The sequence below is a fragment of the Micromonospora violae genome (assembly GCF_004217135.1).
GTDB classification, from domain to species: Bacteria; Actinomycetota; Actinomycetes; order Mycobacteriales; family Micromonosporaceae; genus Micromonospora; species Micromonospora violae.
The window spans coordinates 3,320,673-3,436,015 of the sequence record NZ_SHKK01000001.1 but is presented as its reverse complement, the minus strand read 5'-3'; the positions used below and the strand labels follow the sequence as shown (position 1 = coordinate 3,436,015).

Here is a 115,343-nt window from a genome sequence, read left to right as displayed (position 1 = left end):
TCCAGCTCGGTGCGGTACGGGCCGTCGCCGGCGATCACCACGCGCAGCCCCGGGTGCCGTTCGCGCAGCCGGGGTACGGCGTGCACCAGGTGCTGGACGCCCTTCTCGTAGACCAACCGTCCGGCGTACCCGACCAGCGGGCCGTCGGCGGCGAAGCGTGCCCGGGCCGACGCGACCGCTCGGGGGCGGGCCCGCCAGGCCCGGTCGTCGACTCCGTTGGGCACCACGTCGACCTGGGCGGCCGGTACGTCGAAGAGTTGGGTCACCTGGTCGCGCATGTATCCGGAGCAGGTGATCACCCGAATGGACGAGTTGCTGAGCCAGTGTTCGACGCCGTGGATGGTGCGGTTCATCTCCTCGGGCAGCCAGCCCTGGTGCCGGCCGGCCTCGGTGGCGTGGATGGTGGTGACCAGCGGGATGTCCAGGTGGTCGCGCAGCGTCATCGCGGTGTGGGCGACGAGCCAGTCGTGGGCGTGGATGACGTCGTAGCCGCCGGCCTGGGTGGCGCGCAGGGCGGTGCGGGTGAGGGTGTGGTTGAAGGCCATGGTCCAGGCCAGGAGTGAGTTGGTGGCGAGGGGGAACGTCACCGGGTCCTCGGGAGCGCGCAGGATGCGCACGCCGTCGGCGTACTCCTCCAGGGGTGCGCCGTCGCCGTGGCGGGTGACGACGGTGACCTCGTGGCCGGCGGCGGCGAGGGCGACGGAGAGGGCGTGCACGTGTCGGCCGAGACCGCCGACGAGCACCGGCGGGTACTCCCAGGAGAGCATCAGCACCCGCAACTGTCGGGCGGGGTTGATGTCGATCACGTGGGCATCGAGTGACATGCGGCCCCCTTTGAGTTGTCCCCGGGCGCGCGCCGACCGACACCGGATTCGATGCCGTCGTCGCGTCTGGATCGGGGCCAATCCTGCCGGGATCGCGATAACCAGCGGCGACACGACCGTTGCGGTCGTGTAAAGCGCTACTGGCTCTTTCGCCGCACCCGCAGCAGTTCGGCCACCGACCATGCCTGGAACGGGCAGCCGGTAGCGGTGTGCGGCGCGAGGCCATCGGCCGTCTCGCTCACCGAGCCTATCCCATATTCCATTAAATGGGCCTCAATGCCCACGAATGCGTCATCGACGGACATCTTCCCTCGGCGCGCGGCGTCCACGTACGGGCCGAGCAGCCACGGCCAGACCGTGCCCTGGTGGTAGCCCCCGTCCCGGTCGGCCGGGCCACCCCGGTGCCGGCCCACGAACTCCGCGGCGTCCGGGGCGAGGCTGCGCGGCCCGAGCGGGGTGAGCAGCCCGTCCGCGACGCGGCGCAGCGTGGCCTCGTCCGGCTCCAGCGGCGCGTACGGCAGCGACCAGGCCAGCAACTGATTGGGCCGCAACGCGTCGTCATCGTGCAGGGCCGCGCCACCGAGCGGGTACGCCGGCGCGGGCGCGTCCAGCACATCGTGCAGCCAGCCGCTGGGGGCCGGGAACCGCTCCCGGAACGAGGCGGTCGCCTGCCCGTGCCGTCGCCACAGCTCGTGCGCGTCCTGCCCGGCCAACTCGGTCAGCTCGGCGAGCCCGGCCAGCCCGTTGATCCACAACGCGTTGACCTCGACCGGCTTGCCGGTACGCGGGGTGACCGGAACCCCGTACACCCGGGCGTCCATCCAGGTCAGCGCGGTGCCGGCGGCACCCTGGGTGAGCAGACCGTCGGCGGGGTCGACGCGGATCCCGTACCGGGTGCCGGCCACGTGGGCGTCGATCACCGTGCGCAGGGCGGGCAGCAGCTCGTCGCCGAGGTCGGTGTCGCCGGTGACGGTGACGTGCCGGCTCACCGCGTGCAGGAACCACAGCGTGCCGTCCACGGTGTTGTACTCCACCCGACCGGTGTCGGCCGTGTTGGCGAGCATCCCCTCCGACAGCGTCGCCGCGTACGCCCGCAGCAGCTCGCGCCCCTCGTCGGCGCGTCCGGTGCAGAGGAACAACCCCTCGTAGGAGATCATCGTGTCCCGCGACCAGGCCCCGAACCACGGGTAGCCGGCGACCACGTCCACCGCCGCCGCGGTGGTGCGCACCACGAACGCGTCGGCGGCCAGCGCCAGGGTGCCCGCCACGTCGTCGGCCGGCTTCGCGGTCGCCACCACCTGCCGGTTGCGCCGCCGGGCCGTCGCCACGATCTCCTCGGCCGGCGGCGGCTCCTCGTCGAGCGGCGCGGCCCAGGCCCGCACCGACACCGTGTCGCCGGGGCGTTGCAGCTCACCGGAGAAGCGGCCCGCGTACCAGAGGTCCTCGTCCGGGTGCAGGCCCCGGTTGGCCTCCTCGCGGTGGTGCACGCCCAGCCACCACTGCCCCTCGGGTGTCCACCCCGGGCCGGCCAGCCGGTACGCGCCCTCGACCACCGCACCGTCGGCCACCGCCTCGACCTGCGGGGTCGGGCCGTCGGCCCGCCGTTCGCCGTGCGCGTCGCGCCAGGTGCAGGCGGCCGACAACTCCAGCCGGACCGGCCCACCGGCGATCAGCCGGTGCACCACGGCGACGCAGGAGCGGCCGGGCAGCATGGCCACCTCCCGCTCGATCACCACCGCGCCGATCCGCCACCGCCACCGGGGCAGCCCGTCGACCAGGTCGAAGCGCTCCAACAACTCGAAGCCACGCGGGTCCACGTCGCCGGAGGCCCACTCGTGCGCGCCGAGGCGTACCCGCGCGCCGGACGGCAGGGTGACCGCCGGATCGAGGCTGACCAGTCCCACCTGGCGGGACGCCGGCGTTTCGCCGGGGACCACCAGCAGACCGTGGTAGCGGCGCGTCCGCAGCCCGGCGACCGTGCCCATCGCGTATCCGCCCAGGCCGTCGGGGACCAGCCACTCCCGGCTGGCCGCGCTCGCCAGATCGCCGCAGATCTGCGGACCGAAGCGAATGTCGATCAAGTTTCCTCCACCGGCGGCGGGGTGTAACACGCCACGACGAGAATGGCCGCTGTGGTCAAGTACCGCGGCGACGTCAAAGATGTGCACGTGATCACTGACGGATCGTCCTCCGACGCCTCGCCACCCGACGCTGAGCGGCTCCGGCTCGCCCAGGCCGACTCGGGGGAGCAGGACTGGCGCGCATGGGGTCCCTATCTGTCCGAACGGGCGTGGGGGACGGTGCGGGAGGACTACAGCGAGCACGGTACGGCCTGGGACTACTTTCCGCACGACCATGCGCGGTCCAGAGCCTACCGGTGGAACGAGGACGGGATGGCCGGCGTCTGCGACGACCGGCAGACCTTCGCCTTCGCCCTCGCCCTCTGGAACGGCAAGGACCCGATCCTCAAGGAGCGGATGTTCGGCCTCGGCGGCGACGGCGGCAACCACGGCGAGGACGCCAAGGAGTACTGGTGGTACGAGGACTCCACGCCCACCCACTCCTGGATGCGCTGGCGCTACCACTACCCGCAGGCCGCCTTCCCGTACGACGAACTCGTCGCGGTGAACGCGTTGCGCGGCCGTGACGACACCGAGTACGAGCTGGTGGACACCGGGATCTTCGACGACGACCGGTACTGGGCGGTGACCGTCGACTACGCCAAGGCGTCCCCGACCGACCTGTGCATGGTGGTGACCGTCGCCAACCGGGGCGATGAGGCGGCGACCCTGCACGTGCTGCCCACCCTGTGGTTCCGCAACACCTGGGCCTGGGGCCTGCCGGGCGGCGACCGGATTCCCCGGCTGACCGGCCAGGGCACCCGGCTCGTCGGCGAGCACCGGGTGTTGGGCCAACTGCTGCTGGAGGGTGACGGCGGCCCGGTGCCGCTGCTCTGCGACAACGACACCAACGCCGAGCGGCTCTGGGGCCTGCCCGGCCGCTCGAAATATCCCAAGGACGGCATCAACGACCACGTCGTCGACGGCGCGGCCACGGTCAACCCGGCCCGGGAGGGCACCAAGGGCGCACTGCACTACGTGCTCGACGTGCCGGCCGGCGGGCAGCGCCAGATCCGGCTGCGGCTCACCCGGACCGCGTCGCCGCCGGCCGCCCCGCCGCCGCCCCCGGCCGACCTCAGCGACGGCTTCGAGGCGGTGGTGTGGGCGCGACGGGCCGAGGCGAACCGGTTCTTCGCCGGGGTGATCCCGCCGGCCGCCACCGCCGACGAGGCGCTGGTCGCCCGGCAGGCCATCGCCGGGCTGATGTGGGGCAAGCAGTTCTACCACTTCGACGTCAAGCGGTGGCTGGAAGGCGACCCGGGGTCGACGCCACCGCCGGCCGGGCGTCGGCACGGGCGCAACAGCGCCTGGTGGCACATGACCAGCTTCGACGTCATCTCCATGCCCGACCCGTGGGAATACCCGTGGTACGCGGCCTGGGACCTGGCCTTCCACTGCGTGAGCATCGCCCGGGTCGACCCGAGTTTCGCCAAGGACCAACTCCTGCTGCTCCTGCGCGAGTGGTACCTGCACCCCAACGGCCAGATCCCCGCGTACGAGTGGGCGTTCGGTGATGTGAACCCGCCGGTGCACGCCTGGGCGGCGCTGAAGGTGTTCGAGATCGACGGCGGCCGGGACTACGAGTTCCTGGCCCGGGTGATGCACAAGCTGCTGCTCAACTTCACCTGGTGGGTCAACCGCAAGGACACCGGCGGCAACAACGTCTTCGAGGGCGGCTTCCTCGGGCTGGACAACGTCGGGCCGTTCGACCGGTCGGCGGCGCTGCCGGTCGCCGGGGTGCTGGAGCAGTCCGACGGCACCGGCTGGATGGGCATGTACGCGCTCAACCTGCTGGACATGGCGATCGTGCTCGCCGAGCACGACCGGACCTGGGTGGACACCGCCACCAAGTTCTTCGAACACTTCGCCTACATCGCCGCCGCCGCGTACGAGCAGGGGCTGTGGGACGACGAGGACGCCTTCTTCTACGACGTGCTGCGCCTCGCCGACGGCACGAAGGTGCCGCTGAAGGTCCGCTCGGTCGTCGGGTTGCTGCCGTTGGCCGCCACCACCCGGCTCACGGCCCGGACCCTGCACCACCTACCGGAGCTGGGCGCCCGGCTGCGCTGGTTCCTCACCAACCGTCCGGAGTACGCCCAGGTGATCGGCACCCGCCGGCTGGGCCCGGACGGCCGGCAGCAGCGGCTGCTGTCCATGGTCGGCCCGGAGCAGGTGGTCCGCCTGCTGGCCCGGATGCTCGACCCCGACGAGTTCCTCTCCGACTTCGGCCTCCGTACGCTGTCGCGCGCACACCTGGACAAGCCGTTCTCGGTCACGCTCGGCGGGCAGGAGTTCTCCGTCGGCTACGAGCCGGCCGAGTCGACCAGCGGACTGTTCGGGGGCAACTCGAACTGGCGCGGGCCGATCTGGATGCCGACGAACTTCCTGCTGATCAGCGCGCTGCGGGACTACGCGGCGTTCTTCGGTGACGACCTCCAGGTGGAGTACCCGACCCGCTCCGGGGTGAAGCGCACCCTCGACGAGATCGCCGACGACCTCTCCGCCCGGCTCATCGCACTCTTCACCCAGGACGACTGGGGTCGACGGCCGATCTACGGTGCCGCGCAGATGTTCCAGACCCACCCGGACTGGCGCGACCTGATCGCCTTCCCCGAGTATTTCCACGGCGACAACGGCGCCGGCCTGGGCGCCTGGCACCAGACCGGCTGGACGGCCCTGGTCGCCGACCTGATCCTCACCCTGCGTCGCTGACCTCTTCGGGTCGACGCGTCGGGGGTCGCCAGGCGACACGCCCAGCGACCCCCGGCCACGTGGTCGGCTCGACCTATTCGATGAGCACCTTCACGGTGTCGGCGAGCCCGTCGTTGCGGTTGATGCCGACGAAGAATTCGCTCCCCACGTGGGTGACGTCTTCGATCTCGTCGACCAGGTTGTTGCTGGGAATGCCGATGTCGCTCTCCACATCGCCGCCGGACCAGTTGTACTGGTAGACCCAGTTCCATCCGGTCGAGGGCGTCGAGGTGTTGATGGACTTGGTGTTCCAGATGTAGTTCTCGGAGCAGTCAATGCCCTGGTCGGAGCGATTGTCGTGGCTCGTCAGGTTGCTCTTCACCAACGTCCAGCCACTCGTCAGAGCGCCGGAGCCGGGGTGGGTCCACAGCCTGCCCAACCGGCGGGCGGCATATTTGCCGGCGCCGCCGGCAGCCGTCGCGCTGTAGCAGAGCCCGCTGATGTTGCCAATCGGCAGCTGCACCTGGCTGGTGGTGCCGATAGTTCCGTTGGCGTTCAGGCGAATGATGGTCACCTTGTCGCTCAGGTACGCGGACTGGCTGCCCTGGGTGGCGATCAGGGCCGGGCCCTGGCCCAGGTAGTTCGCGTTGTAGGCGAGGTCGTTGCCGTGGCCGAGCGTGGGGATGGAGGCGGGCGCCCCGGCGCAGACCCAGCTGGCGCTGTCCCAGGCCGATCCGTCGCGCGTCCACCTGGACAGGACAGGCTCCGCGCCGGCCGCCTTGGTGAAAACGATGTACAGCGCAGCGCTTGGCCCGGCCACCATGCCCTGCATGACCGTGCGACCCGCCTTGCACGCACTGCTGTTCGGGATGTTCAACCGGACGGCCCCGCTCCGGTTTGTGGCCGCGGAGGCAGCGGCCGCCGGGGCGATGGCGATTCCGACTGAGAGCGCGAGCACGATCGCGGCACTCGATAGTTTCTTCACTTCGATGTCTCTCCTTGAGGGGTAAGGCGAAAAGGGAGGGTATCAGTTGATCTCAACGTGTCGATGTTCAGCGGAAATCCGGTCGTGCGTCCACCCGCTGCGGCAGTGGCCTCCGGTCAGCCGAGGAAGGACTCGGGTCCGAGTCGACCCCAGGCCACGAAGGCGGCCACCGCGAGGTAGACCAGATTCACCCCGATGAACTTCGCCTCGTCGTGGCGCAGGTGAGTGATCATCGCGCCGACCATCAGCAGGACCCAGCAGATGGCGGTCACCGGCACCAGCACCGGTGCGATGTCCAGCACGGCGGGCAGGATGAGGCCGGCCGAGGCCAGGAGCTCAAGGACCCCGAGAGTCTTGACGAAGCCGACGCTGGCAGCGTCGGTCCACCCTCCGCCGGTGATTGCGGCCAGCTTCTCCTTGGGTACGAATGCCTTGGTGATGCCGCCGGTCAGAGCGACCGCGGCCAGCAGTCCGGCCGCGATCCACAGTGCCAGGTTCATGAGGTTCCCTTCGTCTCGGGTTTGATCACGAGACACCGCCGGGCCGCGAGCTGTGACAGCTCGTCCGGTGTGACGCGGCGCACGGGCGGCTGCTGTCACAGCGGGCGCGCGGCCGGTGTCTGGTGGGCGACGCGGCGGAGAGCGACCAGACTGGAGGGACGCGGATGGGCGCGGGAGGCGCAACCGTGGGTGCCGACGATCGTGGGGGCCACGCCGTCCAGGCCTTCGTCACGCACCGGAACCTGCTCTTCACCGTCGCCTACGAGCTGCTCGGCTCGGCCGCCGACGCGGAGGACGTACTCCAGGAAACCTGGCTGCGGTGGGCGGACGCGGATCTCGCGGCGGTGCGCGACCAGCGCGCCTACCTGGTGCGGATCACCACCCGACTGTCGCTCAACCGGCTGCGGGCGGTGAACCGGCGCAGAGAGTCGTACGTCGGCTCCTGGTTACCGGAACCGCTGCTGACCGCACCCGACGTCGCCGATGACGTCGAACTCGCCGAGAGCGTCTCGATGGCGATGCTGCTGGTGCTGGAGACGCTCGCGCCGACCGAGCGGGCGGTGTTCGTCCTGCGCGAGGTGTTCGACCTCAGCTACGACGAGATCGCCCAGGCCGTCGACAAGAGTCCGGCCACCGTCCGTCAGATCGCCCACCGGGCGCGGGCGCACGTCGCCGCGCGCCGGCCTCGTGGCGTGGTGTCGCCGGACGAGAGCCGACGGGTGCTCACGGCGTTCCAGGTGGCCCTGGAGACCGGCAACGTGCAGGGCCTGCTCGACGTGCTCGCGCCGGATGCCGTGCTCCTCGGCGATGGTGGCGGGGTCAAGCAGGCGGTGTTGCGGCCCATCATCGGTGCCGACAAGGTGGCTCGCCTGCTGTGCAGCACCCACGTCCGGGTCGAGACCATGGCGCTGCACCCCGCCGAGGTCAACGGTCACCCGGCGCTGATTCTGCGACTCGACGGTGCACTCGACACCGTCGTCGCGCTGCGTATCGACGACGGTCTCATCAGCGGGGTCTACGCCGTGCGCAACCCGGAGAAGTTGTCGCACGTGCGGCGCGAAACCATCCTGCGCCGCTGAAGCCGTCCCGATCGTGCCCGCATTGAGCGCCTGCCCTAGAACGCCGGCGACGGTGTCTCCGGTGGGTGCCGACGGGCGCGTCGGGTGTCCGCGCCAGCCACGCCGAGCAGCACCAGGGCGACGGCGGCGCCCGCGGTGAGCGGGTCGACGTGCGGCGTCACCGGCACCAGCAGGGCGAGGGCCAGCAGGCCACCGACCCGGGACCGGGAGACCCGGGCGAAGACCTGGTATTCGAGCGCCGTTCGTCCGATGAGGAAGAGCGCCGGGCCGCCGAGGATCGCGGTGAGCCAGGACGCCGGGAGGTGCCCGAGCGGTTCGGTGATGAACAGTTCGAAGCCGACGCCGGTCAGCACGATCCCCGCGATCATGACCATGTGGGCGAACGCCATGTAGGTCGCGAGCCGGGCCGCGTCGCGGGAGCGGTCGAGGGCCCCGTCCAGCACCCCGCCCGCCAGGTGGAAGTAGATCCGCCAGAGCAGGACGGTGGACACCAGCGCCAGCACGAACCCCGCCGTCTGGTCGGGGTCGAACTGGCTGCCGCTGAAGGCGAGCCCGATGACGAAGATCGCCTCGCCGAGGGCGATGAGGAGGAACTGTTGGTACCGCTCGGCCAGGTGCTCGGCCGCGATCGTCTCCACGCCGAGTCGTCGCGCGCCGAGTCGGGGGGTCGGCCAGCCGCGAAACAGCCCGGTGTAGTCGATCAGCACGGCGAGGGTCCAGAGTGCCCCGCGGACCGTGCCGTCGTTGACCAGGCCGCCGACGACCCAGAACGGTGCGCTCAGGACGAACCAGAACAGGATCCGGATGGGCTGTTCCGGGTCCGGTCGGCCGTGCCCGGCGATGCGGAAGTAGACCACTCGGCCGATCTGGAGCGTCACCAGGGTGATGGCGAAGAGTGAGGCCCGTGCGCCGAAGGCGTGGGGCACGGCGACGGCCATCGTCATGGCACCGACCAACGTCATGATGATGACGGTCTGCACGATCCGGGCGTCCGGGTCCAGCCAACTGGTCGACCAGACCGTCACCGACCAGACCGCCCACAGCGCCAGGAACAGCAGCAGAGCCTGACCGATTCCCGCGTAGACGTCGCGGTGGTCTTCGGTGAAGTCGACGATCAGCCGCGCGGAGATCCGGGTGAGGGCGAAGACGAAGACCAGGTCGAGGAAGAGTTCCAGGAAGGTCGCCCGCTGGCGGGTGGCGTCGTCGCGCAACAGCCGCATGCCGCGTTCGTCTCTCATCCTCTCGCCTAACGAGCCACCGGCGGTGGTGGCACGTGCGCAGCGGAGGTTGGCGAACCACAAGAGTCACCAATCCGTCACCCGACAGCTACGACACGTGTGCGCCTTTACGCTCGTGGACGTGTCCGGACCTGCCGAGAAGGCCGCTGAACAGGACCGACGCGACCTCATCGTCACGGTCGCGCGAGAGTTGGCCGAGACGGAGGGGTGGGCGGGGGTGACCACCCGACGGCTCGCCGAACGCACCGAGATCGACATGGGTGACATCTACCGGCACTTCGCGGATCTGGAGGCGCTGATCGCCGCCGTCGCGGTGTGCGCCTTCGCCGATCTGGCCGCCGATCTCGCCGAGGCGCACGCGGAGAACGTCGGCAGCCCCGAGGGGGTCTGGCCGGCGGTTGCTGCCGCGTACCTCGACTTCGCGTACACGAATCCGGAGGTCTATGACGCGATGCTGGCGCTCACCCCCGACCTGGCCCTCGGCGCGGATGGTGTGCCGGCCGCGCCGCGGGCGGTCTTCGCCGAGCTGCGGGCGGCGCTGACCCCGCTGGCCGAGGGGCGGGACCCGGACACCCTCGCCGAGGTGGGCTGGAGCCTGCTGCACGGCGTGGTGATGCTCACCCGCGGTGGCCGACTGCGACCTGAGGGGCAGGAGGAACGCGAAGCGTTGATCGCGCAACGGTTGCTGAGGTGGCCGTGACCACGCCGCCGGGCGGAAAACCATGGGCTCTGCCGGGTGTCTGCCACCTACCCTGTCCCTCGGCCTGCCGGACGGTGGGCCGGGGGAGGGGATGGCATGACGGTCGGCGTGGCGGCTCGACGGCAGGCGCAGGTGTTGATCTTCGATGCGGACGACACCTTGTGGGAGAACAACGTCGTCTTCGAGCGGGTGATCGACGACTTCCTGGGTTGGCTGGACCACCCCACTTTGGACCGGGCCGAGTTGCGGGCCGTCCTCGACGACATCGAGCGGGCCAACGCGGTGGCTCACGGGTACGGCAGCAAGGTCTTCCTGCGCAGCCTGGCGCAGTGCCTGGAGCGGCTGCGCGAGCGGCCGGCCACCGACTCGGAACGCCAGGAGATCGACCGGCTGGCGGTGGCCCTGGTGGAGCACCAGGTGGAGCTGATGCCCGGGGTCGCCGACGCGCTCGACGAGCTGGCCGGCCGGCACGAGCTGTTGTTGCTCACCAAGGGCGACCAGGAGGAGCAGCAGCGCAAACTGGACGCCTGCGGCCTGTTGCACCATTTCGGGGCCGCGCACATCGTCGTCGAGAAGAACGTCGACACGTACCGGTGGCTCATGCGGGAGCACGGCTTCGCGCCGTCCGGCGCGTGGATGATCGGCAACTCTCCGAAGTCCGACATCCTGCCGGCGCGGGCGGCCGGGTTGAACGCGGTGTTCATCCCGAACGCGAACACGTGGGTGCTGGAGGACGACGAACTGGACCCGACCGACGACGGGGTGCTGCGCCTCGCCGCGTTCCGTGACCTGCTGCGGCACTTCTGACGGTCCCGAAGGCACTTCTGACGGTCCCGAATCCGAACAGCGTCGGCGATCATGGTCGCGTTACGCCGAGATGCCTGATTTCCCCCGTGGGATCAGTCCTGCCGTCGACCGTCCGAGGTGGCTTGTCCGGCTGGTCGGGCCGGCCTAACCTGGGCCGGCGCTCACGGCTTCGGGGTCAGTCGGGGGCGCGTCGGCGTTCGGTGGGTGAGCACCGAGGAGCTGAGTGCGGAGTGGGCCGGCCCTGTTCTGGCGCGTGGCGGCGTGTCACGCCCGCGCGGCGGGGTGCCGGAGCTGTCCTCTCCCCAGCCGGACGGCCGAGGGTCAGGGCCGGGTAGTTGCGGACCCGGTCCTGACCCGGCGCTGTCACCGCGGATCGTGCTCAGCTGGCCTCGCGTCGGACGATGGCCACCGCCACCCGGCAGAACTCGTCCATGTCGGGGTTGAACCCGGCCGCGATGTCGGGATGCAACCCGGAGCGGGTCTCCTCCAACAGCCGCTGGCAGACCTGCTCGACCGGTTCGCCGGCGTAGCCGGCGCGGACCCGGTCGGTGGCCGCCTGAAGCGCCGACGTCAGCTGCTCTTCCAGCGGCCCGCGCAGCTTCTGCTGCACGGGGTCGAGCCCGCGGGGGTCGAGCGTGACATGTGGCTCCGACATCGGTGCTCCCTTCGTCGGCGTCCGCGATACCCCACCGCGGACGTCGGTCAAACCCCGGTCGGTACGGCGGCGACCCGCACCTGGTACGAGAAGTCCTCGGCCGGCTCCTCGTGGTACGACAACCGGCGGATCTGCCGGTCGTCGTCGTAGAGGGCGACGTCCACCAGGACGCCGAGGTGGGCGAGGCCGATGGTCGACACCCGCTTCTTGTCCTGCAACACCGCACAGACTCCGCCGAGCAGGGTGCTGGCGTCGGACGTACGGTGCCCGGGCGGGCAGCGCAGCACCAGGTCCACCTCGATCGGCCCGGGCAACGGCGTCCAGCCGGTGCGCTGGGCCGCGACGAGCGCGGCCTGGAGCAGGGTGCGGACCCTCGTCGCCTGCCGATGCCCGGCGGCGAAGATGGACAACGCTTCGGTCTTGACCGGTGGCAGGCCGCTCACCTCGAATGTCAGGGCGAGAGCGCGGGTGTCCTGCACGACGGCACCTCCTCGTTGGGACGATCCTGCCGAACCGGGGGAGCGGTGGTGGGACATTCCCGCGATTACCAACCGATCGGGCAGGCGTGGGTCGGCCGGAGGCGTGTCGACGGCGGCGGCGAACGCGCCGGCGGCGGCGCTAGGAAAACGCTAGCCGACGATGTCCGAGCTGGGTAGTCGGTCGTTCACCCGGTGGGGCGTGGGGCGAAGGCGCAGAACTCGTTGCCCTCGGGGTCGGCCAGCACCCACCACCAGTGCGCGTCGTCGAGCGGCTCCCGCAGCAGCGTCGCGCCGGCCGCGATCAGCGCCATCGGCTCCGGGTCGGTCAATTCGACGTCCCAGTGCAGGCGGTTCTTGACTGTCTTGGGCTCGCGTACCCCGTCGAAGAGCCAGCGCTCCCAGGGCAGGCCGGCGGCCCCGAGCACCGCGGTGTCCGTCGGTCCGTGCTCGACGGTGCCGCCGAGCGCGCCGGCCCACCAGGTCGCCTGGGCGGCCGGGTCGAGCGCGTCCACCACCAGTTGGAACGGGCCCGGGCGGCTGTCCGCGTCGGGCGCGAGCGCGCAGAACTCGTTGCCCTCCGGGTCGGCCAGCACCCACCGGCCGTCGTTGTCCGGCTCGCGAACCAGTTGGGCGCCCTGCGCGAGCAGCGCCGCCGGGTCCGAGTCGGCCAACCGCAGATCCAGGTGTACGCGGGTCCGCCCGACCCGCGGCTCCGGCACCTTGTTCACCCAGATCGACTCGGCTGGTGAGCGGGCGTCGCGGGGGTCGACCCGGGTGTCGCCGTCACCGGCGTCGGCCATGTCGGCGTCGAGCAAACGGGCCCAGAAGCCGCCGAGCGCGATCGGGTCGGCGGCATCGAGGCAGAGGTCCTTGAAGCGTGCGATCACCGTCCCAGCATGCCTGGTCGAGCGAGGCATGTCCGTTCGGACGGCCCCGGAACGGCGCGACACCACATGGTGTCCTGGACGTTATATAACGCCGCACGTAGTATCGGCTCATGCATGAATCCACCTTTCTCATCCTCACCGCCCTGGCGGCGCAGCCGTTACACGGCTACGGGATCCTCCAGTCGGTGCAGGAGCTGTCAGCGGGCGACGTGAAGCTGCGGCCCGGCACTCTCTACGGCGCACTCGACCGCCTGGTCGAGCAACGCCTGATCGAGGTTGACCGGGAAGAGGCCGTCGACGGGCGGCTGCGTCGCTACTACCGGCTCAACAACGCGGGAGCAGCGGCCCTGCAAGCCCAGGCCGAGCGACTGCATCGGCATGCCGCGGCGGCCGACACCCAGCTGAGCAGGCGCCTCGGTGATGCCCTGAGTTTCGGGACGGTGACCGCGTGACCGCCTCCGTCTGGTCGAACGACGACCGCAGTCTCGAACGCCACTACCGCACGCTGCTGCTGGCGTACCCGGGCCGGCACCGGCGGCGGTACGGCCCCGAGATGATCACCATGCTCCTCGACATGGCGGCGCCCGGGCAGCGTCGCCCCCGCCCCGGTGAGGCCCTGCACCTGCTCGGCAGCGGCCTCCGACAGCGGCTCCGCCTCCCCGCGCACCGCCCCCTCGCGGTGATCGCGGCGGTCCTCCTGGCCCTGACACTCGGTGCGTTCGGCGGGGCCGCCGGGTCGTGGGCGGGTGCGCAGACGTTCACCGACCTACCCGACGACGCAGCGGCCGCCCGCCTGGCCCAGCAGGCCAGCGGTGCCGCCGGCGATCCTGTCCTCCTGCGCAGTCCGTCGCCGTGGCTGGAGGAGTCGATCTCGACGGTGACTGAGGTCGATGGCAACTGGAGTGTGGAGCAGGCTCGGCAGCGGTTCGCCGCTGAAGGGTGGTCGGTCTCCGACATCGCACCGCTTGGCGGGCGGGCGGCCGCCTTCGACCCGGAGACCAGATCCCTCGCCGACCTCCCGATGCGAAACTCGATGTTCAGCGCCACATCGGACGGGCTGGTAGTCCAGGTGCGGGGCTTCCTCACCGCCGAGCACGGTGCGGTCCATGTCAACGGTTGGGCGCAGAGCCAGCCCCTGTTTCTGCCACTGATCGTGCTGGGCATCGTGATCGGACTTGTCGCCGGATGGCTGATCGCCGCGGCCCTGGCATATCGGATCGTGGGGGCGCAGGCCGAACGGCGGCGCAACTCCGCCGCACTCTGGGCCGTCGCACTGATCGCACTCGCCCTACCGGCAGCAGCCCTGTACGGCAACGTGATGCGCGCGTTCCACCATCACGGTGACGTCGGCCCGGTCTTCACCGTGCACAGCGCGTTCACGCCCGGCAGCTACTACCCGTTCGGGCCGACCTGGCAGATTCTCGCCCTGACCATCGCCGGGGCTGTGCTCGCGGGCGCCGCGGTTCTGCTCGCCCGTCCGGGGGCGCAGCCCCAGCCGCGGGAAGCGGCGGTGGCGGGCTGAGACCGCGACCGTCGGTGTCCAACTGCTGGGCCGGGCCCGTCCGTGCAGAAGGCCCGACCCGGGGGCCTTCTGCACGGCTGTCAGTGCTGCTTGGCGTACTCGACGAACGCCTTCCAGGCCGTCGGGTCGACGTGCAGGGTGCCGCCGTCGCGGTCCTTGGTGTCGCGCACCAGCACCACGCTCGGCAGGTTGTCGGCGACCTCGACGCAGGAGCCGCCGTTGCCGCCGGACCGGGTCGACTTGCGCCACTGGGGGGTCAGTGTGCCCATGACTTCGCCACTTCCTTGATCAGCTCGGTTGACTGCCGGCGGGGGAGCGCCTCGTTCCGCACGATCTCCCACGTCTTCGCCAGCTTAGCGACGTCGGTCGACGCGTCGACGAACTGTGCGTTGAGCTGGTTGTCGGCGTGAGCCACCCGCTCGCCGTCCGGCATTTCGGCGATGATGAACTGACCGGCCAGCCCCAGATACATCCCAGCATCGACCGGGACGATGTGCACCTGGATATGCTCCGCCGCCGCCAACTGGGCCAGGTGTTCGCACTGCTCGACCATGAGGCCCGGCTGGTCGAGCACCGGCCGGCGCAGCACCGCCTCGTCCAGCACGGCGATGAGCTGCGGTGGGCGCGGGCGGTGCAGGATCGCCTGCCGCTCCATTCGGGAGGCGACGATCCGGTCCACGTCCTCGGCGTCGAACCGGCCGCCGGCCAGCGTGGCGCGGGCGTACCGCTCGGTCTGGAGCAGGCCCGGCACGTACGCCAATTCGAACCAGCGCAGCGTGGTCGCCTCCCGCTCGAACTCGATCCACTCGCGCAGCCAGGCCGGCTCGGCGTCGAGCCGGGCCAACCCGTCCAGCATGCGCAGGAAACGCCCGCCGGTCTGATGGTGGGTGTCGACCGCCCGCATGTACTCCTTCGTGGGCGGTCGCCCGCCGGTCTCCACCGAGCTGACGTGTGAGCCCGAATAACCGATGCCCCGGCCGAAATCCTCCTGGCTGAGCCCCGTATCGGCCCGGAACAGGCGCAGCTCGTCCAGCACGTAGTCGGTGACTGTCCCCATCGATTCCCCAACCTTCGCTCACTGTGGCTCGGCGCGTCCCTCATGGGTGCTCACCTGGACCGCTGAGCTGCACGGATGACGCGAGCACGTATCGACGGTAGTCGCCTCATCACCACACTGTCACCAATGGCGGGTCCGCTGGTGGCCGGAGTGGCGGCGGGCTCTGCCTCCGGGGTCGCTCCCGTCTCCCCCTTGCGGGAGCGGCCCCTTCATCCGCCGTCAGGAGGACGATGTGCCGAGCTCGTTGGTGTGGTGGCGGTGATGGTGGTGGTCCGGCCGCCCGTCCCACACGTCCCCATCACCCAACTCCACCCGGACCACCCGCCGGCCCGGATGACCGAGCGCTTCCTCTCCTGGGCGAGAGCCCGCGGCTGACGCTCCCCGCAATCGGCCGGGTGGCTGCGTCCAGGGTGCCGCCGGCGTTCTATGGGATCAACTCAGCCATGGAAAGCGCCTCGTCCAGCCGACCAGCGGCCAGGTCGTCGTGACGGATCACGAAACTCGCGTCACTCCGGTAGTAGTGCTCGTTTTCCACCGGGAAGTGGGCGAGCGACACCCACTCACTCGTCAGCCGGTGCGTCTCCCTCTCCACCTGCGAATACCATGTCGCGACCGGGATGACGATCTCGCCGGTCTTCTCGCGCCACGCGAGAGTCTGCTCCGCGAAACTCTTGATCACCTCCGCGTCGGCGTACCCGCCGAGATACGCGCTGGCGTATCCGCTGTCAGGCGGCCAGAGGTCCCTGGCCAGAGCACGGAGTTCGTCCAGGTGCGGCAGGTCACGCTCAAGGTCACGGGCCAACTGCTGCTGGAAGGGCGACAGGTCGTCGTCCTCGTCGTCCTCGTCGTCCTCGTCGTCCTCCTCGTCCTCGTCGTCCGCCCCGAACCAGTCGGGGAACTCCGCGCGCAGCGTGGCGACGACGTCGTACTGCTTGTCGACGGACGGGTGGTCGGTGGGGCCTGCCGCCACTTCGGTATCGGTGCCGACCGGCACATACACGACTCGCCCGTACCTCTGCTCACCGGTGGCGGCGGCCTGCTCATGGTCCAGGAAGAACACCAGCGAGCCGTCCGCCGGCAGGCCGAAGCCATCGACTCTCGGCAGCGCCGCGCAGTCGACCGAGAAGATGAACGGCAACGGGCTGACCCCGTCGGACGGCCAGTCCATGCCCACCGGCAGCCGGGGCAACCCACCGAACTGCCCGACCGGAACACCGCTGGACCCTGCGCTCAACCGGATCGACAAACGGAGGTGCTGGAGGAACCGGCTGACCTCGTCGTCCGGGATGCCCGATGCGAGCGCTGCACGACGAAGCTGCCCCTGATGATCCATGGCGCACCATGCTGCCACGAGGGTCCGACCGGCGACCGGGTGCCCCACGGCCGCACACGCTGTCATCGGCGTCGCTGCCGCCGCCCACCCGGACCACCCGCCGGCCCGGATGACCGAGCGCTTCCTCTCCTGGGTCAGGGCTCGGGGCTGACGCTCGGCCCGCCGACGTTCATCCCGGAAAGTGGATCAGTGGCACCCCGTCGGAGTATCCGGGCCCCTCGCCGGTGAGCACTGCGGCGTCGTGGGTCAGGCCTGCCACGGCTGCCGCGGCCAGGTCGAAACGGCGGGTCCTGCGCTGCCAGAAGGTCAGCTCCGGCAGGTCCTCCGCCCGCTCGGGCAGCAGCGCGCAGGAGGTCAGGGCCAGCAGCTTGTGCAGCAGCGCCAGGTCCTTTCCGGTCGCCATGGTCAACGCTTCGGTCGCTGCCACCACCGGCACCCCGAACCGCACCCCGTCCTCAATCACCTCGTGGACGGGCTCGCCCACGTGCACCGTGCGGAGGACGGCGTATCCCAGCAGAGCTGACCGGTCCAGGATCAGCCGGACCGGTGGTGTCGTCGCCGAGGTCATGCGGCGTCAGCGTGGGGCGCGGCGTCGTCGCCGTTCAACTCCGACTCCATGGCCGCGCGGATCTTGGCGCGCTCGGCCTCGAACCGCTCTGCGGACCACTCAGCTTCCACGCCCAGGCGACGGGCCCGCGCCTCGGCCACACCCTGCTCGCTGACGTGGATGCCAGCGGCGAGCAACAACTCCTTGTGCTGCTCCACCCGCTTGCGCCGACGCACCGACTCGGTGACGTAGGCACTGGCCATGCGGTTGCCCTGGCTCTCCAGGATCTGACTCACGTCCGGGGGAACGGAAATCGTGAAGCGGCGCTGAGGCTCTGTCATACGCGCAGCTTACACCTGTCATACTCCGCCGCGAGCGCGACCAGGACCATGGCGATCTCCGCGACCACCACCGATGTGACAGCCAGGTTTCGCGGCTTCACGGGTGGGGCAGTGTAGCCGCTACAGAGCGTCCGGGCCGGGGTTTCCGCAGCTCACCGGCTCGGAATCGGCTCGCCGTGCGCCGGGGCGCGGATGCCCCTCCCCGGTCTTCGCCGAAGAGAGGGGGAGGGCGATGACAGACCCCGAAACGGCTCGACACCGACGCCGGCCGGTGGTGCGGCTGGGGGCGGCGGCAGCCGCGCTCGCACTCGTCGCACCGCTGGCCGCGTGCGGCGCGGGCGATGCCGGCGGTCCACCGACGATCAACCTGTACTACCCGCCCGAGCAGAACCTGCAGAAGGTCGTCGACGACTGCAACGCGCAGGCCCAGGGTAAGTACAAGATCGCCTACCGGGTGCTGCCCCGGCAGGCCGACGACCAGCGGGTGCAGATGGTGCGCCGGCTCGCCGCCGAGGACACCGGCATGGACGTGCTCGGCCTGGACGTCACCTGGACCCAGGAGTTCGCCAGCGCCGACTGGATCCGGGAGTGGACCGGCCAGGACAAGGCCGAGGTCGAGCAGGGCACCCTCGCCGGGCCGTTGGACACCGCCCGGTACGAGGACAAGCTGTACGCGGCGCCGAAGAACACCAACGTCCAACTGCTCTGGTACCGCAAGGACCTGGTGCCGCAGCCCCCGACAACCTGGGACCAGATGATCAGCGCGGCCCAGCAGCTCAAGGAGCAGGGCAAGCCGTACCAGGTGCTCACCATGGGCGCCCAGTACGAGGGTCTGGTCGTCCTCTACAACACCCTGGCCGAGAGCGCCGGCGGAAAGATCCTCAACGACGACGGCACCAAGGCCGTGATGGACGACGGCACGGTCCGGGCGTTGGAGCAGCTGAAGAAGTTCGCCACGTCGGGCGTGACCTCGCCGTCGTTCAGCAACGCCACCGAGGACCCGGTCCGGTTGGAGTTCCAGTCCGGTGCGGGCGCGTTCCAGGTGAACTGGCCGTTCGTCTACCCGGCCCTCCAGGAGGCCAACCCGGACCTGGCCAAGCAGGTCGGCTGGGCCCGGATCCCCGGCATCGACGAGGGCACCCCCAGCAAGGTCACCATCGGCGGGGTCAACCTGGCGGTCAGCTCCTACTCCAAGCACCCGGAGCTGTCCTTCGAGGCGGCCCGGTGCCTGCGTAGCGCCGAGCACCAGAAGTTCTCCGCCATCAACGACGGCGTGCCGCCGACCATCGAGGCCGTCTTCGACGACCCGGAGATGACCGAGGCGTACCCGATGAAGGACACCATCCTGGAGGAGCTGAAGGAACCGGCAACCCGTCCCCTGACGCCGGCCTACCAGAGCATCTCCACGGTCATGTCGGCGATCCTGTCGCCGCCGTCCGGGATCCGTCCGCAGCAGACCGCCGACGAACTGCGCGGCGCGATCGCCGACGCCCTCCAGTCGAAGGGGGTCCTGCCATGACCCGGCCCGCCACCACGGAACCGTCGCAGCAGACCGACGGTCACCGTGCCACCGTGCCCACCCAGCGCGCCGGCCGTCATAAGCCGCCGCTGAGTGAGAACAAGAAGGCCGAACGCAAGCTCGGCCTGCTGCTCTGCGCGCCGGCCGCGCTGGTCATGATCGCGGTGACGGCGTACCCGATCATCTACTCGGTCTGGCTGTCGTTGCAGCGCTTCGACCTGCGCTTCCCCGACCAGCGTGAGTTCATCGGGTTGGAGAACTACGTCACCGTGCTCACCAACGAGTTCTGGTGGACCGCGTTCGGGGTGACCATGCTGATCACGGTGGTCACCGTGGCCGTCGAGCTGGTGCTCGGCATGGGTCTGGCGATCATCATGCACCGCACCCTGGTCGGGCGCGGCCTGGTCCGCACCTCGGCGCTCATCCCGTACGGGATCGTCACCGTGGTCGCGGCGTTCTCCTGGCGGTACGCCTGGACGCCGGGCACCGGCTACCTGGCCGACCTGTTCAGCGACGGCGCGCCGCTGACCGAACGGGCCAGTTCCCTGGCGATCATCATGCTGGCGGAGATCTGGAAGACCACCCCGTTCATGGCGCTGCTGCTGATGGCGGGGCTGGCGCTGGTGCCGGAGGACCTGCTCAAGGCGGCCTCCACCGACGGCGCGACCGCCTGGCAGAAGTTCACCAAGGTGATGCTGCCGGTGATGAAGCCGGCGATCCTGGTCGCGTTGCTGTTCCGCACCCTGGACGCGTTCCGGGTCTTCGACAACATCTTCGTGTTGACCGCCGGCGGCAACGAGACGTCATCGGTGTCGATGCTCGCCTACAACAACCTGATCCGGGGTCTCAACCTCGGCATCGGCTCGACGATGTCGGTGCTGATCTTCATCACCGTGGCGATCATCGCCTTCGTCTTCGTGAAGCTGTTCGGCACCGCTGCCCCCGGCAGCGACGACGGGGAGAGGCGCTGACATGGCTGTCGAAACCACTGGCAGGGCAAAGCTGCGCTGGGGTCTGCTCGACGTCCTCGTGGTCGTCTTCGCGCTGGTCCCGGTGTTGTGGATCGCATCGTTGTCGTTCAAGACGCCGGCCACCCTCACCGACGGGAACTTCATCCCCCGGGAGTGGACGCTGGACAACTACCGGACCATCTTCGACACCGACCAGTTCGTCCGGGCGTTGATCAACTCGATCGGCATCGCGCTGATCGCCACGCTCATCGCTGTCGTGCTCGGCGCGATGGCCGCGTACGCGATCAGCCGGTTGGACTTCCCCGGCAAGAAGCTCCTGGTCGGCGTCTCGCTGCTGATCGCGATGTTCCCGCAGGTGTCACTGGTGTCGCCGCTGTTCGAGATCGAGCGTCAGCTCAAGATCTTCGACACCTGGCCGGGGCTGATCCTGCCGTACATCACCTTCGCGTTGCCGCTGGCGATCTACACGCTGTCGGCGTTCTTCAAGCAGATCCCCTGGGACCTGGAGAAGGCCGCGAAGATGGACGGCGCCACCCAGGGGCAGGCGTTCCGGCGGGTCATCGCGCCACTGGCCGCGCCCGGGTTGTTCACCACGGCGATTCTGGTCTTCATCTTCTGCTGGAACGACTTCCTGTTCGCCATCTCGCTGACCTCCACCGAGCGGTCCCGTACGGTGCCGGCCGCGTTGTCGTTCTTCACCGGCGCGTCGCAGTTCGAGGACCCCACCGGGGCGATCTGCGCCGCCGCCGTGGTGATCACTGTTCCGATCATCCTGTTCGTTCTCTTCTTCCAGCGTCGCATCGTGTCCGGTCTGACCTCCGGCGCAGTCAAGGGATAGGTGAGTAAGTCATGGCTGACATCGTGCTGGACAAGGTGAGCAAGAGCTTCCCGGACGGGACCGTCGCCGTGCAGGACGTCGACCTGGAGATCGCCGACGGCGAATTCGTCATCCTGGTCGGGCCCTCGGGCTGTGGTAAGTCCACCACCCTGAACATGATCGCCGGGCTGGAGGACATCAGCTCCGGTGAGCTGCGCATCGCCGGGCAGCGGGTCAACGACAAGGCGCCCCGCGACCGGGACATCGCCATGGTGTTCCAGTCGTACGCGCTGTACCCGAACATGACGGTGCGGGAGAACATGGCGTTCCCGCTGCGCCTGGCCAAGCTCGACAAGGAGACCATCGACCGTAAGGTCGACGAGGCGGCGAAGGTGCTGGAGCTGACCTCGCTGCTGGACCGTAAGCCGGCCAACCTCTCCGGTGGTCAGCGTCAGCGGGTGGCGATGGGCCGGGCGATCGTCCGCCAGCCGAAGGCGTTCCTGATGGACGAGCCGTTGTCCAACCTCGACGCCAAGCTGCGGGTGCAGATGCGCACTGTGGTGTCCCGCCTGCAAAAGCAGCTCGGCACCACCACCGTCTACGTGACCCACGACCAGACCGAGGCGATGACCCTCGGCGACCGCGTGGTGATCATGCGCGGGGGTGCGGTGCAGCAGGTCGGGCCGCCGCAGGAGCTGTACGACCACCCGCGCAACCTCTTCGTGGCCGGGTTCATCGGCTCCCCGTCGATGAACTTCCTGCACGCCGCCGTGCAGGACGGCGAGCTGCACACCGCACTGGGTCAGGTGCCGCTCGGTGACCGGGTTCGCCGGGAGCTGGAGGCCGCGGACGCGCCCCGCGAGCTGATCCTCGGCATCCGGCCCGAGCACTTCGAGGACGCCGAACTGGTCGACGACGACACCCGTCGGCGGGGCATGGAGTTCGAGGCGCCGGTGGACATCGTCGAGTCGATGGGCTCGGACAAGTACGTCTACTTCACCGTCGAGGGCGAGAAGGCCAGCGCGGCCGAGTTGGAGGAGCTGGCCGCCGACGCGGGCGCCGCCGACTTCGCCGGTGCCGGCGGCAACCTGGTGACCCGGCTGTCCGCCGAGTCCCCGGTCGCCGAGGGGCAGACGCGGCGGGTCTGGTTCAACCTGGAGAAGATCCACCTGTTCGACCCGTCCAACGGCCGCAACCTCACCCTGCACGAGGGTCGGGCCGCCGGGGCGCTCGCCGACTGACACACCGTCCACCGTGGGGCCGGCGGGTTCGCCCGCCGGCCCTCGTCGTGCCCTGCACGGTGTGTCCGGTCGTGGCAAGGTGGTCGCAGGTCGCGTCGTGAAGCGGGGGGCGGGATGAACCGACGATTGGCCGCACTGGCCAACGCGCACGGCGTTTCCACCTGGTACGAGGATTGGCGGCACCGCCGCGTCGAGGTCGCACCGGAGACGGTGGTGGGCGTGCTGGGGCTGCTCGGCGTGGACGCCACCAGCCCGACCGCGATCGCCGACGCGCTCGCCGCAGCCCGCGCGGTCGACCGGAGCGCGCTGCCGCAGACGGTCGTACTCACCCAGGGCCGCCGCCGGGCGCTGCCCGGCCCGGGGGTGGTGAGCCTGGAGGACGGCGGCCGCCGCGCGGTCGACGGCGAGCTGCCGGCGGACCTGCCGCTGGGTTGGCACCGGCTGACCTGCGCCGATCGGGAGGTGACACTGGTGGTGGTGCCGCGCCGCCTGCCGGTGCCGCCGCGGACCTGGGGGTGGATGCTCCAGCTCTACACGCTCACCTCGGAGCGCTCCTGGGGCATGGGCGACCTCGGTGACCTCGCCGAGTTCACCGGCTGGGCCGGTGCCACCGGGGCAGGGCTGGTGCTGCTCAACCCGCTGCACGCGGTCGGGCCGGCGCACCCGGTGGCCACCTCACCGTATTCGCCGGCCAGCCGACGCTTCGTCAACCCGCTCTATCTGCGGGTCAGCGACACCGCCGCGTACCGGGCGGTGGACCCGGCGACCCGTGCGGTGGTCGACGCGTTGCGCCCCGACCGGGGGCCCCTGATCGACTACGACGAGGTGTGGGCCGCCAAGCGCCACGCCCTGGAGCTGCTGCACCCGTACGCCCAGCCGGTGGATCCTGCCGCGGACCCGGCGCTGACGAGTTTCGCCACCTGGTGCGCGCTCGCCGAGCGGCACGGCAACGACTGGCGGGCCTGGCCGGCGGAGCTGCACCACCCCGACGCCCCGGCGGTCGCCGAGCAGCGTCGGCAGCTCGCCGACCGGGTCGCCTTCCACGCGTGGCTGCAACACCTCTGCGACGAGCAGCTCGACGCCGTCACGGCGGCGGCCCGGTCGGCGGGGATGCCGGTCGGCGTCGTACACGACCTGGCCGTCGGCATCGACCCGGGCGGCGCGGACGGGTGGCAGCTCGCCGACGTGCTGGCCCAGGGTGTGCGGGTCGGCGCGCCGCCGGACGACTTCAACCAGCTCGGCCAGGACTGGGGGCTCGCCGCCTGGCGGCCGGACCGGCTCGCCGCCACCGGCTACGCCGCCTACCGGGACATGCTGCGCCGCGCGTTGCGGCACGCCGGCGGTCTGCGCGTCGACCATGTCGCCGGCCTGTGGCGGCTGTGGTGGGTGCCGCCGGGCGGCGGCGCGGCCGAGGGCACCTATGTGCGGTACGACGCCGAGGCGATGCTCGGCATTCTCGCGTTGGAGGCGCACCGGGCCGGTGCGGTGGTGGTCGGTGAGGATCTCGGCACGGTCCAACCGGCGGTGACCCGGGGGCTGCGGGGGCGCAACATGCTCGGCTCGACGGTGCTGTGGTTCGCGCGTGACGAGGCCGGTGATTTCGTCGCGCCGGCCCGGTGGCCGCGCAACGCCCTCGCCACGATCTCCACCCACGATCTGCCCACCGCGCCGGGCTTCCTGACCGGTGAGCACGTGCGGGTGCGCGACGAGTTGAAACTGCTCGGCACCGACGTGGCGCAGGAGCGGGCCCGCGCCGCCGCCGATCGGGAACGGCTGCTCACGATGCTGCGCGCCGAGAACCTCCTGCCCGAGCCGACACCGCGGCCACCGACCGTAGCTGTCGCCTCCGCGGGTGCAGAGCAAAGGGCGGTTGTCGAGCCGGCGCGGCCCGATGCGACCGCGGCACCCGATGACAGCGAGGTGGTGGTGGCGATGCACGCCGCGCTCGCGGCCAGCCCCACCCGGCTGCTCGGCGTCTCTCTCTACGACGTGCTGGGCGAGGTGCGCCAACCCAACATGCCGGGCACGGTGGACGAATATCCGAACTGGCGGCTGCCGCTGCCGCTCAGCGTGGCGCAGATCCGCGCCGACCCCCGGGTGGGCCGGATCGTCGACCTGCTCAACGCCGCCCGCCCGCACGCCGCCCGACCTGGCCCCGCCGAGGCGGCGCCACCGCCGGGTCAGCTCAGCCAGTCGAAGCGGGCCGGCAGCCCGAGGAAGTCGGCGTAGCGTCCGAGCGCCTGCTCCACCCGGGCCCGCGCGGCGACGTCGAGCGTCGTGAGCGGCTGGATCGTCACGGTGACCGCGGTGCGGCCGATTTTGCGTTTCCACACGCCTACCACCCGGCCCGCGCGGACCACGGTGGCCTGGAAGATGCCGTTGTTGCCCGGCACCACGGCCGCCTGGTGAGCGGGGTCGAGCATCAACGTGCGGTCCCGGAAGCCGAGCAGGTACTCGTCGAAGCCGGGCAACGCCAGCACGTCGTCCGGTGCGGTGCGCGGCGCGTCGGCCAGGGCCGCGTCGACGTACATCGGGGTGCCGTCGACGCGTACGGTGCTCAGCGCGTCGTCGGCGGCGGCCAGGCCACGCCGGGCGTCGGTGAGAGTGAGGCCGCTCCACCCGGCGAACTCGCGGTCGGTGACCGGGCCGTGCCCGCGAACGTAGCGGTGGGCGAGCAGGGCCAACGCCTCGTCCCGTTCCGGCCGGTGGGATGCGGGTGCCCATTCGTCGAGCAGGGCGAAGGTCTGCTCGGTGCCGATGTTCGGTGCCACGCAGGTCACGCCGCGCACGCTCGCAAACCACAGCAGGTGGTAACCCCGTTGCCCGTCGGTGCCCAGGCCGGCTGCCCGCAGGGTGGCCAGGCACTGCGCGCGGGTGAGCCGACCGCCGCCGGCCAGGGCCGCGCCGAGGACGTCGACCGCCCGGTCCGCGTCGGCCTCGGTGAGGCCGAGCTGCGCCCGACGGGTCGCCACGCCGGCCAGCGATCGCACGCCGGTCAGCTCCAGCATCCAACGGGCGTCGGCGGGCGGGACGAGGTGCACGGTGCCCCGCATCGGCCAGGTGCGCAGCGCCTCCCGTCGCTCCAACGCCGCCTGCACGTCGGCGACGCCGCGGCCGGGTAGCCGAGCGCCCAGCGACCACAACCCGCTGGCCAGGTCCTGTGCCTGCATCGCGCCGAACCATTCGACCACCTCGGCGACGGTGCCGGGTCGGGTGCTCGGATGGGGGCGCAGCAGCAGACTCATCATCCGCAGCGCCAGCGCGTCGGCCGCGCTGAGGTCGACAGTCATCGGGCGCTCCTTCTCCGTGTCCGGGCGGCCAGCCTAGGGGCGAACACCGACATTTAGTTGATGGGAGGCGTAACGGCGGTGGTCGGGGGAAAGCGGCTCGCCGGAAGTACGCGCGCCGCGCGTACGGAAGGGATTCTCATGACTGCCGCAAGCGAGCCGGCCCGGGGTGCCGGCGTAACGGCCGGGTCCCGGGGACATCGGGGTGGTGCCCGCGCGAAGACGAGCGCCGCCGCGACGTTCGCCCTGGTCTTCGGCGTGGCCGCGTTGTTCAGCGTGTTGACGGCGATCCTCGCCTGGTGGGGTGTGGTGCTCGGCATCATCGGGATCATTCTGGGCATCGTCGGTCTCAAGATGGCGGCTCGACCCGGGGTCACCGGACGGGGCGTGTCGATCGGCGGCCTGGTGCTCAGCATCATCGCCGTGCTGATCGGTCTCGGACTGGCCGCCGGAATCACCACGTTCGTCAACAACGAGGGCGCGGTGGACCGCCTCCAGACCCAGGTCGACAAGCTGCGCGACAAGCTCGACTGATCCGCGTGCGCGGCGGTCCGGGCCGGCCCGCCACCCGTCGCGGCCGGCCCCAGTAGGGTGGGCGGCGTGCTCCGCCAGGTCACCGCGATCCGCTACGTCACCCCGCTGCGCGAGGGTGGGTCGCTGCCGGGCGTGGTGGAGGCCGACGACCTGGGCACCTACGTGGCGAAGTTCCGAGGCGCCGGGCAGGGCCCCAAGGCGCTGATCGCCGAGGTGATCTGCGGTGAGCTGGCCCGCCGGCTGGGGTTGCGGGTGCCGCCGCTGGTGGTCCTCGCCATCGACCCGGTCATCGGGCGGGCCGAGCCCGACCAGGAGGTGCAGGAGCTGCTGCGCAGCAGCGGTGGGGCCAACCTCGGGATGGACTTCCTGCCCGGGGCGTTGGGCTTCGACCCGGTGGCGCACCCGGTCGACCCGGCGCTGGCCTCCCGGGTGCTCTGGTTCGACGCGTACGTGGAGAACGTCGACCGGAGTTGGCGCAATCCGAACCTGCTCGTCTGGCACCGGGAGCTGTGGCTGATCGACCACGGGGCCTCGCTGTACTTCCACCACAACTGGCCGCGCGCCGAGGCCGCCGTGCACCGGGCCTACCGCGCGGAGGATCACGTGCTGGCGCCGTACGCGTCGCGGCTGGCCGAGGCGGACGCCGAACTGGCCCCCCAGGTCACCCCGGAGCTGCTCACCGAGGTGTTGGCCCTGGTGCCGGGGGAGTGGTTGACCGCCGCCGACTTCGCGACGGCGGACGCGGCGCGCGAGGCGTACCTGGACCACCTGTCCCGCCGGGTCGCCCGTACGGCCGACTGGCTGCCATCGGGGAGCGGGGCATGAGGCAACCCTTCGAGTACGCGCTGATCCGGCTGGTGCCCCGCATCGAGCGCGGTGAACAGATCAACGTCGGGGTGTTGCTCTACTGCCAGCAGCGCGACTTCCTGGCCGCCCGGACCCACCTGGACGCCGACCGGGTTCGCGCGCTGGCACCCGACGTCGACCTGCCGGCGGTGGCCGCGGTGCTCGACTCGTGGGACCGGACCTGCTCCGGGGACGGGCCGGCGACCCGGATGCGGCTCGGTGAGCGGTTCCACTGGCTGGCCGCGCCGCGCAGCACGATGATCCAGACGGGGCCGGTGCACACCGGCCTCACCGTCGACCCGGCGGCCGAACTGGACCGGCTGATGGCGGCCCTGGTCCGCTGAGCGGGGGCGCAAGCCGGGCCGTGGGAACGGTCCCCTGATCGCGCTACGCCAGCGCCGCTGCCGGCGGAGCGCGATCCCCCGTTCAGGTTCCCGGTGCGGGGCGGCGGCTCGATCCCGCCGGCACCGATGGCATCAGGATCGTCGTCCGCGCGAGACGACAGGCCGAAACGACCGAGAAGTTGCGGAAAACTTGAGGCGGCGGACCGGTAGGGAACGTCCGGGCCTCGTTAGCGCGCCTCCGCAGCGGGTAGTCGCGGGAGCTGATCCGAGACGAGAAGGGGACACGTTGATGGCTGCCCAGACGAAGGTAGCGGTGATCTACTACAGCGCCACCGGCATCACCTACCAGATGGCGCAGGCCGTGTGTGAGGCCGCCGGGGACGCCGGTGCGGACGTGCGCCTGCGCAAGGTGCGCGAGTTGGCGCCGGACGAGGCGATCCGCTCCAACTCCGGCTGGCACGCGCACCGCCTGGAGACCCAGGATGTGCCCGAAGCGATGGTCGACGACCTGGCCTGGGCCGACGTGGTGATCCTCGGCGCGCCCACCCGGTACGGCCTGATCGCGGCGCAGCTCAAGCAGTTCATCGACACCACCGGCCCGCTCTGGGCCCAGGGCGCGTTGGCCAACAAGGTCTACTCCGCCTTCACCTCGACGGCGACCTCGCACGGCGGGCAGGAGACCACGTTGACCTCGCTCTTCAACGTGTTCTACCACTGGGGCGGGGTCGTGGTCACCCCCGGTTACACCGACAGCAGCCAGTTCATCGCCGGCAACCCGTACGGCCCCTCGCACACCAGCAACAACGGCGAGATCGCCCCGGACGCGGTGGCGCTGGGGGCCTGCGCGCTCACCGCCCGTCGGGCGGTGCTGCTGGGGACCGCGCTGAAGGCGGGCATGTCCGGCTGACCGGCCGGGGCTGGCTGGGCGACCGGTGACGCGGGCGGGGGCTCTCGGACCCGTCCGCGTCACCGGTCGATGCAGCCCTACCCCGGGCGCGGACGACTATGCGCCACCGCGCGCCGCGGAGAGTTCGTCGGTGCGCGACGCGGGCAGCAGGTCGGTCACCAGCTCGCTCAGCACGGCGAGCCCGTCCGGGCTGAGCACCGACTCCGGGTGGAACTGCACCCCGGCGAAGCCGCGCCCCCGCAGGGCGTGCACGGCGCCGTCGCCCGGGTCGCGCGCCAGCTCCACCGGCCCGTACGCGGTGCTCAGCCGGTCGGCCTCGGCGCGGGCGGTGAACGTCGAGTAGAACCCCACCCGTCGGGTCCGGCCGAACACCGGCACGTCCCGCTGCAACCCCTGGTAGGGGGCGTCGCGGCGGTGCAGTGCCAGCCCCAGCAGCCCGGCCAGCACCTGATGGCCGAGGCAGACCGCCAGGGTGGGACGGCCGGTGGCCAGCAGCCCGGCCAGCAACTCGCGCAGCGCCACCATCTTCGGCTCGTCCGCGCTGCCCGGGTCGCCCGGTCCGGGCCCGGCGACCACCAGGTCGTAGTCGTCGACCGGGCCGCCCACGTGCCACGCTCGGGTGGTCACCGCCAGGCCCAGCGCGCCGAGTTGGTGGGCCAGCATGCTGGTGAAGGTGTCCTCGGCGTCCACGATCAGCGCCCGGCGGCCGACCAGCCCGGGTAGTCCGGGCGCGTCCGGTGACCGCTGGTCCAGCCAGAACCGGGCCAGCGGTGCGTTGCGGGCTGCCAGCGCGTCGTGTACCGCCGGGTCGTCGGCCAGCCGCGCGACCGGCGTGCGGTCGCCGACGGACGCCGCCGGCCCGAGGCCGAGCGCGGCGAGCACACCGGCGGCCTTGGCGTGCGTCTCGGCCACCTCGCCGGCCGCCGTCGAGTGTCGGACCAGGGTCGCGCCGACCGGCACCCGCAGTCGGCCGGTGGGGGAGATCTCGGCGGTGCGGATCAGGATCGGGGCGTCGAGCGTCTGCCGGCCGGCCTCGTCGTGGCCGAGCAGTGCCAGTACGCCCGCGTAGTAGCGCCGGCCCCGCCGCTCGTGCCGGGCGATCACCCGGCAGGCGTTCTCGATCGGGCTGCCTGTCACGGTGGGGGCGAACATCGTCTCGCGCAGCACCTCCCGTACGTCCCGGGTGCCCCGCCCGGCGAGCAGGTACTCGGTGTGCGCCAGGTGGGACATCTCCTTCAGGTACGGCCCGATGACCTGCCCACCGTGCTCGGCGACGGTGGCCATCATCTTCAGCTCCTCGTCGAGCACCATGTACAGCTCTTCGATCTCCTTCGGGTCGGCGAGGAAGCGCAGCAGGGCCGCCCGGTCCGCGACGCCGCCGGGGCAGCGGAAGGTGCCGCTGATCGGGTTCATCAGCACCAGTCCGTCGTCGACGCTGACGTGCCGCTCGGGGCTGGCGCCGACCAGCGTCCGGGTGCCGGTGTGCACCACGAACGTCCAGTACGCGCCGCGCTCGGCGATCAGCAGCCGGCGCAGCGCGGCCAGCGCGGCGCTCAGCGGCGGGCCCTGCACGGTGGCGTGCAGGGCGCGGTGGATGACGAAGTTCGCGCCCTCGCCGTGGCCGATCTCCTCGGACAGCACCCGCTGCACGGTCTGCGCGTACTCCTCGTCGCTGACGTCGAAGCCGGCGTCGGTGGTGTGCACCGGTTCGTCGGGCAGCGCGGCGAGGGCGTCGGTCAGGGTGATCCGCTGGTGCCGGCGGATCTGGAGGAACTCCAGCGGGGCGTCGTCGTCGACGCAGGCGAAGCCGCGCTCGGCGATCTGCCGGTACGGCACCAGGGCCAACGTGCGTGCCCTGGGCGGGCCGGGCGGCAGCGGAAGGTCGCTGAGTTCTTCGGCGGTGTCGAGCGGGCCGGTGAGGAGGTCCAGTTCGTCGGCGCCGTCGCGGCGCAGCAGCGCGAAGGGGCCGGGGTCGACGCCGCAAGCGATGGCGGCGAACAGGTCGGTCAGGTGGGTCATCGGAGTCTCCGTCGGGCTGGGCGGCGCCGTCGGGCGGCCCTGTGGCCGGGAGATCCGGCGACCGCCTCGATGGCGGCCGCGTGATGGGAGCTACGCGCGGGAGGTGGCCGCCGGGTTGGCGGGCCACCAGCAGGTCAGACGCGTGAGCATGTGATCGACCCTACGCGCCCGTCGCCCGGCTGTCACCGGGTAACTTGACCGGCGATGAACATTCTCGCGCTCGACCTGGGGACCTCCTCGGTACGCGGGCTGGTGCTGGACGCGCAGACCCAGCCGATGCCCGGTGCCCTGGCCCGCCGCAAGGTCGACCTCGCCATCGGCGACGACGGCACCGCCACGCTGTCCGGGCGGGACTACCTGGCGAGCCTGGTCGAGTGCCTGGACGAGCTGGCCGAGTCGGGGCACCTGCACGACGTGGACCTGGTGGCGGTCTCCGCCCAGTGGCACTCGGTGCTCCCGCTGGACCGCGACGGCGCCCCGATGGGCCCGGTGGTCACCTGGCTGGACACCCGGCCCGCCCCGGTCGGCGGCACCGCCGGGCCGACGGACCCGGACGGTTTCCACCAGCGCACCGGCTGCTGGTGGCACCGGTCGTACTGGTCGATGCGGTTGCCGTGGTTGCGGGAGCAGTCCGGCACCCCGATCGCCCGGTTCGTCGGTCTGCCCGAGTACGTGTTGGGTGAGCTGCTCGACACGGCACCCATGTCGATCTCCCAGGCCTCCGGGACCGGTCTGCTGGACCTGCGCACCCTGCGGTGGGACGAGGAGGCGCTGACACTTGCCGAGGCGCGCCCGGAGGACCTGCCGCCGCTGGGGGAGCTGGACTGGCACGGCCGGCTGCGGGCCGACCTGGCGCGCCGGTGGCCGCAGTTGGCGCAGGCCCGGTGGTCACCGCCGGTGGGCGACGGCGGAGCGTCGAACGTCGGCTCGGGCTGCGTCGACCCGAGCCGGGCCGCCGTCACCGTGGGCACCTCCGCCGCCGTCCGGCTGATGCAGCGGATCCCGGCCGGCGAGGCGATGCCCCGCCTCCCCGAACGGCTGTGGCGTTACCGGGTCGACCACGACCACGTGGTGACCGGGGCCGCGTACGCCAACGGGGGCAATCTTTTCGCCTGGGCGAACCGGGAGCTGCGGTTGCCCCAGGGCGCCGAGCTGGAGGCGGCGTTGGCGTTGGTGCCGCCGGGTGGTGGCCGACCGGCCGACCCCCGCTTCGGTGGCGACCGGGCGCCCGGGCTGGCCCCGGCGGGCAGTGGTGAGCTGCGCGGCCTGAGCTTCGGCACCACCTCGGTCGACATCCTGGCCGGGCTGATGCAGGGGCTGTGTGAGCTGGTCGCGGAGGATCTCGGGGTGTTGGAGTCCACCATCGACAAACCGGTCGGCGTGGTGTTGGGCGGCGGTGCGGTGGCCGCCTCGGTGTGGTGGCGGCAGGCCTTCGCCACCGCCCTCGCGCCGCGACCGGTGTCGCATCAACGCAATCCGGAGATCGGCGCCACCGGTGCGGCGTTGGTGGCGTTGGGACGCTTCGGTGACGCGATCGGGCTCGCCGACATCGGCCGGACGGACGAGCTGGTTTTGCCGACCACGGCAGGACGTTCCCACCCGCAGTATCCTTCCTGAACCTCGGCCTCGCCCGGGCCGTTGACAGCGGTAGGGAGCCTGGTTGGATGGACTGCGCTCCCCGGACCGCGGTGGACGCGGTAGCACGGAGGAGGCAGGGTGGCGGCAGGTCCCGACCCGGCGAACGGCGCGGTGTCGAACCATCGCCGACGCCGCTTCGACGTTCGCGTCGTTCCGCATCGACGGCGGTCGGCGTTCCGCTTGCGCGACTGGCGGATGAGCACGAAGCTCGCCACCGTTCTGGTCGTGCCGTCGATGGCGTTCCTGCTGCTCGCCGGTGTGCAGACCAGCGCGCTGGTGGGGCGGACGACGGCGTTGAACGACTTCTCCAGCCAGGTCGGCATCGGCCGGCAGATCACCGCGGCGGTGCACCACCTCCAGCAGGAGCGTGACCGTTCGGCGGGGGAGCTGGGTGAGCTGCGTAAGGGTGGTGACCGGCAGACCGCCGCGAACGACCTGAAGCCGTTGCAGGAGGCCAGCGACAAGGCCATCGTGGAGCTCAGCCGGGCGGCCGAGCCACTGGCCGACGCGGACGCGTCCTGGCGGGTCGCCTTCTCCGAGGCCCTTGAAGCGTACGACCAGGTGGTGGACATCCGCGCGGCGATTCCGCCGGCGGTGGTCAGCAGCGAGACCATCCTGGGCAACTACCACCGGGCGATCGGGGCGTTGCTCGACCTGCTCGCCGAACCGACCCCGGGGCAGAACCAGCCGGCGCTGAACGACGCCGTGCTGCGCTACGTCCAGCTGGCCCGGGTCAAGGAACTCTCGTCCCGGGTGCGGGCGCAGCTCTACGCCGCCGCCCGCGCCGGTGCGTACGGCACCGAGGACCGGGTGGTCCTCGCCGACCTGCGCGGGCAGCAACTCACCGCGCTGGGCGCGTTCCGGGTGGCCGCGACCAGCGAGCAGATCCAGCGCTACGACGAGACGTCGGTGTCGCCGATGTTCCTGGTCGCCACCGGTCTGGAGGAGCGCAGCCTGTCCTCGGGTGGCGGGTCGCCGCAGGTGCTGCCGTCGGAGCAGTGGTGGTCGGCCAGTCAGCAGCGCCAGGAGTTGCTGCGCCAGCTTGAGGCGGGCGTGCTCGACGACGCCGTACGGCAGGCCGAGCAGGCCAGCGACGATCAGCTGCGGACGACCCTGCTGGTCGTCGGCGGGGTGGTCACGGTCCTGCTGGCCGCCCTGCTGATCTCGTTGTTCATCGGTCGGTCGGTGGCCCGTTCGATGCGGCTGCTGCGGAGCCAGGCGTTGCGGATCGCCCAGGTCGAGTTGCCGGACACGCTGGACCAGTTGAAGAGCGTCACCGGCGGGGTGCCCCGCATCGAGGTCGCGCCGGCGGTGGTCCGCTCGCTCGACGAGCTCGGTGAGTTGGCCGAGGCGTTCGTGGCGGTGCACCGCAGCGCGGTCACGGTCGCCGTGGAGCAGGCGATGATGCGGCGCAACGTCAACGCGATGTTCGTCAACCTGGCCCGACGTAGCCAGGTGCTGGTGGAGCGTCAGCTGGAGCTGCTGGACGACCTGGAGCGCGAGGAGAGCGACCCGGACCAGCTGGAGAATCTGTTCAAGCTCGATCACCTGGCCGCCCGTATGCGCCGTAACGACGAGAGCCTGCTGGTGCTCGCCGGCACCGACTCCACCCGCCGGTGGAACCGGCCGGTCGGCCTCGGTGCGGTGCTGCTGGCCGCCGCCGCCGAGATCGAGCAGTACCAGCGGGTCCGGATCGACTCGGTGGCCGACGTGTACGTGGTCGGGCACGCCGTCGGCGAGTTGGTGCACCTGCTGGCCGAGTTGCTGGAGAACGCCACGGCCTTCTCCCGTCCGGACACCGTCGTGGTGGTGACCGCCCGGGTCGAGGAGGGCGCTTCGCTGATCGAGATCGTCGACCGTGGTCTGGGCATGAGCCCGGCCGCGTTGGTCCAGGCGAACGAGGTGCTGGCCAGCCCTCCGGCCGCGGACGTCGCGGCGGTGGAGCGGATGGGGCTCTTCGTGGTCAGCCACCTGGCGGCCCGGTTGGGCGTACGCGTGCGGTTGGAGGGCGGCGAGGACGGCCTGGTCGCCCGGCTCGCCCTGCCCGCGCTGTTGCTGGCCCCGGCGGGCACCGTGGAGTTGGATGCGCCTCCGTCGGCACGGATGCTGGCGGCGAGCGCGGCGCGGGGGGTGGCTGCGCCGCCCGGGGCGGTCCGTCCGGCGGCTGCCCCGGTGCCGGCCGCCGCGGTGCGGGACATGCCGGTGGCCGGCCGTCCGCCGGGCGTCGGCGTGCCGCGCCAGGGCCGCCCGGTGCCGCTGCGCGCCGAGGACGTGTTGACCCCGGCCGCTGCTCGGGGTGGCGGCGGGGGCTGGTATTCGCGGCAGGGCCCGAGCGCGCCGGCGGTGCCCGCGCCGGCGGCACCGCCGAGCATCCCGGTGACCGCCGGCACCAATGAGCGCGGCTTGCCGGTGCGGGTGCCGATGGCGCAGTTGAGCGCTGTCACCCGTTCGGCACAACCAATGTCGGCACCGACCCGCACCGACCCGGACCCGGAGGCGGTCGGCGGCATGCTCTCGCGGCTCTACAGCGGAGTACGGCGCGCCGAGGCTGAGGACACCACCGAGATACCCGTGCCACCGTCCGGGGGGCACGACGAAGGGGGACGACGACAGTGACGACGTTGAGCCAGGAGGCGCGTGACCTGAGCTGGCTGGTGAGCGCGTTCGCGGAGCGGGTGCCGGGTGTGGCGCACGCGGTGGTGGTCTCCTCTGACGGGCTGTTGGTGGCGATCTCCGATCACCTGCCGAGGGACAACGCGGACAAGCTCGCCGCGGTGACCTCCGGGCTGATGAGCATCACCGCGGGCGCGGCCCAGATGTTCGACGGCGATGTCGTCAAGCAGACGGTGGTGGAGATGGGCCGTGGCTACTTCCTGGTGATGCAGATCCGCGACGGTTCGATCCTGGCCACGTTGGCCGCCGGTGACGCGGACATCGGCGTGGTGGGCTACGAGATGGCCCGGCTGGCCAAGCAGGCGGGGGAAATGCTCACCCCGGCCCTGCGGGCGGAGTTGCAGCAGGCGCTGCCCCGCTGAGTGAGCCGGCTGAGGCCCGGACGGTGACGGCTCACCCGAGCCGAGCCGTCCGGGCCCGGACGTCCGGGTGGCGGGGAGTTCAGAAGCCGCCGTCGGCGATGACGGAGCGGTACCAGGTGGCGCTGTTCTTGAGCACCCGCCGCTGGGTGGGGTAGTCCACGTAGACCAGACCCCAGCGCTGGTCGTACCCCTGGTCCCATTCGAAGTTGTCCAGCAGTGACCAGACGTGGAAGCTCTCCAGCGGCACTCCGTCGGTGATGGCCCGGTGGGCGGCTGCGAGGTGGTCGCGCAGGAAGCTGATCCGGCCGGTGTCCTGGACGGTGTCGTCCGCGTCCAGCGTGTCCGGTGTGGGTAGCCCGTTCTCGGTGATGGTGAGCGGGATCGGGCCGTAGTCGCGGGTGATCCGGGTCAGCAGGTCGTACATCCCCTCGGGGTAGATCTGCTGCCAGTCGGCTTCGGAGGTCGCCCAGCGGTGCTCGGTGCCGCCGTCGGCGGTGACGTAGATCGGGGTGTAGTACTGCACGGCCAGCAGGTCGACGGGCGCAGAGATGATCTTCAGGTCGCCGTCGCGGATGCCCTGGACCATCCGGCTCTGCGGGCCCAGGTCGGCCAGCAGGTCCTCCGGGTAGCTGCCCTTGAGCAGGGAGTCGAGGTAGAGGCGGTTCTCATAGCCGTCGTAGAGGTGGGCGGCCGCAGCGGCCTGCGGGGAGTCGTCCGCGGGGTAGCAGGGGTGCAGGTTGAGCGCGGGGCCGATCCGGCTGTCGCTGCCGGTGGCGCGCAGCGCCTCGACGGCGAAGCCGTGGGCGAGTTGCAGATGGTGGGCGACGAGGTAGGCGGCGTCCGGGTCCTGCCGACCGGGGGCGTGGTGGCCGGTCAGGTAGCCGTTCTGCACCACGGTCTTGGGCTCGTTGATGGTGAGCCAGGCCGGCACCCGGTCGCCGAGGGCGCGGAAGACCACGTCGGCGTAGTCGGCGAAGCGGTGGGCGGTGTCGCGTGATTCCCAGCCGCCGGTGTCCTGTAGCGCCTGGGGGAGGTCCCAGTGGAACAGGGTGGCCATCGGGGTGATCCCGCGTTCGTGCAGACCGTCGAGGAGGCGGCGGTAGAAGTCGAGGCCGCGCTGGTTGGGCGTGCCGGTGCCGTCGGGTTGGATCCGGGGCCAGGAGATGGAGAAGCGGTAGCTGCGCAACCCGAGGTCGCGCATGAGGTCGAGGTCCTCGGCGTACCGGTGGTAGTGGTCGATGGCCACGTCGCCGGTGTCGCCGTTGCGGGTGCGCCCCGGGACGCGGCTGAAGGTGTCCCAGACCGACTCGCCGCGCCCGTCCTCCTTGGTGGCGCCCTCGATCTGGTACGCGGAGGTGGCCGCGCCCCAGCCGAAGTTCTCCGGGAAGCGCAGCGGGCCGGCGGGCCCGATAGGTATCGACATGGATTCTCCTCATGGATACGGGGCCACCGCCGAAGGTTTCGGGAGCGCTCCCATGATAGGGCAGACGCTGCCGGCCGGTCAGCCGGTCGTCATGACGGCCGGCGCTGGCGGATGGGATGCGGGTGTGGCCCCGAGCAGCGAACGAGGCCGTCCGGGCGGCGCGGCGCGCCTGTCCCGTCGGCCTCTTTTCCTATCGTCTACGGGGGTTTAGTGTGGGGACGGGGGAGGGCAACCCCCGTCCCCACCGTAACTGCACACACACGGGCGGAATTTGGGTCCTGCCGTGCGTGTCGCGCGGGAGCCGGGCCACGCGAGTGGCTCTGGTTCCACCTCCCTCCCTGTGGCGGGACGATGGCTGACGACGGCGTCCGGGCTGGCCCGTCGTCGGCCCTCGGTTGGTTCCCTGGGCCCGTCGGGACGACCCCAGCGATCTTCTTGTTGGAACCTTGTCGATGGAAGCGCTCCCATCGACCGATGTTGCGACTGTAACGCCCGTCACGCCTTTGTGAAAGCCCCAAAACGAGATCGAAACAAGGAGCTGATCCGGCGCTCCGTGCGCTTGTTGTGGGAGCGCTTCCATGGCACACTGTCGATTCGACGCGACAGGAGCCACATCGCGCGAGTGCGGGTCCACCGAGGGCAGCCGGCAGCACCAGCTCCGGTCACGGTCACCCGATCAGCCGGCGGGACCCCCTCCCGTGCGGGCCGCACCGCCCTACCCCCGGCCGGGCCCGGGGAAGACCACCTTCCCGGCGCCTCGACATCCCCGCGGACCACCACCCACGCGGGCAGGCGCCTCGCCGGGGACCACCCCGGCCTGGTCCGAGGAGACACCGCGCACATGAGACAACTGGCACGACGCCGTCGAGTGGCGATCATCGCCGCCGCCGCGCTCGCCATCGGCGGGGTGACCCTGCCCGCTGGCGCCGCACAGGCCGCGCCCGCCTGCGACGTGGTCTACGCGACCAACGACTGGAACACCGGCTTCACCGCCAACATCACCATCAAGAACCTGGGCGACCCGATCAACAACTGGACGCTCAAGTGGACCTTCCCGAACAGCGGTCAGCGGGTCACCCAGGGCTGGTCGGCCCGCTACAGCCAGTCCGGCAGCGAGGTCACCGCGACCAACGAGTCGTACAACGGCAACCTGGCCACCGGGGCCTCCACCACCATCGGCTTCAACGGCGCCCACACGGGGAGCAACCCGAAGCCCACCTCGTTCACCCTCAACGGCACCCCCTGCAACGGCACCCCGGCCAACCAGCCGCCGACGGTCTCCCTCGGCCTGCCGTCCGGTCCGTTCACCGCGCCGGCCGACGTGCCGCTGACCGCCACCGCCAGCGACCCGGACGGGACGATCAGCAAGGTCGAGTTCTACCGCAACGGCCTGCTGATCAACACCGACACCACCGCGCCGTACGCCTACACGCAGGAGGACCTGCCGGCCGGCAGCTACACCGTCCAGGCCAAGGCGTACGACAACGCCAACGGCATCGGGGTCGACGAGAAGGCGTTCACCGTCGGCACCGCGAGCGGCCCGACGCTGATCGCCACCCCGTCCGCGGTGAGCGTCAACGAGGGTGGCACCACCACCTTCAACCTGAAGCTCAGCGCCGCGCCGACGGCCAACGTGCCGGTCACCCTCACCCGCAGCGGTGACTCCGACGTCACGGTCTCGCCGAGCACCGTCACGCTGACCCCGAGCAACTGGAACACCGGGGTCACCGTCACGGTCGCCGCGGCGGAGGACACCGACACCGTCGGCGGCGCCGCCACGATCACCGCCTCCGCCACGGGTATCGCTTCGCTGGCGGTCACCGCCACCGAGATCGACAACGACGCCCCGGGTGGCGACAACGCCTACATCGCGAAGTTCCTCGAGCAGTACGGCAAGATCAAGAACTCGGGGTACTTCAGCCCCGAGGGCGTGCCGTACCACTCGGTCGAGACGCTGATCGTGGAAGCCCCCGACCACGGTCACGAGACGACCTCCGAGGCGTTCAGCTTCTGGCTCTGGCTGGAGGCGAACTACGGGCGGGTCACCCAGAACTGGGCCCCGTTCAACAACGCCTGGACGGTGATGGAGAAGTACATCATCCCGACGCACGCCGACCAGCCGACCTCTGGCTCCGCCGGCACGCCGCAGTACGCCGCGGAGTACAACCTGCCCAGCCAGTACCCCTCGGCGCTGGACCCGAACGTCCCGGTCGGCCAGGACCCGCTCCGCTCGGAGTTGCAGTCCACCTACGGCACCGGCGACATCTACGGCATGCACTGGCTGATCGACGTCGACAACACCTACGGCTTCGGCCGCTGCGGTGACGGCACCACCAAGCCGGCCTACATCAACACCTTCCAGCGGGGCACCCAGGAATCGGTCTGGGAGACCGTCCCGCAGCCGTCCTGCGACACCTTCGCGCACGGCGGTCAGTACGGCTACCTCGACCTGTTCGTCAAGGACACCGGTGCCCCCGCCAAGCAGTGGAAGTACACCAACGCCCCGGACGCCGACGCCCGCGCCGTGCAGGCCGCGTACTGGGCGCTGACCTGGGCCAAGGCGCAGAACAAGCAGGCCGACGTCGCAGCCACCATCACCAAGGCCGCCAAGATGGGCGACTACCTGCGGTACGCGATGTTCGACAAGTACTTCAAGAAGATCGGTAACTGCGTCGGGGCGAGCGCCTGCCCCGCCGGCAGCGGCCGGGACTCCGCGCACTACCTGCTGTCCTGGTACTACGCCTGGGGCGGCGCGTACGAGACCAGCCAGAACTGGTCCTGGCGCATCGGCTCCAGCCACAGCCACTTCGGCTACCAGAACCCGTTCGCGGCCTGGGCGCTGACCAACACCCCGGAGCTCAAGCCGCAGTCGTCGACCGCGGTCTCCGACTGGACCAAGAGCTTCGACCGGCAGCTGGAGTTCTACACCTGGCTGCAGTCCGCCGAGGGCGGCATCGCCGGCGGTGCCACCAACAGCTGGGACGGCCACTACGGCCAGCCGCCGTCGGGCACCAGCACCTTCTACGGCATGTTCTACGACGTCGACCCGGTCTACAACGACCCGCCGTCGAACCAGTGGTTCGGCATGCAGGCCTGGTCGATGCAGCGCATCGCCGAGCTGTACCTCCAGACCGGCAACGCGAAGGCCAAGGCGCTGCTCGACAAGTGGGTGCCCTGGGCGATCGCCAACACCACCCTCGGCACCAACTGGTCGATCCCGTCGGACATGGCGTGGAGCGGTCAGCCGACCACCTGGAACCCGTCCAACCCGCAGCCCAACACCAACCTGCACGTCGAGGTCACGGTGAAGGGCCAGGACGTCGGCGTCACCGCCGCCTACGCCCGGACCCTGATCGCGTACGCGGCCAAGTCCGGCAACGTGGCGGCGAAGGACACCGCCAAGGGGCTGCTCGACGCGCTGTCGGCCGCCAGCGACACCAAGGGCGTCTCCACCACGGAGAAGCGTGGCGACTACCGGCGCTTCGACGACGTCTACAACGCGTCCACCGGGCAGGGCCTCTACGTCCCGTCGGGCTGGACCGGGGAGATGCCGAACGGCGACGCCATCGCCGCCGGCAAGAGCTTCCTCGACATCCGGTCCTTCTACAAGAACGACCCGGACTGGCCCAAGGTGCAGGCGTACCTGGACGGTGGTGCGGAGCCCGAGTTCAACTACCACCGGTTCTGGGCGCAGGCGGACGTCGCCATGGCGTACGCCGACTACGGCAGCCTGTTCCCGAACGGCTGAGACGACCCGGGGTGGGTGGCGTGGACCCCGCCCACCCCGGGGTCCGGCCCCGGTCCGGGGAACGACGGACCGGGGCTGGCGGACGGCCTGACACCCACGGTCAGGCCGGGGTGGGCCGGCCATCTGGCCGACGCAGCGGATCGGCCGGCCCGCCCCACCGCCCGGACTGAAGCTAGCCGCGAAAAAGCCCAGAAATTCGGGCCGTCGCGGGATCACACCGAGGCACGTGACGGAGTAACGTACGTCACCGGAGAGGCCGCTCCCCCCGTGGCGGCCTCTCCACTTTTTTTGCCCCGCATCCGGCCGCGCCCGGCCCGGTCAGCGCGGCGGCGCGACCGGGTGACGCAGCCCCGGGTGCCCGGCCGGCAGCGACCGCCGCAGCACCACCCAGCTCAGCGCCAACGCCGCGGCGACCAGCGGCCAGGTCAGCGCCACCCGGGCCACCACCAACGCGAGCACCTGCCCACCCAGGTACAGCGGCACGAACACGGCCACGCGCAGCAGGTAGGTCGCCGCCCACACCCAACTGGCCCGGCCGTACCCGCGCAGCAGCACCGGGTCGCGCCGCCACCGGGCACGCTGGCCCAGCACCGCGCCGACCAGCACGCCGAGCAGCGGCCAGCGCACCACGATGCTGACCGTCCACGCCAGAGCGCTCGCGGCGTTGGAGAGCACCTGGATCAGAAAGAAGTCCTCCGCCCGGCCGGTGCGCACCGCGACCAACGCCGCGACGCAGACCGCCAGCAGCCCGATCAGCACCGAGCGCGGCCGATCGCCCCGACGCAGGCGTACGCCGGCCACCACCGCGCCCACTGCCAGCGCCGCACCGACCCCGCCCCAGAGCGACTCGCCGCCCAGCAACCAGCCCACCGCGAACGCCAGCGGCGGCAGTGTGGCATCGATGGCACCGCGTCGCCCGCCCAGCAGATCCGTCAGCGACTCGGCCCGCGCCGGCGCTGCCGCAGCGGTGTCCGCGTCGGCCCGCGCCGGCCCTGTCGACCCCGCGTCGGTGCCGCTGAGCTGCCCCTCGCCGGGCTCGGTCGGGCCGCTGTCGCGCTCCGGAGTTTCGCTCACCACCGCCTCCTCGCCTCCGGCACAACCTAACCGGCGATTGACGGCGGGCCACCGCTTGGGCCGCTGACACCTGCCGCTACGGTGTGCGGATGCGCGCGACGGCACGGGGTTGGACCGCGGTCTGGTTGGTCGTACTGGCCCTGGTTCAGGCTGCCGCCTTCCTCGCCGTATGGCGGGTGGCCGTGCACTTCGAGATCGGCCAGTGGGTGGACACCGTCGCCCTCACCGGCAACCGGATCGGGCAGGACACCATCGACGGTCCGGTCGACCGGATCCTCAACGCGATGTCGGTGGTCTCGCTGCTGGCCGCCACCGCGATGATCGGGTTCATCGCGCTGATCCGGGGGCGGATCGCCCTGGCGATCACCGCGACCCTGCTGATCGCCGGCGCGAACGTCACGACGCAACTGCTGAAGTACGGGCTGAACCGGCCCGACTACGGTCTCGACCCGGAACGCGCCGCGGTGGGCAACAGCCTGCCCAGCGGGCACGCCACGGTGGCCGCCTCGGTGGCGGTCGCCCTGATGCTCGTGCTGCCCCGCAAGGTGCGGGCCGCCGGTGCGTTCATCGGTGCCGCCTACGCCGCCGTCGCCGGAGTCAGCACCCTCTCCGCCGGCTGGCACCGGCCCAGCGACGCTGTCGCCGCGTACCTCGTGGTGGGTGTGTGGGCGGCGTTGGCCGGGCTGCTCCTGCTGGTCACCCAGCGGGAGCAGGCCGAGATCGCCCCCGGCGACGCGCACCGCGTCGCGGCGCTGGTGCTCGGGGTCGGCGGTGTGCTCGCCCTGGTCGCTTGCGGGCTCTCCCTGTCCTGGTTGCTGGACCTGCGCGGCACCGGGCCGCAGGAGCTGTCCCGCCGCCCCCTGTTCGTCGGGTACGCGGGCAGCGCCGCGGGGATCGCCGGCACGATGGCGGTGGTGATGGCGCTGGTGTTGACAGTCGTGCACCGGCTGGTGCCCCGGGTCAAGGGCTGAGCCGACCGACGGAGTCGATCCGGGCGCGCGGTCGGGTCAGCTCGCGGAGCGCGGGGCGGGGACGTGCGGCGCGACACCGCGCAGGTGCGTCAGCACCACCGGGTCGATCCGCCCCGGCACCAACCGCTCCTCCAGGTTCTCGATCCCGGCCCAGGAGATCAACGCCGCTTCCGTCCCGCCCTCGTGGACCGGATGGCCCAGCGCGGCGAGCAGCGCCGCCACCTCGGCGGCGACCGCGCCGCTCAGGTCGAGCAGGGTGGCCGGGTCGGGCCGGCCGAACAGCATGGTGTGCACCGCGAGCAGGCGACCCAGCTCGGCGACCGGGTCCGGGTGGTCGTCCACGCGCAGGTCCACCACCACGTCGCTGGTGCCGCCGTACCCGCCGCCCCGCTCGACCACCAGCAGCCCGGCGCTCTGCCGGCCCCGCCGGTCGCCGCCGGCCTCGTCGCCGGCCCGCAGCGCGGCGACCAGCCGCTCGGCGAACGGCAGCGCCGTGCCCGCCTGCCAGGCCGTACCGAGGGCGTCGACGACCTCCGGCCCGGTGAGGATGTTGCCCTGTGCGGCCCAGCCGTCGCCGGTGCGGCCGCCGGCCCACGGATGGCAGGCCGGCCCGGTCCAGCTGGCACCCGCGCCGCTGGCCCCCACGACGCCGAGCTGGCGGTGGTCCCGCTCGGGGTCGGCGGCGATCAGCCCGGCCACCACGTCGGCGGCGGCCACCCCGGTGCGCAGCAGGGTGAGGCCCTGGGGTCGGTAGGCGGGGTTGGCGTGCGCCTGGGTGGCCAGCGCGCCCACCTCGGCGGCGGCGGCCGGCACCAGGGCCCCGGCGGCGAGGAACTTGCTGGCGACGGCAACGCCGTGCAGGCGGCCGTCGGCGGAGCGGGCGACGATCGAGAAAGTCACCGGCCGAGAGTAACCTCCCGCGCCGCCCCGACATCGGCCCGCGCTGCTCAGAACGGCGGCGCGGCGGCCTCCGGTGGGGCGCCACGGGCCCGGCGGGCGTCGGCCACCGCGACCGCGGCCAACACCAGCGCCCCGACCCCGGTGGCGACCACACCCGGCAGGAACAGCAGCGGCACCGCCGAGGCCACCAGCACCAGCAGGGCGATCCACCGGGACGGGGAGACCCGGGAGAAGACCTCGTACTCCAGGCGGGCCCGCCCGGCCAGGAACAGGGCGGGGCCGCCGAGGACCATGGCCAGCCAGGGCCCCGGGATCCGCTCCAGCGGATGATCGATGATCAGCTCGTACCCGACCGCGGTGGCGGCGAGACCGATCACCATCACCAGATGGGTGTCGGCCGCCGACCGGCCGATGGAGGCGGGATGGCGGGCCTTCATCACCGCCTCGCCCAGGATCCGCCCGGCCCGCTGCACGTAGATGCGCCACAACATGACCGAGGTGGCGAGCGCCAGCGCGAACGCCCAGGCGTGCCCGCTCCGGTACGGCCCCCGGCTGTAGGCGAACCCCGCCACCAGGATCGTCTCGCCCAGCGCGACGAGGAAGAACTGCTGGTACCGCTCGGCCAGGTGTTCACCGGCGATCTCCCACTTGGAGATCGTCGAACGACCCAACCCGGGCACCGGCCAGCCACAGCGGCCGGCCACGTACTCGATGGTCAGCGCCACCACCCAGAACACCACCTGCGCGTTCGTGCTCAACAGCGAGCCGCTGATCCAGAACACCCCGCTGACGGCGTAGATCACCGCCATGCGCACCTTCAGCCGGCGGTACGGGTGCGCACCCAGCGCGATCGACAGGATCACCGGCCGGCTCACCTGCGCGACCACGTACGCCACCGCGAACATCAGCGCGGTCTCGCTGAACGCCCGGGGGACCGCCACCCCCATCACCATGCTGCACACCAACGCGGTGACCACCACCGTCTGCAACGGCACCCGGTACGGGTCGTACCGGCTGGTCGTCCACGCGGTGCCCTGCCAGACCGCCCAGAGCGCGAGCAGCAACAGCAGTGTCTTGCCGCTGCCGGTGACCGTCCCCCAGCCGTGCTCCCCACCCGGGACCTCGGTGAGGTCCTCGAACGCGCGCGCCGAGATGCGGGTGAGCGCGAAGACGTACACCAGGTCGAAGACGAGCTCCAGGAACGTCGCCCGGCCGGGCGTGGTCACCGCAGGGACCGGCTCCAGGTGTCCCGCCCCCCTGGAACCCATGGTCAGCGACCTGCGCCGTCGGTCCGGTCCACCTCGAAGTGGTAGCACTTCCCACCGGCCGCCCGGCCGGAAACCGGCGATTATGCCCAACCCGAGGATCTTGCCCGGACCCCGGTCAACGGGCACGATCGATCGGTGACGAATCGATGGGGCATGACGGTGCCATTGGGCGGGATCGCGTTGGCGCACCACGACGCGGCCTACGCGGCCCTCGAGCGGGCCGGGTTCACCGACGTCTGGTCGTCCGAGGTCGCCGGGGCCGACGCGTTCACCCCGCTGGCGCTCGCCGCGGCCTGGCAGCCCGGGCTGCGGCTCGGCACCGCGGTCACGCCGGTCTTCACCCGGGGCCCCGGGCTGTTGGCGATGAGCGCGGCGGCGCTGGCCGAAGCCGCGCCGGGCCGGTTCTCGCTCGGCATCGGCGCGTCCTCACCCGTGCTCGTCCAGGACTGGAACGCGGTGCCGTTCGAGGAACCGTTCCGCCGCACCCGCGACGTCCTGCGTTTCCTGCGCGCCGCGCTGCGCGGTGAGACGGTCGACGGCGCGTACGACACGTTCGCCGTACGCCGGTTCACCCTGGAGCGACCGCCGGCGGTGCCGCCGCCGCTGCTGCTCGCCGCCCTGCGCCCGGGGATGCTCCGGCTGGCCGGCGCGGAGGCCGACGGGGTCATCCTCAACTGGCTCAGCCCCGACGACGTGCCACGGGCCCTCACCGAGGTGGGTGAGCGCCGCCCCGGCTTCGAGGTGGCCGCCCGGATCTTCGTCTGCCCCACCGAGGACGTCACCTACGCCCGGGCGTTGGGCCGCCGGCTCATCACCAGCTACCTCACCGTTCCGGCGTACGCCGAGTTCCACCGCTGGCTCGGCCGCGACGAGGTGCTCGCGCCCATGTGGGCGGCCTGGGCCGCCGGTGACCGGCGCGGCGCGAGCGCGGCCGTGCCGGACGACGTGGTCGACGCGTTGGTGCTGCACGGTTCGCCGCAGCGGTGCCGGGCCGAGGTACGCCGCTACGCCGACAACGGTGTGGACGTGCCGATCATCGCGTTGCTGCCCACCCCCGAGGTCACCGCCGGCGGCGCGACCGCGCTGCTGAGCCTCATCGCCCGGTTGGGCACCAACCTGGTGGAGGCGTCCGCGTGAACCTCACCGACCGGATCGTGGTCGTCACCGGCGGGGCCGGAGGCATCGGCGCGGCATTGTCGCGCCGGTTCGCCACCGAGGGCGCCGCGGCCGTGGTGGTCGCCGACCTGGACGCCGACGCGGCCCGCGCGGTGGCCGAAGGAATCGGCCCGGTCGCGCACGCCCGCGCCCTCGACGTCACCGACGAGGAGCAGGTCCGCGCGGTGGTCGCCGACACCGAGCAGCGGTACGGCCGGATCGACCTGTTCTGCGCCAACGCGGGGGTGACCACCGGCGGGGGGGTGGAGGTCGACGACGCCGGCTGGGACCGCGCGTGGCGGGTCAACGTGCTCGCCCATGTCTACTCGGCCCGCGCGGTGCTGCCCGGAATGCTCGCCCGGGGTGGCGGGCACCTGCTGCACACCTGCTCGGCGGCGGGTGTGCTGACCGCGGTGGGCGACGCGGCGTACACCGCGACAAAGCACGCCTCGGTGGGTTTCGCCGAGTGGCTGGCCATCACCTACCGGGACCGGGGCATCCGGGTCAGCGCGCTCTGCCCGCAGGGGGTGGACACCCCGATGCTCGCCGACGGCCTCGCCGAGGGTCACTTGGGCGCCCGGGTGGTGGCCGCCTCCGGGGCGGTGCTCACCCCGGACCAGGTCGCCGAGGCGGCCATCGCCGGCCTGGCCGAGGAACGGTTCCTGATCCTGCCGCACGCCGAGGTCGCCGACTACGCGCGCCGCCGCGCCGAGGACCCGGACGGCTGGCAGGCCGGCATGCGCAAACTCATCCGCCGGCTCACCGCCTGACCGGCTACCGCACCGGAACGCCCCGCCGCCTCCGGGGGCGTTGCCGCCGGTGATCAAGAAGTTTGCGTCAGGAACGGGCCTCAGGGTGACGCAAACTTCTTGATCACCGGGGGGATTGGCGGGCGCGGCGCAGGGGGGAGGGGTGGATGGACCAGAGCAGGCGGCCCCACCAGGGGCGCGCGGAGCGCAGGGTGTCCACATAGGCGCTGGCCACCTCGGCGGCCCGGGCGGCCTGCTCGGGCGTGGTGGCGCCGGGAGCGAAGCCCACCTGGTTGAGCAGGGTCGCCAACTCGTCGACGGCCGGCCCGTCGACGGTGTCGCCCTCGCCGGGGCCATCGGCTCGGGCGTCGGCGAGGGCCTGGCGGGCGTGCCTGGCGACCTCCGTGGCGGCCAGGTCGTCCCCGACTGGTCTCCCGGCCAGCCGCAGCGCGTCGGTGACCTCCCGCCAGGCGCCGGCGATGCGCTGGCCGGGGTCGCCGCGCCCGAGCCGGCTGCGGGTGAGGGAACGGCGCATCGCCACCAGGGTGAGCAGGAGTGCCCCCACCACCAGCAGCAGACCGCCGCTGCCGCCGGCCACCAGCACCGGGGTGGGAACCCCGTCCCTGCCGGGCGGGGCGTCGGCGGCGGCCACCGGCTCCGGTGAGGCGCTCGGCTCGACCGTCGGTGCCGGCGCCTCCGACGGCGGCGGGTCCTCCGGCGTCGGACGGAAATCCTCCTCCACCGGCCGTGGTTCGTTGTCGGGGCGGGGCAGCGGGTCGAACGACACCCACCCCAGACCGTCGAAGAGCACCTCCGGCCAGGCGTACGCGTCACCGGCCAGCACCGGCCCCTGCCCGCTGCTGCGGAAGCCCACCACCACCCGCGTCGGCAGCCCGGAGAGCCGGCCGAGGACCGCGAACGCCGCCGCGAACTGCTCCGAGGTGCCCTCCTGCCCGCCGCCGTTGCGGGGCCCGAACAGGAAGAAACCCAGATTCGGGTACGCGTGCCCGCTCGGCGCGTCCGCCACCACCCGGTAGTGCTCGGCCAGGAACTGCTCGATCGCCGACGCCCGCGCGAACGGCGCGCCGTTCTCCTCGGCGAGTTGCGCGGCGAGCCGGCGCATCGGGTCGGGCACCCCGTCGGCGACCCGCAGCACCCGGGCCACCTCGTCACCGGCGGGCACGTTAGCGGTGGCCAACAGATTCGAATCGGGGTGCTCCTCGGCGGAGGTCACCGTGTACCGAAGCCCCGGCGTGAGCCCCTCCGGCCGGATCAGTGTGCCGCTGGCCGGGTCGTACGCCACCCGCGCGCCGCTGACCTCCTGAGGTGTCGCCACGGCGGGCAGCAGCCGACCGCTCAACTCGGCCACGCTGATCTGCTGACGGACCGTCTGCACCGTGCTGTCCCGGGGCGCGGTCGCGGCCGGCAGGATCCGGCCGGCGTTGCGGTACGTCGCGCCGACCCGCCAGGTCACCCCGTCGTAGTCGCTGAGGACCGCCAACCGGATCCGCACACCGCGGGCGGTCTGCGCCGCCGGGTCCGCCGCCTCGGCGCTGAGGCGTTCCGTGCTGACGTCGAGGAGCTTCTGCTCCGGGTGCAGCGCCCAGCCGGAGATCCGGATCAGCGGGTTCTCGTCGAGGGTCTGCACCTGCGGCGGCTCCACGTACCGGCGTGGGTCCACCGGCCGGCCGTCGACCTGCTTCGCGACGACCGGGCCGAGCAGCGCGACCAGCCCGACCACCAGGGCCACCCCGAGCGCCGCGCTGGCGGCCAGCCGCAGCCGCACCGCCGCGCGTACCCGGGGGGCCAGATCGGCCGTCGGGTCGCCGCCACCGGTCGCCGTGCCCGTGGGTGCGGCCAGGCCGAGCGCCGCGACCGCGACGAACGCCACCGTCGCCCCGACCGCCGGTGCGGCGTTCGGGCCGACCACGTAGAGGGCGGCGGCGTAGAGCCCCGCCGCCGGCAGGTAGCCCAGCAGCACCCGGCCCGTGCGCAGCGCCACCTCCGCGCCGGCCAACCCGGCCAGCCAGGCGGCGACGACGGGGACCAGCACCGTGTCCGGGGTGGGCTCCACCGGGATCATCGCGGTGAGCAGCCGGGGGATGCCGTTGCGGGCGGCGTCCGCGGTGACCTCCAGCAGGCCGCCCGGCACCTCGGCGCGGGTGGCGGCCAGCCGCAGCGACCACAGTGTCCAGCCGGCCATCGCAGCGATCGACACCGGCGCCACCAGCCACGACGGCAGCCGCCGGGCGGCCACGCTGACCAGCACCGAGCCCGCCGCCGCCCCGACGACCAGCCAGGCCAGCAGGCCACCGGCGTACACCCGGCCGAGCGCCACCCCGGCGAGCGCCGTCAGCCCGATCAACACCAGCGGAAGGACCGCCGCCCGCACCAGCCGCCCGGCGCGCGTCACCACCGGCGTACCCCGTCCCACTCGGCGGCGAACTGCGCGCCGTCCGCCGCGTCGACGACCACCAGGCCGGCGGCGCCCGGCGGGGTCGGTTCGGTCGCGCCGAACACCCCGACCACCACCGACGGGTACGCCCCGCGCAGCGCCCCGACGTGCCCCAACTCGTCGCGGCCACCCGGCCCGGTCAGGAAGATCAGCGTGTCGCCGAGCCGGTCCTGCCGCAGCCGGGTGGTGGCCGCGCGCACCGCGTCCCCGTCGCTGGACAGGTCGGCGGCGGCGAGCCGGTCCAACGGCCCGAGCGCGGCGTCGGCCTCACCGTCGGGTGCGTCGGTCGGCTCGACGGCGGCCACCAGCAGCAGCACCGGCAGGTCGGCGCGGTGCGCGGCGGTGACGACCGATGCCGCCGCCTCACAGGCCGACTCGAACGACTCCGCCACCCCACCGACCCGCCCCGGGTGCGCGGCCACGCGGTTGTCCAACAGGACGACCAGGCGCGGCAGGCTGGTGTCCACGTTCTCCCGCACCATCAGCTCACCCACCCGGGCGCTGGTGCGCCAGTGCACCCGGCGCAGCTCGTCGCCGACCACGTACTCGCGCAGCGAGTCGAACGTGATCGACCCGTGCGGGACCCCGTCCACCCGGCCGTCGAGGCTGCGCCCCGCCCCTCGGGGCACCGCCGTCAACGGGTGGATCCGGGGGTGCACCCAGACCGGCACCGCCGCACCGTACGGGCGGGCCAGCGCCACCAACCCCAGCGGGTCGCGGCGGGTCACCCGCAGCGGACCGACCGGCACCACCCCACGACGGTCGGTCGGCACGTCGTAGCGGACCTCGGTGTCGCGGCCGGGCCGCAACCGCAGCACCGGCACCGGCACACTCCGGTCGCCGCACCGGTCCTCGGCCAGCAGGTTCGCCGACCGCAACCGGCCGGTGTTACGCACGGTCAACGTCATGTTCGCCGGCTCGCCGCGCGCCACCCGGTCCGGGTCCGCCCGGCGGGTCACCGTCAACCGGGGCCGCCAGAGGGCGACCAGCGCGGCGTAGCCGACGGCCGCGCCGGCCGCCGCGCCGAGCAGCGTCAACTCGGGGTACGCGAACCGGAAACCCGCCCCCAGCAGCAGGACGGCGGCGACGAGCAGCCCGACTCCCCGGGCGGTGATCCCCATCGCGGTGCTGCCGGTCAGCCCTGCACCGGAGCGGGTTGCCCCGACGGCAGCGGCACCGGCACCGAGGCGACGGCCTGCCGCAACACCTCCGCGGCGGTCACCCCGCGCACCTGGGCGTCCGGGGTGAGGAGTAGCCGGTGCGCGAACACCGCCTCGGCGAGCGCCTTCAGGTCCTCCGGCATGATCCAGCCCCGCCCGTCGATCAGCGCGTACGCGCACGCCGCGCGGGTCAACGCGATCACGCCCCGGGGGCTGACCCCGACCCGGACCTGCGGGTGGGTGCGGGTGGCCGCGGCCAGCCGCACCGCGTACGCGTAGAGCGGCTCGGCGATGTGCACCCGGCGGGCCATCCGGACCATCTCCCCGACGGTGGCGGTGTCGGTGATCGGGGCGAGCGCCTCGGGGGAGCGCACCGTCGCACCGCGCAGCACCTCGACCTCGACCGCCTCGTCCGGGTACCCCACGGACAGCTTCACCAGGAACCGGTCCAACTGCGCCTCGGGCAGCCGGTAGGTGCCGTCCATCTCCACCGGGTTCTGCGTGGCCACCACCAGGAACGGCGACGGCACCGGGTGCCGGACCCCGTCCACGGTGACGGTGCGTTCCTCCATCACCTCCAGCAGCGCCGACTGGGTCTTCGGCGACGCCCGGTTGATCTCGTCGGCGATGACGATGTTGGCGAAGACCGGCCCCGGGTGAAACTCGAAGTCCCGACTCGCCTGGTTGAAGATCGTCACACCGGACACGTCCGAGGGGAGCAGGTCAGGCGTGAACTGGATGCGCCGCCACTGACCCTTCACCGTGGCCGCGATGGCGCGGGCCAGGGTCGTCTTCCCGACCCCGGGCACGTCCTCCAGCAGCACGTGCCCCTGGGCGAACAGCGCGGTCAGCGCCAACCGGACCACCTGCGGTTTGCCGAGCACCACCGCGTTGACGTTCTCGGCCAGCCGGGCGGCCAGGGCGGCGAAACCCTGCACCTCCGGCTGGGTGAGCGGCTCGTGGGTGTTCACGGTCGGTGGTGCTCCTTGCCTGGTGTTTCAGCAGGTGGGCAGGGTGTTGATGTTGTCGCCGCCCTCCAGGTTGAGCCAGGCCCACGGGATGTAGTTCTTTCCCTCGTAGTTGACCTGCACCCACCAGGTGCTGCGCTTGTCGTTGTTGTAGATGTAGGCGTAGACCTCTTCACCAGACTTCTTGCAGTACGCCTGGAGTCGGCTGCCAGGCTTCGCCCAGCCCACCTGCTTGTCGTTGTCCTGCCGGGCGACCGAGAAGATCTCGTTGCCGTTGCGGCCGTCCCGGTCCCGGTCACAGTAGGTCGCCTCGGGCCCGGACGCGCCGTTGCGGCACGTCGCGATGCCGTACAGCGGCAGCGTCTTCTCGCCCGTCTTCGCCGTGCCCTTACCGGCGGCGTTGGTGGCCGTCACCGTGAACGTGTAGTCGGTGCCCGGCGTGAGGCCCGTCATCGTGATGCTGGAGCACGCCCCGGCCTTCGCCGGCTCACCCGGCGTGCTCAGCGAGCAGGCGGCCTGACCGCCGCCAGCGTCCACGGTGAACGTGACAGTCGCCCCGGTCGCCGTCGACGACGAACCGGTCACGGTGACCCGGGGCTCGGCGACCGTACGGGCGGTCGCGGTGGCCTCCGGGCCCGGCCCCGCCTCGTTGACCGCCTTCACCTTCACCGTGACGTTCTGGCCGTTGCCCAGCCCGGTGACGGTCGTGCGGGTCTCAGTCACCTCGCTGACCCGCCCACCCACGTCCACCAGGTACTTCGTCACCGGCCGACCGTTGGCCTCGGCCGGTGCCCACTGCACCGTCACCGCACCCGGCTGGTTGGCGACCGTGCCGGCGCGCAACTCCAGCGGCCGACCGGGCGCCGCGAACGGCACCACCGTGTTGCTGACCGGCGACGCCGCCGACCCGGCGCCCTTGCTGTTGACCGCCACCACGGTGAACGCGTACTGGGTGCCGTACTCCAACTCACCGGCGGGCACCACCAGCTCCGTCTTGGTCGACTCGCCGGCCGGCGCGTTCGTCCCCGCCGAACTGGCCGTCACCGCGTACCTCGCGATGGCGTTGCCCTGCCCGTTCGCGGCCGGCCACTTCACCAGCACCGTGCCGTCCGGGCGTTCCTGCGCGGTGACGCTCGCCGGCGGGTCGGGCACCGCGGCGGTCGGCGTCACCGGGTTGCTGGTGCGCGCCGGACCGTCACCCTTGGCGTTGACAGCGTGCACCGAGAACCGGTACGTCTCGCCGTTGGTCAGACCCTTGACCTCCACCGCACGCTGGTTGGCGCCCACCTCCAGACGCTGGTCGGCGCCCTCCACCACGTACTTGATGATCTCGGCGCCGTTGGCGGCGGCCGGACGCCAACTCACCCGCGCCTGGGCGTTGCCGGCGGCGGCGGTGACGCTGCGCGGGGCGCTCGGCTTACCCACCCGGGGCTTCTTCGGCGGAGGCGGCGGCGGGGCAACCGGCGGCGGGTCGCCGCCGAGCACATCGTTGGCGTACTTGTTGACCTCGCGCACCTGGTGCTTGTCGTCCACCACCCGCGCGGTCGCCGAGTCGGGGGCGTTGATGAACAGGTGGTTCTCCCGGACCTCCAGCTCCAGCGGCCCGTTGGCCCGCCCGCGGATGGTCTCGACCAGCTGACCGGCCGCGTCGAAGGAGTAGATGGTGCCGGTGGCCTCGTCGGCACAGTAGAACCGGTCCGCCCAGGCCACCGCCGGACTGAGCCGATCCCCCTCACCCGGCACGGTGAATGCGCTCTCCTGCCCACCGTCACCCACCACCAGCACCCGCCGGTCGGCGGTCACCGTGACCGGCACCCGGGAGCCGCTGGTGCGCGTCGGCAGCGCCGCCGTGCCCGACAGCGTCAGCGGCGTCGGGTGAACCTCACCGCCCTGCACCCGCACCAACCTGCCGGCCGTCCGGTCGAGCACCACCACACCATCGTCCAGGGTGGACACGGCCAGGTCGTGGCTGGCGTCAGCGACGTCGTACGACTCGACCTGCTGCGGGCTGAGCCCGGCACCCGCGGGCGCGGCCGACGCCGGCGCGGACGGCAGCTTGGCCGCGGTGATCGCCGAGACGGTGCCCTGACTGGGCACCGCGATCCAGAGCCGACCCTTCCCGTCGAAGGTGCCGCCGGTGATGCCCGGCGGATAGCGCACCGGTTCACCGACCGGAGTCAACGACCGCGGGTCGAGCTGCCGCACGATGCCCTGCACGGCGTCGACGACGAACGCCGCGTCCTCGTGCAGGGCCACACTCACGCCCAGACCGGGGGTGGTCCGGGTGGTCGCGCTCAGCTGGAGGGTGGCCAGGTCCAGTGAGCTGATCTGCCCGGTCTGCAGGTCACGCAGGAGCAGCAGCCGGTCGGTCTGGGTGATCTGCATCGGGTGCTGCCGGGCCGCGGGGATCTCGGTGCGGGTGTCCACCCGCGCGGTGACCCCGTTGACCCGGGCCAACTCGCTGCGCGCCGCGCTCCACAACCAGGAACTCGCGTCGTAGTTGGCCACCGCGTTGTCCGCCGCGCCCAACCCGAGAACGGTCAGGCCCATGGCGGCCAGCAGCGCGGCCACCGTGCCGACGGTCACCAACCCGCCGCGCAGCCGGGACCGGGAGCGGGGAGCCTCGGTCTGTACGGCGTCGTCGATGCTGGCCACAGCCGGCTGCCTCCCGTGAGTCGTGGCAGGTGGCGCGCCTCGCGGCGACCCCTCCCCTGAGCCGGGTGCCATCATATGGTGCTGGTGGTGACGGGGGAACCCGCACCGTCACCCCTGTGGATACCGAGCGTGTGCGGTGTGGACGCCCAGCTCACCCCGGTTGCCGGCGCCGCCCGGCGTGGTTCCCCTCGACTTCAGCGCGGCGACGGTCGCTCCGACGGTTCCCCGCTCGGCGCGCCTCCGCGCTCCCGCGCGGTGCAGACCTGCCCCGAAGTCGCAAAGCTGTCAGTCGAATAGACCGCCAACACGGTGAAACAGTGATCAACCCGGGAGTTCAACCCGTTGACCGTGTAACTCGTCCGGCCCGGGTCCACCGTGGCGATCACGCCCAGCGCCTGCCCGGCCCGGCCGGCGGCGACCATGAACGGCACCGCACCGCCGGTCGGATCGGTCCAGGTCAACGTGATCGTGGCCGAATCGTCGCGCAACCTCAGGTCGCCCGGCGCGGGCCCGGCCGCCGTCGACGCCGGGGCCGCCGCCGTCGGCGCGGTCCCGGCCGGCGGCGGATCGTCGCGGGTCAGCACCACCGCACCGAGGCCGACCACCGCCACGACGGCCACCCCGGCCGCCGCGACCGCGCCGATCACCGCCGCCCGGTTGCGGCCCTTCGACCCACCATCATCGGCGTACGCCGGCCGGTACGCGTCCGGTGCCGGGTGGTACTGCTGGCCCGGGTACAACGCCTGGTTCGGGTGCTGCTCCTGGACCGGATACGGCTGGTGGGGCGCCTGGTGGTGGTACTGCTGCACCGCCGGCGATGCGGCTGGTGGGGCGAGTGCTGGGTCGACGCCCGGTGACCAGACCGGCTGCGCCACGGAGCTTGCCTGAGCGCGGCTCGGGTCCGCCTGGACGGCGGTGACGCTCGCCTGAGCAGCAGTGGGGCTCGCCGGCGTGGAGTTCGCCTGGGCGGCAGTCGGGGCGGGCTGGGCGGCGGGCCAGCCCGGACCGACCTCACCTGCGGCCGGGCCGCCCCGCGACGGCACGGACGGGATTACCACGGTCTGGTCGGACAGCGCGCTACGCGCCTGCTCGGTCGGCACCACCGGGACGTCGAGGATGCCCAGCCCGGAGTCGCCGCCCGCACCGGTGCCGCCCGCATCCACCATGGTCGGCCCGGCCGTTGCGGCCTGCCCAGCCGTTGTGGTCTGCCCGGCGGTGACGGCCTGCCCCTCCGTGGGCGTCGGCGTCGTGGTCTGGTCGGTGGGGTCGGCAGCCGGAGTGGGCAGGGGCTGCGGTGGGGCGCTGCTGCTCCAGGGCGGTGCGGTCAACCCCCACGGCGGTACGGGTGGTGCGCTCACCGGAGGCGCGGAGACGGGCGGTCCGTAGGGCAGCCCGGAGACCGGTGGCCCGAAACCAGGCGGTGCAGACACCGGGTAGGTGTGTCCGGGTGGTGCGGAGACGGGTGGACCGTAGCCGGGTGGTGCGGAGACGGGTGGACCGTAGCCCGGCGGCGCGGAGACGGGTGGGCCGTAGCCCGGCGGCGCGGACACCGGGTAGGTGTGTCCGGGTGGTGCGGAGACGGGTGGGCCGTAGCCGGGTGGTGCGGAGACGGGTGGGCCGTAGCCGGGTGGTGCGGAGACCGGGTATGGCTGGGCTGGTGGTCCGGAGACCGGGTACGGCTCGCTGGGGGGCGCGGAGATCGGATGCGGGGTCACCAGCGGTGCGTTGACGGGCTGGGCCGGTGGTCCGCTCACCGGGTACGCCGGCCCCGGACGCTCGCCGGGCAGCGTGGGCCTGCCCGATGATGTCGCCGCGTCGGCGGACACATTGTGCGATTCGGGTGACGTGGATGGCCGGGCGGCGGCTCGGGCGGCCTCCTCGGCGAGCAGCGGCTCGATCTGCCGTACCTGGATGGTGGGGTTGTCCCAACGAGGTGCCGGCGCCGCCGGTGTTACCGGTGGGGCGCTCGGCGCCGGGGCGGTTGGGGCCGAGGGCGGGGGCGGCACGTTGGCCGCCTGGTCGCCTGCCCGCTGGCGCGGTGCCACGGCTGGCCCGGACGGAGGCCGGTGCGAGGGTCCCTGCCCTGCCGGCGGGCCCTCAGCCCTGGGCCGGGGCATCGGATCGACCGCCGGCCGGGGCGGTTGCTCGGCGGGGTGCTGACCGGGCGGCGTCGCGGCTTGGTGTGATTGCGGGTCGACACCCGGTCGCACCGGTCCAGGCGGTTGCGCGTTGGTGCGTTGACGCGGCGGCACCGCGCGCTCGGGTGGGTGCTGGTCGGCGTGCTGGATCGGCGGTCGCGCACTCGCAGGAGGGAGCCCGCTCACCCGTGAGCCGAGCGACATCGCATTCGTCGACGGTGGCGCTTCGGCGCGCGGGCGCTGCGGCATCACAGGTCCGGGTGCGGCCGTCTGGGGACCGGGCTGCGCTGCCGCGACCGAGGAAGCCGCCGCCGGAACGCTAGTCGCCCGAAGGGCTGGAACCGGTGCGGCAGTGGCATTGCTCGGCAACGGGGGTGTGGCTGGTGCGCGTACCGCCGAAGGGTCTGGTGGGGGCGGGGCCGGCGGTTGCGGCGGTGCCCAGGGTGACACGGCGGGCGGCTGGCCGCTGGCGGAAGGTCGCATGGCGGCGAGGGTCGCCAGCGACAGGGTGGGACCGGAGAGCGCCGACCGGGCACCCGATTCGGTCGTCGCGGCCGAACCGGGCGTCGGGTGTTGCTCGCCCGGAGTCGACGGGGACGGGCCCAGATAATCGCGGGCGGCGCGTACCGCCGGGTGGTTCTCCCCGAGCGCGGCGGGCCCAGCCGTGGCGACCCGGGTGTAGTTGCGGCGGGCCTCGTGCCGGTTACCGAGCTCCTCCGACACCTCGGCCAGCTCGAAGGCGAGCGCGAGCATCAGCGGGTCGGAGTGCTCCCAGCGCCGCTCACCCGCCGCGAACGCCTCCTCCAACACCCGGCGGGCGGTGAGCGGGTCGTCCCCCTCCCGGTGCAGCCGGGCCAGCAGATGCGCGGTGTGCAGCACCTCGGGATGATCGACGCCGTACGGCGGGGGAGCGGACTCGACGGCCCCCGCGAGCAGGTGCCGGGCGGCGCTGAGATCGCCCGCGGCGCGCAGGGCGAGGGCTCGGTGCTGGGCGGCCGCCAAGGGGGAGGGATGGGACACGGGGCAATGCTGCCGGCAGAGGGCCGCCGGACGCTACCCGGACACGCCCCGAAGGTGTGTCGGTGCGGGCGTTTTGAGGCGGCTTGAGCAGCGGCGGAAGCGCCGGGGAAGAGGCACCGGAAGGCGATGTGCATGATCCACCAGCGGCGTGTACAGTAACTCCCCGTGCGGCCCGCCGTGCTGAACCCGGATGGAAAGATCATCTGGTCGGCGAGGTAGGCTGAACGTGTAGGTCCGGGTGGCGGAATGGCAGACGCGCTAGCTTGAGGTGCTAGTGCCCGTATAGGGCGTGGGGGTTCAAGTCCCCCCTCGGACACATCATTACCACATATTGATCATGATCCGCGCAGGTTGGCCTGCGCGGATCTTTCTGTGGTTGGTGTGCAATGCTCCTGGTCGCAGACGATGGTGATCTTCCTCTTGTGCAGGAGTGCGACCAGGTCATGTGGAGTCTGGATCCCGCTGGGGAGGCGGGGATGGTCGGCGAGTCTTGCGATGAGGTGGTCCTCCCTGAGGTAGAGGATCCTGCGCCGGTGATTAATGGGCTGTTGGGTGCTGGTGTGGCCGTGGCGGCATCGATAGCCGGGGCGTCGGTTGATCCAGTGAGATTCCAATCTTCGGCCGCATGGTCCGCAGCGCAGTAGGCCGGTGAAGAGGTAGCGGCGGGTGGTGCCGTCGTGGGCGCTGCGGTGGGAGCGGATGGTTTGGGCGGCGACGAAGTCCTGTTCGCTGACCAGTGCGGTGTGGGCCTGTTGCTTGGAGACCACCCAGTCCACGGTCGGGTTCCGTCGGATCGGTTCTCGCTCCGAGCGGCTAGCGTCGGCGTCGGTGTGTGCGGGTTGCCGGTTCCAGACCTGCCGGCCCGTGTAGCGAGGGTTGGCGAGTATCGCCGCGACCGTTCGTAGGGTCCACCGGTCGCCACTGCGGTGTGGATTGCGGTCGGGATCGACGCCAGACGGGCACGGTATGCCGGCGTCGATGAGTGCGCGCGCCAGGCTGGCGAGACTCTGGCCATCCAGGCGTTGAGCGAACATCCACCGCACGTGTCCGGCCGTGGCCGGATCCGGTTCGAGGCGTTGAAGCCGGCGACCCCATCGCGCTTGGGCGGCGTTTGGATGAGGGCCGGCGTCCGCGAGTCGATAGCCGTAGGGCGGCCGGCCTCCGAGATACCGTCCCTGCTCCCGCGCTTGGGCCCGCATCGCCGTGACGACCCGGAACCGGGCGCGCTGAACCTCGCGTTTCGACTGGGTGCCCAGCATCAGGATCAGCGCCTGGTGGGTCGGGTTGTGGTGATCGACAGGCCCGTCCGTCTCGGGCAGCCACAGCTGCACAGCGTGCTGTTCAAGCACGGGAGCCAGGTGCTGCAGCTGATTGGCGGAGAACGCCCGCTCGTACTCGCCGACCACGATCGCGTCGAACCCGCGATCTGGATCGTCGAGCGCGGCCAGCAGCGCGGCGGCCTGCGGACGCTGCCGCCAATTGCGGCGTCGAGAGCAGCCGACATCGAAGTACTCGGCGACGATCACCCCGTGAGCGGCGACGAGCTCAGTGGCGCAGTCCCGTTGCCAGTGCCGGGAGGTCACCCGGTCCTGGTGCTCGACCGTCGACATCCGACCGTAGAACGCAAACCGCAGACCACGCCGCCGTTGGGTAGGCAGCTGCGGGTTGGCCTGCGGCTGCCCGTTGAGCCATCGAGTCAGGGGATCCTCGAGATCGTCACGCTGGTTGTTCGACACGCCGATATTTCTACGAAGGATCTTCGCAGTCGAGTCGGACAAGCAGTCCGCCGGCGCGGGTGTCGCCTCGTGTGTTTCCCTCCAGGCAGCCCGGAGAAGGTTCGCGGCGCTGGCCGTCGGTCAATTGTCGATGAGGGCTGGGTAGGCGAGCTTCCGCTGTGTCTACGTATGACCACCGAAGATCGTTGGGCACATAGCCTGTGAAGCGGTGGTGGTCAGGCCGGTCGCAGAGCGTGCCCGAGCGAAGTGTTCGGGCATCGTGAGTTGACCGCAAGGTGCCGATGATGGCGACAGTTCACTACCAGCGAAGATTCCAACTCCATCAGGCGCGGGTGGAGTATTAGCGGTCGAGCCGGTCACGCAGGTCGTCGACCTGCTGCTGGAGCCGGTCCACCGCGCCGTTGTTGAGGTACGTGGTGATGCTCGCGCCGAGTGCCAACCCCAGCAGCAGGGCGACGACGCTGAGCACCAGTCAGCTGATCGCGGCTCTTCGAAGTTAAGCGGGGTTGAGGTGTCCGCGGTGACGGCGGGTGGTGGCGGTACGGGTACGTAGTCGCTGGTTTTCGGGGTTGCGGAAGCCGTAGGCGTCGCGGGCGACGGTCTTGATGACTCGGTTGGTGCCTTCCGATCCGGCGTTGGTGATCCCGGTGCGCAGGAATGCGTGGATCTGTGGCCACCAGGTTTCGATGGTGGTGGCGAGCCGGTGCAGCTCGGGCAGGTCGGTGGCGGCGCAGCGGGTGTAGAAGCGGTGCAGCAGTCGGTGGACGTGTTCCCGGTCGGGTTGGGTGCGGGCGGTCGCGAGGAGGTCGAGCAGGTCTTCCTTGGCGTTCCACGCGGCGAGGATCGGGACGCCGATCGTGGCGGGCAGCGCCTCGAGGGTGTCGACCAGGCGGTCGACGTGCTTGCCGGGCATCCGCGCAGCTGAGCGGGTCAGCCGGTTACGCATCCGCCATTCCGGGTCGGTGCCGCGGCCACGACGTCCGCGCTGGGTGAGCGTGACCCGGTGGCGGACCTCGGTGCCGGCCCGGTTGGCCAACTGCACGACGTGGAAATGGTCGACGACCAGCAGCGCGTGCGGCAGCACCTGCCGGATCGCGGCCTTGAACACGGTGCACATGTCGATCGCCACCGCTTGGATCTGCTCGCGCCAGGCCGGTCGGCGAGCGGCGAGCCAGCCGGTGACCGCGGCGGTGGTGCGTCCTTCGACCTGGGCGAGCAGCCCCTGTCCGCCGGACAGATCGCAGAACCCGACGTGCCAGCGATCCGCCGTGACCGTCCAGGAGCCGGCCTGGGCGTCCCAGATCCAGTGCGGCTTTCCTCGCCGGACCTCGTCGATGCCGAGCACCGCGACCGGCTCCGGCTCGTGCGGCAGCACGCTGTCCGCGTGGGTGGTGAACGCGTCGGCGACGATCGGCCAGGAGATGCCGTGATCGCGGGCCGACTGCACGATCGTGCGGCCGCCGTCGGCGACCGCCGCCCCCGCCGCCTGCCGCAACCGCATAGTCAACCGGGCACGAGCCGGGACCTGCGCAACCCTGCTCGGTGAACGACTTACGCGGACAGGCCGGCGTCGGGCAGTACCAGCGTCGTTTACGCCAGCGCAGCCGCACCGGCCGCCCGCCGACCGGCAGATCCCGCGGCCGGGTCGTCGTCCACTGCTTCACACGGGCCGCCGACTGCCCGCACTTCGGGCAGCATCGCGCCTGCTCACAACCCGTGGACAAGTCCACCACCGGGACACCGGTGGCGTCCACCTCAACCCGCTCGACCACCAGGCCGTTCAGCCCCAACAGCCGGGTCGTATCGTTGACCATGCTCGCAGCTCTTCACTTGTGACCATCCGAACTCGACACTCAGATGATCACCGATGAGCTGCGAGCGCTCTACATCCGGGTCGCCGTCACCCGCCAACCCCGCTCAACTTCGAAGAGCCCTGATCGCCACGCTGCGGCCGGTCACTCCCGGTCGCAGCGCCATCTTGAGTCCCACGATGCCCAGGACGATGCCCACGATGGCGAGGACCACGCCGATCCAGGCGAGAATCACGGTGAGCACGCTGATCAGTCCGGCCACGAAGAACACGAGTGCGAGCGCTCCGGCTGCGCTGGGCTTGGCCGTCGTACCGGTTCGGCTGGCGGGGTTCGAGGCGCCGGCCCTGCGGGCCGGTTCGCTGGACGCCGTCATGGCACTCACTCCCGTCGCTACGCCTGTGGCGCGGGCCTGTGCCGGCCGCCTCCCCTGTCACCGCCGACTCATGCCTGCCGGCTATCGGTCCTGCGGGTGATGTCGGGCAGGTATTCCGGCAGCGCCACGGAATGCAGGTCGGCGAGCACGTCGTCGAGGAAAAGGGTGATCCGCGGCTGGTCACGTCCCGCCCGCCGGACGTCGTCGACCGTGACCGCGAGGAAACTGTCGAAGTCCTGCGCCCGCGTCCGTACGCACGGTGTGCCGTCGGGATCGTCGACGAGCAGGCGGTGCCCCCGACGGCCGGCCAGGCGCCGCAGCGGGTCGTGCATCTCCTGAACGCTGCGAACCGCGGGTGGTGGTGTCGTTGAATCCGGGGGAAAGGGCACGTTCCACGATGTCGGTCAGCTGCCGGAGTCCGAACCCGACGTCCTGTCCGAGGGTCCGTTCGACGCTCAGGCTCACCGCGGCGCACGCCCGCGTGTCCGGTACGGGCGTCGGGAAAGGCAACCCGCTTGTCAAGCTGCTTGACTCGCACCGGGCGGGCCAGGGATCGGTTCCACCGCGAGCGACTCTAGAGTGTGCAGGTGGCCGCGCACCGTAGCGATGCTGTCCCGGGTGCCCCCGGATGTGAGATCGCCCGCGAACAGATCGTCCGTCCGCCCGCATCTTTTCCGCTGCCGCCCACCGGCGTCAACGGCAGGTATCTGCCGTTACTGGACCGCGGGGGGACCGGGTTCGAGGGGTTCGGGCTGGAGGCCGTCGACCGGCTGGACGCGCTCCGCGACGCCAGGATCTATGGGGGCTCGGGGGACACCCAGGATGGGATTGACGTGTACGGCACTCGCCACGATGGCACCCGCGCTGTGTATCAAATGCGATGCCGTGACGAGAGACTTACGGCCGCCAAGCTACGCAAAGCCGGGCAGCCCGGAACAAGGTCGAACTCTGCTTCACCCCGACCTACGTCTCCTGGGCCAACCCGATCGAGGCCCAGTTCGGGCCGCTAAGCACCTTCGTGATCGCCGGCTCGAACCACCCCAACCACACCGTCCTGGCCCGTCGGCTGCAGTCCTACCTGCGCTGGCGCAACGCCAACGCCCGCCACCCCGACGTCCTGGCCGCCCAACGACGCGAACGCGCCCGCATCCGTAGCGAACGCCAACGACGATGGGGCCAACCCGCCACCCGAGCAGCCTGACCCCAACACCTGCTGAGGGCTGAGGTGTGTCATGAGCGGGCCCGTCGAGCAGCCGCATCGTGTGCGGCACTCACGAGGTTGCGGTGAGATCCGTGACGATTGTCTTGAGGACCGCGTCGGACTCCTCGCCGAGGTGGTAGAAGTGGCCGCCCTCGAAGAGCCGTACGGTGGTCTCCGCCGTCGTCAGCTCGGCCCACCGGGGCAGCTGCGCCACGTCCACGGCAGGGTCGGCCCTGCCGGCCAGCACGGTGACCGGCACCGGCAGCGGTCGCCGGCGGGGATGCCGGTAGCTCTCGCAGACCGCGAAGTCGGCCCTGAAGATCGGCAGGAGGTAGGCGACCATGTCGGGGTCCTCCAGCAGCTCCTCGGGGATGCCGCCGTACGAGAGCAGCGCGGCGATGAAATCCTCGTCCGCCAGGCCGTGCAGCTCGCGGGTGGGACTGGGCAAGTGCGGCGGGTGGTGCCCCGAGACGAACAGCCTGACGGGGGGCCTGCCCCGGGCGACCGTGGCAGCCGCCACCTCGTAGGCGAGCAGGGCGCCCATGCTGTGCCCGAAGAGGGCGAACGACGCGGGCGTGCCGGCCAGCAGCGGGTCGATCATCGCCGTGACCAGCGCGTCGGCCGAGGTCATCGCCGGTTCGGCGTACCGGGTTTCGCGGCCGGGCAGTTGGGCCGGCACCACGTCGATCACCGGGGCCAGGTCCCGCCGCCAGGTGCGGTAGACGGAGGCGCTGCCGCCGCCGTGCGGCAGGCAGAACAGCCGGTGCTCGGCCGAGGGGTCCGGACGAGGGAACCAGCTCACGGGCTCACCCGCTGCCGTGCGAGCACGTCCGCCACCGTGGGGCCCTCGAGGAACTGCTGGATGGTCAGCTCGATGCCCTCCTTCTCGCGAAGCCGGCGTACCAGGCGCACAGCGATGAGCGAGTGACCGCCGAGCTCGAAGAAGTTGTCGTCGGGAGAAAGCCGGGGCACGCCCAATGCCTCGGCGAACACCTGGCACAGCCGGTCGACCATCGCGCTGGCGGAAGAGCCCGGTTGCGCCCCCGCGCCGGCGGAAGAGCCCGCCGAGCGCGGCATGTCCGGCAGCGCGGCACGGTCCACCTTGCCGTTGCGGGTCAGCGGGATCGACGCCACGGTTGTCACGGCGTCGGGCACCATGTGGCCGGGAAGCATCCGCGCCAGGTGGTCACGCAACGCCGCCGGTCTCGTCCCGTCGCCCTCAGCTGGGAGCACGTACGCCAGCAGGCGCTTGTCGCCGGTGCCGTCGTCCCGGGCCACCACGACGCAGCGCGCGACGGCCGGGTGCCGGCCGAGGACGACCTCGACCTCGCCTGTCTCCACCCGGTGACCGCGGATCTTCACCTGGTCGTCGGCGCGGCCGACGAACTCGAACTCGCCGTCGGCGTTGCACCGGACGATGTCGCCCGTGCGGTACATGCGGGTCCCGTCGGCGGCGAACGGGTCGGGCACGAAGCGAGCGGCGGTCTCGCCGGGCGAGCTGTGGTAGCCGCGGACCACACCCGGACCGGACACGTACAGTTCCCCGGCGATCCCGGTCGCGACCGGGCGGAGGGCGTCGTCGAGCACATGGGCGTTCATGCCGGCGAGCGGCCGGCCGATGGGCACCACCCCGGAATAGTCATGACCTGGGCGGATGTCGTGGCGGGTTGCGAAGACGGTGGTCTCGCTGGGGCCGTAACCGTTGGCGATGCGTACCTGCGGGCACCGCGCGGCCACCCGGGCCACCGCTCTGGGCGATACGACGTCACCGCCCGTCCACACCTCCACCAGCCCGGCGAAGCAGGCCGGGTTCTCCTCCGCCAGGAGCGCGAACAGCCCCGCGGTGATCCACAGGCCGCTCACCCGCCCCGCGCCCAGCAACTCGGCGTAGCGGTCGATGTCCAGCGGACCGGGCGGGGCGATGAGCACCTCGCGGCCGTTGAGCAGCGGGACCCAGACCTCCAGCGTCATCGCGTCCCAGGCGTGCGGCGAGTGCACCAGCACCCGGCGCAGCGCTGCCGGCCGCCACGACGGGTCGGCGGCCAGCGCGACGATGTCGCCGTGTGTGACCGCGACACCCTTCGGCTCGCCGGTCGACCCGGACGTGAAGAGCACACAGGCCAGCTGCTCGGGGAACAGCCGTGGCGGGGCGGGTGCTACGGCGGCCGTGCCGGGCACGGGCTCGTCGTCCACGGCGCCGACGGTGACGACGTGGGGGCCGTGCGGGAGGGCGACGCCGCGCGCCGGGTCGTCGACCAGGATCACCGGCGGGTGGAGCCGAGTCACCAGCCCGGCGAGCGTGGCAGGCGGAAAGCCGGGCAGGACCGGGACGTAGCACCCGCCGGCCTTCAGGACCGCGAGGATCGCCACGGTCAGCGCCGGCCCGCGTTCCACCAGGACGGCGACCGGCGACTCGGCGCCGACCCCACGGCGGCGCAGGCGAACGGCGAGTTCGGTGGCCCGCTCGTCCAATTCCCGGTAGCTGAGGATGTCGTCGGCGAAGCGGACCGCGGGCGCGTCGGGTTGCTCCTCGGCCCACGACCGGAGCCGGGCGACAACCGTGCCCCGGCCCGGATCGGGCAGGTCGGCCCACGCGGGTGACGGCGACGACGTGCGGAGCGGGCCGGCGGTCGTCATGCCGCTCGCCCGCCCAGCGAGCGCGGCACGACCGAGACCCATGGCAGGTCGTCGGCGAGTCCACGCTGGTATCGGCGTAGTTGCTCAGCCAGGGCGGCCGCGACGGGACCGCCCTGGCCGTCGCCGACGGTGACCGCGCCCCGCGACGACCGGATCTCACCCACCGGGCATACGCCGGCGGCGGTGCCGGTGGCGAAGGTCTCGGTGATCTCGCCACTCCGGCAGCACGACGTCCACTCCTCGACGGACACGGGCGCCTCCTCCACGACGTACCCCAGCCGGGTCCCGAGGGTCAGAACGCAGTCGCGGGTGATGCCCGGCAGGATCGTCCCGGTCAGCGGCGGGGTCACGATGCGGGCTCGGGACCCCGTACCGCGAACGAAGAAGATGTTCATGGCGCCCAGCTCCTCGACCCAGCGCCGCTCGACCGCGTCGAGCCACACGACCTGATCGCAGCCGTTCTCGGCGGCCGCGCGATCGGCCTGATAGGCCGCGGCATAGTTTCCGGCGTACTTCACCGCGCCGGTGCCTCGCGGGGCGGCACGGGAGTACTGCTCGTCGATCCATACCGTGACGGCGCGCCGGACGGTGCCGAAGAAGTCCTCCGTGACGAACGCCATGACCAGGAACTCGTACTCGTCCGCCGGTCGCAGCGCCAGCGACTCGTCCCGCGCGAACAGCAGCGGCCGCAGATACAGGCTCAGGCGCTCGTCGTCGGGCACCCGTCGCTCGTCGGCTCGGACGAGCCGGCGAACGGCGGCGCAGAACAGCTCGGTGGGGACCGGCGGCATCCCGATTCGCTCGGCGGACCGGCAGAAACGCTGCGCGTGCGCGTCCACGCGGAACACGCCGACCCGGCCGTCTGCGAGGCGGTACGCCTTCAATCCTTCGAAGACCACTTGCCCGTAGTGCAGGGCCACCGTCCCGGGGTGCATGGGCCGCGGCCCCAGCCTGGACAGCTGGGCGTCGTGCCACTTCCGCCCGGGTGACCAGTGCATCGAGAACACGGTGTCGGTGAACGTCCGCCCGAACGCGGTATCGCCCTGTGTCCGCGGCACGAGCGCGTACGTATCGTGGTCGGTCAGGGCTTCGATGTCCGCCGCCTCGAGTACGTTCATGTGACCTCCTCCGGTCGGGCTCACGCGGCGGGACGGCGCCAGGTCGGCAGAATGTTCTCGACTTTCTCAATCATCCCGTGGCAGTAGTTGGCGTTGTGTTCCATCGGCTGGTCGGCCATGTGCGCGAACTGCCGGCGGCGGTGGTCGACCAGGATCTCGGATCCCAGGTCGGCATCGTCGGCGATCCGCAGATGGCGCAGCAGTTCCGGACCGGGCGGCTGACGCAGGCGCACGACGTATCCTCGTGCCGTCGTGAGCGCGTCGACCGTGGTAAACGGGTAGCCGAAGAAATCCCTCGGCGTGTTGCTGTAGATGTACGGCCGGTTGAGCAGGTCAAGCTCGAACAACGTGCGGGCCGTCTCGTCCGTCCACCACTCCTGCCGGCAGGAGAACTGTTGCAGCGTGCGGTCGAACAGTGCGCGGTGTTCGTGCAGCACATGGTGGATCAGTTCGCCGTAGTTGCCGATGTCGTAGTACCGGGCCTCGTCGATGGAGCGCCGGGTGAAATCGACGATCGGATCGTCGTCCGCGCATTCCTTCCGCCAGAAATCCGCGAAGTCGGAGAAGGTCCGGGCGTAGGCGTCACCGTCGCGCTCCGCCAGGTACCGCAGAGTGCCGGCGAGAGAGCGTGTGTTGTGCAGCGCGTGCAGCGCGTAGAAGAACCACATGCCCTCGACGAATTCGTCGACGCTGACATCGGCGGTCGCCACGACGATCTCGGCCTCCGCCACGTCCGCGGCTGCCCGGCGGGTGGCGAGCCCCAGTTCCGCACGCCTCTGATAGATCGGTGTATTGTGCAGCAACAGGTGGGAATACGCGATGATCGTCTGCGCGTGCCGGATGCACAGGTCGTTGATTCCCGCCTTGAAGGACGTAAGTGTCTCGCCGGGCAGGGGCCAGATCAGTTCAATGAACGAACTGATGCCCCGGGCGGCGAGATCGTCCTGCAACTCGGTGAAGGCGGCGAGCTTGATGTTGGACCGCGCGATCGTCCGCAGCGACGCGGGTTCCAGGGTTTGCAGGGACACTGGCTGGGTGGCGATCAGGCCGGCGTCCTGAAGGACTTCCGTGATGGCGGTGACGGCGTGCGGCTTGTTCTTCGCCGCCGAGAAGTAGACGACACTCGGCAGCCCGGTCCGGCGTGCCTCAGCGGCGAGGTGTTTCGTGAAGTCGATGTCGCGGGAGAGCATGCCCCAGTTCGCGTCGGCGATGTAGAGGAACATGACGTCGTTGTCCGACAGCCAGGTCAGCTCCGCCCGGATGCGGTCCTCGTCGAACCGGTACACCCGGTCGTTCGTGGCCGCCCCCCAGAAACAGAAGCCGCAGTGGTACGGGCAGCCCCGGTTGGTCTCCATGATCGCGACGCTGTACTCGGGCTCGATGATGCCGCTGAGGTAGGGCGACGGGATCAGGTTGAGATCCGCCAGGCGTGGCCGGTCGGCCGTGGTGACGAGCTCCGCATTGCGGCGGAAGCTGAGGCCGGCGATGTCGGCGAGGGACGGCTGGCCCTGCGCGAGCGCCGTGAGGTAGTCCGCGAAGGCCTGCTCGCCCTCGCCGTTGCACACCACCGTGCGCTCGTCGCCGGGTTCGAGGTATCTGGCGGCCTGCCGCATAACCTGCGGTCCGCCGAGGATGATGTGCACGCCGGGCCGTGCCGCGCGAACCGCCCGCCGGACCTCGTTGACCAGGCCCATGTTCCAGACGTAGCAGCTGAACGCGTAGACGTCGGCCTCCAGCCGTAGCACCTCGTGGACGACCGCCTCCCATGGGGTCTTGATGCTCGTGCTGTAGACGCTGAACTCGTAGGCGCCCGCGACCGCCGGTCTCGTCATCGCGTATGACTGGAGGTAGCCGGAGACCAGCGGTGTGATGCGTTCGAAGACTGACAGCTCGACGAAGCCGACGCGCTTCATCCGGCGCCTCCCTGGATTGGTGTGCGCACGTCCGGCGCATGACAGCGCGCGGGCCGCCGGGACGGCGACGTGGCGGGGCGGTCGACATCGATGCGATCCCTCACGGCGATCACGCACCGGCGGGCCGGCCGAAGTGATCGGGAGGCGGTCCTTTCGTGCCTGGTCATCGCTGCGGGGGGATCCGCTGCCTATCGTGACGACAGTGCCCAGCCGGACAGCGATATTCGAATGCCGCACTCATATGTCCCCCGACTTGTTGAAGCGAGTATGGCGAGATGATCTCTCATCGATCGGAGTCATAATCGCACGCTCTTTGCGGTAGGGGCAAGTATCGATCAGGACCTTACTACGAGTAGTTGATGATCGGATTGCGCGGACATCCGGGGCTGCCTGCTATCTTTCGGCGATTCGAGCGCGGCGGGCGCGGCCGGGACGGTGCAAATAATACGGGCTGTGATTAAGGCCGTCGGTCATTCGCTCTACGCCGCTGGCGCGGCCTTTACGGCAATGCCTCAGACGGGAGGTGAGAGCCCGACCTAACTGACAAAACAGACATTTTTCCAGGATCTTGCCCCGCTTCGCCCGTTCGAGTTAGAGTCGGCTTGCTCCACCGTCGATGTATACGTATCGATGAGGATCACGGGGATCCGCGCCTCTCGCCGTAGAGGATCTTGCACTGCAAGCAACCGCGAGAATGGATTGCCGCATTTTGTGATGGCGTCGGCGCCTGCTCGATATCAGCTGCCTATTGGCCTGCGCCGAATACATGACTTTGCGCGAGGGTGTGCTGATGAATCGTCCGGATGCAAGGAAAGTGTCGTCGGCTCAGCGTGAGATCTGGCTGGCCCAGCAGCAGCATCCGGGCAGCGCGCTTTACCACATCGCCGAATATCTCGAAATCGTCGGCCCCTTGGACGTGCCCGCCTTCGAGGCGGCATTGCGACGGGCGGTGTCCGAGACCGACGCGCTGCACCAGCGGTTCTTCGAGCAGGGCGGTGAACTGTGGCAGTACACGCACCCGGTCGGCGACTGGCCCCTGCCGGTCGTCGATGTCAGCGACGAGCCCGACCCAGCCGCGGCCGCCGAGGCATGGATGCGTGCGGACCTGGACAGGCCGGTCGACCTCGCCCAGGATCGCCTGTTCTCGTACGCGTTGCTCGAGCTGGCGCCCGATCGGCACTTCTGGTACCTGAGCAATCACCACATCGTCATGGACGGTCGCAGCTGGACACTGCTGGCCCGGCGAGTTGCCGAGATCTACACGGCCGGCGCCGCGGACCCGGGCCCGTCCCGCTTCCGCTCGGTCGATCTGCTCGTGTCATCGGACGCCGCCTACCGCGCCTCGGCCGAATTCGAGGCCGACCAGCGGTACTGGCGCGAGCGGTTCGCCGACAAGCCCGCCCCTACCCGGCTCGTCCCCGATGTCTCCGACGTCCTGAAGAGCCCCGTGCGCCGGCTCGCGACCTTGCCCGAGGCGACCGCGGAGCGCCTGCGCACGATGGCCGGCGACGTGGGCGTGCGATACACGTCGTTGCTGGCCGCGGCCGTGGCCCTCTTCTTCCGCCGGGCGACCCGGGTGCCCGAGGTGGTGCTGACGCTGCCCGTCGTCGGGCAGACCGGTCCCGAGATGCGGACCGTGCCGGGGATGGCATCCAACTGGGTGCCGCTGCGTATCCCGGCCCGGCCGGACATGACCGTGCGCGAGCTGATGGCCGCGGTGGAGGCGGAGATCGGCGAGGCCAGGCGGCATCAGCGTTATCGCGGCGAGGACATCGTTCGGGACCTCGGCCTCGTCCGGATGCGTCACCGCCTGCTCGGGCCGCACGTCAACTTCATGACCTTCGAGTACGACTTCGACTTCGCCGGCAGCCGGGCAATCGGCCACAACCTGACAACCGGATACACCGACGACCTCTCGATCGTGTTCGTCGACCATGCCGAGGGCAACGGCACCCGGATCCGTTTCGACGCCAACCCGGACCACTACAGCACCGAAGCGCTCGCCGGTCATCTCGAGACGTTCCTGCGCGTGCTGGAGGACTTTGATCCGGCTGCGCCGGTCGGGCAGTGGGACGTGCTGCAGGGCGGCGACGCCGAGCAGTTGCTGACCTGGGGCACCGGCGCCGCCGTGGACGCGGATGCGACGTTGCCCGGCTTGTTCGGGGCGCGGGTGCTGCGGGATCCGGATGCGGTGGCGGTGGTGGCAGGGCCGGTCCAGTTGTCGTTCCGGGATGTGGATGTGCGGGCGAATCGGCTGGCGCACTGGCTGGTGGCGAAGGGGGTCGGCCCGGACGTCCTGGTGGGGCTGGCGTTACCGCGGTCGGTGGATTTCGTGGTGGCGATGCTCGCCGTGGTCAAGGCGGGTGGGGCCTATCTGCCGATAGACCTCGATGCGCCGGCTCATCGGCGGCAATCCATGTTGGCGGACGCGGCGCCGGCGTGGGTGATCGATGCCGAGGTGCTGTCGGGGGAGTTCGGTGGATTCCCGCAGACCGCTCCGCCGGTCGGGGTGACGGCGTCCAACGTGGCGTACGTGATGTACACCTCGGGATCGACGGGTGAGCCCAAGGGCGTCGCGGTGACGCATGCCGGGGTGGTGGCGCTGGCCAGGGACCGGTCCCTGGCGGAGGCGTCGGAGCGGGTGTTGTTTCATTCGTCGCCGCTGTTCGACGCGTCGACGTACGAGTTGTGGGTGCCGTTGTTGGGTGGCGGCACGGTGGTCGTGTCGCCGGTCGATGATGCGGATCTACGAGCCCTGGTCCGGGTGGTCGCCGATCAGCGCGTGACGAGCCTGTGGTTGACCGCCGCGGTGTTCGCGATGGTGGCGGCGCAGAAGGCCGAGATGTTGGCGGGCGTGCGGCGGTTGTGGGCCGGTGGGGATGTGGTCTCGCCGGCGGCGGTCGAGCGGGTGTCGGCGGTCAACCCGGATCTGGTGGTGGTCAACGGTTACGGGCCGACGGAGACCACCACATTCGCGTGCCGGTATGTGGTAGGACGGGGAGCGTTCGGCTCGACGGTGCCGATCGGCGGACCGTTGGACGGCATGCGGGTCTATGTGCTCGATGGTGGGCTCGGCATGGTGCCGCCGGGTGTTGCGGGCGAGTTGTACGTGGCCGGGGCGGGCCTCGCGCGGGGGTACATGGGCCGTGCTGGTCTGACGGCTGAGCGGTTCGTGGCCGATCCGTGGGGGCCGGCGGGGTCGCGGATGTACCGCACCGGCGACGTGGTGCGGTGGGGTCGCGATGGTGCGCTGGAGTTCCTGGGCCGTGTCGACGAGCAGGTGAAGGTTCGCGGGTTCCGGGTGGAACCGGGTGAGGTCGAGGCGGTGCTGGCTCAGCATCCCCGGGTCGGCCAGGCGGTGGTGGTGGCGCGTGCGGACGAGCCCGGAGACAAACGCCTGGTCGGTTACGTCGTTCCCGCCCCGGGGCGGACGATCGAGCCCGCGGAACTGCGACGGTTCGCCGGCGAGCGGTTGCCGGCGTTCATGGTGCCGGCCGCGGTGCTGACGCTGGACCGGTTGCCGCTGACGGCCAACGGCAAGGTGGACCGCGTGCGGCTGCCGGCCCCGGACTACGCGCCGGCCGCCCGCCACTACAAGGCGCCGCGTACGCCCGTGGAGGAGATGCTGTGCGGGCTGTTCGCCGAGGTCCTCAACGTTTCCGCGGTCGGGGTGGACGACAGCTTCTTCGATCTCGGCGGGCATTCGCTGATGGTCACCAGCCTGGCCGGCCGGGTCCGGGCAGCGCTGGGCGTGGAGCTGCCGATCCAGGTCGTCTTCGCGACGCCGACCGTGTCCGCACTGGCGGACTACATCGCAGGTGCCGCCGGCGCTCCCGTGCGGCTCGCGCTGGGCGCTCGCCCGCAGACTGAAACGTTACCGCTGTCGTTCGCGCAGCAGCGGCTGTGGTTCCAGCAGAAGATCTCGGGCGAGGCGCCGACGTACAACATTCCGCTGGCCCTGAGCCTCTCCGGTGAGGTGGACCCGGAGGCGATGCGACCGGCCCTGCGGGACGTGGTGATGCGACATGAGGCCCTGCGGACGGTCTTCCCCGAGGTGGGCGGGCGGCCCTGCCAGCGGGTACTCGCTCCGGCCGCGGTCGAGGTGGCCTGGGAGGCGCGGCAGGTGGACCGTACGGCCCTGGACGGCGCGCTGTCGTCGGCGGCTCGATACAGCTTCAACCTGGCCGCCGAGTTGCCGGTGCGGGCGTGGCTGTTCACGACCGGCGCTACGGAAGCCGTGCTGCTGGTCCTCCTGCATCACATCGCGGGCGACGGATGGTCGATGCGGCCGCTCGCCGACGACCTGGTGACCGCGTACCGTGCCCGTCGGCGAGGCGAGGCGCCGCAGTGGCCGGCGCTGAGTGTGCAGTACGCCGACTACACGCTCTGGCAGCGCGAACTGCTGGGCCGCGCCGAGGATCCGGACAGCCTGCTGGCGCGACAGGTCGCCTACTGGACCCACCAGTTGGCCGGCCTGCCCGAGCAGCTGACCCTGCCCACCGACCGGCCCCGGCCGAAGGTCAACTCTTACCGGGGCGACCAGGTGCGTTTCGATCTGGACCCCGAGTTGCACGAGGGCGTCAGCAGGCTCGCGCGCCGCTCGGACGCGACCGTGTTCATGGTGCTGCAAGCCGCGATGGCGGCCCTGCTGACCCGGCTGGGCGCGGGCACCGACATCCCGCTGGGCGGCGCGATCGCCAACCGGACCGATCAAGCACTGGACGGGCTGGTCGGGTTCTTCGTCAACACGCTGGTGCTGCGCGCGAACACCGCCGGCGACCCGTCGTTCGCGGAGCTCATCGATCGCGTACGCGACACCAGCCTGGCCGCCTACGCACACCAGGATGTGCCGTTCGAATGCCTGGTCGAGCTGCTCAACCCGCAGCGCTCGGCGGCACATCACCCGCTGTTCCAGGTGATGTTCGCGCTCCAGAACGTCGCGCCGGCCGCCTTCGACCTGGACGGCCTGCACGTGCGCCCAGGGTTCCTCAACGCCGGTGCATCCCGGTTCGACCTGTTCTTCAGCCTCACCGAGTCGCACGCGCCGGACCGCACCTGCCGCGGCGTCGCCGGCACTGTCGAATACGCCACCGACCTGTTCGACCGGGAGACGGTGGTCCGCCTGACGATGCGGTGGGTGCGACTGCTGCGCGCGATGGTGGCCGAGCCGCACCGGCGCATCGGCGCGGTCGACCTCCTCACCGACGACGAGCGTGCCGGAATGCTGGCTACCGGAACCGGTGCCGCCTGTGCGGTGGATGCGGGCGCGACGTTGGTGGGGTTGTTCGCTGAGCGGGTCGCTGCGGATCCCGGTGCGGTGGCGGTGGTGGCGGGGCCGGCGGAGCTGACGTATGCCGAGGTGGATCGGCGGGCGAACAGGCTGGCGCATCGGCTGGTGGAGAAGGGGGTGGGTCCCGAGGTCCTGGTGGGGTTGGCGTTGCCGCGGTCGGTCGACCTGGTGGTGGCGATGCTGGCTGTGGCCAAGGCTGGTGGGGCCTATCTGCCGATCGACGTGGAGTGGCCGGCGTATCGGTTGCAGTGGGTGCTGGCTGATGCGGCGCCGGCCTTCGTGCTCGATGCGCAGGCGGTGTCGGGGGGGTTCGGGGAGTATCCGGATGAGGCTCCGCCGGTCGGTGTGACGGCGTCCAACGTGGCCTACGTGATGTACACATCTGGTTCGACCGGCGAGCCCAAGGGCGTCGCGGTGACGCACGCTGCGGTGGTCGCGTTGGCGCGGGACCGGTCGCTGGTGGAAGCGTCCGAACGGGTGTTGTTCCATTCCTCGCCGTTGTTCGACGCCTCGACGTACGAGTTCTGGGTGCCGTTGCTCAACGGCGGGACGTTGGTGGTCTCGCCCACTGGTGACGCCGAGCTCGAGGCGCTCGTGGAGTTGGTCGCCGAGCAGCGGGTGACGGGTTTGTGGTTGAGCGCCGCGGTGTTCGCCTTGGTAGCCGCAGGTCATGCGGGGGCGTTGGCGGGTGTGCGGCGGCTGTGGGCCGGTGGGGACGTGGTTTCCCCGGCGGCGGTTGAGCGGGTCATGTCGGTCAGCGCCGATCTGGTGGTGGTCAACGGGTACGGGCCGACGGAGACGACGACGTTCGCGTGCCGTTATGCGGTGCCGCGGGGCGGGCTGGGTTCGGCCGTGCCGATCGGCGGGCCGTTGGACGGCATGCGGGTGTATGTGCTGGACGCGGGTCTCGGGTTGGTGCCGCCCGGCGTGGCCGGCGAGTTGTATGTGGCCGGTGTGGGCCTGGCGCGGGGGTACGTGGGCCGCGCGGGGTTGACGGCGCAGCGGTTCGTGGCGGATCCGTTCGGGCCGGCGGGGTCGCGGATGTATCGCACGGGCGATGTGGTGCGGTGGATCCGCGGCGGGGTGCTGGAGTTCGTGGGTCGTGTCGACGAGCAGGTGAAGGTTCGCGGGTTTCGGGTGGAGCCCGCCGAGGTCGAAGCGGTGCTGGCGCACCATCCCCGGGTGAGTCAGGCCGTCGTGGTGGCCCGTGAGGACGCGCCCGGCGACAAGCGCCTCGTCGGCTACGTCGTCCCCGCCGCCGTCGGCGATTCGCACGAGGGAGAGCAGGTCGGGGAGTGGCGTGAGCTGTACGACTCGCTTTATTCCGGGTCGGACGGTGTGGCTTTCGGCGAGAACTTCGTCGGGTGGAACTCCACCTACACAGGGTTGCCCATTCCGCTGGACGAGATGCGGGAATGGCGTGACGCCACGGTCGAGCGGATCCTCGCCTTCGGGCCGCGGCGGGTGCTCGAGGTCGGCGTCGGGTCGGGGTTGCTGCTGGCGAAGATCGCGCCGCGGTGCGAGGCATACTGGGGCACGGACTTCTCGGCCGTGGTGGTCGAGGACCTGGCCGGCCAGGTCGAGCGGTCCGGGTTGTCGTCCCGGGTCCGGTTGCGTTGCCAGTCGGCCGATGACATGTCCGGGCTGCCGGTCGGGTTCTTCGACACTGTGGTGCTGAACTCGGTGGTGCAGTACTTCCCCGACGGCGCGTACCTGGCGCGGGTCCTCACGCGACTGGTGGACTTGCTGGCACCGGGCGGCCGGTTGGTGGTGGGCGACGTCCGCCACCCCGGGTCCCTGCGGTTGCTCGGCGCCGTCGTGGAACGGGCCGCCCGGCCGGATGCCCCACCCTCGGTGGTTCGTGCCGCCGTCGAGCATGCCGTGCTGGTGGAGAAGGAACTCGTCGTCGACCCGGAATTCTTCGACGTGCTCGCGGCGGGAAACGATGTCATCGCCGGAGTGGACACCCGGTTGAAGGCCGGCCGGTCGCACAATGAGCTGACCCGGTACCGGTACGAGGCGGTCCTGCACAAGCGACCGGCCGACCTGACCGTCCTGGACAGCGTACGGACCGTGCGGTGGGGCCACGACATCGACGATCTGGCAGACCTGCGGATCGATGCCCCGGTGCGCGTGACGGGCGTACCCAACGCCCGGATGGCCGCCGACGTGGCGGTGGCGCGGGCGCTGTCGGCCGCCGGGCCGGTCGGCGAGCGGGCGGCGCTGGACCCGCAGCAGGTCGCGGAGTGGGCCGCCGAACGCGGCTGGGACACGGTGGTGACCTGGTCGCCGGGGTCGGTGGAGTGCTTCGACGCGGTGGTCCTTCCGACGCCGGCCGCGGCCCCGGTGGCCGGCGGATTCGTGGGCACGGGGGACGGCCGGCGCAAGCTGGTGAACGATCCGGCGGTCTCGCGTGAGGTCGGCGAGCTGTCGGGTGTGCTCCGCGCCCACGTGCGCGAACGTCTGCCGGAGTACATGGTGCCGGCGGCCGTGATGGTGGTGAACCGGTTGCCGTTCACCGCCAACGGCAAGCTGGACCGTGCGGCGCTGCCGGCACCGGAATACGCGGTGATGACGGGCCGCGCCCCGCGTACGGTCCACGAAGAAGTGTTGTGTGGCCTCTTCGCGGAGGTCTTGGGCCTGCCCGCGGTCGGCGTGGCCGACTCGTTCTTCGACCTGGGCGGGCACTCGCTGCTGGCCACCCGGCTGGTGAGCCGGATCAGGACGGTGCTGGGCGTGGAGCTGCCGATCCGGGCGGTGTTTGCGGCACCGACGGTGTCCGGCCTGGCGGGGCAGCTGGCGGCCGGGACGGCCCGGGCACGGCCGGCGTTGCGGCCGCGGCCGCGGCCCGAGACGGTGCCGTTGTCGTTCGCGCAGCAGCGGTTGTGGTTCCTGTACCGGCTGGAGGGCCGCTCGGCGACATACAACATTCCGTTCGCGTTGCGCCTGTCCGGGCCGGTGGATCTCGGCGCGTTGCGGCAGGCGCTCACCGACGTCGTGGCGCGGCACGAGGTGCTGCGCACGATCTTCCCCGACGACGCCGGCACACCGTCGCAGAAGGTCCTCGGCCTCGGCGAGGCCGACGTCGCGTGGCGAGTCGAGCACGTCGACGAGCGGGCTCTGGACGAGTCGTTGTCGGCGGCTGTCCGGTACGGCTTCGACCTGGCGGTTGAGCCGCCGGTGCGCGGTCGGGTCTTCGTGACCAGGCCCGGTGAGTGTGTGCTGCTGGTGTTGCTGCATCACATCGCCTGCGACGGCTGGTCGATGGGCCCGCTGGCACACGACCTGATGACCGCCTACCGAGCCCGCCATCGCGGCGACGAGCCGGAGTTCACGCCGCTGCCGGTGCAGTACGCCGACTACACGTTCTGGCAGCGCGACCTGCTCGGCAGCTCCGACGACCCGGACAGCGTGTTCGCGCGGCAGGTCGGCTACTGGACCGAGCGGCTCGCCGGCCTGCCCGAGCAGCTGAGCCTGCCCCACGACCGGCCGCGGCCCCGCGTCGCGTCCTATCGGGGTGCCGACCTGGAGTTCGACCTCGACGCGAGCCTGCACCAGCAGGTGACCGATGTGGCCCGGCGCTCGGGCGCGACCGTGTTCATGGTGCTGCAGGCCGCCCTGGCGGCGTTGCTGACCCGGCTGGGTGCGGGCGAGGACATCCCGCTGGGCAGCGGGATCGCCGGGCGCACCGACGAGGCGCTGGACGAGCTGGTCGGGTTCTTCGTGAACACCATGGTCCTGCGCACCGACACGTCCGGCGACCCGACCTTCGCCGATCTGCTCGCCCAGGTGCGTGAGACGGGTCTGGCCGCGTACGCCAACCAGGACGTTTCGTTCGAGTACCTCGTGGAGCTGCTCAACCCGCAGCGCTCCCCGGCTCACCACCCCCTGTTTCAGATCGCCCTGGTGTTGCAGAACACTCCCGCGACGGCCTTCGAGCTACCCGGCGCGCGCGTCAGCACATACCCGGTGTCCACCGGCGTGTCCCGCCTCGACCTGGCGATCAGCGTGGCCGAGCGCCGTGACCGGATCGGCCAACCGGACGGCATCGCCGGCACTGTCGAATACTCCACCGACCTGTTCGACCGGGAAACGGTCGAGATTCTCATGTCCCGGTGGAAGAGGCTGCTGCGATCGGCGGTGGCCGACCCGGGCCGCCGCCTGAGCAGGCTCGACCTTCTCTCCTCCGACGAGCACGCTCGGCTGCTCGCCGACGGGACCGGCGAGATCCTCGGCGCGACGCCGGCGACCCTGACCGACATGTTCGCCGCGCACGCGGCCCGCACCCCGGACGCCGTGGCCGTCGTGGCAGGCGCAAGGGAGTTCCGCTACGGCGAGGTCGACTCCTGGGCGAACCGAGTGGCGCACTGGCTGATCGAGCAGGGTGTGCGGCCCGAGCGGCTGGTGGGTCTGGCGATGCCGCGGTCGGTGGAGCTCGTCGTCGCGGTGCTAGCGATCGGCAAGGCCGGTGGCGCGGTCCTCCCCATCGACCCCGAGTACCCGGCGGAGCGGGTCGCATTCATGCTGTCCGACGCCGCGCCGGTGCTGGTACTCGACGCCGAGGCGCTCGCCGGGCCGTTCGCCGAGTTCCCCGCGACCGCGCCGCCGGTGCGGGTGACGCCGTCCCACACCGCGTACGTGATGTACACCTCCGGATCGACCGGCACGCCCAAGGGGGTGGCGGTGACCCACGCCGGGGTGTCCGGCCTGGCCGCCACCCTGGCCGAGCGGTGCGGGGCCGACGCGGGCAGCCGCGTCCTGCAACTGTCGTCGCTCGCGTTCGACGCCATGGTGTGGGAGTTCGTGCTGGCGTTCTCCTCCGGCGCGGCGCTCGTGGTGCCCCCGCCGGGCCGCCTGGTGGGTGAGCAGTTGGGACACGCGTTGTCCGAGGTGACCCACGCCCTGGTCGTCCCCTCCGTGCTCGCCACGGTCCCCGAGGGACTTGGCGAGCGGCTGCGCGGTCTGACCGTGGGCGGCGAGGCGTGCCCGCCGGAGCTGGCCGCGCGATGGGCGCCCGGCCGGCGGATGGTGAACGCGTACGGGCCGACCGAGGTCACCGTCTGCGCGACGGTGAGCGATGCGGTGGTCGGCACTGCCACACCGCTGGGCCGCCCGGTGCACAACGCGCGGGTGTACGTGCTGGACGCCGAGCTCGGCCTCGCGCCGCCCGGTGTCACAGGCGAGCTGTACGTCGCCGGGTCCGGGCTGGCTCGCGGGTACCTGGGCCGGGCCGGGCTGACGGCCGAGCGGTTCGTGGCCGATCCCTGGGGTCCGGCGGGGTCGCGGATGTACCGCACCGGCGACCTGGCGCGGTGGGTCCGGGACGGCCGGTTGGAGTTCGCCGGCCGCGCCGACGAGCAGGTGAAGATCCGTGGGCTGCGGGTCGAGCCCGGCGAGATCGAGGCGGCGCTCGCCACGCATCCGCACGTGGAGCGGGCGGTGGTGGTGGTTCGCGAGGACCAGCCCGGCGACCAGCGACTGGTGGCGTACGTGGTGCCCACTGTCGACGAACCGGAGGATCTGCGCGACTTCGCGAGCCGGCGGTTGCCGGAGCACATGGTGCCTGCGGCCGTCGTGCTGCTGGACCGGCTGCCCACAACCGCGAGCGGCAAGCTGGACCGTGCCGCCCTGCCGGCGCCCGACTATGCGAAGCCGGCCGCTGGCCGCCTGCCGCGGACCCCGCGGGAGCAGGTGCTGTGCGGGTTGTTCGCCGAGGTGCTTCAGGTACCGAACGTGGGAATCGACGACAGCTTCTTCGACCTGGGCGGGCACTCGCTGCTGGCGACCCGCCTGACCAGCCGGGTCCGCTCCGTGCTGGGCGTGGAGCTCCCGATCCGGCTGGTGTTCGAGGCGCCGACGGTGGCCGGGCTGGCCCGGCACCTGGACGGCGCGGGGTCCGCACCGCCGCGGCCGGCGACGCGGCGTCGGCCCGGTCTGCCGCCGTTGTCGTACGCCCAGCGCCGGTTGTGGTTCCTGCACAAGCTCGAGGGGCCGTCGGCGACCTACAACATTCCGCTCGCCCTGCGGCTCTCCGGCGACGTGGACGTGGCCGCGTTGCGTCTGGCGTTGCACGACGTCGTCGCCCGGCACGAGGCACTGCGCACGGTGTTCCCCGAAGTCGACGGCCAGCCCTTCCAACGAGTGGTCGGCACCGGCGACATCGAGCTCGGCTGGGAGGTGCGCCGGGTCACCCACGACGGCCTCCGGCCGGCGCTGTCGCAAGCGGCCCGGTACGCCTTCGACCTGGCGGCGGAGTTGCCGATCCGGGCCTGGCTGTTCGCGGCGGACACCGGCGAGCGGGTTCTGCTGGTGCTGCTGCACCACATCGCGGGTGACGGCTGGTCGATGGACCCGCTGTCGCGGGACCTGATGACGGCGTACAGCGGCCGGCGGCAGGGCCGGGCGCCGGAATGGCCGCAGCTACCGGCCCAGTACGTCGATTACGCGCTGTGGCAACAGGACGTGCTGGGCGACCAGCACGACCCGGACAGTGTGCTGGCCCGGCAGGTGGGCTACTGGTCCGGCCAGTTGGCGGGGCTGCCCGACGAGGTCACCCTGCCGGCGGACCGGCCGCGGCCGCCGACCGCGTCCTACCAGGGGGAGCACCTGTTCGTACCGTTGGACGCCGACTTCTACCCGACGATCACCGCCCTCGCGCGCCGGCTGGGCGCGACCGTGTTCATGGTGTTGCACGCCGGGCTGGCGGCGTTGCTGACGCGCCTGGGCGCCGGCACCGACATCCCGGTGGGCTCGCCGATCGCCGGTCGCTCCGACGAGGCGCTCGACGACCTTGTCGGCTTCTTCGTCAACACACTGGTGCTGCGTACCGACACCTCCGGCGACCCGACCGCCGCCGACCTGGTCGGCCGGGTACGGGAGACCAGTCTCGCCGCGTACGCGCACCAGGACATCCCGTTCGAGTATCTGGTCGAGCTGCTCAACCCGCGGCGCTCCGCCGGCCACCACCCGCTGTTCCAGGTGATGCTGGCGTTGCAGAACGGGCCGGAGGCCGACTTCAGCATCCCCGAACTCGAGGCGCGGCTGGAGGCGGTGGAGACCGGCACCTCCCGGTTCGACCTGTGGCTCTCGCTGGTCAAGAACCCGGACGCGGAGGGTGTCGGTGTCCTGGTCGAGTACTCCACCGACCTGTTCGACCGCGACACGGTGCAGGATTTCGTGAGCCGGTGGGTGCGGCTGCTCCGGTCGATGGCGGCGGACCCGGACCTGCGCATCGGCCGGATCGACCTGCTCACCGAGGGCGAGCGTGCCCGGCTGGTGGCCGACGGGACCGGACCGGCCCGCGAGCTGCCGTCCGCGACCCTGCCCGGGCTCTTCGCCGTGCAGGCCGAGCGGACCCCGGACGCGGTCGCGCTGGTCGCCGGCCGAACCCGGCTCACCTACCGGCAGCTCGTGGAACGTGCCGACCGGCTGGCGCGTCTGCTGGCCGGGCACGGCGTCGGTCCCGAGCGGCTGGTGGCCCTGCTGCTGCCTCGTTCGGTGGATCTGGTGGTGGCGATCTTGGCGACGGTCAGGGCCGGCGGCGCGTACGTCCCGATCGACCCGGACTACCCGGCGCAGCAGATTGCCTTCATGCTCGGCGACGCCCGTCCCGCAGTGGTCCTGGCGACGACCGGCACGGCGAGGACTCTGCCCGCAGGGACCACGCCGATCCTTCTCGATGGCGCCGACGACGCGGAGACGGCCGGGCCAACGGCCGGGCCCGTGGAACCGGATCCGGGCAACGCCGCCTACATGATCTACACGTCGGGCTCGACCGGCCGGCCGAAAGGCGTCCTGGTCTCGCACCGGGCCATTGTGAACCGGCTCCTCTGGATGCGGGACGAGTACGGGTTCCGGACCGACGACCGGTTCCTGCAGAAAACCTCCGCCGGCTTCGACGTCTCGGTGTGGGAGTTCTTCCTACCGCTGATCTCCGGGGCGACCCTCGTCCTGGCCGAGCCGGGTGGTCACCGCGATCCCTCGTACCTGGCCGAGACGATCAAGGCCGAACGCATCACCACCGTCCACTTCGTGCCGTCGATGCTTCGCGCGTTCGTCGACGAGCCCGCGGCTGCCGAATGCACACACCTGCGCCGGGTCATCTGTAGCGGTGAAGCGCTGACCGAGGATCTGCGCTCGCGCTTCCACGCGGTCCTGGACGTCGAACTGCACAACCTCTACGGCCCGACCGAGGCCGCGGTGGACGTGACCTCCTGGGCGTGCCCACCGGTGGCCGGTGCGCGTGAGATCCCGATCGGGCGGCCGATCGACAACATCCGGGTCTACGTCCTGGACGGTGCGCTCACCATGGTGCCGCGGGGCGTGACGGGCGAGTTGTACGTGGCGGGCGTGGGCCTGGCGCGCGGCTATCTGGGCCGTGCGGCCCTGACGGCCGAGCGGTTCGTCGCGGACCCGTGGGGGCCGGCAGGATCGCGGATGTATCGCACCGGGGATGTGGTGCGGTGGGGCCGCGACGGCGCGCTCGAGTTCGTGGGCCGCGCCGACGAACAGGTGAAGATCCGCGGGTTCCGGGTGGAGCCCGGTGAGATCGAGGCGGTGCTGGCGCAACACCCGCGGGTGAGCCGGGCGGTCGTCGTGGCGAGGGAGAGCGAGGCCGGCGACAAACGCCTGGTGGGCTACGTGGTGCCCACCGCGCTCTCGGGCGGTGAAGCTGAGCAGATCACCGAGTGGCGAGAGTTGTACGACTCGGTGTACTCCGGGTCGGCCGGCGCCTTCGGCGAGGACTTTGTGGGGTGGAACTCGGTCTACACGGGGTCGCCCATTCCGCTGGAGGAGATGCGGGAGTGGCGCGACAGCGCGGTGGAGCGGGTGCTCGCGTTCCAGCCGCGCCGGGTCCTCGAGGTCGGTGTCGGATCGGGACTGCTGCTGTCCGGGATCGCGCCGGAGTGCGAGAGCTACTGGGGCACCGATCTCTCGTCCGTTGTGGTCGAGGGCCTCGCCGAGCAGGTGCGCAAGGCGGGCCTGGAATCCCGCGTCGCGCTGCGGTGCCAGCCGGCCGACGACTTCTCCGGGTTGCCGGAGGGCTTCTTCGACACTGTGGTGCTGAACTCGGTGGTGCAGTACTTCCCCGACGGCGACTACCTGACCCGGGTGCTGACGCGATGCCTGGAGCTGCTGGTTCCTGGTGGTCGTGTGGTGGTGGGCGACGTCCGCCATCCGGGGTCGTTGCGGCCGATCCAGACGGAGATCCAGCGGGCTCAGCGACCCGACGCCCCGCCGTCGACAATCACGGCAGCGGTCGAGCGGGCGGTGCTCGCGGAGCGGGAGCTGGTCGTCGACCCGGAGTGGTTCACGCGGTGGGCCGACGGCCGTGCCGGCGTGGACGTCCGGTTGAAGGCCGGCGCCGCGCACAACGAGCTGACCCGCTACCGATACGAGGTCGTGCTGCACAAGCAACGAGCCGATCTGCTGGCGGTGGACGACGTACCGCGCGCGGTGTGGGGCCGCGACGTCGGCGCCCTCGACGAGCTGGACCCGGCCGGCCCCAAGCGGGTGGTGGGCATTCCCAACGCGCGCGTCGTGGGCGAGACGGCCGGGGTCGATCCGGAGGCGCTTCGGTCGTGGTGCCGGCGCAGCGGCTGCACGGCCCTCGTCACCTGGTCGCCGGAGACGATCGACTCCTTCGACGCCGTCGTTCTCCCGTCGGCCGGCGACGGCCGAGCCTTCACCGGCGTCTATCTGCCGTCCGGCGTCGCGGGCCGCCAGCTGGTCAACAATCCGGCGGCGGCGCGCGCGGCCGGAGGACTCGTCACGTCGCTGCGCCGGTTCGCCGGCGAGCGGTTGCCGGAGTTCATGGTCCCGTCGGCGATCGTGTCGCTGGACAGGCTGCCGTCGACGGTGAGCGGGAAGCTGGACCGCGCGGCGCTCCCGGTGCCGGACTACGGAGTGGGAGGGGCGGGCCGGGCTCCGCGTACGCCTCAGGAGGAGGTCCTGTGCGGGTTGTTCGCCGAGTTGCTCGGGCTTCCGGCGATCGGGATCGACGACAGCTTCTTCGACCTCGGTGGGCACTCGCTGCTGGCGACCCGGTTGGTGAGCCGGATCCGGACCGTCCTCGGGACGGAGCTGCCGATCCGGGCGGTCTTTGCGGCGCCGACGGTCGCCGGACTCGCCCGGCTGCTGCACGGCGGCACGGCGCAGGCGCGGCCGCCGCTGCGTGCCCGGCCCCGGCCGACGGTGCTGCCGCTGTCGTTCGCGCAGCAGCGGCTCTGGTTCCTGCATCAGTACCAGGGGTCGTCGGGGACGTACAACATTCCGCTGGCGCTGCGGCTGTCCGGCGAGGTCGATGTGGAGGTGCTGCGCCTGGCGCTGCTGGACGTCGTCGAGCGGCACGAGGCCCTGCGCACGGTGTTCCCGGACACCGACGGGGAGCCGTATCAGCAGGTGGTGGCGCCGGACGCGGTCCAGGTCGGCTGGGAGATCCGGGACGTGGACCGGGACGGGCTGAGCGCGGCGCTGTCGGCCGCGGCCGGACACGGCTTCGATCTGGCCAGGGAGCTGCCCGTACGAGGCTGGGTGTTCCGGACCGACCGCACCGAGTGCGTCCTGCTCGTGCTGCTGCATCACATCGCGGGCGACGGCTGGTCGATGGGGCCGCTCGCCGAGGACCTGCTGACCGCCTATCGCGCGCGCCGTGCGGGCGATGCGCCGCCGTGGCGGCAACTGCCGGTTCAGTACGCCGACTACACCCTCTGGCAGCGCGAGGTGCTGGGCGACGAGGACGACGCCGGCAGCGTGTTCGCCCGGCAGGTGCGCTACTGGACCGAGCAGTTGAGGGACCTGCCCGACCAGTTGACGCTGCCGGTCGACCGGGCCCGGCCGCCGGTGGCCTCGCACCGGGGTGAGCACCGGGAAATCCACCTGGACGCCGATCTGCACCGGCGGATCGCCGCCCTCGCCCAGCGCTCCGGCAGCACTGTCTACATGGTGTTGCAGGCCGGGCTGGCGGCGTTGCTGACCCGGCTGGGCGGGGGAACCGACATCCCGGTGGGTTCGCCGATCGCCGGTCGCCACGACGAGGCACTGGACCACCTGGTCGGGTTCTTCGTCAACACGCTCGTGCTGCGCACCGACACGTCGGGAGATCCGTCGTTCAGCGAGCTGCTCGGCCGGGTGCGGGAGACCAACCTCGCCGCCTACGCGCATCAGGACGTGCCGTTCGAATACCTGGTCGGGCTGGTGAACCCGCGGCGCTCGGCCGCTCATCACCCGCTGTTCCAGGTCGCCCTGGTGTTGCAGAACGTCCCCACGCCGGAGTTCCGGCTCCCGGGGCTCAAGGTCGACGGCGAGCCGGTCGCGATGGACGTCTCCCGGATGGACCTGGCGTTCAGCTTGAGCGAGCGCCTCGACCGCACCGGCCGACCGGACGGCATCGCCGGGGTGCTGGAGTACTCCACCGACATGTTCGACCGGGCTACGGTGGACGATCTGGTGGCCCGATGGGCGAGGCTGCTGCGGGCGGCGACCATTGAACCGGGCCGGCGGATCAGCCGGATCGACCTGCTCACCGCACAGGAGCGGGCCCGGTTGCTGGCCGCGGGGACCGGCGCCATCCAGAAAGCCCCGCGAACGACGGTGCAGGAGCTGTTCGCGGCGCAGGTGGCATGGACGCCGCGGGCGGCGGCGGTCGTGAGCGACGGCACCTCGCTGTCCTACCGCGAGCTGGATGTGCGGGCCAACCGGATGGCGCACTGGCTGATCGAGCGAGGTGCCGGCCCGGAGCGGCTCGTCGGCCTGGTCCTGCCGCGCTCGGTGGACCTGGTGGCGATGACCCTCGCCGTGGTCAAGGCCGGTGCGGCGTACCTGCCGATCGACCCGGGCCAACCAGCGGAGCGGATCGCGTTCCTGCTGGCGGACGCGGCGCCAGCGGTCGTCGTCGAGGCCGGCGATCTCGCCGGGGATTTCAGCCGGTATCCGGACACCGCGCCCGCCGTCCGGGTGCAGCCCCCCGGCGCCGCGTACGTGATGTACACATCCGGATCCACCGGCGGGCCCAAGGGTGTGACGGTGTGCCACGCCGATGTCGTCGGCCTGGTGCGGTCCGAGCTCTTCGCGACCGGGCACCAGCGGGTCCTGTTCCGCTCGCCGGTCATGTTCGACGCGTCGACCTACGAGCTGTGGGCGCCGTTGACCAGCGGCGGCACCGTGGTCGTCGCCCCGCCCGGCGAGCTGGACGCCGCGGAGCTCGCCCGGGTGATTCGCGCGGGGGTGAGCGCGCTGTTCCTGACCACGGCGCTGTTCAACCTCATGGTCGAGGAGCACGTCGACTGCTTCGCCGGGGTCAGCACGGTGCTGACGGGCGGCGAGCTGGTCAGCCCGGCCGCCATGCGGCGGATGCGGGAACGGAACCCGCGGACGTCGCTCGTGCACGTCTACGGGCCGACCGAGACGACGACGTTCGCCACGCAGTTCCCCGTCGACGCCCCGGACGGCCGGACGGTGCCGATCGGCGTCCCGATGGAGGACGTACGGGCCTACGTGCTGGACGGCCGACTGGAGCTCGCCCCGCCCGGTGTGGCGGCGGAGCTGTACATCGCGGGAACAGGAGTGGCCCGTGGCTACGTGTCCCGACCCGGCCTCACCGCGGAGCGGTTCGTGGCCGACCCGTGGGGTCCGCCGGGGTCGCGGATGTACCGCACCGGGGACGTCGTGCGGTGGAACCGCGACGGGAAGATCGAATTCGTCGGACGGGTCGACCACCAGGTCAAGATTCGCGGGCACCGGGTGGAGCCGGGCGAGGTCGAGGCGGTGCTGACCCGGCATCCCGGAGTCGCCCAGGCGTCGGTGATCGCCCGCGAGGACCGCCCCGGCGACCGGCGGCTGGTGGCGTACGTGGTCCCGGCAGGCGACGGCGAGCCGCCCGGCGACCTCCGGGACTTCGCCGCGGATCGGCTCCCGGGCTACCTGGTGCCGGCCGCGGTGGTGCTGCTCGACCGCCTGCCGTTGACGGCCAACGGCAAGGTGGACCGTGCCGAGCTGCCAGCGCCGGACTACGCGCGGCCGCACACCCACAGAGCGCCGCGTACCCCCGCGGAGCAGCTGCTGTGCGGGCTGTTCACGGAGGTGCTCGGCGTGCGCACGGTCGGCGTCGACGACAGCTTCTTCGACCTCGGCGGGCATTCGCTGCTGGCCACCCGCCTGATCAGCCGGATCCGCAGCGTGTTCGAAGTGGACCTGCCGGTCCAGGCGATCTTCGAGGCGCCGACCGTGGCCGGCCTCGCCCGGAGAACCGAGGAGCTGCCGGCGAGCCGGCGGCCGAGATTGCGCCGGATGTCACGGGGGGAAGGTTCGCGATGACTCCGCTTTCGTACGCCCAGCAGCGGCTGTGGTTCCTGCACAACCTGGAGGGGCCGTCCGCGACGTACAACATTCCCATCGCCCTGCGGCTGACCGGGCACGTCGACCACGAGGCGCTGCGGGTCGCCCTGCGCGACGTGGTGTGCCGGCACGAGGCCCTGCGCACCGTCCTGCCGGACGTGAACGGGCAGCCGTACCAGCGGCTGCTCGACCCCGCCGGGATCGACATCGCCTGGCAGGTCCGGCACGTTGCCGACGAGACGCTGGGCCCGGCCGTCGCGGACGCGGCGGCAACCACGTTCGACCTCCGGACCGAGGTGCCCGTACGGGCGTGGCTCTTCGTCACCAGCGACACCGATTGTCTGCTGTTGGTGCTGGTGCACCACGTCGCCTGCGACGGCTGGTCCATCGGGCCGCTCGCGCGTGACCTGATGACGGCGTACGACGCACGGTCGCACGGGCGTGAGCCGCGCTGGCCGGAGCTGGCGGTCCAGTACGTCGACTACACGCTCTGGCAGCGGGAGCTGCTGGGCGACCCGGAAGACCCCGGCAGTCTCTTCAGCGAGCAGGTGAAGTACTGGTCCGAGCAGCTCGCGGACCTTCCCGACCAGCTCGCCCTGCCGACCGACCGGCCCCGGCTCACTGTCGCGTCGTACGCGGGCGACCATCTGCTCTTCGATCTCGACGCCGAACTGCACGAGCGCCTCTGCGCGCTCGCGCGCCAGACCGACGCGACCCTCTTCATGGTGTTGCAGGCCGGGCTGGCCGCGTTGCTGACCCGGTTGGGCGCGGGAACGGACATCCCGCTCGGGTCGGCCATCGCCGGCCGCACCGACGAGGAGCTGGACGACCTGATCGGGTTCTTCGTGAACTCGCTCGTGCTGCGGACCGACACGTCCGGCGACCCGGCCTTCGCCGAACTGGTCGGGCGGGTCCGCACGACGAGCCTCGCCGCGTACGCCCACCAGGACGTTCCGTTCGACCACCTGGTCGAGGTGCTCAATCCGAACCGGTCCGCGGCGTACCATCCGCTGTTCCAGGTGATGTTCGCGTTGCAGAACGCGCCGGCGGCGGAGTTCGACCTGGCCGGCCTTACGGTGCGCGCGGAGTTCGTGGGTACCGGCACGTCCCGGTTCGACCTCTTCTTCAGCCTCACCGAGTCGCACGGGCCGGACGGGGCTGGCCGCGGCATCACCGGCATGGCGGAGTACTCCACCGACCTGTTCGACCGTGACACGGTGCAGCAGTTGGTCGCGCGGTGGAAGCGGCTCCTGACGGCGGTGGCCGCCGATCCGGGCCTGCGTATCGGCCAGGTCGACCTGCTCTCCGGCGACGAACGCGCGCGCCTGCTCGTGGCCGGTACCGGCGCGGCCACGGACGCTCCTTCGGCCACGTTGGCCGAGTTGTTTCGGGCACAGGTGTCGCGCGACCCGGATGGCACGGCTCTGATCAGCGGGGACACCGTGTTGTCGTACCGGGAGCTGGACGCCCGCGCGAACCGGCTGGCCCACTGGCTGATCGGCCGGGGGGTGGGCCCCGAGCGCCTGGTGGGCGTCGCGCTGCCGTGGTCGGTGGAGCTGGTGGTGGCGATCCTGGCGGTGGTCAAGGCCGGCGGCGCCTATGTGCCGATCGATGCCGGCTCGCCGGACCGCCGGTTCGATCTCGTGCCGTCCGCCGAGGCACCGATACTGACCATCGACGCGGACCTCTTCGCGCGCGATTTCGGCGACCAGCCGGACACCCCGCCGCCGGTCGTCGTCGCCAGCGACAACCTTGCCTACCTGATGTACACGTCCGGATCCACCGGCGTGCCGAAGGGCGTGGCGGTGTCCCACGCCGCGGTCGTCGCCCTGGCGCGGGACCGGTGCTTCCGGCAGGGGCACGAACGGGTGCTGCTGCATTCGTCGCCGCTGTTCGACGCCTCGACGTACGAGCTCTGGGCGCCGCTGCTCGGCGGCGGCACCGTCGTCGTCGCGGGAACGAAGGACTCCGACCTCGACGCGCTGACCCGGCTCATCGCCGATCACGGGATCACCGGGCTGTGGCTGACGGCGGGCGTCTTCGCCCTCATCGCCGAGCACGAGCCGGAGGCGTTGTCGGGCGTGCGCCAGCTGTGGACGGGCGGGGACGTGGTCTCGCCGGCTGCCGTCGACCGGGTGCTGGCCGCGAACCCGCACCTGACCGTCGTCGACGGGTACGGCCCGACCGAGACCACCACCTTCGCGTGCCGCCACCCGATCGAGCGGGCGCCGGGGGCGAAACGGCTGACGGTGCCGATCGGTGGCCCGATGGACGGCATGCGGGTGTACGTCCTGGACGCCGGGCTCGCCCTGGTCCCGGCCGGCGTGGTGGGGGAGTTGTACATCGCCGGCCTGGGGCTGGCCCGTGGGTACCTGAGCCGCCCGGGCCTCACCGCGGAACGGTTCGTGGCGGATCCGTGGGGGCCGGCCGGGACGCGGATGTACCGCACGGGTGACCTCGTGCGGTGGAACCGCGCCGGTCACCTGGAGTTCGTCGGCCGCGCCGACGAGCAGGTCAAGATCCGCGGATTCCGGGTCGAGCCCGGCGAGATCGAGGCGGTGCTGGCCGGGCACCCACGCGTCTCCCAGGTGGTGGTGTCCAGCGAGGGCGAGCCGGGGGACAAGCGCCTCGCGGCGTACGTGGTGCCGGTCGCGGCGGACGAGCCGAGCGGCGAGTCCACGGCCCAGATCGAGGAGTGGCGCGAGCTGTACGACTCGCTGTACTCCGATCCCAGTCCGATCGCCTTCGGCGAGGACTTCTCCGGCTGGGAGTCGAGCTACACCGGAGAGCCCATCCCGCTGGACGAGATGCGGGAGTGGCGCGATGCCGTCGTCGGGAACATTCGCAGGTTCGAGCCGCGGCGGGTGCTCGAAATCGGCGTGGGCACGGGGCTGCTGCTGTCGCGCATCGCACCGGAGTGCGAGGCCTACTGGGGAACGGACTTCTCGCCGGTGGTCGTCGAGAACCTGACCCGGCAGGTGCGGCGTGCGGGACTCGCCGGCTCGGTGGAGTTGCGGGTGCAGAAGGCGGAGGACGTCAGCGGCCTGCCACGCGCGTTCTTCGACACTGTGGTGCTGAACTCCGTGGTGCAGTACTTCCCGGACGGGAACTACCTGGAGCACGTGCTGGACCAACTCTGGGATCTGCTGGCGCCGGGCGGCCGCATCGTGGTCGGGGATGTGCGCCACGCCGGCTCCCTGCGGCCGCTGCACACCGCCGTCCAGCGCTCCCGGCATCCCGGATCGTCGCCGGCCGCGACGCGTGACGCGGTGGAGCGCGCGCTGGTGACGGAGAAGGAGTTGGTGATCGACCCGGAGTGGTTCACCCGCTGGGCACGACCCCGCCGGGCCGCGCTGGACCTGCGGTTGAAGGCCGGCCGGTCGCGGAACGAGTTGACCCGCTACCGCTACGAGGTGGTGCTGCACAAGGAACCGGCGGAGGTTCTCGTCCTCGACGACGTGTCCCAGGTCGTTTGGGGGCAGGCGGTGGACACGCTCGACGACCTGGCGGCGACGGTGACCGGCCGGGACACTCCGCTGCGGGTGGCCGGCATCCCCAACGCCCGGGTGGCGGAGGACGTCTCGGCGGTACGGACGGTGGCCGTCGATCCGGCCGATCTCGTGGCGTGGGGCGCCGAGCACGCCTTCTCGGTGATCACGACGTGGTCGCCGGGGGAGATCGGCGCCTTCGACGCGCTCATCGTTCCCAGGCCCGCGGCCGCCGCCGGCGGACAGGCGCTGACCGGGGTCTACTCGCCGCCGCCCGACACCGGACGGGAACTGATCAACGAGCCGACGCGGCTGCGCGGCAGCGGTGCCCTGGTCGCCTCCCTGCGCGCGTACCTCCGTGAGCGCCTGCCGGAGTTCATGGTGCCGTCGGCCTTCGTGGTCCTGGGCAGGCTGCCGCTGACCGCGAACGGGAAGCTGGACCGTGCGGCGCTGCCGGCGCCGGACCACCTGTGGTCGTCCGGACATCGCAAGCCGCCGCGGACGCCGCAGGAGGAAGTGCTGTGCGGACTGTTCGCCGAGGTGCTGGGGCTGCCCGCCGTCGGCACGGACGAGAGCTTCTTCGACCTGGGCGGCCACTCGCTGCTCGCCACCCGGTTGACCAGCCGGCTGCGCACCGTCCTTGGCGTCGAACTGCCAGTCCGCGCGGTCTTCGAGGCGCACACGGTCGCCGCACTGGCCGAGCGGGTGGATGTCGCCATGGGCGGCGCCGTCCGGCCGCGGCTGGTGGCCCGGCCGCGCCCGCAGCGGCTGCCCCTGTCGTTTTCCCAGCAGAGGTTGTGGTTCCTGCACAAGCTCGAAGGGCGATCGGCGACCTACAACATGCCGCTGGCCCTGCGGCTGACCGGCGAGGTCGACCACGACGCGCTGCGGTCGGCGCTGCGCGACGTGGTGGTCCGGCACGAGGCGCTGCGCACCGTCTTCCCGGACGACGGCGGGCAGCCGTACCAGAAGGTGGTCGATCCCGCCGCGGTCGAGGTGGCCTGGGAGGTGCGCGCGGTCCCGGACGAGGAACTGGGTGACGCCCTGGCCGCGGCGACCGGGTACGGCTTCGACCTCGGCGGCGAGCTGCCCGTGCGGGGTTGGGTGTTCACCACCGGTCCCGCGGAGTGCGTGTTCCTGATCCTGCTGCACCACATCGTGGGTGACGGCTGGTCGATGGGCCCGCTCGCCCGGGATTTGATGACCGCGTACGACGCCCGGCGTCAGGGTGCGGCGCCGCAGTGGCAGGCCCTGCCGGCGCAGTACGCCGACTACGCGCTCTGGCAGCGCGAGGTGCTGGGCAGCGAGTCCGATCCGGACAGCGTCTTCGCCCGGCAGCTCGGCTACTGGTCGGAGCGGCTCGCCGGCGTTCCCGAGCAACTCAACCTGCCGACCGATCGGGCGCGGCCGACGGTCGCGTCGTACCGTGGCAAGCACCTCGCCTTCGACATCGACGGCGAGCTGCATCACCGGATCGCGGAGCTCGGGCGACGGTTCGGCGCCACAGTTTTCATGGTGTTGCACGCCGGGCTGGCCGCGCTTCTTAATCGCCTGGGAGCGGGCACCGACATCCCGGTGGGATCGCCGATCGCCGGCCGTACCGACGAGGCGCTGGACGACCTGATCGGGTTCTTCGTCAACACGCTGGTGCTGCGGACGGACACCAGCGGCGATCCCCGTTTCAGTGACCTGGTGGCACAGGTACGCGAGACCAGTCTCGCCGCCTACGCCAATCAGGACGTCCCGTTCGAGTATCTGGTGGAGGCCGCCAACCCCCGACGCTCGGCGGCCCACCACCCGCTGTACCAGGTGATACTGGCACTCCAGAACGCTCCCGCCGCCGACTTCGACCTTCCCGGTGTGCAGGTCCGTGGCGAACCGATCACTATGAACGTCTCCCGGGTGGACCTCGCTGTCAGCCTCACCGAGCGGCATGACGGCGACGGACGGCCCAGCGGGATCGGCGGGCTGGTGGAGTACGCCGCCGACCTGTTCGACGAGCACACGGTGCGCCACCTGATGGCCCGCTGGACACGCCTGCTGCGGGCCGTCGTGGCCGATCCGGATCAGCGCATCGGCAGGGCCGACATCCTGACCAGGGACGAGCGCGCGCGGCTGCTCGGCGCCGGTACCGGCGCCGCCGTCGACGTGCCGGCCACGACCGTGCCGGCGCTGTTCGCCAACCAGGTGGCCCGCGAACCCGACGCGGTGGCGATCGTCGACGGCGACACCCGGCTCACGTACCGCGACCTGGACGCTCGGGCCAATCAGGTCGCGCACTGGCTGATCGAGCAGGGCGCGGGACCCGAGCGGGTGGTGGGTCTCGCCCTGTCGCGCTCGGTGGAGCTGGCCGTGGGCGTCGTCGCGGTCGGCAAGGCCGGCGCCGCGTACGTCCCGATCGATCTGGACCAGCCCGCGAGCCGGCTGGAGTTCATGCTGGCCGAGGCGAAACCCGTGCTGGTCGTGAACGCCGAGGCATTAGCGGGTGACTTCAGTCGATATCCGGACGCCGCTCCGCCCGAGCGGCTCCACCCGTTCAACGCGTCGTGCGTGATGTACACGTCCGGATCCACCGGCGTCCCCAAGGCCGTGGTGCTGACCCACGCGGATCTCGTCGCACTGGTGGCGGACCGGTGTTGGACGCCGGGGCGTCAGCGGATGTTGTGGCACTCGCCGCCGGTGTTCGACGCGCTGACCTTCGAGATGTGCGTGCCGCTGCTGCGCGGCGACACCGTCGTGCTGCTCCGCTCCAACGACACCGACATCGACGCCCTCGCCGACGCGATCGTCAGGGAGCGGATCAGTGTGCTGTGGCTGACCGCCGGCGTCTTCGCGGTTGTGGCGGAGCACCACGTCCACGCGCTGGCCGGCGTCCGGCAGGTCTGGACCGGCGGCGACGTGGTTTCCCCGGCCGCCGCCGCTCAGGTGCTGGCGGCGCATCCGGGTCTGCGGATCGTCAACGGCTACGGCCCGGCGGAGGCGACGGTGTTCTCCACGCACCACGTGGTGGACGCGATCGCGGCCGACCGGCCGATCCCGATCGGCACACCCATGGACAACATGCGGGTCCACGTCCTGAACGACGGGCTCGGCATGGTCCCGCGGGGCGTGGCTGGCGAGCTGTACGTTGCCGGGGCCGGCGTGGCACGGGGCTTCCTGCACCGGGGCGCCCTGACCGCGGAGCGATTCGTCGCCGACCCGTGGGGCCCGCCGGGATCGAGGATGTACCGCACGGGTGACGTCGTGCGCTGGAACCGCGACGACCGGCTGGAGTTCGTCGGCCGGCTCGATCAGCAGATCAAGATCCGCGGGTTCCGGGTGGAGTCCGGCGAGGTCGAGGCCGTGCTGGCCCAGCATCCGCAGGTGGCACAGGTCGCGGTGATGGCCAGGGAGGACCGCCGGGGCGACCGACAGTTGGTGGGCTACGTCGTCGCGGCCGACGGGACGCAACCGGACGGGCTGTGGGACTTCGCCGCCCGGCGGCTGCCGGACTACATGGTGCCCGCCGGGTTCGTGGTGCTCGACCGGTTGCCGTTGACGGCGAACGGCAAGCTCGACCGGGCCGCGCTGCCGGAGCCGGACTACGGCGCCGCGGCGAAGCACCGGGCGCCGCGCACACCACAGGAGGAGATCCTCTGCGGATTGTTCGCCGACGTGCTGGGCGTGTCCACGGTCGGCGTCGACGACGGGTTCTTTGCACTGGGCGGACACTCGCTGCTGGCAACCCGGTTGGTGAGCCGAATCCGCTCGGCCCTGGGCGTGGAGCTGTCGATCCGGTCGGTCTTCGACGACCCGACGGTGGCCGGGCTGGCCCGGCATGTGGACAGCGCCGCGCGGGCCCGGCCGAGGCTGGTACGGCAGCCCCGGCCGGAGACGATGCCGTTGTCGTTCGCGCAGCAGCGGTTGTGGTTCCTGCACAAGCTCGAAGGGCCGTCCGCGACGTACAACGTGCCGTTGGTGTTACGGCTGTCCGGGTTGGTGAGCCTGGATGCGCTCCGGTCCGCGTTGCGCGACGTGGTGCTGCGGCACGAGGCGCTGCGCACGGTGTTCCCCGACGTGGGCGGGCAGCCGTACCAGCGTGTGCTCGATCCGGAGGAGGTCCGCGTCGACTGGGACGTCCGCCGGGCCGCCGGCGAGGAACTGGACGCGGCCCTCCTGGCGGCGGCCGGCCACGGCTTCGACCTCGCGACGGAGCTGCCGATCCGGGCCTGGGTGTTCGACACCGGGCCCGGCGAGTACGTGCTGCTGGTGCTGCTGCATCACATCGCCGGTGACGGCTGGTCGATGCGCCCGCTCGTCACGGACCTGATGACGGCGTACGACGCGCGCCGCCGGAACGAGGAACCCCGGTGGCCGGAACTTCCGGTGCAGTACGCCGACTACACGCTTTGGCAGCGTGAGTTGCTGGGCGGCGAGGACGACCCGGCGAGCGTGCTCTCCCGGCAGGTCGCCTACTGGACCGATCACCTCGACGGGCTGCCCGACGAGATCGTCCTACCGTCCGACCGGCCCCGGCCCACGATGGCCTCGTACCGCGGGGGTCACCTGCTCTTCGAGCTGGACGCTGACCTGCATCGGCGGATCGTGGACCTGGCACGGCGGCTCCAGGTGACCGTGTTCATGGTGTTGCAGGCGGGACTCGCGGCGTTGCTGACCCGGATGGGCGCCGGCACCGACATCCCGCTCGGGTCGGGTGTCGCCGGCCGCACCGACGAGGCGCTGGACGACCTGGTGGGCTTCTTCGTCAACACGCTCGTGCTGCGCGCCGACACCGCAGGCAACCCGTCCTTCACCGAGCTGCTCCGGCGAGTCCGCGACACCAGCCTCGCCGCCTACGCGCACCAGGACGTGCCGTTCGAGTATCTGGTCGAGGCGATCAACCCGGAGCGTTCCGCCACTCACCACCCTCTCTTCCAGGTCGCCATCGTCCTTCAGAACAACCGCTCGGCCGAACTCGAACTGCCGGAGCTCACCGTGCGGTGGGAGTTCGTGAGCACCAGACGCTCCCGGTTCGACCTGTTCTTCAGCCTGGCCGAGCGGCTCGACAGCGCCGGCCTGCCGGACGGCATCTCCGGGATGCTCGAGTACTCCACCGACCTGTTCGATCCGGACACCGCGGAGGCGCTGGCGGACCGGTGGCGACGACTGCTGAGTTCGCTGGTGACGGACCCGGGCAAGCGCATCGGCCAGGTCGATCTGCTGACCGAACGCGAACGCACTCAACTGCTGGCCTGGGGTGCGGCGGACGCTCCCGCGCAGGTCGTGACCGAGGAGGTTTCTTCGTGACTGCCGTGACCCTGGCGGAACTGTTTGAGGGCCGAGCCGAGCGCACCCCGGACGCGGTAGCAGTGTCCATACCAGACCGGGAGGTGTCCTACGGCGAGCTCGACGCCTGGGCCAACCGGCTGGCGCACTGGCTGATCGGGCAAGGGGCGGGACCCGAGCGCCTGGTGGGCCTGGCGCTTCCCCGCTCGCTGGAGCTCGTGGTGGCGATCCTGGCGGTCGGCAAGGCTGGCGCGGCCTACCTGCCCATCGACGTCGACAACCCGCCCGAGCGCGTTGACTTCATTCTTACGGACGCGGCGCCGGTGCTGGTGCTCCCGGCCGAGACGCTGGAACAGGATTTCGGCGGTCACCCCGACACCGCTCCCTCGGTGCCGGTGGCGGCGTCGAACGTCGCGTACGTCACGTACACGTCCGGTTCGACCGGCGTGCCGAAGGGCGTCGCGGTCACCCACTCGGGCCTGCGCAGCCTGGCCGAAACGCTCGTGGAGCGGTGCGGCGTAGGCCCAGGCAGCCGGGTGCTGCAATTCTCGTCGGTGGGGTTCGACGCGTTCGTCTGGGAGCTCGTGCTGGCGTTCCCGTCGGGCGCGACGCTGGTCGTGCCGGACGCCGAGCGTCTGCTGGGTGAGGAGCTCGGGCGCGAACTGGCGGCGGTGACCCATGCGCTCGTGGTGCCGTCGGCGCTGGCGACCGTGCCCGAGCACTTCGCCGAGCGTGCGACCGGACTGGAGATGCTGGCCGTGTGCGGCGAGGCGTGCTCTCCGGAGCTGGTGGCGCGGTGGGCGCCCGGACGACGCATGGTCAACGCCTACGGGCCAACCGAGAGCACCGCGAGCGCCACGGTGAGCAACCCCTTCCGCGACGCCGCGGCGCCGATCGGCCGGCCGGTGCGTGACACGCGCGTCTACGTGCTCGACGGCAACCTGAACCTGGTGCCGTTCGGCGTCATGGGCGAGCTATACGTGGCCGGGGCGGGCCTGGCACGCGGCTACCTGGGCCGGCCGGGTCTGACGGGTGAGCGGTTCGTCGCCGATCCGTGGGGGCCGGCGGGGTCGCGGATGTACCGCACGGGCGACGTGGTCCGGTGGGGCCGCGACGGCGAGCTCGAATTCGTCGGCCGGGCCGACGAGCAGGTGAAGGTTCGCGGCTTCCGGGTGGAGCCGGGCGAGGTCGAGGTGGTGCTCGGTCAGCATCCCCGGGTCGCTCAGGCCGCCGTGCTGGTTCGCGAGGACACGCCCGGGGACAAGCGGCTGGTGGGTTACGTGGTGCCCGCGGCCGACGAGTCGGGCACGGGCGCGGCGGAGCAGGTGGAGGAGTGGCGCGGCCTGTACGACTCGGTGTACGCCCGGCCGGACGACGTGGCCCTGGGCGAGGACTTCACCGGCTGGAACTCGGCCTACACGGGGCAGCCCATCCCGCTGCCGGAGATGCGCGAGTGGCGTGACGCCGCGGTGGACCGCATCCTGTCCTTCGGCCCCCGGCGGGTGCTCGAGATCGGTGTGGGTGCGGGGTTGCTGCTGTCCCGGATCGTGCCTGCCTGCGAGAGCTTTCTGGGTACCGACCTGTCCTCGGTGGTGATCGAGCGTCTCTCCGGTCAGGTGCGACGGGCGGGGCTGGGATCGCCGGTGGAGCTGCGGTGCCAGCCGGCCGACGACTTCTCCGGGATGCCGGAGGGGTTCTTCGACACTGTGGTCGTGAACTCGGTGGTGCAGTACTTCCCCGACGGCGACTACCTCTCGCGGGTGCTGTCGCGGGCCCTGGAGCTGCTGGCGCCGGGCGGTCGCGTGGTGGTGGGTGACGTGCGCCATCCCGGATCGCTGCGGTTGCTCAACGCGGTGGTGGAACGGGCGACCCGGCCCGACGCCCCGCCCTCGGTGGTGCGCGCCGCCGTCGAGCAGGCCGTGCTGACCGAGAAGGAGCTGGTGGTCGATCCGGAGTTCTTCACGGTGCTGGCCGCCCGCAACGACCTGGTCGGCGGCGTGGACATCCGCTTGAAGGCCGGCGGGTCGCACAACGAGCTGACCCGCTACCGGTACGAGGTCGTGCTGCACAAGAACCCGGTGGACGCTGTGGCGCTGGACGATGCCGAGCGGCTGGTGTGGGGACGCGACCTCGACGACCTGGACAGCCTCGACCCCCGTACGCCTCTGCGGGTGACCGACATACCCAATGCTCGGCTGGCCGAGGATCTGGCCGTCGCGCGGGCGTTGTCGATGGCGCCACCGGCCGGGGGCACGGAGCTCGATCCGCACGAGGTCCTGAGGTGGGCCGCCGGACGCGGTTGCGGTGCGGTGGTGACGTGGTCGCCCGGTTCCCTGGCGTTTTTCGACGCGGTGGTGTTCCCGGCGTCGATGGGCGGGCCGGTGGTCTCCGGCGGGTTCGCCGGCGCCGAGCCGGAGAGCGGGCGGGCGCTGGTGAACGATCCGGCCGGCTTGCGCGGAACCGGTGAACTGGCCGGGACGCTGCGCGCCTACGCGCGCGAGCGGTTGCCGGAGTACATGGTCCCGGCCGCCGTGGTGGTGGTGGGCACCATGCCGTTGACCGTGAACGGCAAGCTGGATCGTGCGGCGTTGCCGGTGCCGGAGTTCGCGGTGGCGGCCGGCCGCGCCCCTCGTACGGTCCATGAAGAAGTCCTGTGCGGCCTCTTCGCCGAGGTGCTGGGTGTCGCCCGGGTGGGTGTGGCCGACAGCTTCTTCGACCTGGGCGGGCACTCCCTGCTCGCGACTCGGCTGGTGAGCCGGATCAGGACGGTGCTGGGCGTGGAGCTGCCGATCCGGGCGGTCTTCGCCGAGCCAACAGTTGCGGGGCTGGCGCGGCAGGTGGTGGCCGGGTCGGTGGCGGCACGGCCGGTGTTGCGGGCGCGGTCCCGGCCCGAGGTGGTGCCGTTGTCGTTCGCGCAGCAGCGACTGTGGTTTCTGCACCAGCTGGAGGGCCGGTCGGCGACGTACAACATCCCGTTGGCGTTGCGGCTGTCCGGGCCGGTGGACGTGGAGGCGCTGCGACTGGCGCTCCACGACGTCGTTGCCCGCCACGAGGTGCTGCGCACTGTGTATCCGGACGCGGACGGCACGTCGTATCAGAAGGTGATCGACGCCCGCGACGCCGAGGTGCGGTGGGACGTCGTCCAGGTCCGTGAGGACGAGCTGGGTGAGTCGCTGTCCGGCGCGGCGCGGTACGGGTTCGACCTCGCCGCGGAGCTGCCGGTGCGGGGCTGGGTGTTCCTGACCGCGCCGGACGAGTGCGTGGTGCTCGTGTTGCTGCACCACATCGCCTGCGACGGCTGGTCGATGAACCCGCTGGCACGCGACCTGATGACCGCCTACCGGGCCCGGCGTGGCGGCGAGCCGCCGCAGTGGCTGCCGCTCGCGGTGCAGTACGCCGACTACACGCTCTGGCAGCGCGAACTGCTGGGCGAGGAGGACGACCCGGACGGTCTGTTCGCCCGGCAGGTGGACTACTGGACCCGGCAACTGGCCGGCCTGCCCGAACAGCTCAGCCTGCCCACCGACCGGCCCCGGCCCCGGGTGGCGACCTACCGGGGCGACCACCTGCGGTTCCAGCTCGACGCGGAGTTGCACGGTCAGGTCACCGAGCTTGCCCGGCGCATGGGCGCGACGGTGTTCATGGTGTTGCAGGCCAGCATGGCGGCGCTACTGACCCGGCTCGGCGCCGGCGAGGACATCCCCTTGGGCAGCGGTATCGCCGGGCGCACCGACGAGGCGCTGGATGATCTGGTCGGCTTCTTCGTCAACACGATCGTGTTGCGGACGGACACCTCGGACGACCCGGCGTTCAGCGACCTGGTCGCCCGGGTCCGGGAGACCGGCCTGGCCGCCTACGCCAACCAGGACGTTCCCTTCGAGTACCTGGTCGAGCAGCTCAATCCGCGGCGCACCGCAGCACACCATCCCCTCTTCCAGGTGATGCTCACGCTGCACAACGTTCCGGTCGCCCGGGCCGGCCTGGACGGTCTCGACGTTCAGCCCGAGTTCGTGGGCACCGGTACCTCGCGCTTCGACCTGTTCTTCAGCCTCGTCGAGTCGCACACGGCGGACGGCCGCCCCGACGGCATCACCGGGTTGGTGGAGTACTCCACGGACCTGTTCGATCACGACACTGTCGATGCGTTGCTGAGCCGCTGGACGCGCCTTCTGCGCTTGGCGACGGCGAAGCCGAGCCGGCGTCTGAGCGAGATCGACATTCTCACCGAGGACGAGCGCTCGCGGTTGCTCGCCGACGGCACCGGCGACCCGGTGCGACTGCCCGCACTGACCGCGCCGGAGCTCTTCGAGCTGCGGGTGGGGCAGACGCCCGACGCCCCGGCGGTGATCTACGAGAACGAGTCGCTCACCTACGCGGAGCTGAACGCGCGGGCGAACCAACTCGCCCGGATGCTGATCGGCCGGGGCGCGGGACCCGAGCGGGTGGTGGCCCTGGTCGTGCCCCGTTCGGTTGAGCTGATCGTGGCGATCACGGCAGTGCTCAAGACCGGGGCGGCGTATCTCACGATGGACCCGGAGCATCCGGTCGAGCGCATCGTCTCGATGCTTGCCGATGCCCAGCCGGTGGTCGTGGTGGCGGCCGGCGAGCCGGCCGGCAGGATCCCGGGCCCGGTACTGGACCCGCACGACGCGGAGGTCGTGGCGGAGCTCGAACGGCAGCCGGCGGACAACCCGGCCGACGCCGACCGTACGCACCCCCTGCGGGGACAGAACCCGGCCTACCTCACCTTCACCTCCGGTTCCACCGGTCGGCCCAAGGGCGTGCTGATGCCCTCCGACGCTCTGGTCAACCTGTTGACCTGGCATGGCGACCATCTGCCGGGCGAGCCCGGGTCCAGGACGGCCCAGTTCACGGCGATCAGTTTCGACTTCTCCGTCCAGGAGATCCTCGCGACCCTGATCCACGGCAAGTGCCTGGTGGTGCCCACTGACGAGGCGCGTAAGGACCCCGAGGCCATGGCCGCCTGGATCGATCGCCACCAGGTGAACGAGATCTACGGCCCGCTCCTGCCGCTAGAGGCGATCATGCAGGCCGCGGGCGACGCGGGCAGCGCCCTGCCGTCCCTGACGGACATCCTCCAGGGCGGCCAGGAGTTCCGGATCAGTCCCGAGTTCCGCAAGTTCTGCCGTGGCCGGACGGATCGCCGTGCGCACAACGTGTACGGGCCGGCCGAGACGCACATGGCGACGGAGTGGTCGCTGGACGGCGAGGCCGAGGACTGGCCGCAGGTCGTGCCGATCGGGCGGCCAATCGCGAACGACCGGGTCTACGTCCTGGACACGCGACTGGACCTGATGCCACCCGGCACCGCCGGTGAGCTCTACATCGCCGGCACGGGGCTGGCGCGCGGGTACACGCACCGACCCGGGCTCACCGCCGAACGGTTCGTCGCCGATCCATGGGGGCCGCCGGGGTCGCGGATGTACCGCACCGGCGACGTCGTCCGGTGGAACCGGGACGGCCTGCTTGAGTTCCTCGGCCGCGCCGACGAACAGGTCAAGATCCGAGGGTTCCGGGTCGAGCCCGGTGAGGTCGAGGCGGCGTTGGCGGGACATCCGGACGTGGCTCGGGCCGCCGTGGTGGCGCACGCCGACCACCTCGGCGACCAGCGGCTGGTGGGCTATGTGGTGTCGGCGGCCGCGCGGAGGGTCGACCCGGCCGAGCTGCGCCGGCACGCCGGGACGTGGCTGCCCGACTACATGGTGCCGGCCGCGGTGGTGGTGCTGGACGAGCTGCCGCTCACCGTGAACGGCAAACTCGACCGGGCCGCGCTGCCGGCTCCGGACCTCGGGGTCTCCCAGCGCGGTCGCGCGGCGCGTACACCTCAGGAAGAGATCCTGTGCGACCTGTTCGCGGAGGCGCTCGGTGTGCCGGCCGTCGGCGTCGACGACAGCTTCTTCGAGCGGGGCGGGCACTCGCTCCTGGGCGCCCGGCTGATCAGCCGCATCCGCACGGTCCTGGGCGTCCACCTGCCGATCCGGGCAATCTTCGAGACACCGACGGTGGCCGGGCTGGCCGCGCGGCTGAACATGGACGACCAGCAGAGCGTCAGCGGCGTGGTGATGCCGCTGCGCCGGAGCGGGAGCCGGGCCCCGCTGTTCTGCATCCACCCGAGTGGCGGGATGAGCTGGTCGTATGCCGGGCTTCTCAAGTATCTGAGCCCGGAGTTGCCGGTCTACGGGATCCAGGCGCGGGGTCTGGGCGGTGACGAGCCGCTGCCGCAGTCGCTGGAGGAGATGGCCGACGACTACGTGGAACACATCGTCTCGGTCCAGCCGGAGGGGCCGTACTACCTCCTCGGCTGGTCGTACGGCGGAATCGTCGCACACGCCGTCACCGCCCGCCTCGAACGGCAGGGGCGCGTTGTCGCCCTGCTGGTGATGGTCGACGCGTTCCCGTCGCCGTCGATCGACGAGGAGGTGGTCGCGGAGGTCACCTCAATGGAATCTTCCAAGATCTACGCCGAGGTGCTGAAGGCATACGGCGGTGAGGAGGTGAACACCGACCTGACGTACGAGCAGTTCGTGACGCTGCTCCGGTCGGAGCAGGCCGGGCTGGCCGTCGCCGACGAGGGTCTGTTCGAGGCGTCGCGGCGGATCATGAACAACTGTGTCCGGCTGGGCTCGGAATACCAGCACGAGAAGGTGGCGGCGGACATCCTGGTGTTCGCCTCGACCATCTTCGACGACCTGCCCGAGTCGTCCAATCCCGCTCGCGCTCCGCTGACCCGCGAGTCGTGGGACCGGTACACCTCCGGCGACATCACCTTCCACACCGTCGAGAGCACCCACGCACGCATGCTCCAGCCGCAGGCTCTCGCACAGTTCGGACCCACCCTGGACCGCGAACTCGGTGCGGCATACGCGAGTTCGGCAAGCACGTCCACGCAGTCGACCCACGAGGGGAAATGATCGACGTGAGCAATCCTTTTGAAGATCCAAACGGCAGGTATCTCGTTCTCGTCAACGACGAGGGTCAGCACTCACTCTGGCCGGCCTTCGTCGACGTGCCGGCCGGTTGGGACACCGTACTCAGCGACGCCGAGCGCGCCGATGCGCTGCGCTACATCGATGAGAACTGGACTGACATGCGCCCGAAGAGCCTGATCAAGGCGATGGACGAGGCGGGCCACGGCACGCCGGACCGACCGAGCCAAGTGGCGAGGTGAACGTCGTGCCCACGACGCAACGTGCACCAGGTGCGCCGATGGAGAATCACCGCGGTGTGATCGCCGAGGACTACCACGTCCTGCAAAGCCTCGGCTCCATCGACGCCGCCCGGGCGGCGATGGTGGCCGGCCCGGGCACCGACGAGGCGCTGCTGATCGGCCTCTACCAGTCGGTGGAGATCGGTCTGCACAACCTGGTCCAGCTCCTCGACCGCGCCGCCGTCCATCTTCGCGACGGAGAGGTCGCGGCGGCGGCGACCGAACTTCATTGGGTACGTGGCTTCCATCGCGTCCTGGTTCGGCTGAGCCTGGCGGCCCGCCGGGTCAGCGGAGGCTGGGACGCCGAGGTGCCACGATGGACGGTGGACGGGACGCCCGCCTTCGCCGAGTTCAGGGGCGCGCTGGGACGCTTCGACCGGGAGCTCACGGCGCTCGCTGACCGGCCGGAGGTCGATCTCGGCGCGGTGATCGCGCACCGGTCCCTCGACGACGCGTGGTTCGGCGTGCTGCATTGCGCACGCATCGCCAACCACGACGCCCGGGTGTGGAGCGCGAACCTCAGCGCCTCGGCCCATCCCGCGCCGGAGCAGCCGCCGGACCGCGTGCTCGTGTCCGACTCGATCCGCCATGCGGTCTTCGAGCACCAGTTGCGCGGCGACACGTATTTCACCCAGTTCCGGGCCCTACACCAGATCCCTGAACTGCTTATCCGGGAGATCAACGATCGGGTCGAGATCGCGATCCGCCGGATTCGGACGGGCGAGATCGTCGCGGCGGTGGACGCCCTGGACGGCGCCGGTGAGCTGTTCGACCCGATCGAGGCGTGCCTGCCGCCGCTCGTCGACAACCTGAGCACGCGCGACTACCACCAGATCCGGGAGAACCTCGGCCTGACCAGCGGCAGCCACTCGGTAAGCATCCGCTTCGAGCTTTTCACCGAGCTGTACGAGCAGCTGATCGACGCCATCCGGCAGTACGGCGACGCGGGTGGCGCCGATCCGCTCGCCCGCCGCCTGCACCGCAACGTGCGGGATTTGCAGGTCTTCATCTTCTCCTGGCGCGACATGCACCTTCATCTGCCGCGCAACAACCTCGGCGGGATGGAGACGAAGTCGCTGACCGGTGCGCGGGACGCCGTCGGAACCGTACGCAAGATGCGGGACAACGCCGCGTCGAACGATCCGCTCGCCCGTGTCGACAAGCGCTTGCCGGTGCCGACGAGCCTGGCCGGGCCCCTGGTGGAGTATCTCGACGGTCCCGAATCGTCCGACGGATTGCTGCTGTCTGTCACCGGCAAGGTGACGCAGGCCAACTTCCGCGACGTGCAGGAGCGCACCAACTTCTTCGCGCAACCGTGTCCGTTCTCACGTCCGCAACGCCGGGTCGTCTAGCGCCTGCCGTGAAGGGGGAGGTCGTGGATACGCTGTTGATCGGCCACGCCGAGATCGAGCGTGTGCTAACTACGGTCGGGCGTGACGCGCTCATGGACCGCATCATCGAACGACTCACCAAGGGCCTGACTGAGCTCGGCCAGCGCGCCCGTGAGCTGTCGCCCGCTCGCAGCGGGTTCGAGCGGGAGCATCCGACGCGCGGTGTCCTGGAGTGGATGCCACACTACGACTCCGGGCAGGGCATCACCATCAAGACGGTGGCATACAGCCCGGAGAACCCGCGGCTCTTCGGGCTGCCGACGATTCTGAGCACCCTGGCCCGGTACGACGGCGACACCGGCAGGCTGCTCGTGCTGGCGGACGGCAACGTCCTCACCGCCCTGCGCACCGGAGCCACGTCGGCGGTGGCGTCGTCCTTGCTGGCACGGCCGGAGAGCACTGTCGTCGGGCTCATCGGCGCCGGCGCACAGGCGGTCACCCAGTTGCACGCTCTGACCCGTACGTTTCCCGTCGAGCGGGTGCTCGTGTGGGACGTGCGCAAGGAGAACGCGGCCGGCCTGGCGGCGCGCACCGCGTTCCTGGGCGTACCCATCACTGTTGCGCCGCCGGACGTCATCCTGGCAAGGGCCGACATCATCAGCACGGCGACATCCACGGGTGTGGGTGAGCCGCCGGTGCTGCCGTACGGCGACCACCAGGAGCACCTGCACATCAACGCGATCGGCTCGGACCTGGTCGGCAAGACCGAGCTGCCGCGACGTCTTCTACGCGAGGCGTTCATCTGCCCGGACCACCCGGAGCAGGCCCTGCGGGAGGGGGAGTGCCAGCAGTTGGCCGGCGACGACGCCGCAGGAGGGGCGATCGGACCCAGCCTGGGTGAGCTGTGCGCGTTCACCTCGCAGGCGGTCGCGCACCGTGATCGCCTGACGGTCTTTGACTCCACCGGCTTCGCCCTCGAGGACCACCTGGCCCTGGACGTGCTGCTCGAGATCGCCGACGAGCTGGGTGTCGGGTCGCGGGCCGAGCTGGAGACGCGGCCGCACGATGCCTTTGATCCCTATTCGATCTCCCGGGAGTAGCCATGGAGCGGGTGAGTCATTGGCCGGCGTCCACGCGGGATTCCGCCGAACTGCTGGTCACCGAGCTCTTCGACATCATCGACGAGCGTCGCTGGAATGAACTCGGCGCGCTCTTCGCCGAGGAATGCACGTACTGCCGTCCCGGGTACGACCCGCTGGTCGGCCTGTCGCAGCTCGACCGGTTCTACCGGACGGAACGCAACATAGCGTCGGGCCGGCACCAGGTCGAGCAGATCGTCAGCGACCTGGGCACGGTCACCTGCTGGGGCAGGTTCGTCGGGACGAGCCGCACCGGGCAGCACCTGGACGAGGAGTTCATCGACGTCTATCGGGTCCGCGACGGGAAGATCGCCTTCCGGAAGACGTACTTCTACCGGCCCGCCATCTGATCGAAGCGTTCGCCACGAAGGAGACAGCATGACCGACCGTGCACAGATGGCGATCGCCGCCTCAGGCCTGCGCAAGGCGTTCGGCGACCACGTCGTCCTCGACGGCATCGACGTGGCCGTCGGAGCAGGCAGGGTGTACGCGATGCTCGGCCCGAACGGCGCCGGGAAGACCACCGTCGTGAACATCCTCACGACGCTGCTGACCGCCGACGCCGGGACGGTCGTGATCGCCGGCCACGACGTCGCGACCGCCGGCGACGCCGCCCGGGCCGCGATCGGCGTCACGGGCCAGCTCTCGGCCGTGGACCATCTCCTCACCGGCCGGGAGAACCTCCAGCTGATGGCCGACCTGCGGCACCTCCGCAAGAGGGAGGGCCGCGAACGGGTGCAGCAGCTACTCCAGCACTTCGACCTCGTCGACGCGGCCGACAAACTGCTTTCGACCTATTCGCTGGGGATGCGCCGGCGGCTGGACCTGGCGATGACGCTTGTCGGTGACCCGCGCATCCTCTTCCTCGACGAGCCGACGACCGGCCTGGATCCCCGCAGCAGACGCACGATGTGGGAACTCATCCGATCATTGGCGGCCGGCGGGGTCACGATCTTCCTCACCACGCAGTACCTCGAGGAGGCCGACGAACTGGCCGACTGGATCGCAGTGCTCGACGGCGGTCGCATCGTCGCGGAGGGAACGTCGGATGCGCTGAAGCAGCGGGTGCCGGGCGGGCACATCCGTCTCCAGTTCACCGACGCTGAGGCGCTCGCCAGCGCCGCCGCACACTTCGACGGCGCCACGACGGACGACGAGGCGCTGACCCTGAGCCTGCCCAGCGACGGGCGGCCCGACGACGTACGGTCCGTGCTCGACCGGCTCGAACGCGCCGGCATCGAGCTCGGCGGGCTGTCGATGCACACCCCCGACCTGGACGACGTCTTCTTCGCCCTCACCGGGAGCGGAGCGAAGACCTCGGCCACCACCGACTCTCTCGAGAGGGCGACGCGATGAGCTCCCTGACCTACGTCGTCCCCGACGCCGCCACGATGCTGCGCCGCAACCTGAAGCATTTGCTGCGCTATCCGGTGATGATGATCGTTTACGTCGGTCAGCCGATCTTCGTGCTGCTGATGTTCGTCGGCGTCTACGGCAACGCGCTCGCAGAGGCGACGGCGGGCACGTCCTACATCGAGTTCGCCGCACCCGCGGTCCTGCTGATCACCGTCAACTTCGGGTGCACCACCACGGCGTTTAACGTCTTCAGCGACATGAGCTCGGGCATCGTCAGCCGTTTCCGCACCATGTCCATCTCCAGGGCGGCGATCCTCGGCGGCCATGTCCTGGAGAGCCTGATCCGCACGACGATAAGCGTCCTCATCACGCTGCTGGTGTGCCTGCTGCTGGGCTATCGCTCCGACGGGGGACTGGTGGGGTGGCTCGGCGCCCTGGGGCTGGTCTCGCTGTTCAGCCTCGCGCTCACGTGGCTGGTGGTGGCCTTGGCCCTGTCGGCGCGCACGCTCCAGCAGGCCACCAGCAACACCCTCATCTTCCAGTTTCTGCCGTTCTTCAGCAGCGCGTTCGTGCCGACCGACACCATGCCGGCGGTGGTGTCGTGGCTCGCCGAGCACCAGCCGCTCACCCCGATCATCGAGACCATCCGGGCCCTGCTCGCCGGGAACCCGGCCGGATCCACAGCGATCGTCGCGCTGGCCTGGTGCGTCGGCATCGGGGTTGTCGGCTTCGTCTGGGCGATCCGGCTGTTCGGCCGCGATTCGGTTCCGTCGTGACCGCGCTCGCCGCCGGGTGCCTCGCACCCGGCGGCTCGGGCTCAGTCAGCGCAACAGCTCGGTCACCTTCTTGAGACCGTCCCTGATCAACTGCCCGTACGGGTCGTCGCCCAGCGCCCCGATGGTGGCCTGTGCCTGCTTCAGGTGCTCACGAGCCCGATCGAGGTCGCCGAGCTTGCGGTAGCACTCGCTCAGGTTCAGGTGCAGCGAAGGGTAGAGACCCTCGACCGAGAGGGCCACCCCGGCCTCCGCGATCCGCTCCTTGCTGATCAGGCCGGCCGCCGTCAGCGCCCGCTGATCCCACAGCAGCTCCTGCTCGACGTCGTCCTGCGCATCGGCCATCGCATGCGCGAGCGTGCAGCGTTGCAGGGGATCGCCCTGTTCTCCGCCGATCTCTTCCCAGATTTCCTCGAACATGCGGCGAGCGGTTTCTCGCTCGCCTCCATGGTTGAGTTGCACGGCCTCGCCGATCCGCAGGATCGTCGGATCTGTGATCATCTGAGCTTCCTTCCGGGGTCCTCACGCGGTGGCGGCCGAATTGCCGCACCAGCCACCGGAAAATGGGTGGCGCCCGCGCAATAAACGTCTACTTTCGCTGCGGGAACGCAATGTGCACCACCCGCGTCTCGCGCTCATGAACGGTCCTTCGGCGGCTCCGTGAATAGCATTGCTGCTCGCCCGACAACCGAGGGCCAGCATGCACCGATCGATGTCCGATCCTACAGTAAGAGCTCGTGCAAATAGGGCAGGAGGGTAGCCCCGGGTACGAGGCGGGCACGGACCTCCGTGATCATGAGGGTGCTTACGCCTCGTGATCGTTTCGGGTGTCCGTGCCCGTTGTTCCATCACGGCTGATGACCCCCTTTGCGGGACCAGTTCGCCGCGCTGCTACGTGAGCGGCCGGTTGTTGATCCGTCGCATCCGTTGGGTCGCTACCGTCCACGATGGCAAATCGCCTCGTTCCCGACAAGCTGGACGCGTGCGGCCCGCTGCCGGAGGGTGGCGGTGTGCCTGGACGCCGGCTACGGCTTGCAGGTCACCCGGGAACTCCTCGAAGCCGCGAACTGCACGGGCGAGATTGCCTACAAAGCCGACAAGGCGCCCGTCTGGGCGGGGCAAGGCTGCATGTCGAGCGGACGAAAGCCTGGCACAAGGCCTTCAACCGGCTCCAACGCTGCTACGAACGCTAGGAACGCGTGATCGGTGGTTCTCCGACCTACCGACGCCATGATCACCCAACGTAGCGCGGCCCGCAGGCATGGACCCTTTGCCGATGGGGTGACTGTCCCACCCGCGGCTCATGATCTTGACCTATCTGCGCGACCTCTAACGTTGATGTCGCCGTCGGCCGCTACTGTGCGGCGTCGTTCAGCAGCACCGGCATGTCGAGGATGCGGCTGGAGCCGGGGCGCATCGTCCGCTCGACCTTAGGCACGGCCAGCGCCAGGCGTGGAAATCGGGTGAACAACGCGCGCAACGCGATCTCCACCTCGTCGCGGACCAGTGCGGCGCCGAGACAGTAGTGCGCGCCCTGACCGAAGGACATGTGGCGCTCCCGGCGCCCGGGCTCGCGGCGGAGATTCAGCTCATCGGGGTTGTCGAACTCGCGTGGGTCGGTGTTCGCGGCGAGCAGCGCGGCTAGCACCGGCGTGCCGGCCTTGATGGTCGTACCGCCGATCTCGACGTCGACGCTCGGGTAGCGCGGTTGGCCGAACACCGGCCCACGCATCCGCATCAGTTCGTGCACGGCGTGCGGCCAGAACGCGGGCTCCGCGGCGAGACGCTCGAGCTGGTCCGGGTGAGCGAGCAGCGCCTCCACCGAGCTGGCCAGCAGCTGGGCGGTGGTGTCGTGACCCGCGATCACCAAAGCGATGATCATGGTGACCATCTCTCGGTCGGAGAGCCGGTCGCCGTCGTCCTCCTGCACCTGAATCAGCCCCGTGATCAGGTCGTCCGCCGGTTCGGCACGCCGGCGGCCGACCAGCTCGTACACGTGCTCGACGGTCTCGCGCAGCGCCGTGGGAAGGCCCTGCGCATCCATCGACGACAGGGTCCGGCCCCACGCCTGCCAGCGCGGACGGTCCTCGACGGGAATGCCGATCATCTCGCAAATCACCGTGATCGGCAGCGGATAGCACAGGCCTTCGACAATGTTGACCGGAGTGCCATTGGCACCCGCTTCGGCCAGCTCGTCAAGCAGCTGCGCGGTGATCTCCTCCATCCGCAGTCGCATGTCGCCGACCCGGCGCGGGGTGAACGCCCGCGAGATGAGCTTGCGCAGCCGCGCGTGTTCGTCGCCGTCGGTGTTCAGGATGTTCTGCGCCAGGTAGTCGACGAGGTCAGCGGGGACGTTCAGCGTGTTCATGATGACGCTCCGCACGTCCTGGCCCTCGTTGACCGAGGTCGCGTTGTTGCGGAAGCGTGTGTCGGTCAGCACGGACCGGACCTCGGCATACCTGGTCACGAGGCACATCGGAGGCCCACCCATGACCGACGCGGGCACCACGGGCGCGCGCTCACGGAGCGCGGCGTACCCGCCGTGCGGATCCTCGGCCAGCTCCTGTGAGAGCAGATCGACCGGTTCGATGTCGGGCTCAGCGTTGTCGATGGTCACTTATCCTCCGTCGGTTGCAGCGATGGCCCGCGCCGGCCCCGTGGCGTGGGTCCCGGTGGATACGCTCGGAAGAATGTGGGACGTGCCTGTTCCGGCGCCGGCGCCGAATAGATTGCAGGCGTGGCTCCTAATCGAGTGAGTGGCCCATTTCCCCCGGATTTGATCTTGCCGGCGACTCGGTCCCGGAGTGCGAGCCCGGCTGATCGGTCGCCACGTCAAAATTAGACGTGCTTCTTATCCCCGTCAATGCTTTGTGTGGCATTCATCGATGCCGCTCGCCGGAAGATCAACCCCCGTCTTCGCCTTCTCAAGGAGCGCGTGCCGCTCACGCCGGTCGTCCGCGAGCGCGGCAGCGTCCGCGCCTCGTTGCGCACCCTGTTGCGTACCGGCCCGTGGTTGACCGTGGTCGGCTTCTCGGTGCTGGCCTTCGCCCGGCCCGGCATCATCGCCGGCGGCGCCGTCTACTTCGCCCTGCGCAGCCTGCATAACCCGCGATCCCGGTCATCCTGCTCGCGTTCTCGCTTCACGCGGTCGTCGGCTCGCTGCTGACCGCGCCCGTCCTGCGCGTGGGCCGGGGTCCTCCAGGTGTTCGTTGGGTCGGGGTGGGCGTGTTCAGGTCAGTGGGCGGGGCAGCGCGGTGAGGTGAGGCGAGTGAACGCGGTGAGGAGTTGCTCGGTCCAGGGCCAGGCTTCGGCGATGCGCAGGCGGGTGCGACGGGCTGAGCGGGTGATCCGGGCGGGGACGTGTAGCAGCCAGTAGCGCAGTTTCTTCGGTTCGGCGGTGGCGAGGTCGCCGTCGAGGAGGAGGTGCTGGGTCCAGGCGAACAGATCGATGTCGGTGAGTGCGAGTTCCAGCCAGGCGGCGTTGATGGCGAATACCCGGGAGGGGAAGCGGCCGAGGCCGGTGTCCTTGCCGGTGCGGATGCGGTCCTCGACGCGGGCGTGGCCACGGTGGCGGGCCTCCAGGTACTGGATCGACCCCTCGCCGGGTGGGGTGTCGGTGGCCATCACCTGGTGGCGCCAGCCTTCGACGGTGTCGAACAGCGTCAGTTGCGCGCCGGGATGCGGACGTCCCCGGCGCACGACGAACCGCGTCCCGGCTGGGTAGCCATTGCCTGGGACGATGCCGGTGATCTCGCAGATCTCGGCGTCGTCGCGGAGGTCGCCGTTGGCGTCGGCGGCAGGGATCCATCCGGTGGCGTGGCGCATCGCCTCGCGGATCGGTTCGGTGATCGCCACGCCCACACTGTAGAAGTTGTTGATGCCGTGCTCACGCAGGCTGCGGATGTGGGCCAGGAACCCATGGGTGCAGCCGGCCGAGCCCGACCGGATGAGGATGTCGGTGCCGTAGCGATGCGCGTCCGGGATCTGCACGAGGGCCTGGTCCAGGACGGTGAGGTGATCGGCGGTGGTGTTGGAGCCTGCCCGGCCCTCCCGCAGTAACCCCGACAGGGCTTCACGGGTGTTGTCCAGGAAGCAGAACAGCGGGTGGTAGCCGAACGTCTTCTTCCACGTCCGGGTCGCTGACTCCTTCTCCGAATGGCAGATCACGATGGAGGCGTCCAGGCCCAGGACCAACCCGGGCACCGCCTGCCCGGCCACCACCACGGCGGGCAGACCACCACGGGTCTCGGCCGTCTGCGCCCACGCCACCTCCCGCGCCTGCACTCTGGCCACGCGCAGCCCCGCCAGCGCAGCTGCGTCCACAGCCGACAAGAGACGCCAGGCGGTCGGGTCCGAGGCCACCGGACCGAACAGTTCCGCCTGAGCACGCAGCACAGCCAGGTCCGCAAATCGCTTCCCCGCCGTCGGCGATCATCACCGCCACCGCGACCTGACCCGGCTCATGAACACCCCTGCGCTGCCGCAACCCGGACAAGGCCTCGCTGATACGCACAGGTCAACCCGCTGACCTCAGCGACATCGGCCAACAACCGGACCCGGCATGCCCGACCACTCCCGCCCGTCACCGCTGACCACGATCTTCGGACGTGCTCCGGTAGTCTTCACCTGGTGGTGCCTTCCGAGACGGGCGATCAGGGCCTTCGACAAGCCAGATCATCCCAGATCAGAGGGCACTTCCTCATTTTTGATCAAGGGCCGGGACGGCCTTAGCCGGGCTCGGCCCACGACCTGACCGCAGCCCGAACCCACGGCATCAGCGAAGCGCTGAACAGCGCAGCCGTGATGACCTTCGCGGACAAGGGATATCAAGGCGCCCGCGGCAGCGTGCGCACCCCGTTCAAGCGGCCCGCTACCACCGAAGCTGTCACGCAGGCAGGAAGCCGTGAGCCGCACCCACGCGAAGATCCGTACCCGCAGCGAACGAGCGATCGCCACGCTCGAGACCTGCTGGAAGCGCATTGGAGAACGGCTGCCCTGGGTCGCCGCCCAGGGCATCTCGACCCACTGGCTACGCCACACGACCCTCACCTGGGTGGAACGCCACTTCGGCTACGGGGTGGCTCGCGCGTATGCCGGACATACCGACAGCACCGGTGCGGCCACCACTACCTACATCAAGGCCGACCTGAACGCCGTCGCCACTGCGCTGTCCGCCATGACCGGGCAACCACATCCGCTCGCTCGCCCTACCGACGCGCCGGGGCCCTGCGATGGGTGGGAGGAATAGCTCGTCCTGGTCACCTGTCACGCATCTCTTCCGCTGAAGTGCAGAGGTCGCTGTGCATAGGCTGTCGACAAATCGGTAGCACGTCTCGGAATGACCACCAGGCCCGTGATCTGGAATGAATTGCCATACCTTGACCTGCATCTTGCGAGCGGCATGGAGGACCCTAGATCTGTCTTTTGCCGCCTTCATTGAGTAATCTCTTTCCCAATCGGCCATCATCGATTCCTCGTCGTGGGCGAGCGGACGAGCGAGTGCCGAATCGGAGGGAGGGGAGAATGAGTCTCCCGAGAAGATCAATTGTGGTGGGCACCGTCGCGGTGCTGGCGCTCACCGCCGCCGCACCGGCCGTGGCGGCCGAACCGGAAGGCGTCGTCCGTAGCGCCGGCGGTGCCACGGCTGTCACCGACAGCTACATCGTGGTGTTCAAGGAGAGCGCGGTGAGTCGGGCGCAGGTCGGTGCCACGGCCAGCAGACTGGCTGGCCAGCACGGCGGAGCGGTCGCTCGGACCTACTCCACGGCACTGCGCGGCTTCGAGATCACCGCCGGCGCCAAGGCGGCGGCCAGGATCGCCGCGCACCCCGATGTCGCGTACGTCGAGCAGAACCACACGGTCCACATCTCCGGGACACAGCCGAACCCCCCGTCCTGGGGCCTGGACCGCGTCGACCAGCGCAACCTACCGCTGGACAGCTCGTACACCTATCCGAACACCGCGACCAACGTGCGCGCGTACATCGTCGACACCGGTATCAACTTCGCCCACAACGACTTCGGCGGCCGGGCCACCTCCGGCTACGACGCGGTCGACGGCGGGTCGGCCGACGACTGCAACGGGCACGGCACGCACGTCGCCGGCACTGTCGGCGGCTCGGCGTACGGCGTGGCCAAGGGCGTCCAGTTGGTCGGCGTACGGGTGCTGAACTGCTCGGGCAGTGGCACCAATGCCGGGGTGATCGGCGGCATCGACTGGGTCACCGCGAACGCGATCAAGCCGGCCGTGGCGAACATGAGCCTCGGTGGTAGCGCCAACAGCTCACTCGACACGGCCGTCAACAACTCGATCAATTCCGGTGTCACGTACGCGGTCGCGGCCGGCAACGGCAACGCCCTGGGCGTCCGGCAGAACGCCTGTAACTACTCCCCGGCGCGGGTGGCCTCCGCGATCACCGTGGGTGCGACGCAGAACAACGACGCGGCCGCGAGTTTCTCCAACTTCGGCACCTGCGTCGACATCCTGGCGCCGGGCGTCAACATCACCTCGGCCTGGTACAACGGCAACACCGCGACCAACACGATCAGCGGCACCTCGATGGCCTCGCCGCACGTCGCCGGCGCGGCGGCGCTGGCGCTGTCGGCGAACCCGTCCTGGACCCCGCAGCAGGTCCGCGACTACCTGGTCGGCAACTCCACCCCGAACGTGGTGACCAACGTCGGCACCGGCACCCCCAACCAGTTGCTCTACGTGGGCGGCGGCGGCACTCCACCAGCCGACGACTTCTCCGTCGGGGTGTCACCGACGGCCGGTTCGACCGCGCCGGGCGGCTCGGTCAGCGCCACCGTGAGTACCGCGACGACCAGCGGCTCGGCGCAGTCGGTGAGCCTGTCGGCGAGCGGGCTGCCGAGTGGCGCCACCGCCTCGTTCAGCCCAGCCACGGTGACCTCGGGCGGCTCGTCCACGCTCACCATCGCCACCTCGGCGAGCACTCCTGCCGGCACCTACGGCGTCACCGTCACCGGTGCCGGCACTGCGGGTACGCGCAGCGCCACGTACTCGTTGACAGTGACCGGCTCGGGTGGCGGCGGCTGCTCGGGCACCAACGGCACCGATGTGGCGATACCCGACAGCAATACGGCGGTGACCAGCGGCATCGTCATCACCGGCTGTAACCGTAATGCCTCCTCGGCGTCCACAGTGGCGGTCGACATCGTGCACACCTTCCGTGGTGACCTGATCATCGATCTGGTGGCACCGGACGGTACGGCCTACCGGCTGAAGAGCCAAAGCTTCTTCGACGGTGCCGACAACGTGAACGCCACCTATACCGCGAATCTCTCCACCGAGCCGGCGAACGGCACCTGGCTGCTCCGGGTGCGAGACGTGTTCTCCGGTGACACCGGCTATATCAACACCTGGACCCTTACTGTCTGAGACGTGACGAAGGGCCCTTTCCGCTCCGATTTCCGGTAGCGGGAAGGGCCCTTGCCGTAGGTCAATTGGTATCGACGATCATCCCGGCAGCGATGGTGCGGTTGGTGGTTTCGTCGATCAGGATGAAACCACCGGTGGTACGGTTGCGCCGGTATTCGTCGGCGAGGAGCGGAACGGTCGTACGCATGCGGACGCGGCCGATTTCGTTGAGCCCGAGTTCGGTGGCGGCCTCGTCACGATGCAGCGAGTTCACATCGAGTCGGTAGTGCAGCTCGCGGATCACGGCCCGGGCGGTACGGGTGGTGTGCTTGATGGCGTACGTCGCGCCGGGACGCAGCGGGGTGGCCTCGTCCATCCAGCAGATCATCGCCTCGATGCCCTGCGCGACTGCCGGGCCGTTGTTCGGCCGGCAGATCAGGTCGCCCCGGGAGACGTCGATCTCGTCGGTCAACCGGACCGTGACCGACATCGGCGGATACGCCTCGGCGACCGGTCCGTCCGCGGTCTCGATCCCCGCGATCTGGGAGGTGAGCCCGGAGGGGAGAACGACGACCTCGTCTCCCGGCTTCAGCACACCCGAAGCGACCTGGCCGGCGTAACCCCGGTAGTCGGTGATCGTGGTCGACTGCGGCCGGATCACATATTGCACCGGGAACCGGACGTCGACCAGGTTCCGGTCGGAGGCGATGTGCACCCGCTCCAGGTGGTGCAGCAGTGCCGGGCCCTCGTACCACGGGGTGTGCTCGGAGCGGGCCACGATGTTGTCGCCGTGCAACGCCGAGACCGGGACGACGGCGAGGTCCGGCACCTCCAACTTCGCCGCGAACGCGGTGAACTCGTCCGAGATCCGCTCGAACGCCTTCTGCGACCAGTCCACCAGGTCCATCTTGTTCACACACAACACCAGGTGCGGCACCCGCAGCAGCGAACACAGGAACGCGTGCCGGCGGGACTGCTCCACCAAACCCTTACGGGCGTCGACCAGGATCAACGCCAGGTCGGCGGTGGAGGCGCCGGTGACCATGTTCCGGGTGTACTGGATGTGCCCCGGGGTGTCGGCGACGATGAACTTGCGCCGGGGCGTGGCGAAGTACCGGTACGCCACGTCGATCGTGATGCCCTGCTCCCGCTCCGCCCGCAGGCCGTCGGTCAGCAACGCCAGATTCGTGTACTCGTCGCCCTTGGCCGCGCTGGCCGCCTCCACGGCTGCCAACTGGTCCGTGAACAAGGACTTGGTGTCGTAGAGCAACCGACCGATCAGCGTCGACTTGCCGTCGTCGACGCTGCCCGCCGTCGTGAACCGCAACAGGTCCATCGCCCGGCCCTCGGACGCTGCGCCCTCGA

68 protein-coding genes, 1 tRNA gene and 5 pseudogenes (2 of these 74 cut by a window edge) are annotated in these 115,343 nt (G+C 71.0%); 36 read left to right on the top strand and 38 right to left on the bottom strand.

The annotated features are described in order from the left end of the window. Nucleotides 1-824: the 5' portion of a glycosyltransferase family 4 protein gene (locus tag EV382_RS15080; RefSeq protein WP_208758423.1), read on the bottom strand. The gene continues 511 nt to the left of window position 1, outside the view; only the first 824 of its 1,335 coding nucleotides appear in the window; its start codon is at nt 822-824; its stop codon lies off the left edge, out of view. A gap of 137 nt (nt 825-961) precedes the next feature. Beyond that, on the bottom strand, nt 962-2,905 hold the full coding sequence (locus tag EV382_RS15075) for an amylo-alpha-1,6-glucosidase (protein WP_130402488.1): 1,944 nt from the start codon (nt 2,903-2,905) through the stop codon (nt 962-964). A 42-nt stretch (nt 2,906-2,947) separates the two neighbouring features. Between EV382_RS15075 and EV382_RS15070 the strand changes: the two genes are divergently transcribed. Beyond that, nucleotides 2,948-5,656, top strand: coding sequence for an MGH1-like glycoside hydrolase domain-containing protein (locus EV382_RS15070; protein WP_130402486.1), 2,709 nt, complete (start codon nt 2,948-2,950; stop codon nt 5,654-5,656). 73 nt (nt 5,657-5,729) lie between these two features. Here EV382_RS15070 and EV382_RS15065 read toward each other — a convergent pair whose 3' ends face one another. Continuing rightward, nucleotides 5,730-6,620 (bottom strand): hypothetical protein, encoded by an 891-nt coding sequence (locus EV382_RS15065; protein ID WP_130402483.1) that lies wholly within the window; start codon nt 6,618-6,620, stop codon nt 5,730-5,732. Between the two features lie 116 nt (nt 6,621-6,736). Next, nucleotides 6,737-7,120 carry a DoxX family protein gene (locus tag EV382_RS15060; protein ID WP_130402481.1) on the bottom strand — a complete coding sequence of 128 codons (384 nt, stop codon included), beginning with the start codon at nt 7,118-7,120 and terminating at the stop codon, nt 6,737-6,739. Between the two features lie 164 nt (nt 7,121-7,284). Here EV382_RS15060 and EV382_RS15055 point away from each other — a divergent pair, with 164 nt between their 5' ends. Then, entirely contained in the window at nt 7,285-8,199 is a 915-nt protein-coding gene (locus tag EV382_RS15055) for an RNA polymerase sigma-70 factor (RefSeq protein ID WP_130402479.1), read from the top strand. 35 nt (nt 8,200-8,234) lie between these two features. Here EV382_RS15055 and EV382_RS15050 read toward each other — a convergent pair whose 3' ends face one another. Then, the gene (locus EV382_RS15050; protein WP_130402477.1) at nt 8,235-9,437 is read right to left on the bottom strand and encodes a low temperature requirement protein A; all 1,203 of its coding nucleotides are present in this window, start codon (nt 9,435-9,437) and stop codon (nt 8,235-8,237) included. Between the two features lie 121 nt (nt 9,438-9,558). Between EV382_RS15050 and EV382_RS15045 the strand changes: the two genes are divergently transcribed. Both EV382_RS15045 and EV382_RS15040 read left to right on the top strand, forming a co-directional pair. Further along, on the top strand, nt 9,559-10,137 hold the full coding sequence (locus EV382_RS15045) for a TetR/AcrR family transcriptional regulator (protein WP_244236703.1): 579 nt from the start codon (nt 9,559-9,561) through the stop codon (nt 10,135-10,137). Between the two features lie 96 nt (nt 10,138-10,233). Next, nucleotides 10,234-10,944: an HAD family hydrolase gene (locus EV382_RS15040; RefSeq protein WP_130402473.1), complete on the top strand. Its 711-nt coding sequence runs from the start codon at nt 10,234-10,236 to the stop codon at nt 10,942-10,944. Between the two features lie 379 nt (nt 10,945-11,323). On the opposite strand, the gene EV382_RS15035 is transcribed toward EV382_RS15040, so the two are convergent. The 3 genes from EV382_RS15035 to EV382_RS15025 all read right to left on the bottom strand — a co-directional run bounded on the left by EV382_RS15035 (nt 11,324) and on the right by EV382_RS15025 (nt 12,965). Then, nucleotides 11,324-11,599 (bottom strand): hypothetical protein, encoded by a 276-nt coding sequence (locus EV382_RS15035; RefSeq protein WP_130402471.1) that lies wholly within the window; start codon nt 11,597-11,599, stop codon nt 11,324-11,326. 47 nt (nt 11,600-11,646) lie between these two features. Beyond that, nucleotides 11,647-12,078, bottom strand: a complete 432-nt coding sequence (locus EV382_RS15030; RefSeq protein WP_130402469.1) for a RusA family crossover junction endodeoxyribonuclease — start codon at nt 12,076-12,078, stop codon at nt 11,647-11,649. 185 nt (nt 12,079-12,263) lie between these two features. After that, a complete protein-coding gene (locus EV382_RS15025; RefSeq protein WP_130402467.1) occupies nt 12,264-12,965 on the bottom strand; it encodes a VOC family protein in 702 nt (233 codons plus the stop codon). A 110-nt stretch (nt 12,966-13,075) separates the two neighbouring features. Here EV382_RS15025 and EV382_RS15020 point away from each other — a divergent pair, with 110 nt between their 5' ends. Together EV382_RS15020 and EV382_RS15015 are read left to right on the top strand one after the other, a co-directional pair. Next, nucleotides 13,076-13,417 carry a PadR family transcriptional regulator gene (locus EV382_RS15020; protein ID WP_130402465.1) on the top strand — a complete coding sequence of 114 codons (342 nt, stop codon included), beginning with the start codon at nt 13,076-13,078 and terminating at the stop codon, nt 13,415-13,417. Continuing rightward, nucleotides 13,414-14,487 carry a hypothetical protein gene (locus tag EV382_RS15015; protein ID WP_130402463.1) on the top strand — a complete coding sequence of 358 codons (1,074 nt, stop codon included), beginning with the start codon at nt 13,414-13,416 and terminating at the stop codon, nt 14,485-14,487. Before EV382_RS15020 ends, EV382_RS15015 begins: the two co-directional genes overlap by 4 nt. An 80-nt stretch (nt 14,488-14,567) precedes the next feature. On the opposite strand, the gene EV382_RS15010 is transcribed toward EV382_RS15015, so the two are convergent. From EV382_RS15010 to EV382_RS14990, 5 genes are all read right to left on the bottom strand, one after another. Beyond that, the gene (locus tag EV382_RS15010; protein ID WP_130402461.1) at nt 14,568-14,756 is read right to left on the bottom strand and encodes a DUF397 domain-containing protein; all 189 of its coding nucleotides are present in this window, start codon (nt 14,754-14,756) and stop codon (nt 14,568-14,570) included. Continuing rightward, nucleotides 14,744-15,544 carry a helix-turn-helix domain-containing protein gene (locus EV382_RS15005; RefSeq protein ID WP_130402459.1) on the bottom strand — a complete coding sequence of 267 codons (801 nt, stop codon included), beginning with the start codon at nt 15,542-15,544 and terminating at the stop codon, nt 14,744-14,746. Before EV382_RS15005 ends, EV382_RS15010 begins: the two co-directional genes overlap by 13 nt. A 424-nt stretch (nt 15,545-15,968) precedes the next feature. Next, nucleotides 15,969-16,877 (bottom strand): DUF1963 domain-containing protein, encoded by a 909-nt coding sequence (locus EV382_RS15000; RefSeq protein WP_130402457.1) that lies wholly within the window; start codon nt 16,875-16,877, stop codon nt 15,969-15,971. 169 nt (nt 16,878-17,046) lie between these two features. After that, entirely contained in the window at nt 17,047-17,445 is a 399-nt protein-coding gene (locus EV382_RS14995; RefSeq protein WP_130402455.1) for a hypothetical protein, read from the bottom strand. Next, nucleotides 17,442-17,765, bottom strand: a complete 324-nt coding sequence (locus tag EV382_RS14990) for a hypothetical protein (protein WP_130402453.1) — start codon at nt 17,763-17,765, stop codon at nt 17,442-17,444. Before EV382_RS14990 ends, EV382_RS14995 begins: the two co-directional genes overlap by 4 nt. A gap of 232 nt (nt 17,766-17,997) precedes the next feature. Here EV382_RS14990 and EV382_RS14985 point away from each other — a divergent pair, with 232 nt between their 5' ends. From EV382_RS14985 to malQ, 5 genes are all read left to right on the top strand, one after another. Continuing rightward, the gene (locus tag EV382_RS14985) at nt 17,998-19,284 is read left to right on the top strand and encodes an ABC transporter substrate-binding protein (RefSeq protein ID WP_130402451.1); all 1,287 of its coding nucleotides are present in this window, start codon (nt 17,998-18,000) and stop codon (nt 19,282-19,284) included. Beyond that, nucleotides 19,281-20,255 (top strand): carbohydrate ABC transporter permease, encoded by a 975-nt coding sequence (locus tag EV382_RS14980; RefSeq protein ID WP_244236702.1) that lies wholly within the window; start codon nt 19,281-19,283, stop codon nt 20,253-20,255. Before EV382_RS14985 ends, EV382_RS14980 begins: the two co-directional genes overlap by 4 nt. 1 nt (nt 20,256) lies before the next feature. Further along, a complete protein-coding gene (locus EV382_RS14975; protein ID WP_130402449.1) occupies nt 20,257-21,093 on the top strand; it encodes a carbohydrate ABC transporter permease in 837 nt (278 codons plus the stop codon). Nucleotides 21,094-21,104: 11 nt separating this feature from the next. Then, the gene (locus EV382_RS14970; RefSeq protein ID WP_130402447.1) at nt 21,105-22,313 is read left to right on the top strand and encodes an ABC transporter ATP-binding protein; all 1,209 of its coding nucleotides are present in this window, start codon (nt 21,105-21,107) and stop codon (nt 22,311-22,313) included. A 114-nt stretch (nt 22,314-22,427) separates the two neighbouring features. Continuing rightward, entirely contained in the window at nt 22,428-24,542 is a 2,115-nt protein-coding gene (gene malQ, locus EV382_RS14965; RefSeq protein WP_130402445.1) for a 4-alpha-glucanotransferase, read from the top strand. On the opposite strand, the gene EV382_RS14960 is transcribed toward malQ, so the two are convergent. Continuing rightward, the gene (locus tag EV382_RS14960; protein ID WP_130402443.1) at nt 24,494-25,603 is read right to left on the bottom strand and encodes a winged helix DNA-binding domain-containing protein; all 1,110 of its coding nucleotides are present in this window, start codon (nt 25,601-25,603) and stop codon (nt 24,494-24,496) included. The two genes, malQ and EV382_RS14960, sit on opposite strands and share 49 nt — an antisense overlap. Nucleotides 25,604-25,741: 138 nt before the next feature. Between EV382_RS14960 and EV382_RS14955 the strand changes: the two genes are divergently transcribed. The 4 genes from EV382_RS14955 to wrbA all read left to right on the top strand — a co-directional run bounded on the left by EV382_RS14955 (nt 25,742) and on the right by wrbA (nt 28,231). Beyond that, the gene (locus EV382_RS14955) at nt 25,742-26,134 is read left to right on the top strand and encodes a hypothetical protein (RefSeq protein ID WP_130402441.1); all 393 of its coding nucleotides are present in this window, start codon (nt 25,742-25,744) and stop codon (nt 26,132-26,134) included. A 66-nt stretch (nt 26,135-26,200) separates the two neighbouring features. After that, complete coding sequence (locus tag EV382_RS14950; RefSeq protein WP_130402439.1) at nt 26,201-26,959, top strand: HipA family kinase; 759 nt, start codon at nt 26,201-26,203, stop codon at nt 26,957-26,959. Next, nucleotides 26,956-27,324 (top strand): DUF3037 domain-containing protein, encoded by a 369-nt coding sequence (locus tag EV382_RS14945; RefSeq protein ID WP_130402437.1) that lies wholly within the window; start codon nt 26,956-26,958, stop codon nt 27,322-27,324. The genes EV382_RS14950 and EV382_RS14945 overlap by 4 nt, the downstream gene beginning before the upstream one ends. A gap of 289 nt (nt 27,325-27,613) precedes the next feature. Next, on the top strand, nt 27,614-28,231 hold the full coding sequence (wrbA, locus tag EV382_RS14940) for an NAD(P)H:quinone oxidoreductase (protein WP_130402435.1): 618 nt from the start codon (nt 27,614-27,616) through the stop codon (nt 28,229-28,231). Nucleotides 28,232-28,327: 96 nt separating this feature from the next. Here the strand turns inward: wrbA and EV382_RS14935 are convergent, their stop codons facing one another. Then, nucleotides 28,328-30,250 (bottom strand): anthranilate synthase family protein, encoded by a 1,923-nt coding sequence (locus EV382_RS14935; RefSeq protein ID WP_130402433.1) that lies wholly within the window; start codon nt 30,248-30,250, stop codon nt 28,328-28,330. 204 nt (nt 30,251-30,454) lie between these two features. Here EV382_RS14935 and EV382_RS14930 point away from each other — a divergent pair, with 204 nt between their 5' ends. The 3 genes from EV382_RS14930 (at nt 30,455) to EV382_RS14920 (ending at nt 34,923) form a co-directional block, all read left to right on the top strand. Next, nucleotides 30,455-31,867, top strand: a complete 1,413-nt coding sequence (locus EV382_RS14930) for an FGGY family carbohydrate kinase (protein ID WP_130402431.1) — start codon at nt 30,455-30,457, stop codon at nt 31,865-31,867. 99 nt (nt 31,868-31,966) lie between these two features. Beyond that, nucleotides 31,967-34,504, top strand: coding sequence for a sensor histidine kinase (locus tag EV382_RS14925; protein WP_208758422.1), 2,538 nt, complete (start codon nt 31,967-31,969; stop codon nt 34,502-34,504). Next, nucleotides 34,501-34,923, top strand: a complete 423-nt coding sequence (locus tag EV382_RS14920) for a roadblock/LC7 domain-containing protein (protein ID WP_030328666.1) — start codon at nt 34,501-34,503, stop codon at nt 34,921-34,923. The genes EV382_RS14925 and EV382_RS14920 overlap by 4 nt, the downstream gene beginning before the upstream one ends. A 79-nt stretch (nt 34,924-35,002) precedes the next feature. Here EV382_RS14920 and EV382_RS14915 read toward each other — a convergent pair whose 3' ends face one another. Further along, on the bottom strand, nt 35,003-36,346 hold the full coding sequence (locus EV382_RS14915) for a GH1 family beta-glucosidase (RefSeq protein ID WP_130402429.1): 1,344 nt from the start codon (nt 36,344-36,346) through the stop codon (nt 35,003-35,005). Between the two features lie 841 nt (nt 36,347-37,187). Here EV382_RS14915 and EV382_RS14910 point away from each other — a divergent pair. Further along, nucleotides 37,188-40,094, top strand: coding sequence for a glycoside hydrolase family 48 protein (locus tag EV382_RS14910; RefSeq protein WP_130402427.1), 2,907 nt, complete (start codon nt 37,188-37,190; stop codon nt 40,092-40,094). A gap of 318 nt (nt 40,095-40,412) precedes the next feature. On the opposite strand, the gene EV382_RS14905 is transcribed toward EV382_RS14910, so the two are convergent. After that, complete coding sequence (locus tag EV382_RS14905) at nt 40,413-41,021, bottom strand: DUF3159 domain-containing protein (RefSeq protein WP_425271987.1); 609 nt, start codon at nt 41,019-41,021, stop codon at nt 40,413-40,415. A gap of 230 nt (nt 41,022-41,251) precedes the next feature. Between EV382_RS14905 and EV382_RS14900 the strand changes: the two genes are divergently transcribed. After that, on the top strand, nt 41,252-42,139 hold the full coding sequence (locus EV382_RS14900) for a phosphatase PAP2 family protein (RefSeq protein WP_208758421.1): 888 nt from the start codon (nt 41,252-41,254) through the stop codon (nt 42,137-42,139). Between the two features lie 36 nt (nt 42,140-42,175). Here EV382_RS14900 and EV382_RS14895 read toward each other — a convergent pair whose 3' ends face one another. Both EV382_RS14895 and EV382_RS14890 read right to left on the bottom strand, forming a co-directional pair. After that, nucleotides 42,176-43,039, bottom strand: a complete 864-nt coding sequence (locus EV382_RS14895; protein ID WP_130402423.1) for a DUF1028 domain-containing protein — start codon at nt 43,037-43,039, stop codon at nt 42,176-42,178. A gap of 47 nt (nt 43,040-43,086) precedes the next feature. Then, nucleotides 43,087-44,307, bottom strand: coding sequence for a low temperature requirement protein A (locus tag EV382_RS14890; RefSeq protein WP_130402421.1), 1,221 nt, complete (start codon nt 44,305-44,307; stop codon nt 43,087-43,089). Nucleotides 44,308-44,460: 153 nt separating this feature from the next. On the opposite strand from EV382_RS14890, the gene EV382_RS14885 reads away from it, so the two are divergent. Further along, on the top strand, nt 44,461-45,444 hold the full coding sequence (locus tag EV382_RS14885; RefSeq protein ID WP_130402419.1) for an LLM class F420-dependent oxidoreductase: 984 nt from the start codon (nt 44,461-44,463) through the stop codon (nt 45,442-45,444). Beyond that, nucleotides 45,441-46,232, top strand: coding sequence for an SDR family oxidoreductase (locus EV382_RS14880; RefSeq protein WP_130402417.1), 792 nt, complete (start codon nt 45,441-45,443; stop codon nt 46,230-46,232). Before EV382_RS14885 ends, EV382_RS14880 begins: the two co-directional genes overlap by 4 nt. Before the next feature lie 103 nt (nt 46,233-46,335). Here EV382_RS14880 and EV382_RS14875 read toward each other — a convergent pair whose 3' ends face one another. From EV382_RS14875 to EV382_RS33885, 5 genes are all read right to left on the bottom strand, one after another. Beyond that, nucleotides 46,336-48,627 (bottom strand): transglutaminase TgpA family protein, encoded by a 2,292-nt coding sequence (locus tag EV382_RS14875; protein WP_244236701.1) that lies wholly within the window; start codon nt 48,625-48,627, stop codon nt 46,336-46,338. After that, nucleotides 48,621-49,787 carry a DUF58 domain-containing protein gene (locus EV382_RS14870; protein ID WP_130402413.1) on the bottom strand — a complete coding sequence of 389 codons (1,167 nt, stop codon included), beginning with the start codon at nt 49,785-49,787 and terminating at the stop codon, nt 48,621-48,623. Before EV382_RS14870 ends, EV382_RS14875 begins: the two co-directional genes overlap by 7 nt. A 14-nt stretch (nt 49,788-49,801) precedes the next feature. Then, the gene (locus EV382_RS14865; RefSeq protein WP_130402411.1) at nt 49,802-50,797 is read right to left on the bottom strand and encodes an AAA family ATPase; all 996 of its coding nucleotides are present in this window, start codon (nt 50,795-50,797) and stop codon (nt 49,802-49,804) included. Between the two features lie 27 nt (nt 50,798-50,824). Then, nucleotides 50,825-53,449, bottom strand: a complete 2,625-nt coding sequence (locus EV382_RS14860) for a fibronectin type III domain-containing protein (protein ID WP_244236700.1) — start codon at nt 53,447-53,449, stop codon at nt 50,825-50,827. 194 nt (nt 53,450-53,643) lie between these two features. After that, nucleotides 53,644-56,607, bottom strand: coding sequence for a hypothetical protein (locus tag EV382_RS33885; RefSeq protein ID WP_341870161.1), 2,964 nt, complete (start codon nt 56,605-56,607; stop codon nt 53,644-53,646). A gap of 232 nt (nt 56,608-56,839) precedes the next feature. Between EV382_RS33885 and EV382_RS14845 the strand changes: the two genes are divergently transcribed. Then, a tRNA-Leu gene (locus tag EV382_RS14845) sits at nt 56,840-56,923 on the top strand. Nucleotides 56,924-56,942: 19 nt separating this feature from the next. Here the strand turns inward: EV382_RS14845 and EV382_RS14840 are convergent. The 6 genes and pseudogenes from EV382_RS14840 to EV382_RS33470 form a co-directional block, all read right to left on the bottom strand. Continuing rightward, nucleotides 56,943-58,343: a recombinase family protein gene (locus EV382_RS14840; RefSeq protein ID WP_130402407.1), complete on the bottom strand. Its 1,401-nt coding sequence runs from the start codon at nt 58,341-58,343 to the stop codon at nt 56,943-56,945. A 340-nt stretch (nt 58,344-58,683) separates the two neighbouring features. Continuing rightward, on the bottom strand, nt 58,684-58,812 hold the full coding sequence (locus EV382_RS33815; RefSeq protein ID WP_279636475.1) for a hypothetical protein: 129 nt from the start codon (nt 58,810-58,812) through the stop codon (nt 58,684-58,686). Between the two features lie 27 nt (nt 58,813-58,839). Next, nucleotides 58,840-60,157: pseudogene (locus EV382_RS14835) on the bottom strand (ISL3 family transposase). 103 nt (nt 60,158-60,260) lie between these two features. Beyond that, entirely contained in the window at nt 60,261-60,527 is a 267-nt protein-coding gene (locus EV382_RS14830) for a hypothetical protein (RefSeq protein WP_244236698.1), read from the bottom strand. Between the two features lie 68 nt (nt 60,528-60,595). Beyond that, complete coding sequence (locus tag EV382_RS33475) at nt 60,596-60,859, bottom strand: DUF2254 domain-containing protein (RefSeq protein WP_165435684.1); 264 nt, start codon at nt 60,857-60,859, stop codon at nt 60,596-60,598. 34 nt (nt 60,860-60,893) lie between these two features. After that, nucleotides 60,894-61,196: pseudogene (locus tag EV382_RS33470) on the bottom strand (DUF2254 family protein); the annotation flags it as partial. 256 nt (nt 61,197-61,452) lie between these two features. Here EV382_RS33470 and EV382_RS33880 point away from each other — a divergent pair. Further along, nucleotides 61,453-61,728: pseudogene (locus tag EV382_RS33880) on the top strand (IS630 family transposase); the annotation flags it as partial. Between the two features lie 70 nt (nt 61,729-61,798). Here the strand turns inward: EV382_RS33880 and EV382_RS14815 are convergent. The 4 genes from EV382_RS14815 to EV382_RS14800 are packed head-to-tail and all read right to left on the bottom strand — an operon-like array spanning nt 61,799 to nt 67,315. Next, nucleotides 61,799-62,530 (bottom strand): thioesterase II family protein, encoded by a 732-nt coding sequence (locus EV382_RS14815; protein ID WP_130402405.1) that lies wholly within the window; start codon nt 62,528-62,530, stop codon nt 61,799-61,801. Further along, nucleotides 62,527-64,407 (bottom strand): non-ribosomal peptide synthetase, encoded by a 1,881-nt coding sequence (locus EV382_RS14810; protein WP_130402403.1) that lies wholly within the window; start codon nt 64,405-64,407, stop codon nt 62,527-62,529. The genes EV382_RS14815 and EV382_RS14810 overlap by 4 nt, the downstream gene beginning before the upstream one ends. Next, nucleotides 64,362-65,483, bottom strand: a complete 1,122-nt coding sequence (locus EV382_RS14805) for a branched-chain amino acid aminotransferase (RefSeq protein WP_130402401.1) — start codon at nt 65,481-65,483, stop codon at nt 64,362-64,364. Before EV382_RS14805 ends, EV382_RS14810 begins: the two co-directional genes overlap by 46 nt. Before the next feature lie 20 nt (nt 65,484-65,503). Then, nucleotides 65,504-67,315, bottom strand: coding sequence for a cobalamin-dependent protein (locus EV382_RS14800; RefSeq protein WP_244236951.1), 1,812 nt, complete (start codon nt 67,313-67,315; stop codon nt 65,504-65,506). Nucleotides 67,316-68,186: 871 nt separating this feature from the next. Between EV382_RS14800 and EV382_RS14795 the strand changes: the two genes are divergently transcribed. Genes EV382_RS14795 through EV382_RS14755 form a run of 9 tightly spaced genes read left to right on the top strand, consistent with a single transcriptional unit; the run spans nt 68,187 to nt 106,604 of the window. Continuing rightward, the gene (locus EV382_RS14795; protein ID WP_165435797.1) at nt 68,187-86,000 is read left to right on the top strand and encodes a non-ribosomal peptide synthase/polyketide synthase; all 17,814 of its coding nucleotides are present in this window, start codon (nt 68,187-68,189) and stop codon (nt 85,998-86,000) included. Beyond that, on the top strand, nt 85,997-94,795 hold the full coding sequence (locus EV382_RS14790; protein ID WP_130402395.1) for a non-ribosomal peptide synthetase: 8,799 nt from the start codon (nt 85,997-85,999) through the stop codon (nt 94,793-94,795). The genes EV382_RS14795 and EV382_RS14790 overlap by 4 nt, the downstream gene beginning before the upstream one ends. Further along, on the top strand, nt 94,792-101,706 hold the full coding sequence (locus EV382_RS33810; protein ID WP_165435796.1) for a non-ribosomal peptide synthetase: 6,915 nt from the start codon (nt 94,792-94,794) through the stop codon (nt 101,704-101,706). Before EV382_RS14790 ends, EV382_RS33810 begins: the two co-directional genes overlap by 4 nt. Next, on the top strand, nt 101,703-101,963 hold the full coding sequence (locus tag EV382_RS14780) for an MbtH family protein (protein WP_130402391.1): 261 nt from the start codon (nt 101,703-101,705) through the stop codon (nt 101,961-101,963). The genes EV382_RS33810 and EV382_RS14780 overlap by 4 nt, the downstream gene beginning before the upstream one ends. Before the next feature lie 56 nt (nt 101,964-102,019). Further along, on the top strand, nt 102,020-103,354 hold the full coding sequence (locus tag EV382_RS14775) for a hypothetical protein (protein ID WP_130402389.1): 1,335 nt from the start codon (nt 102,020-102,022) through the stop codon (nt 103,352-103,354). A 23-nt stretch (nt 103,355-103,377) separates the two neighbouring features. Next, a complete protein-coding gene (locus EV382_RS14770) occupies nt 103,378-104,433 on the top strand; it encodes an ornithine cyclodeaminase family protein (RefSeq protein ID WP_244236696.1) in 1,056 nt (351 codons plus the stop codon). Nucleotides 104,434-104,435: 2 nt separating this feature from the next. Beyond that, on the top strand, nt 104,436-104,822 hold the full coding sequence (locus EV382_RS14765) for a nuclear transport factor 2 family protein (protein ID WP_130402387.1): 387 nt from the start codon (nt 104,436-104,438) through the stop codon (nt 104,820-104,822). Between the two features lie 28 nt (nt 104,823-104,850). Continuing rightward, entirely contained in the window at nt 104,851-105,828 is a 978-nt protein-coding gene (locus EV382_RS14760) for an ATP-binding cassette domain-containing protein (RefSeq protein WP_130402385.1), read from the top strand. Next, nucleotides 105,825-106,604, top strand: a complete 780-nt coding sequence (locus EV382_RS14755) for an ABC transporter permease (RefSeq protein ID WP_208758419.1) — start codon at nt 105,825-105,827, stop codon at nt 106,602-106,604. The genes EV382_RS14760 and EV382_RS14755 overlap by 4 nt, the downstream gene beginning before the upstream one ends. A 45-nt stretch (nt 106,605-106,649) precedes the next feature. Here the strand turns inward: EV382_RS14755 and EV382_RS14750 are convergent, their stop codons facing one another. Together EV382_RS14750 and EV382_RS14745 are read right to left on the bottom strand one after the other, a co-directional pair. Further along, nucleotides 106,650-107,102, bottom strand: a complete 453-nt coding sequence (locus EV382_RS14750) for a tetratricopeptide repeat protein (protein ID WP_130402383.1) — start codon at nt 107,100-107,102, stop codon at nt 106,650-106,652. An 853-nt stretch (nt 107,103-107,955) separates the two neighbouring features. Beyond that, complete coding sequence (locus tag EV382_RS14745; RefSeq protein ID WP_244236695.1) at nt 107,956-109,218, bottom strand: cytochrome P450 family protein; 1,263 nt, start codon at nt 109,216-109,218, stop codon at nt 107,956-107,958. Between the two features lie 318 nt (nt 109,219-109,536). Here EV382_RS14745 and EV382_RS14740 point away from each other — a divergent pair, with 318 nt between their 5' ends. Continuing rightward, nucleotides 109,537-109,767: a hypothetical protein gene (locus tag EV382_RS14740; RefSeq protein ID WP_130402381.1), complete on the top strand. Its 231-nt coding sequence runs from the start codon at nt 109,537-109,539 to the stop codon at nt 109,765-109,767. A gap of 68 nt (nt 109,768-109,835) precedes the next feature. On the opposite strand, the pseudogene EV382_RS14735 reads toward EV382_RS14740, so the two are convergent. Further along, nucleotides 109,836-111,247, bottom strand: a pseudogene (locus tag EV382_RS14735) (IS1380 family transposase); the annotation flags it as partial. A gap of 85 nt (nt 111,248-111,332) precedes the next feature. Between EV382_RS14735 and EV382_RS34075 the strand changes: the two are divergent. Beyond that, nucleotides 111,333-111,849: pseudogene (locus tag EV382_RS34075) on the top strand (transposase family protein); the annotation flags it as partial. 275 nt (nt 111,850-112,124) lie between these two features. Continuing rightward, nucleotides 112,125-113,999: a S8 family peptidase gene (locus EV382_RS14725; protein WP_130402379.1), complete on the top strand. Its 1,875-nt coding sequence runs from the start codon at nt 112,125-112,127 to the stop codon at nt 113,997-113,999. A 61-nt stretch (nt 114,000-114,060) separates the two neighbouring features. Here the strand turns inward: EV382_RS14725 and EV382_RS14720 are convergent, their stop codons facing one another. Continuing rightward, nucleotides 114,061-115,343, bottom strand: the 3' portion of a protein-coding gene (locus EV382_RS14720; RefSeq protein ID WP_130402377.1) for a sulfate adenylyltransferase subunit 1. The gene runs 25 nt beyond the window's last position; 1,283 of the gene's 1,308 nt are visible here — the last part of the coding sequence; its start codon lies off the right edge, out of view — the gene reads right to left on this strand; the stop codon is at nt 114,061-114,063.

Excerpts from the sequence above, each read along its gene's own strand:
- EV382_RS15010 (WP_130402461.1), bottom strand. The coding sequence starts at position 14,756 with ATGGGCACACTGACCCCCCAGTGGCGCAAGTCGACCCGGTCCGGCGGC.
- EV382_RS15020 (WP_130402465.1), top strand. The coding sequence starts at position 13,076 with ATGCATGAATCCACCTTTCTCATCCTCACCGCCCTGGCGGCGCAGCCG.
- EV382_RS14990 (WP_130402453.1), bottom strand. The coding sequence starts at position 17,765 with ATGACAGAGCCTCAGCGCCGCTTCACGATTTCCGTTCCCCCGGACGTG.
- EV382_RS33475 (WP_165435684.1), bottom strand. The coding sequence starts at position 60,859 with ATGCACGACCCGCTGCGGCGCCTGGCCGGCCGTCGGGGGCACCGCCTG.
- EV382_RS14955 (WP_130402441.1), top strand. The coding sequence starts at position 25,742 with ATGACTGCCGCAAGCGAGCCGGCCCGGGGTGCCGGCGTAACGGCCGGG.
- EV382_RS15050 (WP_130402477.1), bottom strand. The coding sequence starts at position 9,437 with ATGAGAGACGAACGCGGCATGCGGCTGTTGCGCGACGACGCCACCCGC.
- EV382_RS14760 (WP_130402385.1), top strand. The coding sequence starts at position 104,851 with ATGACCGACCGTGCACAGATGGCGATCGCCGCCTCAGGCCTGCGCAAG.
- EV382_RS14935 (WP_130402433.1), bottom strand. The coding sequence starts at position 30,250 with ATGACCCACCTGACCGACCTGTTCGCCGCCATCGCTTGCGGCGTCGAC.
- EV382_RS14985 (WP_130402451.1), top strand. The coding sequence starts at position 17,998 with ATGACAGACCCCGAAACGGCTCGACACCGACGCCGGCCGGTGGTGCGG.
- malQ (WP_130402445.1), top strand. The coding sequence starts at position 22,428 with ATGAACCGACGATTGGCCGCACTGGCCAACGCGCACGGCGTTTCCACC.
- EV382_RS14830 (WP_244236698.1), bottom strand. The coding sequence starts at position 60,527 with ATGACGGCGTCCAGCGAACCGGCCCGCAGGGCCGGCGCCTCGAACCCC.
- EV382_RS14765 (WP_130402387.1), top strand. The coding sequence starts at position 104,436 with ATGGAGCGGGTGAGTCATTGGCCGGCGTCCACGCGGGATTCCGCCGAA.
- EV382_RS14975 (WP_130402449.1), top strand. The coding sequence starts at position 20,257 with ATGGCTGTCGAAACCACTGGCAGGGCAAAGCTGCGCTGGGGTCTGCTC.
- EV382_RS14725 (WP_130402379.1), top strand. The coding sequence starts at position 112,125 with ATGAGTCTCCCGAGAAGATCAATTGTGGTGGGCACCGTCGCGGTGCTG.
- EV382_RS14970 (WP_130402447.1), top strand. The coding sequence starts at position 21,105 with ATGGCTGACATCGTGCTGGACAAGGTGAGCAAGAGCTTCCCGGACGGG.
- EV382_RS15005 (WP_130402459.1), bottom strand. The coding sequence starts at position 15,544 with ATGGGGACAGTCACCGACTACGTGCTGGACGAGCTGCGCCTGTTCCGG.
- EV382_RS14945 (WP_130402437.1), top strand. The coding sequence starts at position 26,956 with ATGAGGCAACCCTTCGAGTACGCGCTGATCCGGCTGGTGCCCCGCATC.
- EV382_RS14960 (WP_130402443.1), bottom strand. The coding sequence starts at position 25,603 with ATGACTGTCGACCTCAGCGCGGCCGACGCGCTGGCGCTGCGGATGATG.
- EV382_RS14890 (WP_130402421.1), bottom strand. The coding sequence starts at position 44,307 with ATGGGTTCCAGGGGGGCGGGACACCTGGAGCCGGTCCCTGCGGTGACC.
- EV382_RS14755 (WP_208758419.1), top strand. The coding sequence starts at position 105,825 with ATGAGCTCCCTGACCTACGTCGTCCCCGACGCCGCCACGATGCTGCGC.
- EV382_RS15040 (WP_130402473.1), top strand. The coding sequence starts at position 10,234 with ATGACGGTCGGCGTGGCGGCTCGACGGCAGGCGCAGGTGTTGATCTTC.
- EV382_RS14930 (WP_130402431.1), top strand. The coding sequence starts at position 30,455 with ATGAACATTCTCGCGCTCGACCTGGGGACCTCCTCGGTACGCGGGCTG.
- EV382_RS14915 (WP_130402429.1), bottom strand. The coding sequence starts at position 36,346 with ATGTCGATACCTATCGGGCCCGCCGGCCCGCTGCGCTTCCCGGAGAAC.
- EV382_RS14790 (WP_130402395.1), top strand. The coding sequence starts at position 85,997 with ATGACTCCGCTTTCGTACGCCCAGCAGCGGCTGTGGTTCCTGCACAAC.
- EV382_RS15060 (WP_130402481.1), bottom strand. The coding sequence starts at position 7,120 with ATGAACCTGGCACTGTGGATCGCGGCCGGACTGCTGGCCGCGGTCGCT.
- EV382_RS14870 (WP_130402413.1), bottom strand. The coding sequence starts at position 49,787 with ATGGGGATCACCGCCCGGGGAGTCGGGCTGCTCGTCGCCGCCGTCCTG.
- EV382_RS14885 (WP_130402419.1), top strand. The coding sequence starts at position 44,461 with ATGACGGTGCCATTGGGCGGGATCGCGTTGGCGCACCACGACGCGGCC.
- EV382_RS14980 (WP_244236702.1), top strand. The coding sequence starts at position 19,281 with ATGACCCGGCCCGCCACCACGGAACCGTCGCAGCAGACCGACGGTCAC.
- EV382_RS14780 (WP_130402391.1), top strand. The coding sequence starts at position 101,703 with ATGATCGACGTGAGCAATCCTTTTGAAGATCCAAACGGCAGGTATCTC.
- EV382_RS14995 (WP_130402455.1), bottom strand. The coding sequence starts at position 17,445 with ATGACCTCGGCGACGACACCACCGGTCCGGCTGATCCTGGACCGGTCA.
- EV382_RS15055 (WP_130402479.1), top strand. The coding sequence starts at position 7,285 with ATGGGCGCGGGAGGCGCAACCGTGGGTGCCGACGATCGTGGGGGCCAC.
- EV382_RS15070 (WP_130402486.1), top strand. The coding sequence starts at position 2,948 with ATGGCCGCTGTGGTCAAGTACCGCGGCGACGTCAAAGATGTGCACGTG.
- EV382_RS14800 (WP_244236951.1), bottom strand. The coding sequence starts at position 67,315 with ATGACGAGACCGGCGGTCGCGGGCGCCTACGAGTTCAGCGTCTACAGC.
- EV382_RS15035 (WP_130402471.1), bottom strand. The coding sequence starts at position 11,599 with ATGTCGGAGCCACATGTCACGCTCGACCCCCGCGGGCTCGACCCCGTG.
- EV382_RS15000 (WP_130402457.1), bottom strand. The coding sequence starts at position 16,877 with ATGGATCATCAGGGGCAGCTTCGTCGTGCAGCGCTCGCATCGGGCATC.
- EV382_RS14805 (WP_130402401.1), bottom strand. The coding sequence starts at position 65,483 with ATGAACGTACTCGAGGCGGCGGACATCGAAGCCCTGACCGACCACGAT.
- EV382_RS14795 (WP_165435797.1), top strand. The coding sequence starts at position 68,187 with ATGAATCGTCCGGATGCAAGGAAAGTGTCGTCGGCTCAGCGTGAGATC.
- wrbA (WP_130402435.1), top strand. The coding sequence starts at position 27,614 with ATGGCTGCCCAGACGAAGGTAGCGGTGATCTACTACAGCGCCACCGGC.
- EV382_RS14750 (WP_130402383.1), bottom strand. The coding sequence starts at position 107,102 with ATGATCACAGATCCGACGATCCTGCGGATCGGCGAGGCCGTGCAACTC.
- EV382_RS14810 (WP_130402403.1), bottom strand. The coding sequence starts at position 64,407 with ATGGGTCTCGGTCGTGCCGCGCTCGCTGGGCGGGCGAGCGGCATGACG.
- EV382_RS14910 (WP_130402427.1), top strand. The coding sequence starts at position 37,188 with ATGAGACAACTGGCACGACGCCGTCGAGTGGCGATCATCGCCGCCGCC.